This is a genomic window from Alkalihalobacillus sp. MEB130 (genome assembly GCF_032335535.1).
Taxonomy (GTDB): Bacteria; Bacillota; Bacilli; order Bacillales; family Bacillaceae_D; genus Halalkalibacter.
The window spans coordinates 288358-374674 of the sequence record NZ_JAOANA010000002.1; the positions used below are offsets into that span (position 1 = coordinate 288358).

The 86317-nt window shown below is 36.7% G+C and carries 71 protein-coding genes and 1 riboswitch; of the genes, 8 read left to right on the forward strand and 63 right to left on the reverse strand.

Annotation, left to right across the window (positions count from 1 at the left end; genetic code table 11):
• Window positions 1–94 precede the first annotated feature (94 nt).
• From hpf to N0O92_RS03270, 5 genes are all read right to left on the reverse strand, one after another.
• Window positions 95–649: a ribosome hibernation-promoting factor, HPF/YfiA family gene (gene hpf / locus N0O92_RS03250; RefSeq protein ID WP_315613168.1), complete on the reverse strand. Its 555-nt coding sequence runs from the start codon at window positions 647–649 to the stop codon at window positions 95–97.
• A gap of 191 nt (window positions 650–840) precedes the next feature.
• A complete protein-coding gene (locus N0O92_RS03255; RefSeq protein WP_315613169.1) occupies window positions 841–2037 on the reverse strand; it encodes an MFS transporter in 1197 nt (398 codons plus the stop codon).
• Between the two features lie 69 nt (window positions 2038–2106).
• Window positions 2107–3567 carry a CoA-acylating methylmalonate-semialdehyde dehydrogenase gene (locus tag N0O92_RS03260; protein ID WP_315613170.1) on the reverse strand — a complete coding sequence of 487 codons (1461 nt, stop codon included), beginning with the start codon at window positions 3565–3567 and terminating at the stop codon, window positions 2107–2109.
• Between the two features lie 438 nt (window positions 3568–4005).
• On the reverse strand, window positions 4006–5025 hold the full coding sequence (locus N0O92_RS03265; protein ID WP_315613249.1) for a LacI family DNA-binding transcriptional regulator: 1020 nt from the start codon (window positions 5023–5025) through the stop codon (window positions 4006–4008).
• 225 nt (window positions 5026–5250) lie between these two features.
• Complete coding sequence (locus N0O92_RS03270) at window positions 5251–6255, reverse strand: LacI family DNA-binding transcriptional regulator (RefSeq protein ID WP_315613250.1); 1005 nt, start codon at window positions 6253–6255, stop codon at window positions 5251–5253.
• A gap of 338 nt (window positions 6256–6593) precedes the next feature.
• Between N0O92_RS03270 and N0O92_RS03275 the strand changes: the two genes are divergently transcribed.
• A complete protein-coding gene (locus N0O92_RS03275) occupies window positions 6594–7349 on the forward strand; it encodes a DeoR/GlpR family DNA-binding transcription regulator (RefSeq protein ID WP_315613171.1) in 756 nt (251 codons plus the stop codon).
• 66 nt (window positions 7350–7415) lie between these two features.
• Here N0O92_RS03275 and fba read toward each other — a convergent pair whose 3' ends face one another.
• From fba to N0O92_RS03420, 29 genes are all read right to left on the reverse strand, one after another.
• Complete coding sequence (gene fba / locus N0O92_RS03280; RefSeq protein ID WP_315613172.1) at window positions 7416–8291, reverse strand: class II fructose-1,6-bisphosphate aldolase; 876 nt, start codon at window positions 8289–8291, stop codon at window positions 7416–7418.
• 137 nt (window positions 8292–8428) lie between these two features.
• Window positions 8429–9328, reverse strand: a complete 900-nt coding sequence (iolE, locus tag N0O92_RS03285) for a myo-inosose-2 dehydratase (RefSeq protein ID WP_315613173.1) — start codon at window positions 9326–9328, stop codon at window positions 8429–8431.
• Window positions 9329–9347: 19 nt separating this feature from the next.
• Window positions 9348–11261 (reverse strand): 3D-(3,5/4)-trihydroxycyclohexane-1,2-dione acylhydrolase (decyclizing), encoded by a 1914-nt coding sequence (iolD, locus tag N0O92_RS03290; protein WP_315613174.1) that lies wholly within the window; start codon window positions 11259–11261, stop codon window positions 9348–9350.
• Window positions 11262–11273: 12 nt separating this feature from the next.
• Window positions 11274–12269, reverse strand: a complete 996-nt coding sequence (gene iolC / locus N0O92_RS03295; protein WP_315613175.1) for a 5-dehydro-2-deoxygluconokinase — start codon at window positions 12267–12269, stop codon at window positions 11274–11276.
• Window positions 12270–12297: 28 nt separating this feature from the next.
• Window positions 12298–13113 carry a 5-deoxy-glucuronate isomerase gene (gene iolB, locus N0O92_RS03300; protein ID WP_315613176.1) on the reverse strand — a complete coding sequence of 272 codons (816 nt, stop codon included), beginning with the start codon at window positions 13111–13113 and terminating at the stop codon, window positions 12298–12300.
• A 383-nt stretch (window positions 13114–13496) separates the two neighbouring features.
• On the reverse strand, window positions 13497–14489 hold the full coding sequence (locus tag N0O92_RS03305; RefSeq protein ID WP_315613177.1) for an ABC transporter permease: 993 nt from the start codon (window positions 14487–14489) through the stop codon (window positions 13497–13499).
• Between the two features lie 49 nt (window positions 14490–14538).
• Window positions 14539–16083, reverse strand: coding sequence for a sugar ABC transporter ATP-binding protein (locus N0O92_RS03310; RefSeq protein WP_396334462.1), 1545 nt, complete (start codon window positions 16081–16083; stop codon window positions 14539–14541).
• Window positions 16084–16243: 160 nt separating this feature from the next.
• The gene (locus N0O92_RS03315) at window positions 16244–17206 is read right to left on the reverse strand and encodes a sugar ABC transporter substrate-binding protein (protein WP_315613178.1); all 963 of its coding nucleotides are present in this window, start codon (window positions 17204–17206) and stop codon (window positions 16244–16246) included.
• A 322-nt stretch (window positions 17207–17528) separates the two neighbouring features.
• Window positions 17529–18548 (reverse strand): LacI family DNA-binding transcriptional regulator, encoded by a 1020-nt coding sequence (locus N0O92_RS03320; RefSeq protein WP_315613179.1) that lies wholly within the window; start codon window positions 18546–18548, stop codon window positions 17529–17531.
• A 379-nt stretch (window positions 18549–18927) separates the two neighbouring features.
• A complete protein-coding gene (gene xylE, locus N0O92_RS03325; RefSeq protein ID WP_315613180.1) occupies window positions 18928–20349 on the reverse strand; it encodes a D-xylose transporter XylE in 1422 nt (473 codons plus the stop codon).
• Between the two features lie 142 nt (window positions 20350–20491).
• A complete protein-coding gene (locus tag N0O92_RS03330) occupies window positions 20492–21319 on the reverse strand; it encodes a sugar phosphate isomerase/epimerase family protein (RefSeq protein WP_315613181.1) in 828 nt (275 codons plus the stop codon).
• A gap of 41 nt (window positions 21320–21360) precedes the next feature.
• Window positions 21361–22383 (reverse strand): Gfo/Idh/MocA family oxidoreductase, encoded by a 1023-nt coding sequence (locus N0O92_RS03335; protein ID WP_315613182.1) that lies wholly within the window; start codon window positions 22381–22383, stop codon window positions 21361–21363.
• Between the two features lie 606 nt (window positions 22384–22989).
• Complete coding sequence (locus N0O92_RS03340) at window positions 22990–23982, reverse strand: ABC transporter permease (RefSeq protein ID WP_315613183.1); 993 nt, start codon at window positions 23980–23982, stop codon at window positions 22990–22992.
• Between the two features lie 46 nt (window positions 23983–24028).
• Window positions 24029–25573 carry a sugar ABC transporter ATP-binding protein gene (locus N0O92_RS03345; RefSeq protein WP_315613184.1) on the reverse strand — a complete coding sequence of 515 codons (1545 nt, stop codon included), beginning with the start codon at window positions 25571–25573 and terminating at the stop codon, window positions 24029–24031.
• Window positions 25574–25839: 266 nt separating this feature from the next.
• Complete coding sequence (locus N0O92_RS03350) at window positions 25840–26763, reverse strand: sugar phosphate isomerase/epimerase family protein (protein ID WP_315613185.1); 924 nt, start codon at window positions 26761–26763, stop codon at window positions 25840–25842.
• 114 nt (window positions 26764–26877) lie between these two features.
• Entirely contained in the window at window positions 26878–28320 is a 1443-nt protein-coding gene (locus N0O92_RS03355) for a sugar porter family MFS transporter (RefSeq protein ID WP_315613186.1), read from the reverse strand.
• A 228-nt stretch (window positions 28321–28548) separates the two neighbouring features.
• Window positions 28549–29520, reverse strand: a complete 972-nt coding sequence (locus tag N0O92_RS03360) for a sugar ABC transporter substrate-binding protein (RefSeq protein WP_396334463.1) — start codon at window positions 29518–29520, stop codon at window positions 28549–28551.
• A 274-nt stretch (window positions 29521–29794) separates the two neighbouring features.
• Complete coding sequence (locus N0O92_RS03365) at window positions 29795–30997, reverse strand: Gfo/Idh/MocA family protein (protein WP_315613188.1); 1203 nt, start codon at window positions 30995–30997, stop codon at window positions 29795–29797.
• 53 nt (window positions 30998–31050) lie between these two features.
• On the reverse strand, window positions 31051–32034 hold the full coding sequence (locus N0O92_RS03370; protein WP_315613252.1) for a sugar phosphate isomerase/epimerase family protein: 984 nt from the start codon (window positions 32032–32034) through the stop codon (window positions 31051–31053).
• A 408-nt stretch (window positions 32035–32442) separates the two neighbouring features.
• Window positions 32443–33327, reverse strand: a complete 885-nt coding sequence (locus N0O92_RS03375; protein ID WP_315613189.1) for an AraC family transcriptional regulator — start codon at window positions 33325–33327, stop codon at window positions 32443–32445.
• Window positions 33328–33344: 17 nt separating this feature from the next.
• Window positions 33345–34253, reverse strand: a complete 909-nt coding sequence (locus N0O92_RS03380; protein ID WP_315613190.1) for an AraC family transcriptional regulator — start codon at window positions 34251–34253, stop codon at window positions 33345–33347.
• 359 nt (window positions 34254–34612) lie between these two features.
• A complete protein-coding gene (locus tag N0O92_RS03385; protein ID WP_315613191.1) occupies window positions 34613–35476 on the reverse strand; it encodes a sugar phosphate isomerase/epimerase family protein in 864 nt (287 codons plus the stop codon).
• 408 nt (window positions 35477–35884) lie between these two features.
• Window positions 35885–36877 carry an ABC transporter permease gene (locus N0O92_RS03390; protein ID WP_315613192.1) on the reverse strand — a complete coding sequence of 331 codons (993 nt, stop codon included), beginning with the start codon at window positions 36875–36877 and terminating at the stop codon, window positions 35885–35887.
• Between the two features lie 49 nt (window positions 36878–36926).
• The gene (locus N0O92_RS03395) at window positions 36927–38459 is read right to left on the reverse strand and encodes a sugar ABC transporter ATP-binding protein (RefSeq protein ID WP_315613193.1); all 1533 of its coding nucleotides are present in this window, start codon (window positions 38457–38459) and stop codon (window positions 36927–36929) included.
• A gap of 75 nt (window positions 38460–38534) precedes the next feature.
• The gene (locus tag N0O92_RS03400; protein ID WP_315613194.1) at window positions 38535–39494 is read right to left on the reverse strand and encodes a sugar ABC transporter substrate-binding protein; all 960 of its coding nucleotides are present in this window, start codon (window positions 39492–39494) and stop codon (window positions 38535–38537) included.
• 285 nt (window positions 39495–39779) lie between these two features.
• Entirely contained in the window at window positions 39780–40817 is a 1038-nt protein-coding gene (iolG, locus tag N0O92_RS03405; RefSeq protein WP_315613195.1) for a bifunctional inositol 2-dehydrogenase/D-chiro-inositol 1-dehydrogenase, read from the reverse strand.
• A 57-nt stretch (window positions 40818–40874) separates the two neighbouring features.
• A complete protein-coding gene (locus tag N0O92_RS03410; RefSeq protein WP_315613196.1) occupies window positions 40875–41729 on the reverse strand; it encodes a sugar phosphate isomerase/epimerase family protein in 855 nt (284 codons plus the stop codon).
• Window positions 41730–41960: 231 nt separating this feature from the next.
• Window positions 41961–43400 carry a sugar porter family MFS transporter gene (locus tag N0O92_RS03415; protein ID WP_315613197.1) on the reverse strand — a complete coding sequence of 480 codons (1440 nt, stop codon included), beginning with the start codon at window positions 43398–43400 and terminating at the stop codon, window positions 41961–41963.
• A 380-nt stretch (window positions 43401–43780) separates the two neighbouring features.
• A complete protein-coding gene (locus tag N0O92_RS03420; protein WP_315613198.1) occupies window positions 43781–44644 on the reverse strand; it encodes a sugar phosphate isomerase/epimerase family protein in 864 nt (287 codons plus the stop codon).
• 382 nt (window positions 44645–45026) lie between these two features.
• Between N0O92_RS03420 and N0O92_RS03425 the strand changes: the two genes are divergently transcribed.
• On the forward strand, window positions 45027–45890 hold the full coding sequence (locus N0O92_RS03425; RefSeq protein ID WP_315613199.1) for an AraC family transcriptional regulator: 864 nt from the start codon (window positions 45027–45029) through the stop codon (window positions 45888–45890).
• 123 nt (window positions 45891–46013) lie between these two features.
• Here the strand turns inward: N0O92_RS03425 and N0O92_RS03430 are convergent, their stop codons facing one another.
• The 5 genes from N0O92_RS03430 to N0O92_RS03450 form a co-directional block, all read right to left on the reverse strand.
• Window positions 46014–47846 (reverse strand): UbiD family decarboxylase, encoded by a 1833-nt coding sequence (locus tag N0O92_RS03430; protein ID WP_315613200.1) that lies wholly within the window; start codon window positions 47844–47846, stop codon window positions 46014–46016.
• Between the two features lie 167 nt (window positions 47847–48013).
• Complete coding sequence (locus tag N0O92_RS03435) at window positions 48014–49219, reverse strand: nitrate/nitrite transporter (protein WP_315613201.1); 1206 nt, start codon at window positions 49217–49219, stop codon at window positions 48014–48016.
• 301 nt (window positions 49220–49520) lie between these two features.
• Window positions 49521–50108, reverse strand: coding sequence for an MSMEG_1061 family FMN-dependent PPOX-type flavoprotein (locus N0O92_RS03440; protein WP_315613202.1), 588 nt, complete (start codon window positions 50106–50108; stop codon window positions 49521–49523).
• A 56-nt stretch (window positions 50109–50164) separates the two neighbouring features.
• A complete protein-coding gene (locus tag N0O92_RS03445; protein WP_315613203.1) occupies window positions 50165–52126 on the reverse strand; it encodes an iron ABC transporter permease in 1962 nt (653 codons plus the stop codon).
• Window positions 52126–53115 carry an ABC transporter substrate-binding protein gene (locus tag N0O92_RS03450; RefSeq protein ID WP_315613204.1) on the reverse strand — a complete coding sequence of 330 codons (990 nt, stop codon included), beginning with the start codon at window positions 53113–53115 and terminating at the stop codon, window positions 52126–52128. Before N0O92_RS03450 ends, N0O92_RS03445 begins: the two co-directional genes overlap by 1 nt.
• A gap of 209 nt (window positions 53116–53324) precedes the next feature.
• On the opposite strand from N0O92_RS03450, the gene N0O92_RS03455 reads away from it, so the two are divergent.
• On the forward strand, window positions 53325–54155 hold the full coding sequence (locus tag N0O92_RS03455) for an ABC transporter ATP-binding protein (RefSeq protein WP_315613206.1): 831 nt from the start codon (window positions 53325–53327) through the stop codon (window positions 54153–54155).
• A complete protein-coding gene (locus N0O92_RS03460; RefSeq protein ID WP_315613207.1) occupies window positions 54145–54825 on the forward strand; it encodes a hypothetical protein in 681 nt (226 codons plus the stop codon). The genes N0O92_RS03455 and N0O92_RS03460 overlap by 11 nt, the downstream gene beginning before the upstream one ends.
• A gap of 94 nt (window positions 54826–54919) precedes the next feature.
• Here the strand turns inward: N0O92_RS03460 and N0O92_RS03465 are convergent, their stop codons facing one another.
• The 9 genes from N0O92_RS03465 to N0O92_RS03505 all read right to left on the reverse strand — a co-directional run bounded on the left by N0O92_RS03465 (window position 54920) and on the right by N0O92_RS03505 (window position 66901).
• Entirely contained in the window at window positions 54920–56431 is a 1512-nt protein-coding gene (locus tag N0O92_RS03465) for a response regulator transcription factor (protein ID WP_315613208.1), read from the reverse strand.
• Entirely contained in the window at window positions 56409–58181 is a 1773-nt protein-coding gene (locus N0O92_RS03470) for a cache domain-containing sensor histidine kinase (protein ID WP_315613209.1), read from the reverse strand. Before N0O92_RS03470 ends, N0O92_RS03465 begins: the two co-directional genes overlap by 23 nt.
• 104 nt (window positions 58182–58285) lie before the next feature.
• A complete protein-coding gene (locus N0O92_RS03475; RefSeq protein ID WP_315613210.1) occupies window positions 58286–59578 on the reverse strand; it encodes an ABC transporter substrate-binding protein in 1293 nt (430 codons plus the stop codon).
• 82 nt (window positions 59579–59660) lie between these two features.
• Window positions 59661–60482, reverse strand: a complete 822-nt coding sequence (locus N0O92_RS03480; RefSeq protein ID WP_315613211.1) for a carbohydrate ABC transporter permease — start codon at window positions 60480–60482, stop codon at window positions 59661–59663.
• Window positions 60482–61354, reverse strand: coding sequence for a carbohydrate ABC transporter permease (locus N0O92_RS03485; protein WP_315613253.1), 873 nt, complete (start codon window positions 61352–61354; stop codon window positions 60482–60484). The genes N0O92_RS03480 and N0O92_RS03485 overlap by 1 nt, the downstream gene beginning before the upstream one ends.
• Window positions 61355–61620: 266 nt before the next feature.
• A complete protein-coding gene (locus tag N0O92_RS03490) occupies window positions 61621–62685 on the reverse strand; it encodes a tartrate dehydrogenase (RefSeq protein WP_315613212.1) in 1065 nt (354 codons plus the stop codon).
• 107 nt (window positions 62686–62792) lie between these two features.
• On the reverse strand, window positions 62793–64442 hold the full coding sequence (locus N0O92_RS03495; RefSeq protein ID WP_315613213.1) for an SLC13 family permease: 1650 nt from the start codon (window positions 64440–64442) through the stop codon (window positions 62793–62795).
• Window positions 64443–64650: 208 nt separating this feature from the next.
• Window positions 64651–65310: a response regulator gene (locus N0O92_RS03500; RefSeq protein ID WP_315613214.1), complete on the reverse strand. Its 660-nt coding sequence runs from the start codon at window positions 65308–65310 to the stop codon at window positions 64651–64653.
• Window positions 65303–66901, reverse strand: coding sequence for a sensor histidine kinase (locus N0O92_RS03505; protein ID WP_315613215.1), 1599 nt, complete (start codon window positions 66899–66901; stop codon window positions 65303–65305). Before N0O92_RS03505 ends, N0O92_RS03500 begins: the two co-directional genes overlap by 8 nt.
• 189 nt (window positions 66902–67090) lie before the next feature.
• Here N0O92_RS03505 and N0O92_RS03510 point away from each other — a divergent pair, with 189 nt between their 5' ends.
• From N0O92_RS03510 to N0O92_RS03520, 3 genes are all read left to right on the forward strand, one after another.
• Window positions 67091–67351, forward strand: a complete 261-nt coding sequence (locus tag N0O92_RS03510; RefSeq protein ID WP_315613216.1) for a hypothetical protein — start codon at window positions 67091–67093, stop codon at window positions 67349–67351.
• Between the two features lie 33 nt (window positions 67352–67384).
• On the forward strand, window positions 67385–67519 hold the full coding sequence (locus N0O92_RS03515) for a protein-tyrosine phosphatase family protein (protein ID WP_315613217.1): 135 nt from the start codon (window positions 67385–67387) through the stop codon (window positions 67517–67519).
• Window positions 67520–67661: 142 nt separating this feature from the next.
• Window positions 67662–68855 (forward strand): chromate transporter, encoded by a 1194-nt coding sequence (locus tag N0O92_RS03520; protein ID WP_315613218.1) that lies wholly within the window; start codon window positions 67662–67664, stop codon window positions 68853–68855.
• Window positions 68856–68929: 74 nt separating this feature from the next.
• Here the strand turns inward: N0O92_RS03520 and N0O92_RS03525 are convergent, their stop codons facing one another.
• From N0O92_RS03525 to N0O92_RS03585, 13 genes are all read right to left on the reverse strand, one after another.
• Window positions 68930–69358, reverse strand: a complete 429-nt coding sequence (locus N0O92_RS03525; protein ID WP_315613219.1) for a bifunctional adenosylcobinamide kinase/adenosylcobinamide-phosphate guanylyltransferase — start codon at window positions 69356–69358, stop codon at window positions 68930–68932.
• Window positions 69310–69945: a histidine phosphatase family protein gene (locus tag N0O92_RS03530; RefSeq protein ID WP_315613220.1), complete on the reverse strand. Its 636-nt coding sequence runs from the start codon at window positions 69943–69945 to the stop codon at window positions 69310–69312. The genes N0O92_RS03525 and N0O92_RS03530 overlap by 49 nt, the downstream gene beginning before the upstream one ends.
• Entirely contained in the window at window positions 69897–70655 is a 759-nt protein-coding gene (cobS, locus tag N0O92_RS03535; RefSeq protein WP_315613221.1) for an adenosylcobinamide-GDP ribazoletransferase, read from the reverse strand. Before cobS ends, N0O92_RS03530 begins: the two co-directional genes overlap by 49 nt.
• Window positions 70655–71203 (reverse strand): bifunctional adenosylcobinamide kinase/adenosylcobinamide-phosphate guanylyltransferase, encoded by a 549-nt coding sequence (locus N0O92_RS03540; RefSeq protein ID WP_315613222.1) that lies wholly within the window; start codon window positions 71201–71203, stop codon window positions 70655–70657. Before N0O92_RS03540 ends, cobS begins: the two co-directional genes overlap by 1 nt.
• Window positions 71200–72282 carry a threonine-phosphate decarboxylase CobD gene (cobD, locus tag N0O92_RS03545; RefSeq protein ID WP_315613223.1) on the reverse strand — a complete coding sequence of 361 codons (1083 nt, stop codon included), beginning with the start codon at window positions 72280–72282 and terminating at the stop codon, window positions 71200–71202. The genes N0O92_RS03540 and cobD overlap by 4 nt, the downstream gene beginning before the upstream one ends.
• Window positions 72283–72295: 13 nt before the next feature.
• Window positions 72296–73282, reverse strand: a complete 987-nt coding sequence (gene cbiB, locus N0O92_RS03550) for an adenosylcobinamide-phosphate synthase CbiB (protein ID WP_315613224.1) — start codon at window positions 73280–73282, stop codon at window positions 72296–72298.
• On the reverse strand, window positions 73272–74777 hold the full coding sequence (locus N0O92_RS03555; RefSeq protein ID WP_315613254.1) for a cobyric acid synthase: 1506 nt from the start codon (window positions 74775–74777) through the stop codon (window positions 73272–73274). Before N0O92_RS03555 ends, cbiB begins: the two co-directional genes overlap by 11 nt.
• Window positions 74778–75142: 365 nt before the next feature.
• A complete protein-coding gene (locus N0O92_RS03560) occupies window positions 75143–75694 on the reverse strand; it encodes a cob(I)yrinic acid a,c-diamide adenosyltransferase (protein ID WP_315613225.1) in 552 nt (183 codons plus the stop codon).
• 9 nt (window positions 75695–75703) lie between these two features.
• Window positions 75704–76747, reverse strand: a complete 1044-nt coding sequence (cobT, locus tag N0O92_RS03565) for a nicotinate-nucleotide--dimethylbenzimidazole phosphoribosyltransferase (RefSeq protein ID WP_315613226.1) — start codon at window positions 76745–76747, stop codon at window positions 75704–75706.
• Window positions 76744–78132: a cobyrinic acid a,c-diamide synthase CobB gene (locus tag N0O92_RS03570; RefSeq protein ID WP_315613227.1), complete on the reverse strand. Its 1389-nt coding sequence runs from the start codon at window positions 78130–78132 to the stop codon at window positions 76744–76746. The genes cobT and N0O92_RS03570 overlap by 4 nt, the downstream gene beginning before the upstream one ends.
• 30 nt (window positions 78133–78162) lie before the next feature.
• On the reverse strand, window positions 78163–79641 hold the full coding sequence (locus tag N0O92_RS03575) for an adenosylcobinamide amidohydrolase (RefSeq protein ID WP_315613228.1): 1479 nt from the start codon (window positions 79639–79641) through the stop codon (window positions 78163–78165).
• Window positions 79634–80707 carry a FecCD family ABC transporter permease gene (locus N0O92_RS03580; RefSeq protein ID WP_315613229.1) on the reverse strand — a complete coding sequence of 358 codons (1074 nt, stop codon included), beginning with the start codon at window positions 80705–80707 and terminating at the stop codon, window positions 79634–79636. The genes N0O92_RS03575 and N0O92_RS03580 overlap by 8 nt, the downstream gene beginning before the upstream one ends.
• Window positions 80670–81680, reverse strand: a complete 1011-nt coding sequence (locus tag N0O92_RS03585) for an ABC transporter substrate-binding protein (protein ID WP_315613230.1) — start codon at window positions 81678–81680, stop codon at window positions 80670–80672. The genes N0O92_RS03580 and N0O92_RS03585 overlap by 38 nt, the downstream gene beginning before the upstream one ends.
• A gap of 165 nt (window positions 81681–81845) precedes the next feature.
• Window positions 81846–82048: riboswitch (cobalamin riboswitch) on the reverse strand.
• A 233-nt stretch (window positions 82049–82281) separates the two neighbouring features.
• Between N0O92_RS03585 and N0O92_RS03590 the strand changes: the two genes are divergently transcribed.
• Complete coding sequence (locus tag N0O92_RS03590) at window positions 82282–83463, forward strand: GTP-binding protein (RefSeq protein ID WP_315613231.1); 1182 nt, start codon at window positions 82282–82284, stop codon at window positions 83461–83463.
• Window positions 83464–83561: 98 nt separating this feature from the next.
• Here the strand turns inward: N0O92_RS03590 and N0O92_RS03595 are convergent, their stop codons facing one another.
• The gene (locus tag N0O92_RS03595; RefSeq protein ID WP_315613232.1) at window positions 83562–84737 is read right to left on the reverse strand and encodes an FAD/NAD(P)-binding protein; all 1176 of its coding nucleotides are present in this window, start codon (window positions 84735–84737) and stop codon (window positions 83562–83564) included.
• A gap of 137 nt (window positions 84738–84874) precedes the next feature.
• Window positions 84875–85834 (reverse strand): metal ABC transporter substrate-binding protein, encoded by a 960-nt coding sequence (locus tag N0O92_RS03600; protein ID WP_315613233.1) that lies wholly within the window; start codon window positions 85832–85834, stop codon window positions 84875–84877.
• Window positions 85835–86317 lie beyond the last annotated feature (483 nt).

Sequence of the window (86317 nt, forward strand, 5' to 3'; positions counted from 1 at the left end):
CCAAGCTTAGTTGATATACGTGTGCGTTTCTGTATAGCACATACGATATCTTCCTTGCATAAGGTAAGAATGGAAGTGACAACCTCTTTGTTCTTTATTGAATTTCAATCACTGCATACTTTCCATCTTTTCTTTGATAAACAATATTAGTCTCTAAAGATTCAGATTCTGTGTAAACAAAAAATTGATGACCTAACATGTTCATTTGCAAAATAGCTTCTTCTGTATCCATAGGTTTCAAATTGAACTTTTTGGTTCTAACTACTTCAAAACGTTCTTCATCAAATGTATCAACCTCTGGCTCAAGAACCAAAACCGATGTGTCCTCTATTTTTCTTACCGCTTTTACTTGACGCGGTTTACGGTTAACTTTCGTTTTATATTTCCGAACTTGACGTTCTAATTTATCAACAATAAGATCTATTGCAGCATACATATTCTCATGTTGTTCTTCTGCTCGCAGAACAAGTGACTTTAATGGAATCGTTATTTCTACTTTTGTATCTTTATCATATACTTTTAACTTAACTTGTACCTCGGCCTGTATCATGCCATCAAAATACTTTTCTAACTTTTCTACTTTTTTAATAATATAGTCTCTAATTGCGTTCGTAACTTCGACATTTTCACCACGAATGTTAAATCTCATAGGAATCTCCTCCTGATTTCACTTTCTATAAAGATCTTGTTGCTATGCTTTCATATTACTAATAATCTGACATTTCTGCTGTGATCTATGTCACTTTATGTCAGATGTAAAGTGACATAAAAAACCGATCTCATCTAATGTGATGTGATCGGTTTCTCTCAAATTAAAAGCAAACTCATTATCATTTGAGTTTAACTGCTCATCTTATAACTTTTTTTGGATTGTTGCTTTTTCTTACTTTCCCATATAACGATGAACATACAAGCAATTAATCCTAATAGCCCCGTGAAATAAAAACCAGCAGAGATTCCGAAATTCGAATTAAGAACGCCCGCTAAAAGTGGACCAGTAAACATTCCAATTGCATATAATGCTTGGTATACACCCATAGCAGTTGCTCTTTTCTCTGGTGAAATCGTTTCAATTGACATTCCTAATAATAGTGGGAATAACAAGCCAAGAGCAAAACCATTAATTCCTTGGACAATCATTAGCAATGCTTTTGATTCCACAAAAGGTGTTAATAGCGTAAAAATAGCAGCTAATAAAAACGCATATTTTAACGATCTCCACTTTCCGAAGTGAGGTACAATCCATTTTCCTATAAAAAGAGTCGCTATTGCATGAGGAATCATAAAAGCAAACACAATTAAACTAATCTCATTTGCTTCTAAACCAATGCTCGTTACATAATTAGGTATAAAACCAAACGTAGTAGTAAAGATAATACTATGAGCCAAAATGGATAAAAACGATATTTTCAAAAGATGAGAATCTTTCATCACACCTGTAAGTGCTTTTAGGTTTACAGGTGTTTCCGGACCAGAATCTTTCGGTTCAAAAATGAAAAGTGCAAGTACTGCACCAACTAGACTTACAACCCCGCCAATCCAAAATGGAGTTGCCCACCCCCAAGCATTAACAAGGTATCCACTGAAAAGCATTCCTAATAATTGTGCCAAAACAACAACAAAGGAAATCGCACTCATTGCTTTATGAACTTCACTATCCAGAAAATAGCTAGAATACAAAACAGCAAAAACTACCCACGTTGCTGCAGCAATTCCAGCTAAAGAACGAGCAAAAAGGATCCAACCTAAACTATCCGTCAAGGCAAATATAAAGCAACTTACTGCGCCTATCAATAAACCAAGAACAATAAATGGCTTCCGTATTTTTAACAAGTCAGAACTCATTCCTATTGGCAATCTAAATAAAAATTGCATGAAACCATAACTACTTAAAACAATTCCTATAAAGATGTAAGTCCCACCCATTAACTCCATGTACGGTGATAAAATAGGAAGATAGATAAAATGCGGAAACCATATGGCAAATGAAACAATTAGAAATAAATTTTTTTCTTTATTGGAAATGTGCGTTTTCAAGTTATCACTCCATATGTTAAAAAGCAATGAGGTACTAAGGGGCAAAAACCCTTAGTACCTCAACTTTTATTACCAACGAGAAGTTAGCATTTTCTTACGAGTATAGAATTCAACACCATCAGTGCCGTTTGCATGTAAATCACCGTAGAATGATTTTTTATAACCAGAGAACGGGAAGAACGCCATTGGAGCTGGTACTCCTAAGTTTACACCTAGCATTCCTGCATCAATATCTTCACGGAATTGACGAACTGCGCTTCCACTATCTGTATAAATACACGCGCCATTCGCAAATTCTGATTCATTTGTTAATGCAATTGCTTCCTCTAATGTGTCTACACGAACAACCGATAGTACAGGAGCGAAAATCTCTTCTTTCCAGATCGTCATTTCTGTATTTACATGATCAAAGATTGTTGGTCCAACAAAGTATCCAGCACCTGAACTTGCTTCATCGTTACGTCCATCACGTACCAATGTTGCTCCTTCTTCTACTCCCTTTTCAATGTAACCTACTGTTTTTGCTTTATGAGAATCACGAATAACAGGACCTAAGAATACTCCTTCTTCCATTCCGTTACCGATTGTAATTTTATCAACAGCTTCAACTAGTTTCTCCATGAATGGTTCTGCCACATCACCAACAGTTACAACAACTGCAGCAGCCATACATCTTTCGCCAGCTGAACCATAAGCCGCATTCATAATTTGGTTAACTGAACCATCTAAATCGGCATCAGGCATAACGATAGAGTGGTTTTTTGCACCCGCTAACGCTTGAACACGCTTACCATGTGCAGATGCTGTTTTATAAACGTATTCTGCTACTGGTTGAGAACCAACAAATGAGATAGCTTTAACTGTTGGATGCTCTAGCAAACCATTTACAACATCATGTGCACCATGAACAATATTTAGTACACCATTTGGAAGACCAGCTTCAGTGAACAATTCAGCTAAACGATTTGCAAGCAATGGTGTGCGCTCTGATGGCTTTAATACAAATGTATTTCCACAAGCAATCGCAAGTGGGAACATCCAGCAAGGAACCATCATTGGGAAGTTAAATGGTGTAATTCCGCCAATAACCCCAATTGGATAACGGTACATTCCTGATTCAACTCCTGTAGCGATATCTGGTAATTGCTTACCCATCATAAGCGTCGGAGCTCCTGCAGCAAATTCTACACATTCAATCCCACGTTGAACTTCTCCGTAAGCTTCAGCATAACTTTTTCCATTTTCTAATGTTACTAGGCGAGCTAATTCTTCCCAGTTTTCTACTAATAATTGTTGATATTTAAATAGAATACGAGCACGACGAGGTACAGCAGTCTTGCTCCACTTTTTGAATGCCTCTGCTGAGTTTTGAACAGCTTGATCAACATCTTCACGGCTTGAAAGTGGCACATGCGCAATGACTTCTCCTGTTGCTGGGTTTGGTACTGCTTCTGTTTTTCCAGAAGTCGCTTCAACCCACTGACCACCAATAAAGTTTTTTAGATTTTGTACAGTTACTGCATTTGACATAATCATTAACTCCTCTCATAATTCACATTCATTTTTATTAGACAATTTTTCAGATAGTAGTTCCTCTAGTATGAGACTTAACACAACCCTAAATGAAATCCTTTTCAAAAAGAATTAACCCACTTCTATACTAGCTTTCCTACTATCGAGACTTCTAACACTTCCGAAAGTAAAACAACTGAAATCGATTACATCGATATGTTTTGACTCCCGCTTACAATTCTTATTTTATAGTAATCAGTTTTTTTTGTAAATGCTTTTTCGTGTTTTTTTACTTTTTTTTTCGAACAGTATTTTTTATGAGGAACCCTTTAATTTCCTAGTATTTATTCTACTGTCACTAAGTTATAAATAGTTTTAAAAAAAGTCCAATCAATCATTACTTCTATTAATTATTTAATCTGATACTTTTTACAGCTTGAAATCGATTGCACAACTTTAACTACTTCCTAAAACCTTTAAACTTTTTGACCCACATGATTCACCAATAATAAGTTGATCTTTTAGAACAATCTTCTTTTTAGCCATAGGTTCACCATTTATTTGTTTTAATAATAAATCCATCGCCTTTTTCCCTATCTCATACTTGGGCTGGTCCACTGTTGTTAAGTTCGGTTCATGTATAGAGGACATTTTGATATGGTCAAAACCAACAACTGCAATATCCTCAGGAACATGTAACTGACTATCCTTACAAGCTTTTATTACCCCCATTGCCATGTCATCATTAAAAACAAAGACAGCACTCGGTGGTGTTTCTAATGCTAATAGTTTTAGCATTTGATTATATCCAGACTCAAACGTTTGATCTCCTTCTTGGATATATGCCGAATCAATGTCAAGCTCATGGCTAATCATTGCCTGTTTATACCCTCTTAATCGATCTCGACTAAGAACAATATTAATTGGCCCTGTGATATGAGCAATTCTAGTATGTCCTAATTGGATTAGATGTTCTGTAGCATTCCTCGCACTACTTACGTTATCAATAGACACCGTTGGTACGTTTAGTCCATCCATATATTCACAGGCGAGCACAAGTGGATATTCCTGAGAGAGCTCCTCTAATTTTGCTTTATCTAATCGAGCAGTTAAAAGGATCATTCCATCAGCTTGTTTTTGAAACAATAAATTGATATATTCCGCTTCTCTTTCAATACTATTTTCGGTATCCCCTAAAATCACCTGATAGCCGCTACTTACAGCGACATGCTCGATCCCCCTAAGAACTTCAGAGAAGAAAGCGCTAGTTATATCAGGGACAACAACAAGGATAATTTTTGTTTCTTTTGTTCTAAACTGCCTTGCAACTGCATTTGGTTTATAGTTGACTTGATTAATGACATCCATGACTTTTTTCTTCGTTTCTTTACTAACGAGTTCTGGATGAGAAAGTACTCTTGAAACTGTTGCAGGAGATACATTTGCCAATTTGGCTACATCTGTCATTTTCATTATTCGAAACTCACCTCCTATTCACGCTTTTTATTTGTAAACGATTACAGATTTTGATAAAAAAATAAGAGTTAAAGCATTAAATCCTTTAGCAAGTAGTCTACTACTCCTTCATACATTTTATATTATTCAGTTTTCTTTGTAAACTCCTACTTTTAAGAGATAGTGTGATATAAACCTTTTTGTAAGAGGAGATGCTACTCTCCTCCATTAAAAAGGTCCAAATCTCTATAATTTATTCCCCTTAATGTAACTAGATTCTCTAATGATTAATTCATCTTTCATCACAAATTTAGTCTTTTTCATAGAATCCCCATTCATTAGCATAAGCAGCAATTCCATTGCTTTTTTTCCGATTGCGTATTTGGGTTGGTCAATAGTCGTTATATTAGGTTCAAATACTGAAGACATTTTTATATTATCAAAACCAACAACTGCCAAATCTTTAGGTACTCTTACTCCGCTATCTTTGGCAGCCTTTATTGTGCCCATAGCCATTTCATCGTTAAAAACAAAAATCGCTGTTGGCGGAGTTGCTAAAGATAATAATTTTAACGTTTGATTATAACTCGCTTCAAAATTTGGTTCACTTTCTTGGATATAGGCAGGATCAATTTCTAATTCATTGCTGATCATGGCTTGTTTATACCCTTTTAACCTGTCCCTGCTCAGGATAACTGTTATCGGCCCTGTAATATGAGCAATTTTCGTGTGACCTAATTGAATTAAGTGTTCTGTCGCTTTTCGAGCACTGCTAACATTATCAATTGAAACAGTCGGGACGTTCAACCCGTCTACGTATTCACAAGCAAGTACTAAAGGAAATTCACTAGCAAGCTCTTCTAATTTATTTTTATCAAGGCGGGCAGTTAATAAGACCATCCCATCCACTTGCTTCTGCAATAATAAATTAATATAACTGTTCTCTCGCTCTACATCATTTTCAGTATCGCCTAAGATTACTTGATAACCATTCTCTAGAGCTACATGTTCAATACCTCTTAGTACTTTAGAGAAGAAGGCACTCGTAATATCAGGAACAACAACTAGGATAATTTTTGTTTCTTGTGTTCTAAATTGCCTCGCTACTATATGTGGTCTGTAATTAACTTTATTAATTACATCCATAACCTTTTGTCTAGTCTCTGGACTTACCTTTTCCGGCTGGCTAAGCACCCTTGATACTGTTGCCGCAGAAACATTGGCAAGTTTTGCTACATCGCTCATTTTCATAGTTTTCAGCACCTCATCCTCCACTGTAAATGCTCTACAGGGAATGCATGTCTTCAGTCGTTTGTTTGACTATCATCTTTATTATAAAACCCTCAATTCTGTGTCAAACCAAGGAGTGTAATGATAGTTTACCATGTATTGAAAGCGTGCACTAACTAATTATCGAAAGCCGTTTCTATTTGTAATCCCCCTCAAAAAGATGGTGATGTTTTGATTAATTGTTGATATAATATGAATAAGTTTTTATCATTTTTTACTGCGAAAGTATAACTTGCATTTGTATAAAACTTAGGGAAGGTAGTCCCTTTTCAATTTTTCTTAAATAAGGGCTGATAAATATGCTAAAATCACAACGCATCAAACAAATTTCTGACTATATAAATCAACACAAAACAGTTTCATTGGATGATTTGGTATCGGTTTTTGACGTTTCAAAAAATACGATACGCAGAGACGTACAAGAACTAGTTGAATCCGGTGAGTATAAAAAAGTATACGGTGGAGTTAGTGTAAACCGAACACGACTTGAACCATTCCACGACAGAAAAACACGTAATCTACACCAAAAGCAACTAATTGCCAAAAAGGCTGCTAGTTACATAATAGATGGGGATGTTATTTTCATCGACTCTGGAACAACAACTCTTGAATTAATTGAGTTTATCAAAACGCTTGAATTGACCATTATCACTAATAATCTTGATTTCATCATTCAAACTCTTCCGTTTGAAAATTTAAATGTAATTTCAACTGGTGGGGTGCTAGAGCGCAAGACAAAATCGTTTGCTAGTCTTACGAAGCAAGATATTTTAAAGTCACATAATATTAACAAAGCATTTATGGCCTCAGCTGGTGTTACCATAAAAAATGGCGTAACAAATTCTAGCCCTCTTGAAACAGATCTTAAGCGTACAGTTGTTGAAAGAAGTTCAGAAGTGTTTCTATTAGTTGATCACAATAAATTTGATCAGCACGCTGTGATGACCTATTGCGATTTACAAGAAATAGATGTTTTAATTACAGACTCAGTTCCTACTAATCACTACATACAACACGCTCAACAAAATAACATCCAGCTTGTTATTACAGATTAATCTTATAAACTCATAAAAAAGAACCTGTTTATATTTTCATAACAGGTTCTTTTTAGTAACTCTTTCTTACAAAACTTTAGATGTTTCTGGAGCTTTGTTACTTGTATTAAATTCTCTCATCTTCTCTTTTACTGTAGCTATGATAGCTTCTTTACCAGGTGTCGTGATTGCACGATTATCGTAAATGTCACTATCGTTTAATAATACTTCACGAACTGCTTTTGCCCATGCTTGTAAGCATTCAGTATTAACATTGATTTTTGCATGTCCTAGTTCGATTGCTTTTTTTATTTGATAATCAGGAATACCAGAACCTCCGTGTAGAACTAATGGAATTCCTGTCATTTCTGAAATTTGTTTCATTTCATCAAAACCGAGTTGCGGCTCACCTTGATATGGTCCATGAACAGAGCCTAGTGCTGCAGCCAATGCGTCTACTCCTGTTTCTTCAACAAGACGCACACATTCATAAGGATCGGCATATTTTACTCCACCAATTAGACCATCTTCCATACCGCCAACAGTTCCAACTTCAGCTTCTACAGATACGTTGTGAGTTCTAGCATAGTCAACGACTTCTTTCGTCATAGCAATATTTTCTTCTATAGTATAGTGGGATCCATCAATCATTACGGATGTAAACCCTGCATCAATTGCCTGTTTACATCTCTCCACATTCATTCCATGGTCTAAGTGCAAGGCAACCGGGACCGTGATTTCCATTTCTTCCACAAGTGCTTTTACCATAGCTGCTATTGTTTTAAAGCCACCGAGATAATCAACAAGTCGATCAGAAGCTGCGACAATAACTGGCCCACGTTCTTCTTCGGCTGCTTGTAATATTGCCTGTGCCCACTGTAAACTATTAATGTTGTATTGCCCAACCGCATAGTTTCCTACTTTAGCTTGTTGGAGCATTTCTTTCATTGAGACTAATGCCATTGTTTAGGACCTCCTTTTTATTCGTTCTCTCACTTTAACTATCCTTACAAAGTCTTGCATTTAAATTAAATTAAGAATTATATCTTTCGACATATGAAACCGGGTCTCTCTAGACGAAAGACCCGGTTTTAGTCTAGTTAGACTGTTACTTTTTGAAATAATTTCTCGTCAATATACTTTCGTGCAATTAATGCATATTCTAATGGATGGGCCTTAGCTGGATCTTGTTCTGCTTCAATCACAATCCATCCTTTATAGTCATAATCAAGTAATGTTTGATAAACTTCTGTAAAATCAATACAACCATCACCTGGTACAGTAAACATACCATTTAGAAACGAATCTAAGAATGAGTTTCCAGCAGTCTTACATTCTTCTAATTTGTTCTCCCTTACATCTTTAAAGTGGACATGTTTAATGCGCTTCATATGCTTATTTAATAATGTCATGTAATCATTATCTGAAACATAGATGTGCCCCGTATCGTAAAGAAGGTGAACATGATTAGGATCGGTATTTTCCAATAGACGATCAATTTCCTCTAACGTTTGTACTCCTGTTCCCATATGGTGGTGAAATACTAAATGTAAGTCATACTGTTCGGCGATTTTTCCAAGCTCATTTAATCCTTGGCACAATGTATTCCATTCCTCATCCGAAAAATAAGGCTTCTCAGCAAATACATTTCTCTTTGTACCTTGAATGCTATATGTTTGTTCTGAAACAACCGCAACAGCAGCGTTTACTTGTTGTAAATTTGCACAATGCTTGTGAAACTCTTTTGCTACTTCTTCAAGTCCATCACGAATCAAGAAGCTACTGAACCATTGACCAGCGATTTTTAAATTACGAAGGTTCAATTCTTTGTTCAGAACTTTTGCTTCAGGGAAAAAACCCCCGACTTCCGTTCCTTGAAAACCAGCTACTACAATGTCACTTAATAAATGCGATAATGTATTTTCTGCACCGATTTCTGGAATATCATCATTACGCCAGCCAATTGGAGCAATTCCCCATAGAATATCTTGATTACTCATAGCATTCACCTTCTACTTTTTAATATTGCTTTGCATTTTTCAATTTTTCTTGCTTTAATTCATATGCTTTTTGAATTCCTTCACGATCGGACACTTCAGAAACTCCTAGGTTCCACCAGCTTCCTTCATAACCGTCTGTCATTGTTTTAGGAAGAACTTTCATTTCAATTAATGTGGAACAGTCTTGTTTCTTCGCATCTTCTAACGCTGCCTTAAGCTCTTCTACTGTATTAGCACGATACGATTTCGCTCCGTAACCTTCAGCTACTTTTGCATAATCAACATTTAAGATTTGGTTATCTTCCGTTCTAAATTCACAGAAGTAACTTCCGCCACCAAAATCCATTTGCAGATTGTTGATACAACCATAACCCGAGTTATCAAATAATAGAACATTAATCTTTTTATTGTATTGAATCGCTGTTACAAACTCAGAATGGAGCATTAGGAAACTACCATCACCCACCATTGTATATACTTCTTTTGTAGGCTCAGCTAATTTTAATCCTAATGTACCTGAAACTTCGTATCCCATACATGAGTAACCATACTCAAGGTGGTACGTATTAGGTACTGATGAATGCCATAGACGTTGCAAGTCTCCAGGAAGAGAACCTGCAGCACAAATAATGATACTATCAGGATCAATCGTGTCATTAATCGTTAGCAATGCCGTTGTTTGTGCAAATTCAGTTCCTAACGCATCTGCGTATTCATTCATTACTTCTTGGGAGAAATGATTTTTAATCTCAGGAACAAAGTTTTCGCGATTAAACGTTACTTTGCTCAATCGGTCACGCTCAGCTAACCATTCTTCCTTCAATTCAGTAATCATGTTGCCGAATTCACTTTCATAGCCTTCTAGCAACGGAGTTAATGCTTCAAAGGTAGTTCTTGCATCGGCAACTACTTGGAAACCATCAAGCTTATAAGCTTGCATACGGCTTACATTTACATTTAGGAACTTAGCTTCATCAAAGTTAAAAATTGTTTTTGAAGATGTAGCGAAATCTGTATATCTTGTTCCTACTCCAATAACTAAATCTGCTTGTTGAGCGGCTTTGTTCGCTGCTAGTGTTCCAGTGATACCCAGGCCACCAAGATTATTTTTAAATGAATGTTCAATAGTAGACTTACCAGCTTGCGTTTCTACTAGTGGCACATTATATTTCTCTGAAAATTCAACTAAAATATCGCGTGCTTCTGAATACTTCGCTCCACCACCTACAACGATTAATGGCTTTTTACTTGCTTTAATTAATTCAGCAGCACCTTTTAATTCACGATCACTTGCTGGTTTACGGTCAATATAGTGAACGCGTTTTTCAAAGAATTTCTCATCAAAATCATATGCTTCCCCTTCAACATCTTGTGAAATACAAACCGTTGCAGGACCAGCTTTAGCCGGATCTGTCATAACCTCAAACGCACGAATCAAACTTGACATTAATTGTTCAGGACGCGTTACACGATCCCAATATCTAGAAACTGGTTTTAATGCATCATTTGTTGTAATAGCAAGACTATGCTCTTGCTCAATTTGCTGTAATACAGGATCTGGCTGACGATTAGCATACGTATCAGCTGGAATTAGTAATACAGGAATGTTGTTAGCAAGTGCTGTTCCTGCAGCTGTTACTAAGTTCGCAGATCCAGGACCACTTGACGTTGTAATAGCATAAATCTTTTTACGAAGTAATTGCTTACTATAAGCAATCGCAGCGTGTGCCATGCCTTGCTCGTTCTTCCCTTGAATCACCTTTAAATGGCCTGGATCACTTTCAAGTGCTTGCCCTATTCCTAGTACATTTCCATGACCGAAGATGTTAAAGATTCCTTCCACAAATGGAATCTCTTCTCCATCAACGTGAATATATTGTTGATTTAAAAATTTTATTAAAGCTTGCGCTGTTGTTAATCTAATCGTTTTCATAAGCGTTCTCCTCTATCCCACTGAAATGGTTTCATTCTTTGAAATTAATTCTTCAATTTCTTCGACCGATGGCATGGCATCTGAAGAACTGTGCTTACTCACTACAATTGAAGCTGATGCACTACCATACTTCAAAGCTGTTTCGATATCTTTGCCACTAATAAGCGCGAATAAGAATGCTGATGCATATGAATCACCTGCACCAAATGTTTTCAGGACTTTTGTTTTATAAGCAAGACCTCTGAAAATTTCTCCAGATTTTGCATAAGCATATGAACCTTCCACACCATGCTTAATCACAACTAAATCAGGTGAGTGTTTGAATAGGTAGTTAACTGTATCTTCGTTATTGCCTTCTGTTGTTCTATTTTCAAGCGCATCGAATTCTTCACGAGTACCGATAACAACATCAGATTGCTCAGCAACTAATGAGTAGTACACAGCCGTTTCTTCTGCATTATTCCAAGAATATGGACGATAATCTAATTCAAAGATAACCTTTACATCATTCTTTTTCGCTAAGCTAACCGCTTTCAACATCGCTTCACGAGATGGGCTTTTTGATAATGCGGTACCTGAAACAAGTAGGATTTTTGATTTTTTAATATATTCTTCATTCACTTCACTTGGATCTAGATAAAGATCTGCTACATCTTGTCTGTACATTAAAATGCTACACTCTTCAGGACTTTTAATTTCTGTAAAAGCTAAGCCTGTTTTATGTCCTTCTGTATCTACCACCATATTAGATGTATCAATTCCAACTTCACTCATGTATTGCTCAATAAAGCGACCATGTTGATCATCTGCAAGTTTCCCAATAAATCCTGCTTTCAATCCTAGTTTCGAACTTCCAATAGCAATATTAGCTGGTGAACCACCAACGTATTTAGAAAACGTCATCGTTTCTTCCATTGGACGATTATACTCAACTGCGTTTAAATCAATACACGCACGACCTACTGCAATAATATCGAATTCTCTGTTTTCATTAAATTTATAATTCATTTTATCTAACACTCCTCTTAATAGTTTATTAACCTTTTAGAATCCATTCATGGTCAGGGTCATTATAAAATTTCCACACACGTGTTGGTCCTGCCATTACGTTTAAATAGTAAGAAGTATATCCTTCAGGAACCCCTACCGGATGATACCCGACTGGAACAATAACCATGTTCCCATTTTCAACTGTCATCGTTTCATCTAGTGAACGGTCATCTGTATAAACTCGTTGGAATACAAAACCTTGCGGTGGATTCATTTCATGATAATACGTTTCTTCTAAAAATGACTCTTCTGGTAAATTGTCTTGATCATGTTTGTGCGGAGGATAACTGGACCAATTTCCGCTTTCTGTGAATACTTCTACAACTAGTAAACTATTTGCTGAAGGGTCGGAATCTGGAAGGATATTGTGAACCATGCGTTTGTTATTCCCTGTTCCTCTATGCTCTACCCCATTATCTGATGCACTAATTAATTTCGTTGGCAATTGCTTCTCTGAAGGGGAATAACAAAGAGCAACACGTGCTTGACTAACTGCTTTCACTTCAAAGGTACGATCATTGGAAACGTACACACTATCAGTCGGAACTTTCTCAAAAACGGATTCACGAGTGCCTATATTTTCAAATGTTACTTCTTGATCAGTTACAGTGATTTTACCTGTTACAGCAACGATACAAACTTCTTGCTTTCCTAACTCCTCTGAATATGTAGCTCCAGGGTGTAAATCAATCATCTTAAAATTTACATATTCAAGAGATGAATTCTCAGATGTTACATCATGAACGAGTGTTACACCGTCTTTTATTTCAGTGGTTTCGGGTTTTCTAAGTAATTTACTCATTATAATTACCTCCTTAATTGATGAAATCGATTTCATTGAAAGGTCTAAAATACTCTTTTATATGACTTAATTGTACCAATCTAACCAACAGATGCTGTGACCTACATTACATTAAAATTATTATAGGTTGTCACCTTTTGGTTATGTTTTGATAACTTCTGTTTCAGAATAATATTAAAAGCGTTTTCAGTCAATACTTTTTAAGCATTTTTCTGATTATTTTTTTATTCATTTAAAGTTAACCGTACTACGAATTTTTTTAGAATACGAAAATTATGAAATCAATTACATTCATCTTAATAATATCTAAAATTAATTAAATTTAAAAGTACTAGTCCAATATATGACTAGTACTTTTTTTCGTTTAAGATCTATTTATTCATTTATTTCTTACGGTGATTCTTTCTAGAATCAATGTAAACAGCCGAAACGATAATCGCTCCTTTTACAATTTGCTGCCAATATGAACTTACCCCTAAAAGGTCTAAACCATTATTCATTACACCGATAATTAAAGCTCCGATGATGGTGCCACCAACTGTACCGATTCCCCCAAATAAACTAGTCCCCCCAATAACAGCTGCAGCAATCGCATCTAATTCAAACATTAGACCAGCTTGGGGCTGACCAGATGCAATTCGTGATGTAAGAATCATCCCAGCAATGCCGCCTAATAGACCCGCATAAGCATATACCATCAATTTAATTCTGCTTACATTGATACCAGCTGTAACAGCCGCTTGTTCATTTCCACCAATTGCGTATACGTATCTACCGATCTTAGTTTTATTAAGGAGTACCCACGTTACTAAACCGACGAACGCAAAAATAATTACAGGTACCGGAATACCAAAGATAATTCCTTGACCGATAAATGTAAACGATTCCGAGATACCACCGATAGGTCGACCATCACTGTAAAGCATCGCTGCTCCACGTGCAGCTGTCATCATGCCTAATGTAGCGATAAATGGAGCAAGCATTCCTTTGGCTACCATTGTACCGTTAATTAGTCCTACCAATAAACCAACACCTAGCGCTACTACAATAGGGACAATTATTGGAAAATCACCTTGTGCAAAAGTTGCAACTACAACAGACACCAATGCTATAAGAGACCCTGAAGAAAGATCTATCCCTTTTGTGATAATAATAGGTGTAACACCAATAGCAATAATTCCGATAATGGACATTTGTCTTACGATGTTTACTAAATTTGCTGTACTTAGAAAATGCGGAGTTAAAATGGACATTAAGACTATTAATAATATTAGAATGATAAAAATACCATACTTTTTAAATAGATTCATTGCTAATTCTTTACCTTGATTATTTTTCACTTGTTTTGATTCCGTCTTTTCAATCTCTAGACCCATTTAACTTTCCTCCAAACTAGATATATTAATTTCGAAAGCTATTTCAGTTTTAATTTGATACAGCTTGCTTTGTTTTGCTACCAATCTCAGTCATATTTTCATTTAGTTGTCCCGTTGCATATTGCATTATTTTTTCTTGATTAGCCTCTTCTCGATCTAACTCACCAGTAATTCGCCCTTCATGCATAATAATTACGCGATCACACAACCCAAGTATTTCTGCCATTTCAGATGAAACAACGACAATTGCTTTTCCTTGACGTGCTAATTCAAATATTATATTGTAGAATTCAGACTTTGCGCCTACATCGATTCCACGAGTTGGTTCGTCTAAAAATAAGATATCTGGATTTTTTAGCAGCCATCTTGCCAGTAATACTTTCTGTTGGTTTCCGCCACTTAAGTTTTCGACAATTGTTTCAATATTCGGTGTTTTCACACGAAGACTTTCCTTTTGGGTTAGGCAATCTAATCTAACCTTTTTTGAATTTAATAATCCCATCGAAATATAGTTATCTATGTTTACTGTGATCATATTTTCTTTAACAGACAAAGGTAAAAAAAGTCCAGTTAGTTTACGGTCTTCTGTTAAAAAACCTAAGTTATTCTTAATGGCATCTTGTGGGGATTTAATGTTCACTTTTTCTCCATGAACAAAAACCTCGCCCTCGTCCTTGCTTTTTATACCAAAAATTGCTTCTACTAATTCAGTTCTTCCTGCACCCATCAATCCCGCAAAGCAGACGATTTCTCCTTTACGAACTTCAAAACTAACATCTTCAAACCAACCTTTATGACTCAAGTTCTTTACTGATAATGCTACTTCACCAATGTTAAATTGCGGTTTGTTAAATACTTGATTTAATTCTCTCCCTACCATCATCTTGATTAATGTATCTTTGGTCATTTTCGCAGCTGTATCCGTTCCAATAAACTGTCCATCTCTAAAAACTGAGATGTCATCTGCAATTTCATATAACTCACTCATCTTGTGAGTAATGTATATAATTCCAACCCCTTTTTCTTTTAGTGAACGTATCATCTTAAATAATTGAGCAACCTCTTTCTCAGTAATAGCAGATGTTGGTTCATCCATAATCACTAATTTTGAATCAAAGGAGATGGCTTTTGCGATTTCAACCATTTGTGTATTAGCAATACTTAAATCAATCATTTTAGTCCTTGGATCAAGATTGATTTCTAAACTATTTAATAATTCCCGTGTATTTTTGTATAATTGGCGATCATTTACTAGACCTGTTCTCCCATAAAGTGGTTCTCGCCCTAAGAAAATGTTTTCTGCAATAGTCATCTCAGGAATAGGACTAAGCTCTTGATGGATCATGGATATCCCTTTATCCAAAGAATCATTAATATTGGTAAACTTGATTTCTTCCCCGTCAAAATATATTCGACCAGTATCTGGTTTGTACATGCCAATGATAATTTTCATTAGAGTCGATTTACCAGCTCCATTTTCACCCATTAATGCGTGAACACTGCCTTTTCTAACTTTTAATTGAACATTATCTAATGCTTTTACACCAGGGAATTCTTTTGTTATATTTTCTAATTTTAAAATATAATTACTCATTATTAACCCTCCCATTTCCGATAGGATTATTATTTTTTTATGAAAGGAAACCAAAGAAGGTTTCCTTTCATTACACGTTTCTTATTACTCATACTTTGGACGTATTCATCAACGTTGTCTGTAATCGCTTTCATACGACTGATCGGGAGAATTCTAACAGTTAATTTTCACCTATAAATTCATCCACATTATCTGGAGTTACTAGTTGGAACGGAATCATCACCGTTTCTACTTCTTCTCCATTCGCAGCTTTTACTGCTAATTGAACACTTGTACTTGCTTGACCAGTCGCATCTTGAAATACTGTTACGTCTAGTTTTCCAGCTTGCAATAATTCTAACGCATCCGGGGATGCATCAATTCCTGCAACGACAATCTCATCTAATTTCCCCGCTGCTTCAATTGCAAGTAAGGCACCAATAGCCATTTCATCGTTGTTCGCTACAACTGCGTCAATTTGTTTTCCAGCTTGAAGCCAGTTTTCCATTAAGTTCATTCCTTGATTACGAGACCATTCTCCAGTTCCTTGTAGCACAACTTCCATATCAGGGTTTTGCTCGATAATTTCCATGTTTCCTTCTGTTCTTTTAATTTGTGCTTCATGCCCTAACATGCCGTCAATGATCGCAATACTCCCTTTTCCGTCTAGCTGTTTTGCCACTTCTTCCATTTGAAGCAAACCAGATTCGATGGAAGATGAACCAACAAAGGCAGTTGCTTGATCGACTGCATCAAATGTTTGATTTACGACAATAATAGGGATACTAGCTTCATTCACTTTCGAAACAATATCAGGAGCTGCAACTGTATCTACTGGCATGAAGATAATTGCATCCACACCTCGAGTTATAAAGTTTTCAACTTGGTTCATTTGTCTTGAACTATCCTCTTGTGCATCGGAAAAAACAAATTCAAAGTCTGGGTGGTTACTAGCTTCTTCATTCATTGCATCATAGATAAATGTACGGAATGTATCACTTACACTTGAAAGGGAAACGCCTATGACCTTTTTGTCTCCGCTAGAACCTTCTGATGAGGCCCCTTCTCCCCCACCGCAAGCAGCGAGCATGATTACCATGACCAAACTAAGAATCATTAAGAATACTTTCTTATTCACCCTCATAAAATACCCCCTAAATAATTTTTAAATGACTTCTCTGTGTTTACCTATGTAAACCTCTTACGCGATCACCTCCTTTCAATGGATTGCTGGATTACTTCAACTTCCCCAAACATATATGCACTTTTACAAATCACCACTTTTCAGAATATTACAAAAACTTAAGCGTTGATCTTCCTAGCCAATATTCTCAATTTGTAATGCTCTAAAAATCTATTAAAAGTTTTGAATCTTTTATATTTTGTCTACAAAATCACGATTCAAACCGAGACACTAGATCACTTACTTTTCTATAATTTGATTCGTATCTCGGTATTTTGATTCGTTACTTCTTTGTTGAAGGTATGCTGATTTCAGTCGCCGTTCCTCTAATCACCAGTTCGGGTGACATCACAATTCGCTGTTTCAATTTTTTCGGTTCCTTCATTTCTTCAACTAATAGCTCAACTACTTTTTCTCCCATTTCTTTTATTGGCTGTGAAACTGTCGTTAACTCGGGATAACACATATTAGCAAGAATCGAATTGTCAAATCCAACAATGGAAATGTCTTTTGGAATATCTAATTTTAGTTCACGCGCCCCTTTCATTGCTCCAATTGCTAGAGGTTCAGTAGATGCAAAGATAGCTGTTGGAGGGTGCGGCAACTTTAATAGTTCAACTGTTGAATCTTTCGCATCAGTAAACGTCGTATTATTAAGCGAAACTAATCCATCGTCATAACAAATTCCAGCTTGTTCAAGAGCTTGTTTGTAACCATCAAGTCTCGCTCTCGTAACCGGAAAATAAATATCCTCTGTGACCATGGCAATGGTTTGATGTCCAAGTTCAATTAGATAAGAAGTAGCTTCATACGCTCCTAAAAAGTCATTTACAACGACTGTGTTCAGATCTAGTGAGGGCACTTCCCTGGCAAGTAAAGCGACAGGAATATCATTATTTAATAATGTCTTTAGGGCTTTCGTATTTTTTAAGCCTGTCGCAACAATAATTCCATCGATGTATTTCTGTTTTAGAATCGAGACATACTCCATTTCCTTCTCTAAATTATTATCGGTGCTGCAAATCATTAAACTAAACCCATGATTTCTCCCGTAATCCTCTATTGTTCTTGCGATTTCTGCCATAAATGGATCGGCTATATTTGGTATGAGTAAGCCTATCGTTTGAATTCTTTTCTTAACAGATGCCGCTACACTCGGTTGGTAATTTAATCTCTGCATCGTATCTTCAACTTTTTTTCTTGTATTTGCCCCAATACTCCCTGTATTATTAAGGACTTTCGAAACCGTTGAGATAGCAACACCTGCCTCTTTCGCAACATCATAGATAGTCGGTTGTTTCAAATCAATTTCCTCCTTTCCCATAAGGACCTATACTTTTATTTTAATCTTTTTTCCTTTAGATTAAAATTACCAGGTTAGAGTGATATTTTAAAACTGAAACTATTTAACATAAACCACTCTTGAGAAAGAAGGGAACGGAGTTACTAACGAACCCTTTAGTAGACTTCTCGTTTTATTTTAACCATTGGAAGTTAGCCCTTTCACCTGTATCGGTAAAAACTATGTTGACACCTCTAACCCGTTTCACCTTTTCATGTCCCAAGACACCCACCTATGGTGACGTTTACAATTGTCATCCAACCCAAGAGGAAAGACCTTTCCTAAAAGGCGAAACAACTCCTAGTTTCGGTCATTTTAATCTGGTTGGTTCTGCAAGCAACTACAAATCAACTTTTTTTTGACGTAAATCTCCAACAGGTTCATTAGATTGCCAATATTTTTCAATTTCCTCCAGCGATTTTCCTTTTGTTTCTGGAACCCATTTCCAAACAAAGACAAAAGAAAGTATACACATTAAACCATAAAACCCATACGTCATTACACTGCTAATTTCTAATAATGAAGGGAATGTCGATGAAATAAGTAAATTACAGCTCCAGTTCGCCACAACAGTTATCGCCATCACTTGCCCCCTGATTTGATTAGGGAAAAGTTCAGAAGCTAGTACCCACACCAGTGGCCCGAACGATAAATTATAAAAGGCTGCGTAAAGTAAAATGAACAGCAATGCACTAAGTCCCATTGTCTCCTGAGCTGACAAGGCCGCTACCCCAAACATTCCAATTGCCATACCAACCGACCCTATTAAAAGTAGACGTTTCCTTCCCCACTTATCTACAAGTGTAAGAGCTATAAAAACAAAGATGAGGTTCACGACTCCAAGCAATACCGTTTGCATCATAGAGTCATCCGCACTCGCTCCCATATCAGCAAATATACGCGGGGCGTAGTACAAAATAACATTAATCCCTACAAACTGTTGCGCTGCAGCTAATAAAACACCAACAACAACAACCGTCTTCCCAAAAGAAAAAATCTTTCCTTTAGGTACATTTAAAGATCGTTTAACATCATCAAAGATTTCTTGTGCGACTTTCTTCGAACCATTAACTTTCACTAAAATTTGCATTGCCTCTTTATCTCTATTTTTCGAAATTAAATAACGAGGCGTTTCAGGCACTAAAAAAAGCAGGAAAAAGAATAACAGTGCTGGTATTGCTTCAGAAGCAAACATGTATCTCCACCCAAGATCATGGATCCAGCTAGCACTTTGCCCAGCGGCAATTCGCCAATTAACAAAGTAAACAACTAAAGTACCAAAAATAATGGCTAGATTATTTAATGTTACCAATCTTCCTCTGATGTTTGCAGGAGACGTTTCACTAATATATAACGGCCCTAATCCCGAAGCCAAACCAACACCTATACCTCCTAAAATTCTATAAAGGTTAAACATAACGAAAAGGCCAATCGTCGGCTCATCCTTTGTAAAAAACAGGAATTCCGGATACGCTGAAAGCAAAGCCGAAATGAAAAACAATCCTGCCGCAACCATAAGAGAATTCCTACGGCCAATCCGATTTGATAGAATTCCACTAATTAATCCACCGATAATACAACCAATCAAAGCACTGGAAACTGTCAATCCATGAAATAACGTACTTAAACCTAAAGCATCTATAAAATAGACTTGTAACGACTGCTCTGCACCAGATATAACAGCCGTATCATACCCAAATAACAAGCCCCCCAATGCTGCAATAAAGGTTAAATAGATAATATACTTTATATTTTGTTTCATAATCCTCCACTCCTTCTATTAGTACTGTAATATGTCTCGGTAGACATTATATATTTAGGAGACATTATTACAGTTTCAATGAACTCCTCGTCCGCGACGTCATTCGTAGACGTTGAAGTGGCAATCAGTAAAATTATTTCATCTATACTTCTACCCTAGCAACTCCCCATTCTTTAAGTTGTTTCAGAGAGTTTTTATAGTGACCAACAATTTCGTCTAAATAGTTATCATGCTTGATAGGCGTAAATGGATTAGGCCCTTCCGCCACCATTTCCATAATAATCGGACCTTTGTAGTCAATCTCATCCAAAGCCTTGATTTGACCTTCTAAATCAGCATGACCAGCACCGATCCCTTGCCTATTTGAATCAGCAACATGGTAGACTCCTAATTTATTGTCAACATCCTTAAGAGCCTGAATAGGACAAGCTTCCTCAATATTCATATGATACGCATCTAATAGAACTTTAAGGTTATCACTTTCAACTTCATTAATTAATTTCAACGCTTCTTTACCTGTTACGATTTGATGATTTTCATATCGATTTAATACTTCAAACACAACTTCAATGCCATGCTCTTCTGCTTTCTTTAGTACTTCGCTTGTACTAAGAACAAGCAACTGCCAATCCTTTGCTAAGTCTCCACATCCATAAGTCTTTCCAACATCGCCATGTAAACAAATTCTCTTTGCACCAAGTTCGTCAGCCCAGCTTACTAAATCTAAGAAGTATTGAACAGCTTTAGAGCGAACGTCCTCATCAGAACTTGAGATATCTACATTATTAGGAGTAATGGATAACACTTTTAAATCATACTTCTCTAATACTGCTACCAATTCTGCAGGGGTCTGCGATAAATCCCCTTGTACTTCCACTCCATCAACACCAATCTCCTTGGCGAGTTTACATTTTTCTTCAAATTTAATATCTCCAAATGTCCATAAACAAAGACCATAATCTCTGATCATTTCACTTTCCCCTCCATTATAATTAGTACAAATCTTTTGAACTATTTAACTAACACTAGATTTTCTATTTTAATTGGACTGTTCGTTTTTACAGATTCAATACTTGCTAACGCAATTTTCAACGCCCACCTAGCATCTTCAGCCGTCACCTCTGCTCGTTTCTTATGAATGATGCAATCTGAAAAGCTTCTTAACTCCTCCACATACGCATCAAACAATAAATCCTGATCATAACGAGATGTATCGAAACTAACACCAGTGTGATTGTATCTAGTCATACTCGATTCACGTATTCCACCCATAGTCAGCATACCTTCCGACCCAAACACTTCCGCTCGAACGTCATAACCGTAAACAGCTTGGAAGTTCGCATCTGCCGTTGCAATGGCACCGTTATCAAATTTAATTGTTACAGAAGCTGTATCTAATAATCCATTTTCTTTCAAGTCTGGTCGAATCAATGCATCTGCAACCGCATACACTTCAACTGGTTTAGCACCCGGATTCAAATACATAAGCGTATCAAAATCGTGAATTAATGTTTCTAGGAAAATCGTCCATTCAGGGATTGATTCAGCTCTATTTAACTTTGGATCTTTTGTCGTAGATTTCATTAATTGTGGAGTTCCAATGTTCCCTGCTTTGATCTCTGCATGAGCGGCTTTGAATCCCTTTTCAAATCTGCGATTAAAGCCAACTTGTACTAAGACATTGCTCTCTTCTGCTGCTTGAATAATCTCATTAGCTTCGTCTAAGTTAACAGCCATAGGCTTTTCACAGAATACTGCTTTCCCATGTTTTATTGCAGCAAGTACATTGCTTGCATGTGTACGAGCAGGCGCAACGATCACAACCGCTTGAATGTCAGGATCTTGAATTAAATCCATTGGATTTGTATATGCTTTAGCATCTACACCTAAACGTTCTATCAAAGTTTCAGCCGAACCTTGAACAGGATCTGCAACCGCATACAAATTAACTTGAGGTAAGCGTTGAGCAATAGTTCCCCCATGAAAAGCTCCCATTCTTCCAGCACCTATTAGACCAATATTTATTTTATTCATTACAATACCTCCACAACAATATTTTTCGTTCATTCGCCAAGGAAAGAACTTTCCTTACTTTTGATCTTAACTGATCTATTTCTAATAGTCAAACTATTTTTAAATTCTTCACTCTAACCCTCCTTTTCATACAATTTATTGATTTTCATTTAAAACCCCCATATTTTTTAAGGAATCATTTATTTAAAGTATCTTAAAGTAATTATGAAATTATTTTCCCACTTTATAAACGAGGTCCTCCCTAGGAAAGAACTTTCCTTTAATGATTACACTTTTCCCTACTCAATCATATAGTTTCTCAATTTATGCAGACTTAATTGACGGTGGATTGATATGTAAAAGGGATAAAAAAGAGACCTCGGTACAAATCAAGGTCTTAAGCGTTAGCTCGTTTGACAAATTTGGTATAGCAGGGTAAGGAAATTGAATTTGTATTTTTTATGAATCTGAAGGTCTACTTTAATAACCGATTGTTTACAAAAGTATTATTTTCAATTAATAACTTGATTAATAAAAAGGGGACTTATTTCAAAGATCTTTTTATGACCTTATAAAATAAGTCCCCTTTTATACTCGAACTGTCCTAAACTAATACCTTTTACATTACTATTTTTTACGGTGGTTTTTTCTAGAATCAATGTAAACAGCCGAAACGATAATGGCTCCTTTTACAATTTGCTGCCAATATGAACTTACCCCTAAAAGGTCTAAACCATTATTCATTACACCAATTATTAAAGCTCCAATGATAGTACCACCAACGGTACCGATTCCCCCAAATAAACTGGTCCCCCCAATAACAGCTGCAGCAATCGCATCTAATTCAAACATCAGACCAGCTTGGGGCTGACCAGATGCAATTCGTGATGTAAGAATCATCCCAGCAATGCCGCCTAATAGACCCGCATAAGCATATACCATCAATTTAATTCTGCTTACATTGATACCAGCTGTAACAGCCGCTTGTTCATTTCCACCAATTGCGTATACGTATCTACCGATCTTAGTTTTATTAAGGAGTACCCACGTTACTAAACCGACGAACGCAAAAATAATTACAGGTACCGGAATACCAAAGATAATTCCTTGACCGATAAATGTAAACGATTCCGAGATACCACCGATAGGTCGACCATCACTGTAAAGCATCGCTGCTCCACGTGCAGCTGTCATCATGCCTAATGTAGCGATAAATGGAGCAAGCATTCCTTTGGCTACCATTGTACCGTTAATTAGTCCTACCAATAAACCAACACCTAGCGCTACTACAATAGGGACAATTATTGGAAAATCACCTTGTGCAAAAGTTGCAACTACAACAGACACCAATGCTATAAGAGACCCTGAAGAAAGATCTATCCCTTTTGTGATAATAATAGGTGTAACACCAATAGCAATAATTCCGATAATGGACATTTGTCTTACAATATTCACTAAATTTGCTGTACTTAGAAAATGCGGAGTTAAAATGGACATTAAGACTATTAATAATATTAGAATGATAAAAATACCATACTTTTTAAATAAATTCATTGCTAGCTCTTTGCCTTGATTATTTTTCAATTGCTTTAATTCCGTCTTTTCAATCTCTAGACCCATTTAACTTTCCTCCTAAGATATATTAATTACAAAAGCTACTACAGCTTTAATTTGATACAGCTTGTTTTGTATTGCTATTAATCTCAGTCACATTTTCATTTAGTTGTCCCGTTGCATATTGCATTATTTTTTCTTGATTAGCCTCTTCTCGATTCAACTCACCAGTAATCCTTCCTTCATGCATAACAATTACGCGATCACACAGTCCGATTATTTCGGCCATTTCAGATGAAACAACAACAATCGCTTTTCCTTGACGTGCTAATTCAAAAATAATATTGTAGAATTCAGACTTTGCTCCAACATCAATTCCACGAGTTGGTTCGTCTAGAAATAAGATATCAGGATTTTTTAGTAACCATCTTGCAAGTAAAACTTTTTGTTGATTACCACCACTTAAATTCTCAACAATTGTTTCAATATTCGGTGTTTTCACTCGGAGACTTTCCTTTTGAATTAAGCAATCTGATTTAACCTTTTTTGAATTTAATAATCCCATCGAAATATAATTATCTATGTTCACAGTGATCATATTTTCTCTAACGGACAAAGGTAAAAAGAGTCCAGTTAGTTTACGATCTTCCGTTAAAAATCCTAAGTTATTTTTAATCGCATCTTGTGGAGATTTAATGTTCACTTTTTCTCCATGAACATAAACCTCACCTTCATCCTTACTTTTTATTCCAAAAATGGTTTCTACTAATTCTGTTCTTCCTGCACCCATCAATCCTGCAAAGCAGACTATTTCTCCTTTGCGAACTTCAAAACTAACATCTTCAAACCAACCTTTATGACTCAAGTTTCGTACCGATAATGCTACTTCACTAATGTTAGATGCTGGTTTGTTGAACACTTGATTTAATTCTCTTCCTACCATCATCTTGATTAAATCATCTTTAGTCATATTCGCAGCTGTATTCATTCCTATAAACTGTCCATCTCTAAAAACTGAAATATCATCTGCAATTTCATATAACTCACTCATTTTATGAGTAATATATATAATTCCAACCCCTTTTTCTTTTAGTGACCGAATCATTTTAAATAATTGAGCAACCTCTTTTTCGGTAATAGCAGATGTTGGTTCATCCATAATGACTAATTTTGAATCAAAGGAAATGGCTTTTGCAATTTCAACCATTTGTGTATTGGCAATACTTAAATCAATCATTTTAGTCCTAGGATCAAGATTGATCTCCAAACTATTTAAAAGTTCCTGTGTCATTTTATATAGTTGGCGATCATTTACAAGACCTGTTTTTCCATAAACTGGTTCACGTCCTAAGTAAATGTTTTCTGCAACAGTCATTTCTGGTATCGGACTTAACTCTTGATGAATCATAGATATCCCTTTTTCTAAGGAATCATTAATGTTATTTAGCTTTAACTCTTCACCATCAAAGAAGATAGTTCCAGTATCCGGGGTGTACATTCCAATAATGATTTTCATAAGGGTTGACTTACCTGCCCCATTTTCACCCATTAAAGCATGAACGCTACCTTTTCTCACTTTCAATTCAACATTATCTAATGCCTTTACACCAGGAAACTCCTTTGTTATATTTTCCATTTGTAAGATAAATTCACTCATTATTCAGCCTCCATTTCTGTTGAGGGATTTCAACTAATTTTATTAATCTAAACTCATATATCTTTTAAGATTGGAAAATTCAGAAATACATAGCTACACATTATTCTTTTCACTTAAAGGATATTGCGATTTCCCAACTTAGTCACGCCTTCTTCTACTTGTGCAATCGTTTTCAAAAAGAAGATTAGTAAAGTAGGCTTACGATCAACGGCTAAAGCACTTACTTTTCACCATCACTCATTACTTATTCCCCTTTTCTCTCTTTCTTAATAACCAACACTTTTTAGATAAGTCAAACTTTGACTAACATCTTGTAAACTAGTGTCGGCATTTCTAGGATCACGTTCTTGCTCAACCGTGATATAACCCTGATAGTTGATATCTTTAAGTAATTGGTGTATACAATCATAATCTATAATTCCTTGACCAATTGGACACATGACTCCCTTAGCACAAGCATCAAAAAAACGAATATGTTCATTCATTACTTCTTCATACATTTCTAAATCAATATCTTTAAAATGAATGTAATCGATTCGATCTGCACAATCACGCAACCATTGAACTGGATCCATCTTCGAATAATAAAGATGACCGGTATCTAAACAAAGTCCAGCTAATTCATAAGGTATGTCTTCCATAAGTTTATTAATTTCATCTTCAAATTCAATATAGCCCCCAGCATGAGGATGAATAACAGGACGAACTCCATATTGTTTCCATGCCTTCTCAGAGATAGTCCGAATATGATTCATCATTCTATTCCAATCCTCTTCAGCTAGACGTTCTGCTTTATCAGGATGACCAGCTTTGTAATCTCGTTCGTCATGACCCCAATCAATAATGACTAGATAAGGAGTAGGGAAGTTTTGCCCTTTCTCTTGTGGTGCAGGTGGAAGTTTCGTAATGAGAGAACAAATATCATCAACCTGTTTTAGTAAATTTTCAAGATTCGATTCTGATACTAAATCATCAAAAATCGTCCCTGCAATAATCGTCAAATGATTTTTAGAAAGTTCATGTTGAACTAGAGTTATGTCCATTGGGAGATAACCATAAGGCCCCAACTCAATTCCTTTGTAACCTGCTTGAGCTGCCTCTTGTAGTACTCGCTCCCACGGTGGCAAAAAAGGATTTTTAGGATCGTCTACCCCCCAACTACAAGGAGCACCTGATATTTTGATACTCATAAGAATCACCTCTATTATCTGTGTTTACTTTTCGAAAAAGAATTTAGCCTCTTCTTCAACAAGTTACTGAAAGTGCTTTCAGTAACTTGTTGAATTTAGTTAAAAAGTAATTTTCTAATTCGCCTTCCTATTAAAATCTGTATTTGTTGATTCTAGTTCCAATTTTTTTTCTTCGATCCATACCTCTTCAATTTCTTCAAGTGATTTATTCTTTGTTTCTGGAACAAATTTTAACACAAAGAAAAAGGCGAAAGCACTGATAAGACCGTAAATAAGAAACGTTCCCGTGCCTAAAGCTTCATTAAGTGGAGGAAATGTAGATGAAGCTGTTAAATTAGCCCCCCAGACCAATGTGACAGCTAAAGCAACCGCTTGACCTCTAATCTTAGTAGGGAACAACTCTGAGATTACAACCCAGGCAACAGGCCCCCATGTCATCTGAAATAAAGCGACAAATGCTAAAATAAAGATCAGTGTACTAATTCCTTCGATGTTCAAGAAGAACGTAGTTGCTACTGCAATTAAACTAATTGCACAACCGGCAGAACCCAAGAGCAGTAAAAACTTTCTTCCTTGTCTATCAATAAGCCTTACAGCTATTAATGAAACAACAACACTTATCACTCCAACAAATATCGTTTGGAACATAGATGTTGACGCATCAGCACCAAGGCTTTCAAAGATTCGCGGTGCATAATATAGAATGATATTTATACCAATGAATTGGCATAAAACAGCTAAAGTCATACCTACAATCAAAACTCGTTTTCCATAATAGAAAATGTTTACTTTTTCTGTTGAAGTGTTTAAGGATTGTTTGATTTGTTGAAGAGTTTCGCTAGCTATTTGTTTAGATCCATTTATTTTTTCTAATAAATTAAATGCTTTATCATAGTCCTTCTTAAGGGCCATATACCTAGGTGTTTCCGGAATAAATAGAAGAAGACCAAAAAATAATGTTGCTGGGATTAATTCTGAAGCAAACATATATCTCCATCCAATATCATTTATCCAATCGCTCGTTTGGCCTGAAGCTATGCGCCAGTTAACAACGTATACAATCGTTTGTCCAAATACAACTGCCAAATTATATAAAACGACCAATTTCCCCCTAATGTTCGCAGGACTCATCTCACTTATATACATTGGTGCTATGGCTGAAGCTAAACCTACTCCAATACCGCCAATTATTCTATAAATATTAAAAGTAACCAACAAGGCCAGACTAGGTTCACCTACAGTGAAAAATAGGATCTCTGGATAAGCGGAGCCTAGTGCCGATAGAAAAAATAAAACAGCTGCAATAACAAGTGTATTCCGTCTTCCAATTTTATTGGACAGCATACCAGAAATGATTGCCCCTATAATACATCCAATCAATGCACTTGATACAGTAAAACCATGAACGAACGAACTTAACCCTAAACTATCCACAAGGTATAATTGTATGGATTGTTCTGCTCCTGCGATTACCGCTGTATCATAACCAAAAAGAAGTCCACCTAAAGAAGCCACTGCTGCTATAAAAAAAATGTAATATCTCTGATTATATTTCATAATATGTGAAGGAAATTCCTTCTCCCTCCTTATTCATTCAAAGATTCTCTATCTCAACATTAAACGAACAAATGTTAGTTTCATAATAATTGTTGCTTTATTCAATGAATTATTAATTATTTAAAGAGTAGGGGAAGGGAACATGTTTATGCCCCCACCTACTATTGACATCTTTTAGTTAAACGTATTAATAATTATCAAAACAAATTTTATGAAATAGGATAAATATTAGTTTTTACCTACAAATTCATCTACATTTTCAGGAGTTACTAAAAGGTATGGGATGATTTCGGTTTCAACCTCTTCACCATTTGCTGCTTTTACAGCTACCTGCACTCCCGTTGAACCTTGACCTTTTGCATCTTGGAAAACCGTTACGTCAAGTTTCCCATTTTGCATATACTCTAATGCATCTGGAGAAGCATCAATTCCAGCTACAATAATCTCATCTTTTTTCCCAGCTGCTTCAATTGCTAGCAAGGCACCTATAGCCATTTCATCATTATTAGCTACTACAGCGTCAATATGTCTTCCAGATTGAAGCCAGTTTTCCATTAGGTTCATACCTTGATTACGAGACCATTCTCCCGTTCCTTGTATTACGACTTCCATATCGGAATGTTCGTTAATAATTTCCATATTTCCTTCTGTTCTTTTAATTTGTGCTTCATGTCCTAACATCCCATCCATAATGGCAATGTTTCCTTTTCCATCAAGTAAATTCGCTACTTCTTCCATCTGAATCAGTCCAGATTCAATTGATGATGATCCAACAAAGGCCGTTGCTTCATCGACTCCATCAAAAGTTTGGTTGACTACAACAATCGGGATACCAGCTTCATTTACTTTCGCAACGATATCAGGAGCTGCAACAGTATCTACAGGCATAAAAATGATGGCATCGACACCACGAGAAATAAAGTTTTCAACTTGGTTCATTTGCCTTGCGCTATCCTCTTGTGCATCAGAATAAACAAATTCAAAGTCTGGGTGATTTGCTGCTTCTTCATTCATTGCATCATAGATAAATGTACGAAATGTATCACTTACACTTGAAAGTGATACTCCAATAACTTTTTTATCTCCACTAGAACCTTCTGTTGTATCCGATACTGCCTCTTCTCCCCCACCACAAGCAGCTAGCATAGAAACTACTACTAAAGCAAAAATCAATGAAAACACTTTTTTCTTTGTCAACATAATACCCCCTTGGAATAGTTCCTTGCGTGTTAAATGATAGTAAATCGAGGTAAAGCCTTTGTCTGCAATCACCCCTTTCAAAAAGTTCACGTATCCATTGAAAATCCTCACGAAGTATGCGCTTTCAAATACGAAAGAAAAGAGATGATAATATGCCTTCCTATTCAAACTATTTCTCTTTCTTCTATGTGAGTAATCAATAGTAGGATTGGAACCTGCTATTGATTACTCTTTGTATTGAATCATATAAAATTAAGACTCTAGAGCAAGGGTATTAAACAGATAGACTCTCTTGCACTTCTGAAACATCGACCCAAACTGCACCGTTGTCTGCAGAGCGTACACAATTTTCTATCCAACGAACTCCATCTAGTCCAGCGTTAATATCTGGGTAAACTAAATTGCTCAATGTTTCCTCATCTCCACGATTTTTTGCGTCAATCGCAATTGCAAATTTCAAGTAGATATTAGCCCACGATTCAGACAATCCTTCTGAATGTAAAGCCCCAAGGCGTTCATCTGCACTGCAGCTCTCATCCAAATAAGGCATTCCACGAACTAACGTTTGTGTAGGTTGACCTTGAACTTCATACTTCAACTCATTAGGATTACTATCCCACCACTCTAAGCTCGCTTTTGATCCTACAATGCGAATTCTATGACCATCCATACATCCTGCATTAATGGCAGACGTCCACATCGTACCTACAGCTCCATTTTCATAACGCATGAGGACATGCGCATTGTCTTCTAGCGGTGCACGACTAGGAATGAAACTTTGACGATCGCATAGTAATTTTTTGATTTTCATCTTAGGCATGATTAACTGTGACATATAAAAAGTGTGTGTAGATAAATCACCTAGTACAAAACTTGGTCCTGAAATTTTTGGATCGACACGCCATTTTTGAGCATCACTGAATTTATCCGCATCATCATTTGCACTAAATCCGTGTGTATATTGAAGATCTACAACACGAATGTCACCAATGTCGCCTTTTTCAATCATCGCTCTCATTTGAAGCAACATTTGATTGCCAGAGAAACCATATGTTACACCAATGATTTTTCCTTTTTGCTCGGCGAGTTCCTTAATTTCAAGAACCTCTTGACTTGTGAAAAATAAAGGCTTTTCACAAATGACATGCAAATCTGCTTCTAAAGCTGCTTTACAAATTTCATAGTGTGTCCCATTAGGTGTTGCAATGGAAACTACTTCAATTCCATCTTCTCGTTTTGCTTCCTCAGCAAACATTGTTTGATAATCAGGGTACAAGCGTTTCTCATCTACCCCTAAATTTATACCAAAATCTTTTCCTCTCTCAGCGTCAATATCAAACGCACCAGCTACTAGTTGGAAAGCCGTATTATCTCTTAGAGCCCCCGTACGGTGTTTATACCCAACTTGGCCATGTCTGCCTCCGCCAACCATTGCCCAACGTAGTGGTCTTTCGATTATCTTTTCTCCATTTAACATAGTAATGTCTCCCTTCAACTATAAGAATGTAATTAGTTTTTTCAGTTAAACACTTAAACTCCTGTTGGAACTGAGTACCGTGCTTGACTTATGTTTTTGAAATCTCTTGGTAATGATTCTTTTAAAACATCCATTGACTTTATAACACCTGTAAGCGGATCCATTGTTAAATCTTCCATCTCAAGAACAATTGGCCCTTCATAACCCATCATTTTTACGACTGTAAAGAATTCCTTCCAATAACCAACATCATGACCATGACCTAGTGCTACATAATTCCATGAACGAGTTGCAAAATCTTCCATTGGTTTAACATCTATTAAACCATTTACATCATTGACCCCTCTTTCAATTCGAACATCTTTAGCATGAACATGATACATAGCGCTTCCTAATTGCCTTGCTGCTGCAATTGGATCTCCTCCCATCCAGAATAAGTGACTGGGATCGAAGTTCATTCCAACCATTTGACCTACTTCATTTCTTAATTTTAATAATGTTTCCGGGTTGTGTACTAAGTTAAAACCTAAGTTTTCAATCGCGATCTTCTCTACACCAAGATCCTTTGCAACCTTTACAGCTTTTTCCCAATAAGGAAATGCCACTTCATTCCATTGCCATTCTAATTGTTCGAAATGCGGAGGTAAAATTGGATGTGTAATCCAGTTCGGAATTGTGTCATTTGGTCCAGCACTCGGGCATCCAGACATCATAACCACCGTTTTAACACCTAATAGTCCCGCTAATTTAAATGTCTTTTCAACAGTTTCTGCGTGTTTTTTCCCTAGTTCAGTTGGTTCAAGTTGATTTCCTGAGCAGTTTAAAGCAGCAATTTCAATGCCTCTGCTTTGGATAGCATCTAAGAATTTATTTCGTGCACCTGCACTTGCTAATAAACCGTCTAGATCAACATGTGGAGCTTTAGACCAGTTTCCACAACCTAACTCAAGCGTTTCTATTCCTAATTCTTGACAAGTATCTAACATCTTTTCAAATGGCATATAGCCTAAAATATCAGTAACTAAGCCTGTTTTCATCATTTATTCTTCCTCCAATTCATCTAAAGAAATTTAACAGAATGAAATCGTTATCAATCTTAGTAAACTTGTACTCAAACGTTCTTTATTGGCTAGGGGCGATGAAACCGTTGTAGTTTCTAGTTAGCCAGCCTACCATATAGCGGATAACAACATCCATATAACGAAGAAATCAACTTTTGTCCGAGTAAATTTGAAAACGATTTCTTAATTAAAATTATAGGGAAATGTAGAATCTTTGTATTTCTAATATTAAGACTTCTATTTATCTTTTGAGGACATGATATAAAATTATTTAACATATTCATTCACTAATCAAAAAAGGATGTCCCATAAACCTTTTAGGACACCCATACGTAATTTAATAAATTTTATAACTTATAATAAAACTAATAACAAACTTAGAAATTATTGAATTTGTTTTAAATCACGAAATCGTGCTGGAGTTTCCCCCACGGTAGAAGTAAATACACTAGTAAAATAGTGAACCGTGGAGAAACCACTTTCATCTGCAATAGCCTTAATGGATAAATTCGTTTGTTGTAGTAAGGTTTTAGCTCTAAGTATTCTTTCATTTTGAACAAAATCAGAAAAGCTAACACCCAATTCTGAAACAAACATTCTAGACAGATGTCTTCCCGAAACATGAAAATGATTTGCTATATCTATTAACTTTAAAGGAATTGATAAGTTATCTCGAATGTGTAATTTCACTTCATATACAAGTGAAGAGTAAGAATCAGGTAAGGTTGCTTGAACGTCATTCTGTGGAAACGGTGTGAACATCTCTAATAATGTTTGAATTAATGAACTAGCTAAGCTAGTAAGGGTTGCTACAAAAAACACATTGTCCGTCTTTGTAGCCTGTTGAAGCAACGACTTCCAGAGTAAGGAGGCAATGGTATCTTCATCTACCTGTTTAACGACTTCAGAACATCGCTTTGTTTTCTCGATAATTTTTAGCCATTCTTCGCTTGATTCTGATTCAATTAGTTCAAATGCAACATAGAAAATAAAAAGGCCATCTTCACTTTCTATTTGATGTAAAACATCAGGTCTTGAAAGAAACATGGTATTAGTGTGAAGTGGATAGCTCTTCCCATTTTCTAAATAATAACCTTCACCATCAATTACATAGCATATTTCAAAAAAAGAATGTTTATGGTATATATTGTTATAGTGCCTTGGCATAGCTCCCCAGTAATGAATATGAAAAGATGCACCGTTATGGTTCAAACGGTGAATGTATTCATTCAAAAGGGAGATTCCTGAGACAGAATGAAGTAATGTCAAAAGAAGCCCTCCTTGAATCAAACCTCTTTATATGTAGTTGTTTTTTGGCTGATATATAGGGATCGGAATAGACCTGGTGAACTCCCCATTGCAGATGTAAAAACACGAGTAAAATAATGTACATTAGGAAAACCGGTTTGCTCTGCAATTTCTTTTATCGAGCTCTCTGTTTCTTTAAGTAATATCGCAGCTTTTCTAATTCTCTGATTTCGAACATAGTCAGAGTAACTCAAACCTAATTCTGATACAAAAAGACGGGACAAGTGTCTACTGGATATATGCAAACAATTAGCTAAGTCAGTTAGTTTGATTGAGTTTGATAAATTATCTTGAATAAATAACACAGCTTGATGGAGGAGCGCTGAACCTCGTTTGCTATTACTTTTTTTATTTTCTGTATCCGAATAAGGGACAAACGTTTGAAGGAGGGAAAGGATAAGGCTGAAAGCTATATTCTTCAAAATCCCTTCTGCGTATACATTATCCATCTTACTCGCTTTTAATATTAACGATTTCCAAAGTAACGCACTAACACTTTCATCCTCTAAATTTTTAACAAAACTTGTACATTGCGCAGCTTCTTCCAATAGCTTTATCCATTCCGGCCCTGATTCCGACTCTACTAATTCAAAGCCAATATAAACTATAGATAATCCACTTACACTCTTTATCTGGTGTACCATATTCGGCCTTGAAAGAAATATCGTATTTTTTTGTAACTTATAGGAGCTATCGTCTTCTACATACAGACCTTCCCCATCAAATATAAAACAGACTTCATAATAGGAATGTTTATGCAGTAAATTGTCATAATGCTTTGGTATAGCCCCCCAATAGTGAATGTGAAAAGATGCTCCATTTTGTTTTAAACTATGAACATATTTATTTAGTATTGTTTTTCCCGGAATAAATTGATCTATATTCAAAGAAAATCCTCCTTCATAGAACTCTTCTTTATTTTATCTCTCCATAAGCAAAAAAGATGTCATATTCATGAGGAATGCTCCTTTATTGGTATCTTACTTAGTTCATCATGAAGCGCACGAATATCTTAGCTCGTTCTCTTGCAAAATTTAGTCGTTATAACGATTCAAACAAGCTATATTTATATCATCTAAAAATAAAAAAACTCTGCCTCTTTTTGCACTTGCGTTGTTTACCTGTTATTATACTTCATTTCAAAAAAAGAAAACCCTTTTTAAAAATAAGGATTGAAGCGATTATTCTCGAAATATTAAAGAAGCAACTAGAGATTCCTCTAGCTGCTTAATAAGATATTGTTACATTAAATATATAAACCCTCTTTAATTGATTTAAGCGTTAGCTCGTTTGACCATTCTGGTCTATCAGGATAAGCGAACACTGAATTTGTTACAATCCCGTCAAATTTCATTTCTCTTAATTTGCGGTATAATGCTTCAAAGTTTACCTCGCCTTCACCAGGGTTTAAATGCTGATGAATCGTTACTTTTGCATCCGGTGGATTGACAATATAACGCAATCCAAATGCCGCTTTATGATTAAGCGTATCGGCAATAAGAACATGATCTAGAAGATCTCCTGCTTCTTCTAAGTGTTTTTCTACATCGCCAATTCCATCATCATAGAAGAATGCATGGGCAACCGAATAAACTAATTTAATCCAGTCTTTATCTAGTGCACGAATCATTCGAATAGCTTCTGTATTTAACTCAATAAAATCATTCGGGTGCGACTGTAAATTAAGTCGAATGCCTTCTTTTTCAAAAAGGGGCATCAATTCGTACATTGATTTAACAAAAGCAGCTTCACTTTCAACCGGACGGCTAATATCCCCGGCAAATTCACTGTTCATTAAATCTACTCCTAATTCAGAAGTGATTTCAATACATCGCTTCCAATTTCTCACGGCAGCTTGACGTTCTTCTTCCTTTGGAGACGACCATTGTTGTACAGGAAGGACCGAAGAAATTTTCACACCGGCATCTGAACAATATTTTTTAAGATCTTTTATAAGCTGCTTATCTACCTTAGGGTATTCATAAAACCAAATGAAATCTTTACGTGGTGATAATTCTACATATTCATATCCTAAACGAGCAACGGTATCAATCGTATCTTTAAAATTCGTATTATCACGAAAATGTGACGGATCATAAGCTAAACGCATTTTAAAATTCCCCCTTCGTTTTTGAAAGAAAATAACTATTTCCATTCTCTTACCCTGGTACATATTATTGTAATCGATTTCATTACTGGCTTCACTCAATACAATTTAAAAATACAGACTATCCTGTACTATCAGAAATTATTGTTAAGATCTGTAACCGCAAACGCCCCTCCTTCAATCCGATATAAATCTTACATTCAAAAATGTTTTATAATTTGATTATAAGAAAAGTAACGTTTTTTTGTATTTTCAATATCAAGACTACATTTTGTCTTTTAAGGACACAGATTAAAAAACCGCATTGGCTGTAGCACCAGCCAATGCGGTTTTAAATTCTAGTGCTTTGCTAAATAATTCTCAATAATCTTGTTTTTTAATTTTGATTCTTTCAAGCCTTATTACGCATTACTATTTTTTACGTCGGTTCTTTCTAGAATCAATATAGACAGCGGCAACAATGATAGCCCCTTTCACAATTTGCTGCCAATAGGAACTGACGCCTAGAAGGTCTAGACCATTGTTCATTACACCGATAATTAAAGCTCCGATGATGGTACCACCAACTGTACCGATTCCACCAAACAAACTTGTTCCACCAATAACAGCTGCAGCAATTGCATCCAGCTCAAACATGATCCCCGCTTGTGGTTGACCAGATGCAATCCTTGATGTAAGAATCATACCTGCAATCCCACCTAACAGTCCCGCGTAAGCATAAACCATTAATTTAATTCTACTTACATTAATCCCTGCCGTAACGGCTGCTTGTTCGTTTCCTCCAATAGCATAGACGTATCTTCCGACTTTTGTTTTATTTAACAAAATCCACGTTACCAAGCCTACAAAAGCAAAGATGATTACTGGTACTGGAATACCAAATACAATTCCTTGACCAATGAATGTAAACGATTCCGAAATACCACCAATTGGGCGACCGTCACTATAAAGCATGGCAGCACCACGAGCTGCTGTCATCATTCCTAATGTCGCGATAAACGGAGCTAGCATTCCTTTTGCTACAAGTGTACCGTTAATGAAACCTGCTAATAAACCTACACCTAAAGCAGCTAAAATAGGAACGATTAACGGATAATCACCTTGAGCAAAACTAGCTACAACTACAGACACTAGAGCTACTAGTGAACCCGATGATAGATCAATCCCTTTTGTGATAATGATAGGTGTAACACCAATAGCAATGATACCAATAATGGACATCTGCCTAACGATGTTAATCATATTAGTCGTACTTAAGAAATGCGGAGTTAAGATTGACATTAATACGATAAGTAAAATTAATATAATTAAAATTCCATATTTATTTAATAGATTTTTTGCTAGCTTTTTATTTTTAAAGGATTCTGTTTGTTTAGATTCTGCCTTTTCGACTTCTAGACTCATTGTATTTCCTCCAAACTATTGAATTGACTATTTTTCAATCATTGAATTTTTACGTTGTTACTGCCTGTTTTTCATTATAATTAGTTACTACGTGTCCAGTAGCCAATTGCATTATCTTTTCTTGATTTGCTTCTTCGCGGCTTAATTCTCCTGTAATACGACCTTCATGCATCACGATTACACGATCACACAAACCAATAATTTCAGCCATCTCTGAAGAAACGACCACAATGGCTTTGCCTTGGCTAGCCAATTCGAAAATGATATTATAAAATTCAGACTTCGCTCCAACATCTATCCCACGAGTGGGCTCATCTAAAAATAAAATATCAGGATTTTTTAGTAACCACCTAGCCAATAACACTTTTTGCTGATTGCCGCCACTTAAATTTTCTACAATTGTATCAATATTCGGTGTTTTTACACGAAGACTTTCCTTTTGAGTTAAACAATCCGATTTTACCTTTTTAGAATCTAATAATCCCATTGAAATATAGTTATCTATGTTTACCGTGATCATATTTTCCTTTACAGAAAGTGGTAAGAACAAGCCTGTTAGCTTACGATCTTCTGTTAAGAAACCTAAGTTGTTTTTTATAGCGTCTTGCGGAGTTCGAATGATCGCTTTTTCCCCATGTATGTGAACTTCACCTTGCTCTGGCGTCTTCAGTCCAAATATCGTTTCTAGTACTTCTGTTCTTCCTGCACCCATTAAACCAGCAAAACAAACAATTTCCCCTTTTCGAACGTTGAAAGTAACATCTTGGAACCAGTCCTTTTGCGATAAGTTACGGACAGATAAAGCAATTTCACCTAATTTTGGTTCAGGCTTATTAAATACTTGATGTAGTTCCCTTCCTACCATCATTCTAATTAACTGATCTCTTTTCATATTTTCTGCCTTATCGGTGCCGATATATTGTCCATCTCGAAAAACAGAAATATCATCTGCAATTTCATACAGCTCACTCATTTTGTGAGTAATGTAAATGATCCCGACCCCTTTTTCTTTTAAGGAGCGTATCATTTTGAACAACTGAGCAACTTCTTTTTCTGTTATCGCTGATGTTGGTTCATCCATAATGACTAGCTTTGAATCAAAGGATATCGCTTTCGCTATTTCAACCATTTGAGTATTAGCAATGCTTAAATCAATCATTTTGGTTTTAGGATCCAAGTTTATCTCTAAGCTGTCTAGTAGATCTTTTGTCATTTTAAACAGCTTCTTATTATTGACAATACCGCTATTTCCGTATGTCGGTTCCCTCCCTAAGTAAATGTTTTCAGCCACTGTCATCTCAGGTACCGGACTTAGCTCTTGATGGATCATCGATATCCCTTTATCCAAAGAATCATTAATATTACGTAACGTTAACTCTTCACCGTCAAAGATTATCTTTCCGGCATCAGGTGTGTACATACCGATAATGATCTTCATTAATGTAGATTTACCTGCACCATTTTCACCCATTAATGCATGGACAGATCCCTTCCTTACTTTCAATTGAACATTATCTAGCGCCTTGACTCCAGGAAACTCCTTAGTCACATTTTCCAATTGTAAGATGACATCATTACTCATCCATAACCCTCCTACTCCCTAGGATCTTATTCTATAGAAGGAAACCATTTGGTTTCCTTCTATTTACTTAGAACATTACTCGTACATTGCGACGTACTCTTCAACCTTGTCTGGTGTAACGAGTTGGTATGGTACTAATACATCCTCAACATCTTCACCGTTTGCTGCCTTTACTGCTTGAATAATACTATTTGCACCTTGACCTTTTGCATCTTGGAATACAGTAACATCAAGTTGACCCGCCTTCATTGCGTCTAAAGCAGCAGGTGTAGCATCGATTCCAGCAACAATGACTTCATCTAATTTACCAGCAGCTTCAAGAGCCAAAATAGCTCCTAAGGCCATTTCATCATTATTTGCTACAATAGCATCGATTTGTGTACCAGAGTTTAACCAGTTCTCCATCAATCTCATGCCTTCAGAACGGTCGAATTTAGCTGTATTTTGGTTTACAATTTCTAGCCCAGGGTGTTCATCGATAATTTGAACATTTCCTTCTGTACGTTTAATTTGTGCTTCGTGACCTAACTCACCTTCCATGATAGCGATATTCCCTTCTCCACCTAACAGCTCAGCCACTTGTTCCATTTGAAGAATTCCTGATTGAATGGATTCCGATCCTACATACGCTGTTGCTTCTTCTACACCATCAAATGTACGGTTTGCAACTATGATTGGAATTCCAGCATTGTTTACCATATTAATAATATCTACTGCCGCTGTAGTATCAACAGGATTGATAACGATTGCATCAACATTTCTTGTAATGAAATTTTCAATCTGATCCATTTGTCTTGCACTATCATTTTGAGCATCACTATAAATGAATTCAAAATCTTGATGGTTTTCTGCTTCTTCCTTCATTGCATCTTGCATGTATGTTAGAAATTCATCTAAGTTAGAAATTGAAACGCCAATTGTCTTCTTTTCTCCAGACCCTTCACTTCCTGAACTCGCTTCGTTTCCTCCACAAGCCGTTAACCATAACAGCATCATTAAACTAACAAGAGTTAATACTGATTTACCTAATTTCATCTTCAAATTCCCCCTATTATTTTTTGTAATCGCTTTCAACAAAGATGTTATAAAATCATAATAATGTCCAACATTGCTCGGTCTAACCCTTTATACTATCTGGATCATTAGTTAGATAGAGTTACCACCTCCCCTATATAATCCAATACTAGCTTCCCTGAAATCAGATATTGCCCAATACTCAGAAAACTCCCTTCTGTTTTTTAGCTGATATAACCTAAAAGTAAGCTATATCAGCTAATTGAGAGATAATATTATTTATAAAGAGAATCGTACTTACTTAGATTAAAGTGCTTCACACACAGCGTTTTCACTGTAGAATGCTGGTTTTTCTTTAAGTGTGATAGACTCTTTTTCCCCTGTTTTCTGAGCTAATACGCACGCATCAGCTGTTACTGCAGCGATATAACCATCCCAAGAAGTCGGACCTTGAGGCTCACCTTTCTTAACAACAGAGTCGATAAAGTCTTGGATTTCAACATCATAGGCATCCATAAAACGGTATTTCCAATCTTGTAAGATACCAGAACTTAATTTACCGTTTTTACGTGTAACAACACTTGGGAATTCAGGTAAGTAAGCCACACCATCTTCACCAATGACTTCACACTGAATATCGTATCCGTACTTACAATTTACAAATACTTCAACATTCATAACAATTCCGCTGTTTGTCTCAATTGTGAACAGTTGTGGATCTTGTACTTTATCATGCGCGTATTTTGTTTTTCTCGGGAATACCACTTGCACTGATTTATAATCATCATTTACTAACCAATGTAGTGCATCAATCTCATGGATTAATGTATCCACTACAGCCATTTCCGTCACATATGATTCAGGCACTTCAGGGTTACGGTGTACAGCACGTACCATTAGAGGCTGACCAATTTCGCCTTTATCAATTGCTTCTTTTAATTGAACGTATCCGCTATCATAACGGCGCATGAATCCAACTTGAACAAGTTTTTTACCTTGTTTCATTTCTGCTTCAACAATTCTTAGACATCCTTCTGCAGTTGTTGCTAAAGGTTTTTCGCAGAATACATATTTACCAGCTTCTACAGCTGCTAATACAGTTGCTTCATGAGCAGGTCCCCAGCTTGTTACAACAACTACATCAACATTCTCATCCGCAATTAATGCTATATCATCGGGGTATACAACAGCATCTAACTTGTATTGCTCCACCGTTTGTTTAGCCGAATCTTGATTCACATCGGTTACGGCAACAATTTTTCCACCAGATAATGAATTTGTAATTCGATTAATATGTTCTCTCCCAATTGCACCTGTACCAACTACACCAAATCTTAAAGTCATAATGTGATTCCTCCTAGTTAGATAAATCGATTTCATTTTTTTCTGTGCTAGTTTCGTCTATACGCGAGAGTAATGATACTTCTCCAATACTTCCAACGTTGTTTCTTTTGCTTTTTTGATGACTTCTTCAGGATCCATTTGATAATATTCTGGTCTGAATAATTCCACGGACGCTACAAAATCATAATTTAATTGTTTCAGCTTACTTAAATGAGCTTCTAAATCGATTACACCATGACCTGGCCATACTCGATCTGTATCACGCATTTGCCCTACTGGAAGGCCATCTACGTCATTAATGTGGAAAATAAACAATTTATCTGCTGTTTCTTCTGTTACATCCTCTAACCTTGATCCCATCCCAGTAAATTGGAACGTATCATAGACAAGGCCAACATTATCTCTATCAATCTCTTTTACGATGCTATAAGCCTGTGCAAATGTATTCACTGTGTTTTCTGGAATTCCGATAAACTCCAATGCAATCTTGACTCCATAAGGCTCTGCTAAGTCAGATAGGTGTGTTAACACACGAACACAACTTGCATTCACTTCCGCTACCAATGTTTTTCCTTTTTCGGTAACATCAATATTTGAAGGAACAACTGCAATATATTCGCAGTTTATTTTTTTACAAATCTCTAAGTACTCTTTAAATTCTTCAATAATTTTTTCTTCGTCTTCTTTTGTACGATTATTAAAAAAGCATAATGCGTTTAATGAAAGCGGTTTTAATTTATGGCTATCAAAATACTCTTTTAGATCATCTAGTGTATTATCTTTAAGATAGTCAACTAACTGGTCTATCGCACGAATCTCAATATAATCATAACCATGCTTTTCACAATACTCTAGGTTCTGCTCAAGAGTTGCACTTTCCCATGTTGTCCCTTCGTTAAAAGCTAATTTCATTGGTTATTCCCCCTATCTATAAATGCATGATTTCTTTTGTTTATTTTGTATCTGGTTGTAGTGTAATCCATATTGATGATCACAGCTCTATAAAATCTTACTTGAAAACTGTATATTAGTGCTCTTTTGAATAGCTATTGGATAACTCTTGATTTCTTTTTTACTAAATAAACTCTAAAATCAGTAAAAGCAGCTAGAGTTTACTCTCTAGCTGCTTACGTTATTCTATTTTTAATTAATTTTTTTTTGAAGATCCATATCTGCTTCTAGTTCTTGATTTTTTGTAGATAGCCATGTTTCTTCAATTTCTTCTAGTGATTTATTCTTTGTTTCAGGTACAAATTTCAATACAAAGAAGAAGGCGAACGTACTAATAAGACCATAGATTAGAAAAACTCCTGTGCCTAACGCTTCATTTAATGGAGGGAATGTAGAAGAAGCAGCTAAATTCGCACCCCAAACTAATGTTACAGCAATCGCAACAGCCTGACCTCTAATTTTATTCGGGAAAAGCTCCGAGAGGAAAACCCAAGTAACAGGTCCCCAAGTCATCTGGAAGATCGCTACAAATGCTAAAATGAATAGTAATGTTGTAATTCCTTGAATCCCTGCAAAGAAAAGTGCTGCTACAGCTGTTAAACAAATGGCACACCCTGCAGAACCAAATAGAAGTAAGAATTTTCTTCCCTTCTTATCAATTAGTTTGAAAGATATGAATGAAACAAGAACACCTATAGCACCAACAAATATCGTTTGGAACATCGATGTTGACTGATCAGCACCAAGGTTCTCAAAGATACGCGGTGCATAATAAAGAATAACATTGATCCCAATAAATTGTTGTAAAACAGCTAAAGTCATACCTACAACTAAAACTAACTTTCCATAATAAAATAAACCTACTTTTTCTGTTTTCGTATTTAATGATTGTTTAATTTGTTGAAGTGTTTCATTTGCTACTTGCTTAGAGCCGTTAATCTTTTCTAATAGATTATATGCTTTGTCATACTCCTTTTTAAGAGCCAAATATCTTGGTGTTTCTGGAATAAATAACAGCAAGATTAGAAACAATGCAGCAGGGATTAATTCTGAAGCGAACATTAATCTCCATCCAATATCATTAATCCACTCACTAGTTTTTCCTAATGCTATTTGCCAATTGACAACGTATACAATCGTTTGGCCAAATACAACAGACATACTGTATAAAACGACCATTTTTCCTCTGATATTTTGAGGACTCATTTCACTAATATAGATTGGTGCTATGGCTGAGGCTAATCCTACTCCAATACCACCTATAATTCTATAAATATTAAAAGTAACTAACAATGCTAGACTAGGTTCACCTGCAGTAAAGAATAGGATCTCTGGGTATGCTGACCCTAGTGCTGATAGAAAAAATAACGCAGCTGCAATAACGAGAGTATTGCGTCGTCCTATTTTATTGGACAACAATCCAGAAATTATTGCCCCTATAATACATCCGATCAACGCACTAGAAACAGTAAGACCATGGACAAATGAACTTAACCCTAAACTATCTACTAGGTATAATTGTATGGATTGTTCTGCGCCTGCAATAACCGCTGTATCGTAACCGAAAAGAAGACCACCTAAAGAAGCAACTGCTGCTACGAATAAAATATAATATCGCTTGTTATTAATCATAAAAGTGAAGGAAAATCCTTCTCCCCCCTTATTCATTTCATATTGTTAATTCAATCTATTCATGCTTTGGAGTCAATACTCAATGACACTTTGGCTGTTAGTAAACTATACTGATTGTCATAAAACATCATCACATGTCGACAATTGTATGACAGCGCTTTCTTTTAGTGTATCATAGAAAGATGAATGCCTTTGCATTTTTTCTATTAGTAATTTTTTCTTTTACGAACTTTTTTTGAATTTCATAAATATCTACGAGGTGTCCAAAAAGTGAAATTCATTCCTTTTTGATACACCTCTTAGAATATAAATTTACTGATTAGCATTAAAACTTGAAGAATTATGTTACTCCATATTTTAAAAATAACAAGAACTAGCTATTAAATATTTAAACCCTCTTTAATAGATTTAAGCGTTAGCTCGTTTGACCATTCTGGTCTATCAGGATAAGCGAACACTGAATTTGTTACAATCCCGTCAAATTTCATTTCTCTTAATTTACGGTATAATGCTTCAAAGTTTACCTCTCCTTCACCAGGGTTTAAATGCTGATGAATGGTTACTTTTGCATCAGGTGGATTCACAATATAACGCAATCCAAACGCCGCTTTATGATTAAGTGTATCGGCAATAAGAACATGGTCTAGAAGATCTCCTGCTTCTTCTAAGTGTTTTTCTACATCGCCAATTCCATCATCATAGAAGAAAGCATGTGCCACAGAATAGACTAACTTAATCCAGTCTTTATCTAGTGCTCGAATCATACGAATGGCTTCTGTATTTAACTCAATAAAATCATTCGGGTGCGACTGTAAATTAAGTCGAATGCCTTCTTTTTCAAAAAGTGGCATCAATTCGTACATGGATTTAACAAAAGCAGCTTCACTTTCAACCGGGCGGCTAATATCCCCGGCAAATTCACTGTTCATTAAATCTACTCCTAATTCCGAAGTGATTTCAATACAACGCTTCCAATTTCTCACGGCCGCTTGACGTTCTTCTTCCTTTGGAGATGACCATTGTTGAACAGGAAGGACCGAAGAGATTTTCACACCGGCATCTGAACAATATTTTTTTAGATCTTTAATAAGCTGTTTATCTACCTTAGGGTATTCATAAAACCAGATGAAATCTTTACGCGGTGATAATTCTACATATTCATACCCTAAACGAGCAACGGTATCAATCGTATCTTTTAGATTCGTGTTATCACGAAAATGTGACGGATCATAAGCTAAACGCATTTTAAAATTCCCCTTTCATTCTGGAACAAATTAACCTCACAAATAAAAGTAACAGCTTTCATTTTTTAAATTAACGCTTACATATAAAAGCTATTATCGTTACAGGACTTCCACTTCAAACCTAATTAGTCCTTGTTACTTTTACTAGTGAGCTGTAATCGATTTCAATAAGTTGATTTTCTTTGCTTTATTATCAATTACAACTTTAGTTTAATGCATGTTTTCATTTACCACCCTGCAAATCCTCACTCAAAAACTGTATATTCTTGCTTTTTAATTATTTCTTTTTCAACCATAATATAACGTTTACATCCCTTTATCGTTGAAATATACTTAATAAATAAGTTAACTTGTAACTTACTATTTTCTAAGGGTGATAAAAATGAATTATTATATTCCAAAAGTAGAACCAGGCCTTAAGACAAAAAAGGGATTATATTTTTATGAACCTTCGGAATTAACAAAGAAACTATATTTTTATGTCATGTGGGGAGGAGAATATATAGTAGATGCTCCTTACAGTATTAGACGTGATTACATGGATTCTTTTCTTGTTTTTTATATTAAAAGAGGGTCCATGCAATTCCATTACCTAGATCAATCATTTGTTGCCTCAAAGGGTGATATAGTTTTATTAGATTGTAAAGAGAAGAATAATTACTCTGTTACAGAAGAAGCTGAGTTCCAATTTATTCATTTTGCAGGTAAAGGCATACAAGACTTATATAATGAGATATATCAAAGAAATGGCGCTCTATATAGGCTACCTTCTCATAAAAACAATATTCCTACTATTTTATCGCTCTTAGCATCGGATCAGGAAATTGATTTTAACATCTCCTTGGAAATTTATCAGTTGTTAGGGAATCTATTAGAAAGTACTCGGAGCACTTTTGAAAGCAGAGATGCAAATATGACCAAAATCCCACCGGAAATCCAAGCTGCTGTAACATATATAAATGAAAATTTTTCATCTAAAATTACCATTGAGAAGCTTAGTGAAATATCAAACTTAAGTACTTCCCACTTCTGCCGTACGTTCAAAAAATATATGGGAACTAGTCCTTACCAGTATTTATTAAATTACAGATTGATACAGGCTAAAAACTTATTAGTACAAACGAACCTTTCGGTGGAGCAGATAAGCGAAGATTGTGGATTTTATGGCATAGGTCATTTCATAAAAGCTTTTTCTAAATCTACCGGTGGAATGACACCTGGGAAATTTAGAAAACTTTGCTTTTAGATGTGTTCTTAATGAGAAGCTAGTGGTTTCGTTTCTAGAAAGAATAAAAAAAGGGTTGCCCATAAGGTCTTTTATGACCTATGGACAGCCCCTTTTTTTACACTATTTCAGACGAGACTATTTTTACTTTACCTGTCCTAAACTAGCTCCCTTAACAAAAAATCTCTCAATATCTCTCTCCACATTTACATCTGGGACTAACGGTGGTGCATGATGCGGCTTCGTCCTTGCATCAATAATGACATTGTCACAAGCCCAATGCTTATATTCGTATAGACTATTGACCCCATAGATATCATGTGAAGGATTGCTTCTTGTAAAGGTTGTCCATAAAAAATTATGAATGGACTCACTTAAAAACTGACTGTCATCACATAGTATAATAAATGGACATGATGTTAACGGGCCCTTTTGTTTAATTGCATCACATAAGACGTTTAAATCCTCTTGTGCTTGGCTATAAGAAGCAAATTCAGGTCCTTCAATCGCAATGATACCAGGCATAACAAGATCGGGATTATTATAGTCTTGATGCAATTCACGAAATAGATCTGGAACGTCCGAACATAAATCTCTTATTTTATCTCCATAAGCCGCAAACACTACTTTACTTCCCGAATTTAGCCCGGTTCCTGAATAATCCAAAGTATCAATTGTAGTATTTGTTTGAAAATGAATGTCTCTTCGGAGATTTATGCGCTCTAGTATATAGGTCAAAAACTCTTCTTCCCTACGAGTAGCTAGAGGCTGCTTTTCCTCGGCTGTAATAAACAAGTATTTTGCCAAACTTAACTGTCCTGTTCCTAAAATACGGTTTGCGAGTGTAAGAAGTTCCGTTGGCTGCTTTACCTTTTGATATGGTGTATAGCGTTCACTACCAATAGCAAAAAGCAAAGGATGAACTCCTGCTGCATCCACAGCATGTACTTCTTGCACACCTGGAATGTCTTGTTTAATCGCATCTCCCGTTAATTCATGAATAAGGTCTCCGAAAGCTGTATCCTCTTGAGGTGGACGACCTACGACTGTAAACGGCCAAATAGAATTAGACTTAGCGTATACTTTATGAACCCGCATCACTGGAAACGGATGAGTAAGGCTATAATAACCTAAATGATCTCCAAAAGGTCCCTCTGGCTTTGTTTCACCAGGATGAATCTCTCCCGTTATGACGAAGTCAGCATCGTGACTAATACAATAGCCATCGACATAACTATAGCGAAAACGTCGTCCCGCTAACAACCCTGCAAACGTCATTTCACTTAATCCTTCTGGAAGAGGCATCACCGCTCCTAACGTATGAGCAGGAGGACCTCCAATAAAGATACTTAGTTTTAAAGGAATGCCTAATCTATTGGCTTTCTCTTGATGCACTCCGATCCCACGATGAATTTGATAATGCAATCCAATTTCTTTATTCATTTCATACTCGTTCCCACTAAGCTGAATACGATACATCCCTAAATTCGCATTCATAATCCCCGGTTTTTCCGGATCTTCTGAATAGACTTGAGGAAGAGTCACAAACGCTCCGCCATCATCTGGCCAATGGTGAATAAGAGGAAGATCTGAAATTTGAATTTCCTGAAAATCTGTCGGCAGGCTTCCTTTCTTTTTTAATGGAAGTGCCTTCGTAGCAGCCAAACCTGAGCCGATATGCTTAAACGGATTTTTTAAAGGGCTCATCGGGTCATTTCTTAATGCAATTACACTTTGTGTCGCTTCTAACGTTTTTCGAAATATAAACTTACTTCTCTCAACTGTTCCAAATAAATTCGATACGGCTTTATACTTTGACCCTTTCACATTTTCAAATAACAAAGCCGGTCCATCAGCTTCAAAAACCTTTAAATGAATGGCAGCCATTTCAAGGTGAGGATCTACTTCCTCCTTAACTCGAATTAATTGACCATTTTTTTCTAAATCAATAATACATTCTTCTAAATTCATATACATAGTATAGTAGCTCCTATATTTAATACTTATTACAATCATACTTATTCTAGTGTACACTGTCTTCTGTGTATCTGCCAATGCACTAACTTGTACTCTCAACTATTCAGTAATTTATTCATAAAAAAACACCTCTCAAAAATAAAGAGGTGCCCCCTACTTGAAAATAATTAAATTCTGACCGATTTCCCTGATAACTTCCATTGTTTGCGCCAACCAACTTGTGCAATTACTAAAATTCCTAATGCGACTAGTGCAATAATGGAGAACGTAACAAACCCTGTAGCATATGTTCCAGTTATGCTCTTTAATGTCCCCAAAATATTAGGTAAGAAAAACCCGCCAATTCCCCCTGCCGCTCCAACAATCCCTGTGACCATACCGATTTCTTTTTGGAAACGTTGCGGGACCAATTGGAAAATCGCTCCATTCCCCATCCCAAGACAACCCATTCCAACAAATAAGGCTACCATAACCATCGCTAATGGAGGAAGTAAGCTTACAGCGAACATACATATCGCTACACCAATAAATAAGTATTGTAACAATCTAACTCCTCCAATTTTATCCGCAATTAATCCCCCCACTGGACGTAGGAAACTTCCTGCTGCAACAACTATTGTTACAAAGTCACCTGCACGTACACCAGAAACATTATATTGAGAAGAAAAGAAGTAACTTAAGAAACTCGCTAATCCAACAAAACCTCCAAATGTAACACTATATAAAATACAAAAATACCATGTATCTTTCTCCTTGAACACAGAAAAATACTCTTTAATTGGTTTCGGTGCTGGCTGGTTGGGTGGTTCTTTCGCTAAAAAGATATAGGAAAATAATACAAGTGTTAATGGAATTAAAGCTACCCCGAATACCCCATTCCAACCAACATATTCAGCAATTCTTGGACCAAAAAGTGTAGCAAGTAATGTCCCACTATTCCCCGCACCAGCAATCCCCATAGCTAGTCCTTGTAAATGAGGTGGATACCAACGACTTGCCATAGGAAGAGCCGCTGAGAAGCTTGCACCTGCTACCCCCAATAAGATACCAATTAAATAAAGTTCTCCTACTGTAAAACCGAATAACCATCCCCAAAATAAAGGGAGCATTGTGACTAGCATTCCCCCAATAGCCGTCTTTTTTGGACCAAATCTATCTGTTAAGATTCCCATAATGATTCTAAATACAGACCCAGCTAATATAGGAATTGCGACAATCAATCCCACTTGCGACGCCGACAATCCAAAATCGGCCGTTAAGTAAACACCCAGAGCCCCAAGTAACACCCAAATCATAAAACTAATATCAAAGTACAAAAATGACGACAACAACGAAGGAGCATGCCCGCTTTTTTTCAATTCGGATAATTTCATCTTTTTAACCGCCTTCTTAATTTGATTTGTTGACGTCATTATCGCAAAGACACATATTTGATACAGCTTTTTTGTCAGTTTTATTGACAGAGTTTCTTTTTGGGCGGAAATAAATGATGCACTTTACATACATATTTGTTTTGATGTCTATAACAAACTGTTTTTATGAAATGATTTTTTTGACAATAAACTACTATTAGCGACATTATTCACTGGGAAATGATTTATCTCTCCCATCCTATTCATTACAAAAAACACCCCCATTTAAAATGGGGATGTTCCTAAAAAGACAAGCTATTCTCTAAACTTTTACTCCATTAATCTTTAAATGCGCATGAAAGATTTCCATCAATGTTGGTAAGTTATCCTTATCCTCCCATGAGTCAGGATTCCAAATATTTGATTGTTTTAAAGCTCTAGGGCAATGGATAAAACACTCTTCTACATCTATCCCAATACCAAGTATAGGTGGTTTCCCCTTTAGACTCATTCGATTTAATATTTCTTCGTCACTAATGATTGTTGCTTTACCATTTACTCGAAGGACATCCTCGAGACCTGGGATTAAAAAAAGCAAACCAACCTGTGGATTAGAGAGGATATTCATAATAGAGTCCACTCTTTTGTTACCAGGACGATCAGGTATGACTATTTGCTCTTCATTTAGCACCTGTACAGTCCCCGCCGTATCTCCTCTTGGGGATACATCACAATGTCCGTTGACATCAGAAGTTGCCAAAAATACTAGAGGAGATTTTGCAATGAAGTTTTTAGCTTGTTCATCAATAATAGAAATAACTTTATTTGCAACATTTTCATGAGGAGACCCTACAATCTCTCTTAGCTCTTCTTCTGTTCTTATAGCAGACTTAGCAAAATTCACTTTCATCAAGATACCTCTCCTTCCCTTCTCCCTATCATTGTAATCTACAAAGTAAACATATACTATTTCATTTTTCTCAATAGGTATAACAAGTAAGGAGTACCAATCAATGCCACAATTAGTCCACTTGGAATCTCATTAGGAGAAATAAGAATTCTCCCTAAAAAATCTGCAATAACAAGTAACAATCCTCCAAGCAACCCAGATACAACAATCAGAGGCAGATGACGAAATCCAACCAACCTCCTTGCAATATGCGGTGCAACAAGTCCTATAAAACCGACCGTTCCTACAATTGAGACCGCAATTGTACTTAAAGCGACTCCAATTACTAACGTCCATACTCTTGCCGCCCTAACAGAAACTCCCAAACCTGAAGCTACATCATCTCCAAAGGTTAACGTATCGAGCTTTCGCGTCATGTAAATCGCCGGTCCAATGAAAAGAGCAAATAAGATAAGTGCAGAATATACATCATCCCACCCTTTTCCATACGTACTTCCCGATAGCCAAACGAGTGCTGCCGCAACTGCTAACTTCGCTTTAACAACAAATATTTGAGTGGCAGCCGAACCAAATGCCGAAATGGCAATACCCATCAAGGCGACTAGCATTGGCTGAAAATTATTTTTCCAGGCGGTAACTAAAATAATAAGCAAGGCAACAACTGATCCAATAATGGCGCCTAGTGGCATAAATGCAACTGGTATCGCTGGGAACATGACTAGTAATAACATAGCTCCCGCCCCACCCATTGATGTAACACCGATCACGCTCGCATCAGCTAATGGATTTCGTAACACTCCTTGTAACAAGACTCCTGTTACTGCAAGAATCATTCCTACAATAAACGATGTTAACACACGGGGGATACGAAAATTCCAAATATAAGGATTCGTCCAATTAAGGGACCACTCTGTTCCATTATAAGAAAAAGCAGTCACAACACTTAAAACGACCAATAATCCTAAAATTGGGATTATCACTTTTAAGCGGACTGGCGAAGTCGTACCTCCCATTTGCTTGTCTGACCTTTTAATGGAGCGAGCTGTCTTCCATGCCAAATAGAGAAGCCAAGGACCTCCAATTAATGCCGTCATAGCTCCAACTGGTACTTCCTGACCTGGTTGGATAATGCGACCTAACACATCAGCTCCAACCATCATAATGGCCCCCCATAAGAACGAATGGACAAAAATCATAACATGTCCTTTTACACCAAGCATTCGAACAATATGTGGTGCCATTAATCCAATAAAACCTATTGGACCTACTACACTAACGGTTACAGCAGCTAAGACAATAGCCACAGCCCAAGTAACTAGTTTGACCACCGCGACCTTTTGTCCAAGTGAAGTAGCTACATCCTCACCAAGTGATAAAATGTCTAACGGCTTGGCAAGTAATAAAGTACAGATAAACGCAATCGCAATGACGGGTGCAGCAAAGGTAACTCCATTCCAATTTAGTTGAACGAGTGTACCAGCCCCCCATAAAAATAACCCATTTGTTTTATTTTCAAATAATAATTGCAACGTTCCTGTAACAGATGCAAACATTAACGTAATGATCATTCCTGTCAGGGCGACTCGCACGGGCTCCATTTGTCGTCCAGCTAACATGATGACCATAACTGACGAAATTCCTGCACCAAGTAACGCAGTTAAAAATGGATAATTCCCTAACAAACTTGGAAAGAAAATCGTTGATGCAACAACAAAGAAAAATGCCCCTGCATTAATGCCTAACGTTCCCGGTGATGCTAAAGGGTTTTTCGTTAAAGTTTGTAATGCAGCTCCTGATACTGCAAGTGCTCCTCCTGCTAAAATACCAATCACCAGTCTTGGCAGCCTGAATGATAGTACTATATCTTGAATTCTTCCTTCTACCCAAACTTCAGTAAGTAAATCAGAAATGGAGTATTCAGCTTGTCCTTGTGTCAAGTGAATAATGGATAGTAGAATAAGCAGGAAGAAGCCCCCTGTCAAAATGACAAAGGACTTATTCAACTTCTTTTGAGACATTATTCATTCACCATAGTTTCTGTAATCTGATCAATCAATGTAACAGCTGACAAAGGTCCTCCATATAACCATGTATCAGCACCTAAGTCAAAAAGACGATCTTCCGCTACGAAACCAAGGCTTTCCCATACTTTGTTTCCTTTTAGTTGATTTTCGTAAATGTTATCCGTATCAGGTACAGTATAAAGATAATTTGCATCTTCGTATTTAACTAACCCTTCAACATTAAACGTACTAGACCCGAACATTTCAAATTGTTCTGGTTCATGGATGTTATTTAATCCAATTTTCTCCAAGATAATTGAAGCCATTGAATTAGGTGTAAACACACGAATTTCAGGTGCTTGAGGTCCTGAATACGCAAGAGTTAAGATCACATCGTTTGTTGTAAGGTTACCAGCTTCAATCTTTGCTTTTGCTTCCTCATATTTCACATCAAGATCAGCTAATACTTGGTCTGCTTCTACTTCTTTCCCAACTGCTTTAGCCATTTCCTTAAATGTCATTTCCATTTCTTCATATAAATTAATGCTTTCATCTTCAGGATATGGATTAAAAATAACAGTTGGTGCGATTGATTCTAATTGATCAAGCATACCATCATGACGGAAGCTTACACCAATAATTAAATCTGGATCAAGAGAAGCAATTGCTTCTAGACTAGGTTCTTGGCGTCCACCAACATCAGCCACACTCTCATCTAGCTGTGGTTCAATGTTCACATAGTCTCCGTAACCTTCAATATCAGCCATACCAGCTGGCTGCATTCCTAGAGCTAGAAGATTTTCTGCATAAGTCCACTCAAGTACTACAACTTTTTGTGCAGGTGAATCCAATCTTACTTCACCATTCACACCTTCTATTATTATTTCATTTCCTTCTTCATTTGCTAGTTCTTCCTCATTTGCAATCGTTGCTTCGTCACTTGACGAACAAGCAGCCAAGAAAAGCACAAATAGGAAAAATACGATGGATGTTAGCTTTTTCATATTGGACCCCCAGATAAAAATAAAATAATTTCTCTTTATGCCGAATTTGATAATCATTATCAATTCAATGTTAGTTTATAGTCTAATTGTACTTTTGTAAAGAAAAAAATAATGGTATTAAAAATCATTCTCACTTATCTTCCATTTGTGGTACGATGGATGTAAGTATTAAGAGAGTGGCTCATTGAATAATGTGGAGGAATGACGAAATGAAGACTTCTATACAAACAAACGGCTTATCCATTGGGTATCATGATCATTTACTGTTTGAAAATTTAAATTTAAAGATCCCACGTGGTGAAATCTCTGTATTTGTAGGTAGTAACGGTTGTGGAAAGTCTACCCTTCTTCGTTCTATTGCACGATTATTAAAACCGACAGATGGTTCCGTTTTATTAGAAGGTAAAGATGTTCATCGGATGTCTTCGCGTGAAATAGCAAAGAAAATGGGCATTCTTCCTCAATCTCCCATCTCGCCAGAAGGATTAACCGTTCATGAACTCGTAAAACAAGGACGTTATCCCCATCAATCATGGTTAAAGCGTTGGTCTGAGGAAGATTCAGAGAAAGTTGAAGCTGCCATGAAAGCAACACGTGTTGATGAGTTACGTGACCGACCAGTTGACGAACTTTCAGGAGGCCAGCGGCAACGAGCATGGATTGCTATGACACTCGCCCAAGATACAGATATTATCTTATTGGATGAACCTACAACCTATTTAGATATGACCCATCAAATAGAAATCTTAGACCTATTATTCGAGCTAAACGAACAACATGGTCGAACGATTATTATGGTGTTGCATGATATTAATCTTGCTTCACGATATGCTCACAATATTATTGCCATTAAAGACGGAGCTGTTTTCAATCAAGGGACACCAGAATCGATCATAAATTGTCAACTAGTGCGTGCGGTCTTTGGTATGGAGTGTCAAGTGGCAACAGATCCTATTTTTGGTACCCCTCATTGCATTCCTTTTGGAAAAGGTCGATGTGTAGTCCCGAAAGTAAATGAGGCGATTTCTGGTGGTGCATAATCTAGAAGACTTGAAACAATTTCAAGTCTATGTTGTGAGCGAACCATCAGGATTTATGACTGTTAGTGGTTGCTTGTCAAATGACTTTGACAACTTAATGACCAGTATGAGCATTTCAACAGGCTCACCAACTTCAGCCGTAGCGACGTCCGTCTTTATGCGGCGGTACGGCTTTTTCATATCAGCACAGCTCTATTTAAAAGCTTTTAATAAAGTTTGGGATGGTGGACTAGCTAACATTCATCTTGTTCAAACTGAAACTGGTCTCGCTTTTCAAATTGATAAACGTTTTATAAGAGATTCACAACCTGATGATCTAATATTGCTTTTAAAGAAGTATGGACATCCTGTGGTAAATACTTTATCAAAAAAAGCAAATATCTCAAAGATTATATTATGGGAAAATATTTGGGGTTACGTTCTATGGATGTACGGTTTCATAGACAGTGAGCAAGCTAAAATCGACTTAACTGTATTATTGGAAGACGATATATGGCAACCAGAAGTTCGTCGTTCCATGTTTAAAAAGTTTCTAAACGGACGGTCACTGATTGACGCGACCCAAGATTATCAGCGTGTTACTTGTTGTCTGTATAAAGAATTGCCAGAGAACGATGCTTGTCCGTATTGTCCAAATGCCAAGAGTCAAAATAGAAAGCCGCTTAATTAAATATAATTAGCGGCTTTTAATGTATTTAGTAGGTTACAGTTTGCTCCACACTTCTTACCACATGCAACACCCTGGATAAATTCTCCTTTTTTTCTTACTTTAATGAATTCCTATATTCACTGGGTGTGACTCCTACTCTCCTTTTAAAAACCTTAATAAAATATTTATCATTTTGATATCCAACTAAGTCTGATATTTCATATATTTTCAAATGAGGATTATTAAGTAATTCTTTCGCTTTTTCTATTCGAATTTGCATCAAATAATCCGTAATGGTCTCATTATATTCCTGTTTAAACTTCCTTGATATATACTCTCTACTCAAAAAGAAACGATCAGCAATCTCCTGAAGTTTTATATCTTTTTGATAGTTCTTCCTAATAAATTCTTCAATCACTTGGACATTATTCTTCTCTTTTTGAAACTTGCACCCCGATACCATCTTCATTAGATGATGAAACTCTTTTCTCTTTTCTTCTTTAAATTTTGTAAAAGAAAATTGTCCAGCTTCGTTCCAGTAATGAATTCCTTTATATAATAAATCTCCTTTCTTTAGTTCATATTCTTTCAACCAGTGATCTTTTAAAATGGCAAATTGAGATTCCCAAACTTTAATTTGATCGAAGTCTAGATATTGCCTCTCCTCAAATTTTGCAAAGACCTTATTTAAGATTTCATCCATTTGTTCTAAACTTCCACTCTGTATTGCCCATTTTATCTCCTCTGAATAGTCTAGAAGATAAACAGGTACCATGGAGTCCACTACTTGAATCTCATTTTTTATCAAATTAAAGTTCTTTAGCTTGTTACTTGCTGAATCATATGAGCGCTTGAGACTTGTTTCTTGATCCCCAATTATGATAGGACATCCTACTTTTTGGGAAATAGTGCGAATCATCGTTTCAGCTGACCGTTTGCTCCATAATAGGAGGACTAGTTCTGCCTCCATGTTTCTATTTCGGAATGCAATTCCATCATGACTAATGACCTCATTACATATTGGTAGAACAGAAGAAAAAGCATATTCCACATCATCTTCAAATTTAGTAGAAATAAGGATTTTCATTGGAAGTAAAGCAACTGAACAAGGTTGTTCGGCTATGTTTACTCCAAATTCTCTTTTGAGATGTCCAATTAAAGAACTTGGAATCTTTTCGTTGTTTAAAGCATTTGAAAGCATGTGATCCCAAATCATTTTATCGTTTTCCAAATTAATTAATATATTGTCATTCTGTTTTTTCCATTCTGTGACTGCTCTCGATAAAGTTTCGTTTAATTCGTTAGGGTTGATTGGCTTTAATATATAATCAAAACTACCATAGGTAATGGCATTTTTCGTATATTTAAAGTCATCATAGCCACTGACAACAATGGTTTTAGAATCTAAATCAGCTGAGCGAATCCATTTAAGTAATTCAATTCCATCACATCTTGGCATATTCATATCTGTAAAGATAATTTCTGGTTGATGCTCTGCGATTAATTTCATCGCTTCTTTTCCATCTGCTGCCTCTAAAACAGTTTGAATTCCAAATTTATCCCATTCTGCTAATAGCATTAACCCTTCGCGAACGTGCTTTTCATCATCTATAATAATGGCTTTCATGTAACCTACCCTCCATTTCCAATGGTAACTTTATAGTCACTTGCACGCCTCCTGAACTTCGATTTTGTATTTTAAAAATCGCATGACCAGAATAATAAAGCTGAAGGCGGGCGTAAATGTTCTTTAAGCCAATGGAAGAGTCGCCCTTTACAACATGGTCTTCTGTATAGAGAAGGTCTTGAATCTCCTTTAGACGCACTTCCTCTATTCCAGTTCCATTATCACGAACGGCTAGAAAGAGAAAAGAGCCCTTCCTCTTACAAACAACCTTAATTTCACCTAATGTTTCCCTTGTATCAAACCCGTGTTTAAAATAATTTTCAATAATGGGCTGTAAGATCATTTTTGGCACATGTAACTCTAATGTTTCCTTTTCTACTTCCAATATAAAATGAAGATCCTCTCCAAACCGTTGTTTTTGGAGGTCTAAATATGCTTTCGTATAATTGATTTCTTTCTCTAATGGAACAATATCTTCATCCATATTCATGCTATATCTCATAATCTGTGAAAGATCTGTTAGTGACGTATAGACCTCTGGTACTTTGCTTTTCAACGCCATTGTACCAATTGATTGCAGCGTATTATATAAAAAGTGCGGGTTAACTTGTGAATGCAACACTTTTAATTGATTCGTTTTATTTTCAAGTTCTAATTTGTATTCACGATTAATTAAATGGTTGATTTTCTCAACCATCATCTTGAATCTCTGTCCTAATATGCCAATCTCATCGTTACCAAGTGATTGAAAATGAACTTGCATATTGCCTTTTTCAACTTCTTTAATATTTTGAACAAGTACCCTTATTGGAGAGGTTATTTTAAACGAAACAAATAAAGTCGCCAAGATAACAAGAGTTAATCCTACAACCCCAAATACAATATTGATGACAGCAACACCGTATGCGCTTTCATATAATGTTGTATGTGGAATTCTTTTAACTAGAATCCAACTTCCTGTTGCATCTGAAAGGCGATCAAACACAACTACTCCTTGAAAAGTCGAATCTTTCCACTCAATGGTTCCACTTGGTTCTTCTGACTCAATAATTTCATTCATCCATGTTGCATCATCAACACGTACATCAGATACAGAAGAATAAATAAGCTCCGTTTCCGGTGTCATAATATAAAATTCTTCCGTTCCATCATGATAAAGGTAATGACTCATTTCATTCAACTTCTCAGGCCTTATTTCCAACGTTATATAAGCTAGAATCTGACTAGATGGCACGTTTCGAAATGCACGATGAATGAAGAACGTTCGATCTGTTGATGGCTCAATATAAATATTATGTGGATTTTCTCTAGCTTTCTGATATACTTCTATATTTGTATCTGCTTCCTTAGAGTAAATAATTGTTGAACGTCTCGACAGCGATATCGTTTCTTGATCGCCAACTAGAGCCATGTTTACTTGATTAATGCTATCGTCACTATACAAAAGAGCTCGCAGCACATTATGAACAACTCCCATGGACAAATAAGCATTGCTACTATACGTTTTTCTCAAATAACTCATGAAATCAGGATTACTATAAAAAGACATCGTATAATTATTTAACTCCCTTAAATACGTTTCTATATTTACTTTTCCTTGGTATAGTAAATTTACATTTTCCTCTATTGCCTGATCTTTTAATGATTCCTTTGTATAAATGTAGGTTACGATAATCGAACTACCAAAAGGGATGATCGTTATGAATAATAAAAGAACAATGAGTTTATTTCTGATGCTTGTTTTAAACAACGATATCTCCCCCGTAACCTTACTTTCTTTTCTAGAGTATATAGTAGAAAGCATATCTACGTATAGATATGCTTTCAGCTTTTTTGTATGGTAGTATTTACGTTTTATTTCAAGTTATCCCACGTAGCCTGGAATTTCTCTAACACTTCATCAAACTCAATTTGTCCAGCTACATATTCTTGAATAGCTGCAGCGAAATCTTGGTTGGCACCATCTGGCCACATAAACCATGTCCAAGGAATGGTTTGTTCTGCTACCGAGTACTCAAGAATAGACTCACCTAGTGCTCCTAATCCTGCAGGTTCAATGTTATCAAACGCTGGAATAAAGGCAAACTCTTCTGTCATGTAACGTTGACCTGTTTCAGAGGAAACCATCCAGTCAAGTAGTAACTTTGCTTCTTCCAAATGCTCTGAGTTTTTGTTTATAGCCCAGTTATTTGGAACTCCAACAGGAATGGCATTTGCTTCTGCTTCATCATTTAACGGAATTGGTAAGAAAGCCATATTCATATCAGGATTAATTTGATAAATCATGTTTTCAGTCCAGTTTCCTTGTTGAATCATAGCTGCTTCACCTGAAGCAAATAACGTAACTTGTGTATTGTAATCTGTTGTTAATGGGTTTGTATTACCAAAACCAATTTCTGTATCAATTACTTGCTTAAATTCTTCAAAGTGTTTATTTCCTACAAATGTTTCTGTTCCTTCAGATAATCCTTCAATAAAAGCGGCAGGATCGTCTTGTTGAGCAAATGGAATATTTAATAAATGTTGACCAATTACCCACCATTCACCATAACCTGCTGCAAATGCTGTAATACCGTTTTCTTCTAACTTCTCTACTGCAACTTGTAACTCAGACATCGTTGTCGGAACTTCCGTAATACCAGCTTGCTCAAACAAGTCTTTGTTGTAAGCAAATCCATATCCTTCTAAGTTAACAGGCATTCCATAAAGCACGCCATCTTCATCTGTCATAGGCACTTTTCCAATTGGTAACAAATGATCAACCCAAGGCTCATTAGAAAGATCAGCCAAGTGTTCTTTCCAAAGTTCTAACTCATTAAATCCACCGTTATTAAAGATATCTGGCTTCTCTCCAGAAGCAAACTTCGCTTTTAATGCTGCTCCATAATCGGCACCGCCACCTACTGTTTCAAGCTTCACTTTAATATTAGGATGCTCAGCTTCAAACTCCTTTAACATTTCTTGTAGCTGATCTGCAATTTCAACTTTAAATTGGAAGAAATTTAATGTAACTACTTCATCGCTATTACCTGAATCAGCATCGCCACCCGTATCCGAGCTGGAACTTTCTTTGTTATTGGATGAACAACCTGCAATAATACCAACGACTAACAACATTGACATGCAAAGTAATAAAAAACGTTTCATTGTAATTGCCTCCCTAATCCCCATTTTTTTATTTCTTATTTTTAATTTTTACAGCAATGCTGCAAAACTTGTAACCAATTCATTATTTAATAGAACCTGACGCAATTCCTTTAATAATGTGTTTCTGTAAGAACAAGAAGAATATTATGACTGGGGTAATCCCTAGTACGAGTGCAGCTAACCCCATATCCCACTGTTTTGTGTATTGAGCAAAGAATGAGCTTGTTGCAAGTGGAATGGTCCTTAATGATGCATCCTGTAACACTAAAAGCGGTAACAAGTAATCATTCCAAATCCATAATGTATTTAAAATAATGACTGTGACTGTTATCGGCTTTAAAAGTGGAAAGACAATTCTCCAAAAAAGACCGAACTGCGAACAACCATCAATTCTCGCTGATTCCTCCACTTCGATTGGTACCGTTTTCACAAAACCATGATATAAAAATAGTGATAGTGGTACACCAAATCCAAAGTACATGATGATAATTCCTGGAATGCTATTCATAATGCCCAACATTCCACCTAACTTTACAAGTGGGATCATAACCGTTTGGAACGGAATAACCATGGCTGATACAAATAAGATAAACAAAATCTTGCTAAACTTCCCTGGTGTTCGAACCATTTTCCAAGCTGCCATCGAACTAATAACAACAAGACCAATATTACTAAATACGGTAATAACAAGAGAGTTAAAAAATGCTCTCGGGAAATCAAGAATTTGCCATACCTTCACATAGTTTGAAAATAGCCATTCATTAGGTAATGCAGCTGCATCTATTAAAATTTCAGAAAATCCTTTTAACGAGTTCACAATCACGAAATAGAAAGGAACGAGAAAGAGGATAGCGATACAAATGGCGATAATTTCTACTACAAACGTTTTTTTCGTATACTTCACTACGCCTCAACCTCCTTCTTCTTAGTAATCATAACTTGAACCGTTGTAAAGATAGCGACGATCAAAAAGAATAAAATTGACTTCGCAGAACCTATACCATAGTTATTGTTTGTAAAGGCTTCTTGATAAATGTTAATGGCTACGGATTGTGTAGAGTTAAATGGTCCGCCACCTGTTAGTGATAAATTTAAATCAAAAATCTTAAATGCCATTGAAATCGTTAAAAAGAAACAGATTGTAAATGCCGGAAGAATTAATGGAATAATAATTTTCCTTAATGTTGTAAAGGCGTTAGCCCCATCTATTTTCGCAGCTTCTAGTAAGGAACTATCAACCCCTTGCAAAGCAGCAATATAGATGACCATCATGTAACCACTTATCTGCCATGCAAATACGATTACAATTCCCCAAAATGCGGTCGTTGCATCACCTAACCAAGGCTTAAGGAAAAAGGATATATTTGTTAACTCTCCAACTGCAGAGAAGCCTCTTACGAAAATAAACTGCCAGATAAAACCTAGTAGTAATCCCCCTATCACATTAGGGATGAAAAAAGCTGTTCTTAGTAAGTTTCTTGTTTTTAATGCTGAATTAAGCATCAAGGCAAACGAGAAACCAATAATGTTACTGATTAAAACTGCTGCAAACATAAACTTTGTTGTAAAGAGAAATGAGTCAAAAAAGCGTTGGTCGTTTGTAAAAATTCGTTTGTAATTCTCAAAACCAACCCATTCAATCGAAGAACTAATTCCATTCCAAGATGTAAAGGAATAATAAATCCCCATTATAAACGGAATAATCTGTATAACAATAAAAAATAAAAGTGCAGGTCCTACAAAAGCAGCATAAGATAAAATTCTCTTAAGCTTAATTTTTTTAGTAGACCGGGTCTCTACCTTTGCATTCGCTTTCGCATTTTTTGTTACTACTGTAGACTCCAATCATCTCACCACCTCTATATTGTAACCGCTTTCTTGTTTCTTATTATAGAGTGAAAGTTTAGGAGAAAATAGTGACTAGATTGACTAAAAAGGTGCACTATTGTGACATGGTCAAATAACCGATTGTTCCACATATTAATACGTAATTAAAACACGCCCTCTCGAAAACACGAGGGGCGCGCTATAGTCCATGCCTATTAGGTAGCAGAAAAACGTAACTTTTTAATTATAGAATCAATCACTTCTATTGTACTAGCTGAACCACCGAGATCTTTTGTTTTTATCCCTTCTCCAATGGTTTCTTTAATAGAGTTCATTAACAATGAACCTAACTCTTCATATCCTAGATGATCAAGCATCATTTTGGCTGTCCACAACTGACCGATTGGATTGGCAATTCCTTGACCAATAATATCTGGTGCGCTGCCATGGACAGGCTCAAACATAGACGGAAATTTGCCATTTAAGTTGATATTAGCAGCTGGTGCAATGCCGATGCTCCCCATAATGGCTGCTCCTACATCTGTAAGAATATCTCCAAATAAATTGCTTGCTACAATTACATCAAAATGTTTAGGTTTAGAAACTAAGAACGCTGCTAAAGCATCAATATGATTGCTTTCGGTTTGTACTTCCGGATAGGATGTTCCAACCTCTTGAAAAACTTCGTCCCAAAATGGCATGCTATGAATGATTCCATTTGATTTTGTTGCACTTGTAACCCGACCTTTTCGTTTCTTTGCTAATTCAAAAGCATAGCGAATCGTTCTCTCTGTTGCCTTTTTCGTGAAGACTGCATTTTGAATAGCAATCTCATCTTCCCCACTATGTATTCTCCCACCTGCATCACTATACTCCCCTTCACTATTTTCACGAACGACCATAAAATCAAAATGATTCGGTTCAGCTAGTGGTGTTTTCACTCCTTCGATGTATTGAGCAGGTCGAATGTTAATTACTTGCTCACATTCACGACGTATTTTAATGAGTAGTCCCCAAAGTGAGAGATGGTCAGGAACAAGCTTAGGGTTTCCAACAGCACCTAGGTAGATGGCATCTGTTTGCTGAAGTCTTGCTATTCCATCATCTGGCATCATAACTCCGTGCTCAAGATAATACTCACAACTCCATGGGTGCTTTTCATAATGAAATGTTATTCCACCATGCACCTCTGCTAGTGTATCTAGAACTCGTAACGTCTCAGGGACAACTTCCTTCCCAATCCCATCCCCCGGGATAACGGAAATGTTTAATGTTTTCATCCTGTACCCTCTCCTTTAATCTATAAAAGGGATAGATGCTAGTTTCCACCAACAGTTTGATGGATCACTATTTTCTATCCCCCTTCTATCTTTACTACGTTCCTATCTTAATTTCTAAACTCAGATGGATAAACGGTTAAATCAATTCCCCACAATATCGGTAGTAAGAAATACACTGCTAAAGTTATTAAGATAATAGATAAAATATTTATCCAAAAACCATTTTTGACCATTTCAATAATTTTCAACTTTCCTGTTGCAAAAATGATCGCATTTGGCGGTGTTCCTACCGGCAACATAAATGCACAGTTTGCTGCAATTGCTGCTGGTACCATGATCGCAAATGGGTGAATACCAATAGCTAATCCTAACGCAGCTAAAACTGGTAAGATCATTGTTGCAGTCGCTGTATTAGAAGTAATTTCTGTTAAGAACAAAACAAGAGTCGTCGTTAAGGCAATAATGAGTATAAAGTTCATGCCTTCTAAAACTGTTAATTGTCCGCCGATCCAATCGGCTAAACCTGATTCACGGAAACCTGCAGCAATCGCTAAGCCCCCACCAAAAAGGAGTAGAATTCCCCACGGAACATCTCTTGATACATTCCAATCTAATAAACGTCCACCTTTATTCATAGAAGGAATGATAAACAATAATGCTGCTGCAAAAATGGCAATCATCGTATCATTCAGACCTGGGATGGTCATAATTTGCCCTTCCCATAAGAACGTTCTAGTAATCCACATAAAAGCAGCAAATGTAAAGACTATTAATACAGCGGTTTCTTCAAAACTAATTTTACCAAGTTTTTTCTTCTCATTTTCAATAAGCATCTTTCCACCAGGTAACTCTTGTAACTTAATTGGATGAGCTACCTTTGTTAAGAACAACCAACTACTAATTAACAAGATCACAACTATTGGAGCTGCAAAAAACAACCAATCAGCAAATGAAATTTGAACCCCGAACAACTCTTGAACTGTTGCTGCAAGAATAATATTTGGTGGTGTCCCAATTAAGGTTCCTAGACCGCCAATCGTTCCAGCATATCCAATACCAAAAATCAAAACCTTTGAAAACTTTTCTTCTTCACCTGCTAAATTTTCTTTATCTTTAAACGCCTGAGCTACTTGATACGTAATGGCTGTACCTATTGGAAGCATCATCATAACAGCTGCCGTATTTGACACCCACATAGACAGAAACCCTGTTGCTGCCATAAAGCCAAATACGATTCTTGATGGACTTGTTCCAATGACTGAAATAATATTTAGTGCAATTCGTTTATGAAGATTCCATTTCTCCATCGCCAGTGCTATAAGAAATCCCCCTAAGAACAAGAAAATAATTGGATTTCCGTAAGCCGCTGTAACCGTATCACCATTTAATGTGCCGGTAATAGGTAATAAAATAATGGGCAAAAGTGACGTTGCTGGAATGGGAATCGCTTCTGTAATCCACCACGTTGCGACCCATAATGTTGTTGCTAAAACCATTCTTCCTTCGTAGCTTAGTCCTTCAGGAAAAAAGAACAACACAACGGCCATAAAAAGAAGGGGACCTAAGATCAAACCTACCTTTTGTGAAGGCTTATAACTTGGTGGTTTTTGCTCTTGGTTGACTGATTTTTTTCGATCTTGATCTAGTGTGTCCACTTTTTTATTTGTTCTCATTGGCAAAGAAAACAATAATAGTTTTTTAGATTGATTATGTGAATTCCACAATTGATTCCAAACGGAAGTTATGCTCGTTTTCATCTTCATTCCCCCTACTTTAAAAGCACAATACAAATCTAGCTAGTATATAGCACTCTGTTGTTTAATTATTCTGAATTATAAAGCGCTTCCAAGAATTGAACAATATTAAGTACTTACTGCTCTTTTTGGTCTTTTTGATCTTTCTTGTACCATTGGTTAATTAAATGGCACAAAGTGAAGCAGTGTTTATAAAAAAACACCCAAGTCATTAAACAAAATAATAATGACTTGGGCGCCCAACGCTACCATATTTCACTTGTACTTGTACTTTTTCAACTTGCTCTAAATGTTCTAAATACCTTCTAACAGTGACCCGTGCCATGCCTAACATAGAAGCTAATTGTTCAGCCGTTACAGGGTCGGATTGATCAATGAGCTTTAGCAAAATTTGCTTCAGCGTTGTTTCACTTAACCCTTTCGGTAACGATTGATCCCTCTGCCTAATTTGTTTTAATTCATCTATATCTGATTGATTGAGGGAAGCAACGTTGTTTAACTTGTACCACATTTTTTGGTACGTTTCTAAAGCCGTCTTAAAGCGATCAAAGCGAAAAGGCTTAACGAGATAATCAACAGCGCCTAGACGAAATACTTCTTGAATGGTTGTCGTATCTCTCGCAGCTGTTATCATGATCACATCACACTTGACGTCTTGATTACGCAGCGACTTTAATACCTCGATTCCTGATTTATCTGGTAAAAACATATCCAATAATACGACATCTGGCTTGGTTTCCAGTATCATCGCTTCGGCATCCAAGCCATTTGTAGCCGTTCCACATAATTGAAAAAGTGGAACTTTTTCAAGAAAGCCTGTATTCACTTCTAAAACCATTGGATCATCTTCAACAATAAAAACTTTAATCATTCATTTCCCTCTCTTTTGCTTCAATTAAAATTTCCGTTCCTTTGTTTGGCTCAGATTGAACAGTAATTTCCCCCTTTTGTGCGGATACAATTTGTTTTACAAGAGCTAGTCCAATTCCACGACCTTCTTTTTCTTTCGTGCTATATCCATAGGTAAAAATCTTGTTTTGGATCTCCTTAGACATTCCCGTACCATTATCTCGAACACTAATCAGTAAATGATTTTTGTCCATTTGAATGAGACATTCAACTATTTTATCAGCTTTTGCATGATGAAACGATTCAAAAGCATTTTCAATAACATTTCCAATGATCGTAACCATATCTCCTGAACTAAGGCTACCATAGCTTTCATGTACAAAGCTATTTTGGTCGATTAAAAATGTAATACCAAGCTCTTTTGCTCTCGAGCGTTTTCCAAGTAAAAGACCTGAAATTGAATAGTCTACAAAGTGTTCCTTTAAGAAAGTGATTACTCCTTCTTCATCAGCTGTTTCCTCTATGATAACATCTAGAGCGTCATCTGTTCGTTCCAATTGAATAAGCCCAGCAATACTATGAAGTTTATTCATATATTCATGATTCTGAGCTCTAAGTGCCTCTACTAACGATTTTACTCCTGTTAGCTCCTCTGCTAGACGAGTGGCGTCGGTTCGATCAATCATGGTCACAAGCGTTCCTGTATAATTTCCTTTTACATGGATGGGATACAAGGAGAGGAGATAGTTCTTCTCAAATAGAACAACATTCCGATTAATCATCTGCTCTTTTGAATCGGTAAGTAAGCCATGATTGAATCCTTTCCACAATTTTGGAAACACTTCTTGCACATGTGTGATGGTTTCTTCTTCTCGATTTTTAATATAGCTTTTAGCTAAACGATTCATAAAAGTAATCTGTCCATGTTCATCAAGGGCAATAATTCCGATATCCATTGCCTGCATAACGGCTGAGCGTTCTTCAACTAACTTAGCAATTTCGTAAGGTTCAAGACCAAAGGTTTGTCGTTTAATACTACGAGCTAATAGTAAGGAACCAAATAATCCAATCGCTAATCCCCAGATCAGCGCATTGATCAGATCCTGACTATACGTTGCCAAGATTGCCTGAAGAGTTGGGGTTAGGATTCCTACAACCGCAACTCCTACTTGTTTCGTCCCCTCTTCATTTATAATTGGTACAAACGCCCTCGTTGCATTGCCTAACGTTCCTTGAGCTATAGATACATATTCCAGATTCGCTAAGGCTTCCTTTTCATCCCCACCTACAAACGTCTCTCCAATTAACTCTTCATTCGGATGAGAATAGCGAACTCGATCCATATCAATGATGACGATATAATCAACGTTTGTTGCCTCTCTCGTACGCTCAGCAATCGGCTGAATAATTTGTTCTCCTCCTTGTACCCCAACATACTGGCGAATATCAGTCATTTGGGCAACAGTCCTTGCAATAGCAATAGCCCGTTCACCTATTTCTGTTTCAAATGCATCCGTAATATGATGAACCATATTCCAGCCCATTGTTAATACAGATGTAATGACAATCACAAGAGACATAAATAACATTTTCATTCGTAAGCTTATTTTCATTTGAGTTCATCCTAACTAGTTGCTAAATTCTTGTGATTTTATTACTCCCTTACATATTATAGGAGCATGCATATTTCATAAAGAATTTCTTCAAATCATTGTGTATGAAAAAACAATAATCGTACTTATAAATTAGTGAAAAAATAAAACAACTCCTGTATAGTAAACGTAAATAGAGGAGGTTATAGTATGTTAGAATCTCAACGTTTATTATCAAGTATTTTCATGTGTGGAGAACAAGAAGTAAAAAACATAACGGAGACATTCGCCATAACGTATGTTGTTGACTTACGTGCTGAAGCGACAAGTGGTGTTATTCAAAGTTCAAATATTGAATGGATTCATTTCCCTTTACTTGATGGTGTTCCTAATCAGGCTGACGTATTAAAAGAAGCCATTTCATTTGTTAGTCAAGCTCATAAAAAAGGAAAAACAACCGTCCTTCACTGAAAAGGTGGGAAAAGCCGCACTGGTAGTGTGGCAATGGGAGTATTACTCGAGCTTGGTCTAGCTGAGACCATTCAACAAGCTGAATCAATGGTTAAAAAAGTCCGTCCACAGATTACGGTCCATGAAGAATTTATACGTGATCTTCAAAAGATTTTCCCAAATAAGTAGTCGAGGCATTGGAACTTGGTGATATTCCAATGCTTTTCTTAATGATTATACGCAATGTAAAAGTCTTGTTAAGATTGTGGTCTTATGTTGTGATAGAACCCTACTTTTGATAAGGTAATAGAATAAATAAGAAGGTGATTCGATGGAAAAACAAAAAGCAAATAAACGCAAACTATTATTAGAAATTTTATTCGTTTCTACTCGCCTTGGATTTACTTCATTTGGTGGTCCTGTGGCACATTTAGGCTATTTTCATGATGAATACATACGTAGAAGAAAGTGGATGGATGAGAAAAGTTATGCTGATTTAGTTGCTTTATGTCAATTTTTACCTGGCCCTGCAAGTAGTCAAGTAGGAATTGGAATTGGCGTCATGCGTGCTGGTGTATTAGGGGGGATCGTATCATTTATCGGCTTCACTATGCCATCAGTTATTGCACTTATTATTTTCGCCTTGCTCCTACATAGCTTCGGTTTTTCAGAAGCAGGTTGGATTCATGGTTTAAAAATTGTAGCTGTCGCTGTTGTTGCACACGCAATTTTAGGAATGGCCCAAAATTTAACCCCTGATGTAAAAAGAAAAACGATTGCCTTGCTTGCTCTAGTTGTTACCCTTATATTTCAAACAGCCTTTACACAAGTTGGCGTTATTCTTTTAGCTGGGTTTATTGGATTTCTTATATATCGTCAACAGACATTAGATCATCATTCAACTGAAGTCCAATTTCCAATCTCTCATCGTTTCGCGATCATTTGTTTAACATTGTTTTTTGGATTATTGATCGCCCTACCTCTCCTTAGGGAAGCAACGAATCTAAATTGGGTTGCCATGTTCGATAGTTTTTACCGTGCCGGTTCACTAGTGTTTGGGGGAGGACATGTTGTACTACCATTACTTGAACGAGAATTTGTTCCAACTGGCTGGCTAACAGGCGAGGAGTTTCTCGCAGGATATGGCGCTGCTCAAGCAGTTCCAGGACCATTATTTACATTTGCAGCGTACATTGGTGCTGTTATTTATGGCTGGCAAGGTGGACTTCTCGCAACCGTAGCCATTTTCTTACCTGCCTTTCTTCTTATTTTAGGTACGTTGCCTTTTTGGAACACGTTACGTCGTAACCCAAAAATTAAAGGGGCGTTAATGGGTGTCAATGCTGCTGTTGTAGGTATTTTAATTGCTGCTTTCTATCACCCAATTTGGACTAGTTCCATTTTATCCGCTTTGGACTTTGCTTTTGCAGCTGTGTTATTTAGCATGCTAGTCTTTTGGAAGCTACCGCCGTGGGTGATTGTTGTAACAGGGGCATTCGGTGGTTTCTTACTTTCCTTTATTTAAACTGAGATAACTGTTAAAAAAGAACAAACTCCATCTACTCTTCTTAAAAGAGGGAGTTTGTTCTTTTGTAGTATTCACTTAAGCCTTTTTGATAGCCCGTTCCAAACGTAAATAACTTGATCTGCAATTTCAGCTGCATCCTGTGCAACCCAGCCGGCAAGATCCCTTAATGATCGTTCTCTTTTTTCTAACGGAACAATTCCCCTGCCTACCTCTAACATAATTAGAATGACTTCACTCGCTTTTTCTTGCTCTTTATCTTTGATCGTCTGAAACAATGATTTTAGTTTCCTTCGAATTTGATCTAGATTGTTAGTTTGTTCCAACTCATCAGCTAGCCACTTTTCCCATCCCTCTAACACTAAGATAGAATTTTGTTTCCATTTCGTTTCCCATTCTATAAGCAAATCTCCTTCATAAGACGAAACCCAACTACATTTTCTTTTCCTATCTTTTACAACTGCTCTTTTCCCTGAAAAAGCTCCTCCGATAATGAGTTGCATAACCATTCTCCTTTTTCCCAAACAAACGATAGCTTAATTGCTTCGCCGTTCTTAACTGATACATCCCAAAAATCGTAGGAAGGTAATAACTTAGATACTATATAGCGAATAACTCCTCCGTGCGTCATGATTAGAACTTGTGCGTTAGTACTTTCCTCTTTTACAATTTTTCGCTTTTGTAATTCATTCAAAAAAGAGTCAATTCTCGCTTTAAAAGTTTCGCTAGATTCTCCATTTGGAATAGGACATTCTCCACCACTATCAATCCACTTTTGATATGAGGCATCATCTTTCAAATCTTCATACGTTTGACCTTCCCAATCTCCAAAATCGATCTCTCGTAACCTACTATCACATGAAGCCTCTGTTGAAAGCTGTAAATATGCTAGCGTTTCTTGGCACCGCCTTAGGTCACTTGAAAAAATGAAATCAAAATTTTCTTTGTTTAATTCCTTTTTTAAAATCGACAACTCGTTTTGATCCTTACTTATCGATAGATCCGTATGTCCTAAGTATCTTTTCTCTTGATTCCATTTTGTTATCCCATGACGAACGAGAAATACATCCATGTAATAACAAGTCCCCATAGTTCTCCCCCTTCAATAGCCGTTCCTAATAAATCTCCATTTGTTCCTTTAAATTTATATTTCACCCACACACCGAATGCTGTAATAAATAGAAGATAAGCTGGTATGAAAAAGAGAAATCCTTCGAACAAAATGAGAATGGCTACGATCGGAATGAAAGCGTACAAACCATCTTTCCAATCTATGTTCTTTTTCCACTCCCATGCCAAACCTTGTTGCTTCGCCGTTGGAAGAGCAATCATTATAATAACAGCTCCTAACCGAGAAAAAGCTAAAATAAAAAGGAGTGCAAAAATTGGAAATCCAATTTCAAACAATGAATAAATCAAAAAGACTTTCCAACCTAGTAAGAACAAAAGAGCGATAATCCCAAAACTTCCTACATGAGGGTCTTTCATGATTTCCCATTTCTTTTCAAGTGAAGCATTAGAACCTAGAGCATCAGCCACATCCATCCAACCATCTAAATGTAATCCTCCAGTGAGCCATACCCATACCGTGACCGTAAGGAGTGCCATCATACTTATCGATAGATGTGACTCCAAACCTACTGCAACGACTAGGATGAGAAGACCCATGACGATCCCTACAAAAGGGTAACTCCTAATAGCCCACTTACTTGTTTGTTTGTTCCAAGGAACATTTATAGGAACAGGTAACCTCGTAAGAAATTGAATTGCTACTATCAAACCAAATACCATTTGTTTCATCACACTTTCCCCTTCCAATACGTAGGTAACCCAGCAATCACTTGGATAGCTTTATCAGCTTGTTGCACTATGATTTTATGTACTACTTGCAACATATACATATATTGCTGAACACCCTGAGAAGAATGAGGGAGCTCCTCATTTACATCATTGGATACAAAGATAAGATGAAAGTCATTATCCCACGCAATCTTTACCCACTCGTTAACAATCATTTCTATTTGCTTACTGTTATAATGTAGATCAAACATGACGTTGCTTACCCAAATCGTTAAGCAATCAACTAAAATGACATCTGTTTTTTTGCAAGAATCCAGAAATGAATGGAAACCATACGATTCTTCATGCGTTTCCCATTCTTTTACTCGCATGTTTTGATGGATTTTAATTCGCTCCTCCATCTCAGTGTCACTTCTTTTTGATGTAGCTATGTAGTAAAGACGGCCCTTATTCGTTTTTTCTTGTTGAGTCCTATATATTGAAACAGCAAGTTCCTCTGCAAACCGGCTTTTTCCTGAGCGAGCGCCACCTGAAACAAATATAATCACCCTTCATTTCTCCACTTCTTAAGAACATAGAGTAATTGCTCATTTTCTTCCTTTGACCTAACAGCAACTCTAATGAATGTTCCATTTAATCCTTTAAAATTATGAGTATGTCTTGTCACAATTCCATGATTTAACAAGTAGCGAAAAAGCTCATCCGTTTCTACCTGCATTTTATCTTGCAACAGATAGAAATTAACCTTCGAAGGTGAAAGAATGTAACCTAGATTTGTTAACTCCTCAAACATATACTTGGATTGCTCGTTAAGCCACGTTCTTGTCTTCTCAACAAATCTTGTATCGTCAAGTAATCTTGGAACAATTGCATCAACTAATGAATTCACACTCCAAGGAATTTGTTCTTCTCTTAGAACCTTAATCATGTCTTTATGTGCCATCATATACCCCACTCGAAGTCCTGGTATAGTATACATTTTTGTTAGGGAGCGTAATAAGACTAAATTAGGATAAATAGACAACCACTTTGTAAGCGATGGAATCGTAGTGGGCAAAAAATCAACAAAGGCTTCGTCAACAACTACTGTCGTTCCTGTTTTCATTCCTTCCTCTAATAGGCGTCGCAAATCTTCTTCCTTTATTACGGTGCCTGTTGGGTTATTAGGTCGGCACAAAAAAATCACGTCTGTATTTGGTAGTTTTTCAAGCATACATGTTAATGGTAATTGAAATTTTTCTTCCGCTTTATAAAAGACATCTTCCGTCTCAATATGATAATGATGACAAGCTCGTTCATATTCTAAAAAAGTCGGATGAACAATCATGCTTTTCCCATTTTCAAAGTATTTCGCCACTAAAAAAATAGCTTCTGAACCACCATTTGTTAGGAGAACTTGGTCTTTATCCAATCCTTCATAATCGGCTAAAGAAGTAGTCGTATGAGAGTAAGTCGGGTCGGGGTATTGAGTAATCGTATGATAATGATTGTTCAATGCTTCTTTTACCCAATCAGGAGGCCCGATAGGATTCAAGTTGGCACTAAAGTCCAACATTTGAGTATCTTTCTCTATTCCAAACAGTTGTTGCATTTCTTCTGGCTGTCCGCCATGATTAGGCCATTTCATCACTTCACCTCATTTATATTGTTTGTACTACGAATAAAAATAGAAGTCCGAATAAAGAAAATAACAGCCAACCTCCATGCATGTATATAATCGCGTTTGGAATATCAGATCGTTTTAACTTCCGTAGCGGATCTCCCATTCTTGCTCTTACCGATCTTTCTCCTTTATAAAAATTAACTCCACCTAATTGAACACCTAGTAAACCTGCTGTCATTGCTTCAGGCCAACCACTATTCGGACTAGGATGTTTTTTAGCATCTCTCATTGTGATTCTCCATCCATGAAGACGTTTTGATCCTGCAATAAAAAAAGATGATACCCACATTGCAAATGCCGTTGTTCTTGCAGGAATCCAATTAACAACATCATCAAGCTTGGCTGAAGCTCGTCCAAATTGTAGGAACTTATCATTTTTATACCCTACCATGGAGTCAAGCGTATTAATGGCTCGATAAGCCATTGCTAATGGAGCACCACCAATGACTGCCCAAAACAACGGAGCCGTTATTCCATCTACTGTATTTTCCGCTACGGTTTCAACGGTACCTCTCACCACTTCACTTTCAGACAGATTTTCCGTGTCTCGACCGACAATCATACGTAATTTCCTTCTTGCCTCATCTAAATTCCCGGTAGTTAAAGGAATGTACACTTGTAATGCAGCTGAACGTAATCCGTTAATAGCAATCGTTGTAGAAATAAAGTAAATTTCAACAACTGCACCAGCAAGGGGATGCCATTGATAAGCAAGGAAAACGATAAGATAGGTACCGAAAAATACAATTAGTAGTACAATTGCTACGAGTAAACATCCTTTCTGAAGCCGATGTTCTCCTTGATTTAATTTCCCTTCACAAAGAGATATCAGTTTCCCGATTTGTACAACCGGGTGTGGCAACCAATGAGGATCTCCTATTAGCAAATCTAGTAAAATCGCTAGCGCTAAAATGATACATAGTATGATAACAGGTTCGTTCCATGAACTAAGATTACTTACCATAAGACTCTTTCCTTTGCTTATTCTGAAAATCAGTCATCAGTTGATGCATTTTTTCTAAGTGTATATGTTCTCTTACAACGTTTGCTAACAAATCAAAGCCTTCTTCCTTTTTCTTAGAAAACGAAGCTCGATCTAAAATAGGAGCAAGTCCTTTTTTCAATCTTAGCTCGTTTACTAACAATTCACGAAAAACATCATTGTGAAAAATACCATGAAAATACGTACCAATAATTCTTTTATCTTGACTAATGGCGCCTTCCTCACGATCGGCTAATTGGACAAAGTGCTTATAGCCTGCCTCCAAATGAGATTCGCCCATATGAATTTCATAACCTGACACTGGTATCTTCTCATCACCAAATTGTGCTACCCCTGTTGATTGAACCGTTAATTTATAGGGGGTCATCGATGTTTTCATAGGCAAAAGACTTAATCCTTCTATTTCCTTCTTAAGTGATTCCACACCATCTTTATCTTCAATATGATTCCCTAGCATTTGATAGCCACCACAAATGCCAATGATTGTCGTTTTTTTCTGCTCCAACTGCAGTATTCGATTCGCTAAGCCTGTGTTATGTAAAAACATCATATCTTCAATTGTATTTTTGCTACCAGGTAATATGAGAAGATCTGGTTCTCCTAATTCTTCTCCTTTTTTCACGAAACGGACTGAGCAATCTACCTCTTCAAAAAATGGGTCAATATCTGTAAAGTTTGAAATCATTGGATACCGTATCACAGCAATATCAATTTCTTTGGATGAATCCACCTTTGTCGAATAATTACTGAGAACAACAGAATCTTCAGCTTCAATCATCAAATTCTCGATAAAAGGAATAACACCTAGTATTGGAATCCCTGTATAATTCTCAAACCAAGTAAGACCTGGTTGTAACAGAGAAACATCTCCTCGAAATTTATTAATGATTACACCGATTACTCTTTTTTTATCTTCCGGCTCAAGCAACTGTAGGGTACCCACCAAACTGGCAAACACTCCCCCTTTTTCAATGTCCCCTACTAAAATGACTGGTGCCTTCGCGATGTTTGCCACACGCATGTTAACAAGTTCACGGTCGTTTAAGTTAATTTCAGCAGGACTGCCTGCTCCTTCGATAACGACTCTATCATATTGATCAGATAATCTCTCATATGATTCTTCAATGATTCGTAAACCTTTCTGATAGAAATCTTTTCGATATTCTCCAGCTTTCATGTTTTTATAAGGTTTGCCATGGACCACAATTTGAGATTGAAACTCTCCGCTCGGCTTAATTAATATTGGATTCATGTCTGTTGTTGCTTCAATACCTGCAGCTTCAGCTTGTACACCTTGTGCACGACCAATTTCTTTCCCACAAGTAGTAATATAAGAATTTAAAGACATGTTCTGTGATTTAAAAGGAGCCGTCTTATAACCATCCTGAACAAATATACGACACAATGCGGTAACGAGAGCACTTTTACCCGCATCTGAATGAGTACCTTGAATCATAATGGGGATTGCTTGCTTAACCACTTAGATCACTCCTAACTGTTTCTAAATTAGAACCCAAAAAGGGAAGGGCACCCTTTTTTCATTTATCGTGCTAGCCTTTGCGATGGCTCCACTCGCCGTGCGCCTTTTGAGAAGTTCGCTCAAAAGGCTTAAAACATTACGGCGGCTCCGCTCATCGCTTCGATTAGATCCAAAAAGGGAAGGGCACCCTTTTTTCATTTATCGTGCTAGCCTTTGCGATGGCTCCACTCGCCGTGCGCCTTTTGAGAAGATCACTCAAACGGCTTAAAACATTACGGCGGCTCCGCTCATCGCTTCGATTAGATCCAAAAAGGGAAGGGCACCCTTTTTGGATCTAATCTCTAAAACTCTATTCCTTTTACTGCTGGGATTCCTTCGTTGTAGTAGTGTTTTTCCGGTTGTACGATTGAGACAAGGTCGGCTAGGTCTTTTATTTCTTGGAGCGCGTCTCTTCCTGTTATGACGAGATGGACATGTGATGGTTTATTTTGTATTAATTCCACGACTTCTCTAAGTGGCAGGACATCATCAATCGGGAATTTAGTTATGGCTAACGCATTATTTAATTCATCTAAAATGACTAAATCATACTCCCCACTCATAACGGCTTCTTTCGCTTTGGGCCAACCTATTTGCAAAGCTTCTCTATGTTCTTCGGGGGTTTTGGTCCAAGTGAACCCAATCCCTAGTTGGACCATTTCAACTCCGAGCTTTTTAAAGGCTATCTGTTCGCCATATGACCGTTGTGGTGATTTGATAAACTGATAAATTTTTACATTAAATCCTCTTCCGATTCCTCTTAGCGCTAGCCCTAAAGCGGAAGTCGTTTTTCCTTTTCCATCGCCTGTGTAAACAAGAGTTAATCCTTTTTGCGTTCCTTCATCTATTTTCATGTGATCCTCCTAATTTTTATCTGTAATCCCGGCCGAGCTAAATGTTGCCATTTCTTTTAACATTAACGTTGCTGATTGAATAATCGGAAATGCAACCGCCGCACCCGTTCCTTCCCCTAACCTTAAACCCAAATTGATAATAGGTTCTTTGCCTAATAATTCGGTCGCAATAGAATGTCCTGGTTCAACAGATTGGTGTGTGACGAGTAGATAGTCGGCCACATTTGCGTTTATTTCCTTTGCGAGCAACGCAGATGTTGTACAAATAAACCCATCCACTAAGACTGGAATTCTCTGTTCAGCTGCTGCAAGCATCGCTCCTGCCATTCCAGCTATTTCTAGTCCTCCTAACTTGCTGATCAAATCAATTGGGTCATTTCGATTTGGTTTTCGCTGCTCAATTGATTGAGTAATAACTGCTACTTTATGTACAAATTGCTCTGATGTAATTCCTGTCCCGTGACCAACCACATTATTCACAGATTCGTTGCTTAGCACACTAACAATTGCAGAACTAGATGATGTATTGCCTATTCCCATCTCTCCAAGAATGAGGCATTGCACACCTTTTTTAATCATTCTTAGGCCTTCTAAGTAACCAGCTTCAATAGCAGCCTCTGCTTGTTCTAGTGACATAGCATCTTCTTTTAAAAAATTGGCTGTTCCTCGTCTAATTTTTCTATTTACAAGCCTGTCATGTTTGCTATCAGCTGCTATACCTATGTCAATAATCTCGAGCAGCGCCCCTATTTGCCTACTAAAAACATTAATTGCTGCTCCTCCATTTAAGAAGTTCAAAACCATTTGTTCGGTTACTTCTTTTGGATAAGCTGAAACCCCTTCTTCCGTTATCCCATGATCGGCCGCAAAAACAAGAATCCCTGGTTTAGTTACACTTGGAAAGTGCTCACCTTTTATTTCTGCAAGGTTTATTGCGATTTCTTCGAGCCTTCCAAGACTTCCAATTGGCTTTGTTAATGTGTTGATATAAGCACTAACTTGTTTGCCGATGTCTCTGTTTCGCTCCGGGATAAAATAGATTCGTTGACTCATATCACATCGTCCTTCCCAGTTTTATGTTCTAGGCATTTCTTCATCCAGTTATCGACCATACTTGGACAAGAGGCGAAATGAAAATGAGTATAGCCTGCTACTAGATTATAAATGAAGCAACCTTCTACCATCGTCCCACGCATGCCTTTCGTTTCATATGCAGGTTGCAGTTGGTGCTCTCCTTGTTTATATGAGGAATAATGAAATTCATGACCTTTTGCTACGCTGTTTCCAAGAAAAAAGTTATCATTTAATCCTTTAATTTCTCGATATCCCAGTGCCGCTAATCTAGTATGCATTTGTACATTTCCAGGAATCACACCGACCATTTTATGTTTGGTTGATTTTGTCGTTTCAATAGATTCCGTTAAATACATATACCCCCCGCATTCAGCAAGTGTTGGTAATCCACTTTCAATTGCTCTCCTAATCGTTTGTTTTGAATTGTGATTCTCTGCTAATTTCTCTGCAAATTCTTCTGGAAATCCACCACCTATGTAGAGTCCGTCAGCTTGTTCCGGTACTGTTTCATCCGCTAGTGGAGAAAAGTATACGAGCTCCATTCCTTTAGCTTCCATCATTTCTAGATTTTCTGGATAATAAAAATTAAATGCGGCATCTTTTGCTACAGCTATTTTCACTACTTTTTCCTTTTGCTTTTCAAAAACAGAAGGTGTATTATGACCTGTTATCGGTTCTGCAACAGATATTTCGAGGAGCTTATCCAAATCAATTGTTTCAGTAACCAACTCTCCTAATTTAGTAAAGAAAGCGTCAAGTTCTCCTCTTTCTATGGAAGGAATTAAACCTAGATGTCTCTCAGGTATTTCAATATCAAGCTCTCGTTTTAAGTAGCCAATTACAGGAATTTGGCATTCTTGTTCAATTGCTTTCTTTACTAACTGAAAGTGTCCTTCACTTCCCACTTGATTGGCAATAACACCAACAATAGTAGGTCCATCAGCAAAAAATTGAAACCCTTTAACAATGGCGGCTGCACTTCTGGCCATACTGGAACAATTAACAACAAGCAAGACAGGACTTTTTGTTATCACACTTATTTCAGCGGTCGTCCCTTCATTTGTCTCTGGATTTTTCCCGTCATAAAAACCCATAACCCCTTCTAATATTGATATATCCGCACCTTTAGATCCATGTGTGAAAATATCCAAAACGGTACCCTTAGTTAGCATCCAACTATCTATATTTCTTGAAGCTCTCTTTGTCACCGCTGTGTGATACGAGGGATCAATATAATCAGGTCCACACTTGAATCCTTGAACGGTTAATCCGCGCATTTTTAAAGCAGACATTAAACCAATTGTTACGGTTGTTTTCCCAACACCACTTCCCGTACCTGCAATGACAATTCTACGGTTTGTCAATTGTATTCCCACCTTTCTTAATCTCGAATTCTAATGTTTGTGCGTACCCATTCGTTGCAAATATTTTTTAACTGCTAGAGTTGTTGCTTTGTAAACCAATTGACCTATACAAGTCCCAACTGTCGTTCCAGACCCAGCATATGGAGTTTGTGTTCCTTGCTGTGTCAAAGCTAGTAGTAACGCATCTGTTGATGTTCCTGTAGCAATCGTGTTAGAATTAGAGTCTTTTATTTGTAGGTCCTGCAGAGCCTTTACTTTTGCTTCGGTAGCAGACATATATCCATTCACAAGTGCACCATCTGAAAAATTTGCATCAATAAATACCATCGTATTAATCGTACCGACTTGGGTTTTACGGTTTGCCTTAACACTAGACGTAATATCAACGGCATTTCCAACTCCGGCTGTCACGATTACAAGCATGGAAATACCCTCTAATTCCTCTTCAATCACCACCATGTCCTCTAGCTTAACAGCCGTCATCATTCCAACTGCCCGCTCATATGGAATCTGATCGTTTTCCATCCACCTGCGAACATCACTTTTAGGGTCGGAGCAATGATAGTTTTTATCAACATGAAAATTACAAAAGTGAGTGACCCATTGTATTCCTTCGCCTATCACACCATTTGAAATTGTCCGAAGCGGTTTATTAAAACGAACATGGATATATTGGTCATTTTGCTCTATTTTATAGGAATCTTTAAAATAGAAAGGCTCTTTAACAACTGAGAAATTGGGTGTCATTAACAGTTGGGGCTTTGGGACATTTGGATGGGACTGAGTGTTCACATCGACTTCATAGACTTTTTTCAATTGTCCTTCTTTACGTAATGTATCAACGCCCCCAACATCGAGAAAAGCTCCATTATGAAGCAACGCCACTCGGTCAGCATAAAGAGAAGCCACATTTAAATCATGTAAAATGGCAAAAATGGTTAACTCCATCGACTTTTGACGTTCTTTTAATAAATCTAGCATTTGAAACGTATGCTTAATATCTAGATGATTCGTAGGTTCATCTAAGAGTAAAAGTTCTGGTTCTTGTGCTAACGCTTTGGCCAACAAAACCCTTTGTTTTTCACCACCACTAATCATCCGAAAAGGTGTTTTTCGGTAATGAGTGACTTGTGTAATTTCCATTACTTCCTCAATTACTTGCAAGTCTCTCTTTGATAATTGCTTGAAGAGCCCCTTTTGGTGGGGATAACGACCTAGACTAATAATTTCTTCTACAGTATAGTCAAAAGAGATTTGAACTTCTTGTGATAACACAGCTACCTTTTTTGCTTTCTCAAGTTTAGAAAGAGAGGAAATAGGTTTAGATGATAATAGAATATTCCCTTTTTGAATTGGAAGTTGTCCCGTTATTAATTTAAATAAAGTCGTTTTACCACTTCCATTTGGACCGAGTAGAGAGAAAAATTCACCTTTTTTGATTTCCAAATGTAAACCATTAATAATAGAGTTGTTGTTGTATCCTCCAACCAAATTCTCAACTTTAATCACTTCGATCCCCCCTTCCCATTCGTTCTCTTATTAATAGTAGAGCAAAAACAGGTGCCCCTATTAAAGCCGTAATTACTCCAATCGGTAATTCTTTTGGCGCTATAATCGTTCTCGCAACTAAGTCTGCTAGTATAAGAAATGCTCCACCTGTAAGCATTGATAACGGAAGAACATGCTTATGGTTAGGACCTGTTAAAAGCCTCACTAAATGAGGGATAACAAGACCAACAAAGCCTATTGAACCAGAGACAGCTACAGCGGCTCCTGTTAATAAAGAAGCGCCAATTAAAATATAGGTCTTCCCCTTTTTCACGTTTACTCCGATATGATCCGCCGCGTTCTCTCCTAACGCTAGAGCATTCAGTTCTCGGTAATGAATGAGCAGCATACATGAACCAATAATCGTAAAAGGGACAATTAATTGTACGTGGCTCCACCCTCTCATTCCTACACTGCCGTATAACCAATAAATGATCTGTGTCATCGCGTCCCTGTCACCTAAAGAAATAATTAAAGAGGTAACAGCACCAATAAAGGCACTAATAATAATTCCCGCAAGGATGATTGTTTCAATGGCCAAACTACGACTACTCAATCGCACGAGACCAAACACAACTAATAACGTAATAAATCCACTTATTATCGCAACAACCGGCAAAGTAAAACTTCCTAATCCGACAATCGTCACTTGAAAGAATAAAACAGATACCGCTCCAAGTGCTGCACCTGATGAGACACCGATCGTATAGGGATCAGCAAGCGGATTGCGTAAAAGTCCTTGAAAAGCAGCACCAGCTAGTCCAAGAGAAGCTCCAACGAAAAAGGCAAGGAGAACACGAGGGAACCGAATATTCCAGATAATCATTTCTTCATTTCTAGGAACCTCTTCTAACCATCCAAGGTTCAAACTATTTTCAGCAACAATATGTAAAATGATAGGAATCGAAATGATAACACTGCTTACCAATAAACCAAGGAGGGTTGTACCAAGTACAAACCCTCCAATTACGATATACAACCAAACAATCTTATTGCTCAAAAACGTCAGGATAGATAAGTTTCGCAAGAGTTTCCACTCCTTCGATTAAACGAGGTCCAGGACGAGTAACTGTATCATTATCAACATCATATACTTGTTCATTTTTAATTGCAGGTACCTCAGCCCATCCATCACGTGCAAGAACATCGTCTCTTGGATTCTCTACATAGTAACCATACGTCGTTATAATAACATCAGGGTTCAATTGAACAATCTCTTCTTCTGTCAAAGTTACCCAACCCTCTTGTTCTTCTGCTGCATTAATAGCTTGAATCGATTCAAGCATTTCATGCATAAACGTATTTTGTCCAGTTGTAAAGATATCTGGAGCTGGCGAAACTTCAACCCAAACTTTTTTCTGTTCTGTAACCAATTCTTCTGCTTGTTCTTTAATAGCGTCGTGGCGCTCCTTCATGTCAGAGATGATTTCTCCTCCTGCAGACTGACTTCCAGTAACAGTTGCAATCATTTCAATCTTATCGTAAACATCATCAAATGAAGTTGAACTTCCAACAACGACAACGTTAATGCCCGCTTCTTCGTATTGTTCCAGAATATCTGGGTGTGTATTGTAATGATAATCTGTTACGAGTGCAATATCTGGTAATAGAGTAAGAACTAGTTCGGCATTCATATCTTGACCGCCTACCTTTTCAACTTCAAGGGCTTCGGCAGGGTAATTACAAAAATCCGAAACACCAATTACTTTATCTCCTAATCCTAAAGCAAACGTGATCTCAGTATTACTCGCTTGAATAGAAACAATCGATTCAGGCTCTGTTTCAATTGTTACTTCGCGACCAGCATCATCTGTAATCGTAACTGGAAAGAGATCGTCACTATCTCCTGAGTCACTTTTTTCCTCTTCAACATCTGATTCAGTAACACTTGGCTCATCTGGACTATTTTGCTCTTGGATTCCACAGCCAACAATGATAGCTGCCATAAAGAATAATACTAGACCAAACAACCCCCACTTTTTCAAAAACTCAACATTCATTTCTTCTTTCCCCCTTTAATTTTGAGCACAAAAAAACGCTATTCCATAGGAAAAGCGTGAATGTTAAAGACACATATGTATTCAGTCTATAAGTCATATAAACCTAATAGCAATCTACATAAATGGTAAATTACTTGCGCTTTAAACATTCCTTTCCTCGAGGAAGCTTAATCGTACAAATAGGCAGGTCTCCTGACTTACGAATCATCGTAGGTTATCCTTCCCATGTGACAACACACAGTGGATTTAATCTAACCATCCTCATCGTATACAGTGGCGGGACCGTGTTGGATTTACACCAACTTCCCTCTTAGTCTTAAATGTAGAAAAACATGAACATTCAAGAAACCTATTTGTCTAATATTCATTTTTAGCTCTATGAGCAATTATAAGAGAGTTATATGTACTTTGTAAATAAGCCTTTTAATATTATTTTTACTACGATAGAAAATGAACAAAATTTGTAAACTCTCATCTAAGAAATTGTTCTATCATTCATAAGGTGTTTACAAATAGATAAAAGAACGATAAAATACAAATCGTAACCATTACTATTTGTGAAGATTAAAGAAACACTATTGAATGACAAAGGAGAACGATCATGCAAAAAATTCCTGTTACCGTACTAAGTGGGTACTTAGGTTCTGGTAAAACAACATTGTTAAATCACATCTTATCCAACCGCGAAGGATTAAAAGTTGCGGTCATTGTTAACGATATGAGCGAAATAAATATTGACGCCAGGCTCGTTAAAAATAATGGTTTCACTAGAACAGAAGAAAAATTAGTAGAACTTCAAAACGGCTGTATTTGCTGTACTCTGCGAGAAGACTTAATGCAAGAGGTTGAGCGAATCGTGGACGCAGGTAATATTGATTATATTGTAATTGAATCTTCAGGTATAAGTGAACCTGTTCCTGTTGCTCAAACATTTACGTATAGTGACGAAGAACTCGGGATTGATTTAACGAAAAAGTGCAAGTTAGATACGATGGTAACGGTTGTTGACGCGAACCGCTTTTGGGATGATTATGCATCAGGTGAGTCACTTCTTGACCGTAAAGAAGGTACAGATGAAAACGACACGCGTGAAATCTCAGACTTGCTAGTCGATCAGATCGAATTTGCTGATGTTATTGTCCTTAATAAGATTGAGATGCTAAAAGAAGTCGATAAAAAAGAATTACTAGGATTCTTACGTAAATTAAATGCTGACGCAAATATTATTCCAACGTCTTACTCAAAAGTTGACTTAGTTTCGATTTTGGATACTAACAAATTTGATTTTGAAAAAGTTAGTCAATCTGCTGGCTGGATCAAAGAATTAAATGAAGAGCATACTCCAGAAACAGAGGAATATGGAGTTTCTTCCTTTGTTTATCGAAGCAGAAAGCCATTTCACCCTGAACGATATATGAACTGGTTAGAAAATTGGCCAGTAGACGTTGTTCGCGCAAAAGGATTTATTTGGATTGCATCAAGAAACAACATGGCTGGCTTACTATCTCAATCAGGTTCTTTAGTTACTATTCAAGGTGCTGGAGAATGGGTAGCTGCGTACCCCGAAGAAGAGCAACACCAAACTCTTCTTGATGATCCGGAACTCCAAGCAAAATGGCATCCAGAATTTGGTGACCGAATGACCGAACTAGTCCTAATTGGAATCGACATGGATCATGAGCAAATAAGCAGTTCTTTAGATCACTGCTTATTAACCGATATAGAAATGGCTTCAGATTGGACAAAACTACATGACCCACTCCCTCAATATATAGAAGCGTAATTACTCGGATGTTCACAGAAATGAAATAGGAAGGAGATTCTTTGTTTTTAGAATCTCCTTCCTATTTTTCATTATGATACTTTTCACTTACTTCTCATTTATCTCATTTGAGATTGAACAATTCTCTCCGCTCCTCTTCTAGCACCTGATATGTTTCTAGAGACTGGTCCAATTACCAGTTCAGCCAATGCACCCATTACATAAAGATTTTCTCCCCATTGCAAAGAGTCTTCGGATACAATCGGATACCCGCAATTTGCACAGTGCAGTTGTTCCTTTTCTATAGTAGGTTGTAACCATTCGATACCTGGAGGAGAGGCGTGAAAACCCGTAGCTAATAAGACATGGTCTGTTCTAATAGATGTCTTTTCTAATTCTAGTACTATTTCCTCTTTTTCATATAATGCTTTGGATACGTTATCAATTAAGAGTTCAAGACGCCCTTCCCTACCCGCACTTATTACTTTCATCTTAAGCTCTTGTGGGATTGACCCTCTGAACCTTGCATTAGCAATAATCTTCCTTCTTTCTTCAAGACATGTAACCTTTTCAAATGATTTCATCTTCTTCGGACCTAACCAACCTGGATCGGAATCAAACTGATGTGTACGAAGGGGATGTCTTGTAAGCAGTTTTACTTTTCCTGGTCGTAAGTTACTCCATTTTAAAGCTGTATGTATTGCACTTATTCCTCCACCTATAATGACTATTTCTCCCTCAGAAGAGATATGCTGATTTTCATTGTTATCATAGATATGGTGAATATTAGCTCCTTGTACTTTCAATTCACTTGCCCAACCTGGCCAACACGGCTGGTCACTTAATCCCATTGCTAACACCACATTCTTACTCTTAATTTGTCTTTCTCCCATTAGTGTAACTAGCCAGTGCTTATCCACCCTTTGAAGTTTGTTCACACGCCCTTGAATCCAACTTTTTTTCAATTCAATCTCTTCAAAAAGAGAATCGCAATGTTCATTAAAAATAGAAAGGGAAGGTCGATCATAAGGACCATAAAAGTGAGCAGACATTTTCCCTCCTTTCGCTTTTGCATATTTCTCGAGAGAAAATGGATCAACATCAAGGTGATGGATAGATGGCGATCTTAAAAATGGCATTTCAACTGTTTTTGTACACTTCTTCCAAGTGAATAACGGTTCACGATGTGGATCAATGATTGCTAAGTTAGAAATCGATGTACCGTTTCTTTTAATTAAATACGTTGCTAACGTGGATCCTTGAATCCCTCCACCAATTATTGTCCATTCAAACATTTCTACTCTTCCTTTCTACATGTATACAAAACGTAATAATTACGATTTAATATCATTTTAAACGATTCATTAATATGATTCAAACAAAAAAAAAGAAAGCAACTCAAAAACAATCTGAGTCACTTTCTTCCTTTATATTATTTTAAGCCGTTTACAAATGTTTCAACGTTATGTTTCATCATTAATACATACGTCTCAGCGCCACTGCCTTCTTGCCCAACGGCATCTGTATACACTTCACCAGCAATTTCTACGCCCGTATCGCCGGAGACAGATTCCATGTAACGGCGATCAACCGTTGTTTCAACAAAGATGGCAGGAATATTTTGATCATTTACTACATCAATTACTCGAGCAATCTGTCCTGGTGTGCCTTCTTCATGTGAATTGATTTCCCAAACACCCTCTGTTTGGAAGCCATATGCTTCACCAAAATATTTAAACGCATCTTCACTCACAACAATGACACGGTTTTCTTCAGGAATTCCTTCAATTTCTGATGTAATAAATGCATCTAATTCTTCTAATTCCTCTAAGTAAGCATCTGCATTTTCGCGATATGTGCTCTCACCTTCAGGGTCACGCTCAATTAAATCTTCTACAATATTTTCCACATACACTTTCACATTTGCTACACTCATCCAAGCATGAGGATCTTCTTCCTCATCACCTTCAAGCATAATAGGTGTAATACCATCACTCACAGAGACAATTGTAACATCTCCAACGCTTTCAACTAACTTTCCAAGCCACTCTTCTAAGCCAAGACCATTCACATAAAAAACGTCAGAATCACTTACCTTTCGAAAATCACTTGGTACCGGCTCATATTCGTGTGGTTCTTCTCCTATTGGAACAATGTACTCAACTGATCCTCTATCCCCTACAACATTCCCAATAATATCTCCTAAAATGGAGAAGCTTGTTGTGATCGTTAACCCTTCTTCATCTTCTGATACAGTCGCATCTTCTGTAGTTTCTTCTTGCTGCTCTTCTACAACTTCCTCTTGCTGTGTTTCTTCTGCACTACAGCCAACTACTAGTAGGAAAGCAAGGCTTACTAGTAAAAACATAAAAAATCCTTTTTTTCTAAACATGTTTTCCTCTCCTTTAATTTTATTTCTTGTCCAAATCTAATTGTTTTGGACTAGGTAAACTTTTTGGGTAAAAAAATATTTGTTTCCTCACTGCAACAATTATATTTTTGCACAACTTAGTTTGTTTTGTCTATACATTTCTTCAATTTTTTATCCCTTTTTTAAAATTTTCTTATAAATCGCCTTTTCTTATAACATGTACTTGACCTATTAAACGAATTACCTATTGATACCTGTTCCTCTTTTACTTTATTTCATAAAAGGTGTTAACAAGTCGTAGGGCAACGTGAATCGTTCATTGTTAATGTGAAGCTCCTTTATTTCATTTTCATCACTAGAAGCCTTGTAAACGATAATGTATTTTGCAAGACAAAAGTGCAGAAAAATGCAAGAAATAGTGCAGAGTTTTGCCACCCAATAATTTAATTATCTTGCCTTTGATAAAGCGTTCGAAAGCCTGTAGCTTCCGCCACTATATGTTAA

Coding starts and splice junctions, on each gene's coding strand:
- hpf (WP_315613168.1), bottom strand. CDS start 649: ATGAGATTTAACATTCGTGGTGAAAATGTCGAAGTTACGAACGCAATT.
- N0O92_RS03260 (WP_315613170.1), bottom strand. CDS start 3,567: ATGTCAAATGCAGTAACTGTACAAAATCTAAAAAACTTTATTGGTGGT.
- N0O92_RS03270 (WP_315613250.1), bottom strand. CDS start 6,255: ATGAAAATGAGCGATGTAGCAAAACTTGCCAATGTTTCTGCGGCAACA.
- N0O92_RS03275 (WP_315613171.1), top strand. CDS start 6,594: ATGCTAAAATCACAACGCATCAAACAAATTTCTGACTATATAAATCAA.
- fba (WP_315613172.1), bottom strand. CDS start 8,291: ATGGCATTAGTCTCAATGAAAGAAATGCTCCAACAAGCTAAAGTAGGA.
- iolE (WP_315613173.1), bottom strand. CDS start 9,328: ATGAGTAATCAAGATATTCTATGGGGAATTGCTCCAATTGGCTGGCGT.
- iolD (WP_315613174.1), bottom strand. CDS start 11,261: ATGAAAACGATTAGATTAACAACAGCGCAAGCTTTAATAAAATTTTTA.
- iolC (WP_315613175.1), bottom strand. CDS start 12,269: ATGAATTATAAATTTAATGAAAACAGAGAATTCGATATTATTGCAGTA.
- iolB (WP_315613176.1), bottom strand. CDS start 13,113: ATGAGTAAATTACTTAGAAAACCCGAAACCACTGAAATAAAAGACGGT.
- N0O92_RS03305 (WP_315613177.1), bottom strand. CDS start 14,489: ATGGGTCTAGAGATTGAAAAGACGGAATCAAAACAAGTGAAAAATAAT.
- N0O92_RS03310 (WP_396334462.1), bottom strand. CDS start 16,083: ATGAGTAATTATATTTTAAAATTAGAAAATATAACAAAAGAATTCCCT.
- N0O92_RS03315 (WP_315613178.1), bottom strand. CDS start 17,206: ATGAGGGTGAATAAGAAAGTATTCTTAATGATTCTTAGTTTGGTCATG.
- xylE (WP_315613180.1), bottom strand. CDS start 20,349: ATGAAACAAAATATAAAGTATATTATCTATTTAACCTTTATTGCAGCA.
- N0O92_RS03330 (WP_315613181.1), bottom strand. CDS start 21,319: ATGATCAGAGATTATGGTCTTTGTTTATGGACATTTGGAGATATTAAA.
- N0O92_RS03335 (WP_315613182.1), bottom strand. CDS start 22,383: ATGAATAAAATAAATATTGGTCTAATAGGTGCTGGAAGAATGGGAGCT.
- N0O92_RS03340 (WP_315613183.1), bottom strand. CDS start 23,982: ATGGGTCTAGAGATTGAAAAGACGGAATTAAAGCAATTGAAAAATAAT.
- N0O92_RS03345 (WP_315613184.1), bottom strand. CDS start 25,573: ATGAGTGAATTTATCTTACAAATGGAAAATATAACAAAGGAGTTTCCT.
- N0O92_RS03350 (WP_315613185.1), bottom strand. CDS start 26,763: ATGAGTATCAAAATATCAGGTGCTCCTTGTAGTTGGGGGGTAGACGAT.
- N0O92_RS03355 (WP_315613186.1), bottom strand. CDS start 28,320: ATGAAATATAATCAGAGATATTACATTTTTTTTATAGCAGCAGTGGCT.
- N0O92_RS03360 (WP_396334463.1), bottom strand. CDS start 29,520: ATGTTGACAAAGAAAAAAGTGTTTTCATTGATTTTTGCTTTAGTAGTA.
- N0O92_RS03365 (WP_315613188.1), bottom strand. CDS start 30,997: ATGTTAAATGGAGAAAAGATAATCGAAAGACCACTACGTTGGGCAATG.
- N0O92_RS03370 (WP_315613252.1), bottom strand. CDS start 32,034: ATGAAAACAGGCTTAGTTACTGATATTTTAGGCTATATGCCATTTGAA.
- N0O92_RS03385 (WP_315613191.1), bottom strand. CDS start 35,476: ATGCGTTTAGCTTATGATCCGTCACATTTTCGTGATAATACGAATTTT.
- N0O92_RS03390 (WP_315613192.1), bottom strand. CDS start 36,877: ATGAGTCTAGAAGTCGAAAAGGCAGAATCTAAACAAACAGAATCCTTT.
- N0O92_RS03395 (WP_315613193.1), bottom strand. CDS start 38,459: ATGAGTAATGATGTCATCTTACAATTGGAAAATGTGACTAAGGAGTTT.
- N0O92_RS03400 (WP_315613194.1), bottom strand. CDS start 39,494: ATGAAATTAGGTAAATCAGTATTAACTCTTGTTAGTTTAATGATGCTG.
- iolG (WP_315613195.1), bottom strand. CDS start 40,817: ATGACTTTAAGATTTGGTGTAGTTGGTACAGGTGCAATTGGGAGAGAA.
- N0O92_RS03410 (WP_315613196.1), bottom strand. CDS start 41,729: ATGAAATTAGCTTTTAACGAAGGGACAACATGGGAAAGTGCAACTCTT.
- N0O92_RS03415 (WP_315613197.1), bottom strand. CDS start 43,400: ATGATTAATAACAAGCGATATTATATTTTATTCGTAGCAGCAGTTGCT.
- N0O92_RS03420 (WP_315613198.1), bottom strand. CDS start 44,644: ATGCGTTTAGCTTATGATCCGTCACATTTTCGTGATAACACGAATCTA.
- N0O92_RS03425 (WP_315613199.1), top strand. CDS start 45,027: ATGAATTATTATATTCCAAAAGTAGAACCAGGCCTTAAGACAAAAAAG.
- N0O92_RS03430 (WP_315613200.1), bottom strand. CDS start 47,846: ATGTATATGAATTTAGAAGAATGTATTATTGATTTAGAAAAAAATGGT.
- N0O92_RS03435 (WP_315613201.1), bottom strand. CDS start 49,219: ATGAAATTATCCGAATTGAAAAAAAGCGGGCATGCTCCTTCGTTGTTG.
- N0O92_RS03440 (WP_315613202.1), bottom strand. CDS start 50,108: ATGAAAGTGAATTTTGCTAAGTCTGCTATAAGAACAGAAGAAGAGCTA.
- N0O92_RS03445 (WP_315613203.1), bottom strand. CDS start 52,126: ATGTCTCAAAAGAAGTTGAATAAGTCCTTTGTCATTTTGACAGGGGGC.
- N0O92_RS03450 (WP_315613204.1), bottom strand. CDS start 53,115: ATGAAAAAGCTAACATCCATCGTATTTTTCCTATTTGTGCTTTTCTTG.
- N0O92_RS03455 (WP_315613206.1), top strand. CDS start 53,325: ATGAAGACTTCTATACAAACAAACGGCTTATCCATTGGGTATCATGAT.
- N0O92_RS03465 (WP_315613208.1), bottom strand. CDS start 56,431: ATGAAAGCCATTATTATAGATGATGAAAAGCACGTTCGCGAAGGGTTA.
- N0O92_RS03475 (WP_315613210.1), bottom strand. CDS start 59,578: ATGAAACGTTTTTTATTACTTTGCATGTCAATGTTGTTAGTCGTTGGT.
- N0O92_RS03490 (WP_315613212.1), bottom strand. CDS start 62,685: ATGAAAACATTAAACATTTCCGTTATCCCGGGGGATGGGATTGGGAAG.
- N0O92_RS03495 (WP_315613213.1), bottom strand. CDS start 64,442: ATGAAAACGAGCATAACTTCCGTTTGGAATCAATTGTGGAATTCACAT.
- N0O92_RS03500 (WP_315613214.1), bottom strand. CDS start 65,310: ATGATTAAAGTTTTTATTGTTGAAGATGATCCAATGGTTTTAGAAGTG.
- N0O92_RS03505 (WP_315613215.1), bottom strand. CDS start 66,901: ATGAAAATAAGCTTACGAATGAAAATGTTATTTATGTCTCTTGTGATT.
- N0O92_RS03510 (WP_315613216.1), top strand. CDS start 67,091: ATGTTAGAATCTCAACGTTTATTATCAAGTATTTTCATGTGTGGAGAA.
- N0O92_RS03515 (WP_315613217.1), top strand. CDS start 67,385: ATGGGAGTATTACTCGAGCTTGGTCTAGCTGAGACCATTCAACAAGCT.
- N0O92_RS03520 (WP_315613218.1), top strand. CDS start 67,662: ATGGAAAAACAAAAAGCAAATAAACGCAAACTATTATTAGAAATTTTA.
- N0O92_RS03525 (WP_315613219.1), bottom strand. CDS start 69,358: ATGCAACTCATTATCGGAGGAGCTTTTTCAGGGAAAAGAGCAGTTGTA.
- N0O92_RS03530 (WP_315613220.1), bottom strand. CDS start 69,945: ATGGGGACTTGTTATTACATGGATGTATTTCTCGTTCGTCATGGGATA.
- cobS (WP_315613221.1), bottom strand. CDS start 70,655: ATGAAACAAATGGTATTTGGTTTGATAGTAGCAATTCAATTTCTTACG.
- cobD (WP_315613223.1), bottom strand. CDS start 72,282: ATGAAATGGCCTAATCATGGCGGACAGCCAGAAGAAATGCAACAACTG.
- cbiB (WP_315613224.1), bottom strand. CDS start 73,282: ATGGTAAGTAATCTTAGTTCATGGAACGAACCTGTTATCATACTATGT.
- N0O92_RS03555 (WP_315613254.1), bottom strand. CDS start 74,777: ATGATTCAAGGTACTCATTCAGATGCGGGTAAAAGTGCTCTCGTTACC.
- N0O92_RS03560 (WP_315613225.1), bottom strand. CDS start 75,694: ATGAAAATAGATGAAGGAACGCAAAAAGGATTAACTCTTGTTTACACA.
- cobT (WP_315613226.1), bottom strand. CDS start 76,747: ATGAGTCAACGAATCTATTTTATCCCGGAGCGAAACAGAGACATCGGC.
- N0O92_RS03585 (WP_315613230.1), bottom strand. CDS start 81,680: ATGAATGTTGAGTTTTTGAAAAAGTGGGGGTTGTTTGGTCTAGTATTA.
- N0O92_RS03590 (WP_315613231.1), top strand. CDS start 82,282: ATGCAAAAAATTCCTGTTACCGTACTAAGTGGGTACTTAGGTTCTGGT.
- N0O92_RS03595 (WP_315613232.1), bottom strand. CDS start 84,737: ATGTTTGAATGGACAATAATTGGTGGAGGGATTCAAGGATCCACGTTA.
- N0O92_RS03600 (WP_315613233.1), bottom strand. CDS start 85,834: ATGTTTAGAAAAAAAGGATTTTTTATGTTTTTACTAGTAAGCCTTGCT.